Here is a 114,069-nt window from a genome sequence, read left to right as displayed (position 1 = left end):
GCGAAGTGGCCATCGCCAGGCCAAAGGAGGCGGTGATGCAAAGCTCCCCGGTCGCGTGGCGAATCACCAGGCTCCGCAGCAGCTTTTGGCAATCGGCCACCAGCGCCTGGGCCTCCGCAAGCGTCAGGCCGGGCAGGATCATCGCGAACTCCTCGCCGCCGGTGCGGTACAGCCGAAAGCCAGCGTCGCGTTGCTGCAGCCTGGCCTCAAGCTGGCTGGCCACCGTCATCAGCACTTGGTTACCGACCAGGTGGCCGTGGTCGTCGTTGATCCACTTGAAGTGGTCGATATCAAGGGCCACCAGCGCGAGGTCGGTGTGGTCGGCGTCCAGCGCCGCGTACTGGGTGGAAAAATCGCGCTGGAACATCGCCCAGTTGCGAACTTGCGTCAGCGCGTCGTACTGCACATCGCGGGTCAGCTGCGCCAGCACCTGTTGGTCCTTGCGCTGATAGTGCTCGTAATCCCAAAGCGCCAGGTAGGCCCAGCCGTAGCCCAGAAAATGGGCGATGCCGCCGGCCCTGGTGACCGTCGGGAACTCCGTAGCCACCGCCAGCCAAAACACCGCGCCGATCAGGATCGGCACCACCAGGTACAACAGCTGGTGCTGCGCCGCCTGCTTGCCCCAAAAACGTTCGGAATACACCAGCAGGCAGGCAGTCAAATACAGCGGCCCGGTCACCCAGTTGATGCCGCCGGTCGAGGCGAACAGCACCAGCCCCAACGTCTGCAGCCCCAGCGCGGCCGGCACCGACTGCACCAGGAAGTTGCTGTAAACCAAAATGATCAGCTGCAGGTTGACGAACAGCCAGTACGGCTCGGCCGGGGCCCCGATTTCAAGGCCCCGCAGCAGAATCAGGATGGCGCCGATGTAGGCCAGCTGCGGTAGGCTGCCGGCCAGGCGGCTGAGGCTGCGCCGTGCGGCCAGCCGCCGCTTGGTCCCCGCATCGATCTGCGTGTACACCGTCATGAACCCCAGGGTGCTGACCACGGCCAGAAAAACATCCCCAATATAAATCGTTAATCCAGCCAATCTAACGCCCCCATCGTTCAGTGGATTAACTTAATAATGGGCCGCGAGCCGACGGGTGTCAAACCCAATCCGGAATCGCGACCTCGCCACGCCCAAAAGGCCGGTCGCATGCGACCGGCCCCCATTCGAGCGGTGAGTCCCCAGGCAAGCCGGCGTCAGGCCGCCTTGCTGCCGCGGTGCCGCCGCGCGATGGCCGGCAAAATCAGGCCCAGCGCCAGCAGAATTAACGGCGTCACAATGTTTAGCGCCAGCTGGAACCACCAGGTGCCGGGGTCCTTGGCGAAGTTGACCTTCGGCACCATGCCCAGCAGGCAGGCGAAGGCGGTGAACACCAGGCACCACGCGCCGATGGCCATCCCCGCGTACTTGTTTTTGACGAAGCGGTAGGCCGACGGGAACTTCTTGAGCTGCTGGTTCAACAGGATGTAGGCCAAAAACACCCAGAGGTAGCGCATCGGCATCACCACCGCGTTGAGGTTAAGCATCCAGTTGTACAGCGCGTTCATGTTCTTGATGCCAAGCGTCGGCACCATGATCAGCAGGCTGACCAAAATGCCGGTCATCAGGTAGCCGCGCGTCGGGGTGCCGCGGTCGTCGAGCTTGGCCAACCCGGCCGGGACGAACTCGGGATCCGCGTCGCCCAACAGAATGCGCAGCGGCGCATCGATGGAAAAGGCCAAGGCCGAGATCTGCGCCAGCGCCTGGGCCAGCGCGTAGAGAATCACGAACACATTGCCGACGTGGTAGTAGCCGCCGAGCTTGGCGAAGGCCATGTAGGCGCCGTTGGCCATCAGGTCCTTGGGCAGGTGATTAGCGTCGAACAGCAGCGCCATGGCAAAGGAGCCGAGCAACGCGCAGACGGCCACCATCAGCGCCAACACCAGCATCCCCCGGGGGAACTCCTTGGCCGCGTTTTTGGTGCGGTTAACGTACGGCGAGATTTTTTCCGCCCCACCGACGGCAAACACCAGCATCGAAATCGAGGCGAAGTAGCCGAGGTCAAAACTCGGCAGGTAGGTCTTCAGCTTATCCAGGTGAGCCGTGGCCACCGGCGCATGGGCCATGAACGGCGCCGACACCGCCAGCAAGATGAACAGCAAAGACATCACAAACATCGCGGTGCCGGCCACCGAGCCGATGCGGTTGAGCGTGGTCAGCCCCCGCGAGGCCAGCCACAAGAATACCAGGAAAATCACCAGCGCGATTAAGGACACCAGCCGGGAGTCGACCTCGTTAACGAACTTGCCGTTACCCTGAAACAGCCAGCTCAAAGACACCAGAATGCCGCTTGGTTTTTGCGCCAGGTACGGCACGTGAACCACCCAGTAGGTCCAGGCGGCGTAGTAGGCGAGGCGCTTGGTCGACGTGTTGCGAATCCAGCTGGCCACCCCGCCGGCCTCGTCCTTGAACGCCGAGCCCAGCTGACCGACGATCAACGCGTAAGGCACGAAGTAAAGCGCCATGATCAACACCCAAGACACGATGACGGACGGGCCTTGCAGCGCGTAGTTGTTCACCACGTTGCCGAGGCCCCACACCGCCACAAAGGCGATCAAGGCGACGTTGTACCAGCGCAATTGCTTATTGTCTTCTGACATAATTCCCCCAACTTTCTCTTCGAATATTCCGGTCACCAGAATGGTAGACGCCACCAGCGTAACAGGTCCAGACCGGCGGCGCGGTGAGGCCCGGCCTATTTTTCGCTAAGAATTCGGTGTGTCAAGACACACAAAAGGCAGCGGTCGATGGCCGCTGCCTGAGAGTTCAGTTATCGTTTGCCGGGCGTTTGGTGGCCGGCGGCTCATTCGCCTTTTGCGGTCTGCCGCCGCCCGGGACTGGCTGACCCTTCCGGCGCCAGGAAGCCGTGCTCCAGCACGTCGAGAATCGCCAGTGTGTCGTCGACCAGAAATTCGAGATCGGCCACCGTCGCGGCGGGGTGTTGGTGCATGAAGGCCTTGGCCTTGGTGGAGATCAGGTCGCTCATCATCACCACCAAGTTTTGCACAGTCGCCGCCGCCACGCCCTCGCGCAGGTGCATCCGGCCGAACACCGGCCCGGTTAGCTGCGGCACGGCGCCTTGAATCTCGTCTTGCCACAGCGCTTGAAGCTCCGGCCTCAGCGCCTCGGGCAGCTGACTGCCGTCCGAGTAAGCGGCGAGGCTCAGCGCGAACTCGTCGGGATACTCGACTTGCAGCTTCAGCTTGTAGCGCATCGCCCGTCGCACCATCGTCGGCAGGTCCGGCGCCTTTTGCCACACGGTCCAGTCGGCGATGCCGTTGATTCGCTGCAGCGTCCACCGCACCGCCGCCACGTAGAGGTTCGCCTTGCTCTGAAAATAATGAAAAACCAAGCCCTTGGAGACGCCGGCCTCCTTGGCAATCACGTCGGTCTTGGCGTCGCGATAGCCCGCCTGCGCGAATTCGTGCATCGCCGCGGTCAGGATGCGCTGTTCCTTGGCCGCGTCTCTTGCCGCACCCATGGCGCCCTCAGTTGGTCAGCAGGTCGCGCCGCTTGTAGCCGACGTAACCTGCGACCATCAAGGCGAGGCCAAGCGCGGTCATCCAGGCGAAGCTCCCCCAGTCGATGGCGGCGGCTGGCACGTGGTTGACCCAGCCGTATGGGGTGATCTTGGTCGCCCACTCCGGCAGCCCAATCATGTTCCCGAGGTACAGGGACAACACACCGTAAATTGGAATCGCCCAGACCCAGGCCTGAAGCCGCGGCAGCACGGCAATCACCACCAGCACCACGCCCAGCGTCACCAGCACCGCCGGCCAGTAGCCGACGAAGGCTCGCAGGTAACGCGCAATCGAGATCGGGGTGGTGGTCAGGCTGGCCGAGCCGGCCACGGCCATGCCGAGGATGCCCAGCACGAGCGCCGCAGACCCGGCCAGCACCGCATGGACCAAGAAGCTGACGTACAGGCGCAGCCGAGACACCGGCTTGGCATGCACCAGCTCGAGGTAGCCGCCGCGCTCGTCGCCGTTGAGCTTCAGCAGCGTAATCACCGCGGGAATCGTCGCAACCACGGCGAAAATGATGCTCAGCTTGTTGGCGAAGGTCAACACCATGGTGCGACCGGCGGCGTGCAGCGCCCCGGTGCCCATCAGCTGCCCGATTGCCGGGTTGGTCTTGACCAGGTCGCCAACGGTACCAAAAATCGAGCCGTAACTTGCACCCAAAATGAACAAGGACACCAGCCAGATCAGCGTGCTGGTGCGCTCAAGCCGCGCCAGCAGCGTCAGCGGTCCGGCCAAGAATCGTGAGGCGCGGGCGCGGCCGGCCCGCGGCTGAATCAGCCCGGCCCCGGTGTCACGGGCGGTTGACAGCGCGACGGCCACGACCAGCAGTACCGCACTCAAGCCGAGCATCAAAAGCAGTGGCCACCAAGTGTTGTGGGTATATAAGTTGAGTTTTTCGATCCAGCCAAAAATCGTCCACCAGCTCAGGTCCGGATTCTGAACGTCGGTCCCCATACGCACCACGTACAGGCCGCCGAGCAGGACGTAGCTGAGAATCGTCGCGCTGCGCCCGGAGCTTGCAACCTGAGCAATCAACAGCGAGAAGCAGCCGAACATGAAGCCAAAGGCCGCCAGCCCCAGCCCGAACAGCCAGTTGCCTGCCGCCGAACCCCCGGTCATGTTCGCGGCCTGTAGCCCCAGCGCCTCCAAGACGCCGGCGACCAAGTTGATTGCCGCCAGTTCAAGAATCGCCGCGGCCAGCGGGCTTTGGCGCCCGACCGCGTGGGCCAAGATGAACTCAGTGCGGCCGGCGTCCTCCTCGACGCGGGTGGCATGCACGGCGAAGTACACGTTCATCATCGCGGCGAACAGCCCCATGAAGACCATCATCATCGCGCCGTAGATCACGGCCACGGTGTACGGTGGCTTGGGTGTGAACGGCCCGAACATGCTGACCATCGCCGGCGTGCTCAGGGTTTCGGCGATTGAGGACATCGCCTTTTGGGTCGAATACAGGCCGTCGAACTTCGCGGCCGCGGCGGTCATCAGCCCGCCCAGGCCGAGCAGCCAAAACACAATCTTGAGCCAGTCCCGGCGCAGGTTCAAGGCCAGCACCAGGCCCACGGACTTGAACTTATTGGCCATCGTGCTCACCGCCTTGGTTGTAGTAGCGCAGGAACAGGTCCTCAAGCGTCGGCGGCGTGCTCTGAAGCGTCACGATGCCAAGCCCAGTCAGCGTGGTGATCACGGCCCCGAGGTTCTCCGAGTCGACGGCGAACGTCGCGGTGTGGTCGCCGTCCGCCTTGAACTGGTGGACGTCCGGACGCTTGGCGATGTCGGCAAGCGGCGCCGTGGTGGTCACCCGCACGGTGCTGCGCGACAGCTGGCGCATCGCGTCCAGGGTGCCGGTTTCAATGATGCGGCCCTCGCGAATGATCCCGATGCGGTCGCACATGCGCTCGACCTCGCTTAGGATGTGCGAGGACAGCAACACGCTTTTGCCCGCCCGCTTCAACGCGAGCACCTGGGTCTGGAACACCTCTTCCATCAAGGGATCGAGGCCACTGGTCGGCTCATCGAACACGTACAGCGCCGCGTCGCTGGAGAAGGCGGCGATCAGCGCGACCTTCTGGCGGTTCCCCTTGGAGTAAGTGCGGCACTTCTTGGTCGCATCGAGCTCAAACAGCTTGATCAGCTCATCGGTGTGGGCGCTGTGCCGCTCCCCGTTCATCTTCAGGAACAGGTCGATCACCTCGCCGCCGGTCAGGTTCGGCCACAGGTAGACGTCGCCGGGGACGTACGCGAGGCGCTTGTGAATCGCCACGGCGTCTGTCCAGACGTCCTGGCCAAAAATGGTCGCGGAGCCGCCGCTGGCCTTCAGGATGCCCAAAAGCGTCCGGATGGTGGTCGACTTACCCGCGCCGTTGGGGCCGATGAAGCCAAACACCTCGCCCGAGTTAACGCTCAGCGTGATGTCCTTGAGCGCCTCGAACTTCCCGAATCGCTTCTGCAAATGGTTGATTGCCACTACTTCGGTCATGATTTCTTCCTCCCGTGAGGTCTTGCCTCTTCTGGATTGCTATCGAGGTGAGTATAGCCGGTCGTTGACTCGTGAGTCAACGCTTATCGAGTCAACCGCCAGTCGCCGCAAACCCGCGCGGCCGTAGGAACGAAAAAAACGTTGACCCGCGAGTCAACGTTTTTCGAGGAAGCCATCTTAGAAGTAATCGAACAGCTGCGTCTGCCGCTGCAAAAAGGCGTCATCGAGGCTGGCCACCGTGAACGGGTCACCGTCGATCAGGCCGAGGTTGTAGGCATCGCGCAGGGACCGCACCCCGAAGGTCACCTTCACCAGCTGCTGGATGCTCAAGGTGATCGCCGGCACCCCGGAGGTGTCGCGCTCGAAGCTCGCCTGCCCATCGTTGATGGCCAGGCGCCAGCGCCCGTCGTTTTCCGGAATATTGGTGTCTTGAATGCCGAACACCACCGGGGCGAGGTCCGAGACCTGGTACGGGTAGCGGGTCATGAAGTCCTTAACGTCGACGATTCGCGCCATCATGAACGCGCGAACCGACGACCGCAAGGCGCTGGGATCCGGCAGCAGGTCGTGCAGCGATTCGGGGTCGCCTGTGGTGTAGCGAAAACGCGCGAAGGCCGTGCGGTGAGCCGCGCAGAACTGAACCAGTGCCAACAGGCTGTCCAGGTCGTCGTAAAACAGCTCATGCACCCAAAATAAATCGCCGCTGCGTTCGTAAATCACGTAGCCGGTCGGGTGATCGCCGAGGCTAGCCACGGCGACCTCGCGGCTCGGGTAGTGGTCGGCCATGTTCAGCCACCACCAGTCGGCGCGGCGTAACCCGCCGCGGGTGGTTTCCTTGCTGCGACCGTACACCGTGGTCATCGCCTCAATCGCCGCGCGAAACGGCACCCGATCCACGGAGACGGCGCCGGAGTGACGCGGCACCTTCGGCAGGGCCGCCGCGTCAATTTCGTGGGTCACCTGGTCGAACGCGCCTTCGTAGCCGAAGCGGCGGTAAAACGGCGCGGAAAACGGCGCGAGGTAAGACAGCGTCTCCCCGTTGGCCCGCATGTCGGCAAAGGCCTGGCCCATGATGGTGTGAATGCCCCCCTTGCCGCTGGCCTCGGGGTAGCTGGCGACGTACCCCACGCCGCTCATTTTGTAGGCGACTCCGGCCAGATCCACGGTGAAGTGGGTCCCGAGCAGCCCGGAGGTCAACGGGCTGCCGGTCCCCCAGGCCGCGCTGTGGTCGTACAAGCTGGCAAAGGCGCGGTCGCGCGTCGCGCTTTGCGGCTTGTGGAACGCGTAACGGGCAAGCGCGTAAAAGCTCGCCTCATCTTCTGCAGTCAAGCGCCGAACATCGGTCACAAATATCACAATCCTTTCGATTAGAGGGCATAGCCGAGCGTTTAGCCGACCGGCCAGCTAGGTCCGGCCGCGTCTGCTGGCGGCCGAGCCGCGGGGCCACCGCCTTTTTGTGAATCATCAAACACACTGTCTTCAGTATAGCGTAGCTTGGCGTCGCTTGCATCTTTACCTTAGCTTTAGAAAGCCTTCACATTATCGTCTTGAATCCTGCGCCGAACGCTCACAGGCGCTGGTTATGATGGTTTTGTTGATAACGCAACGCCCCGCCTCTCGTGAAAGGATCTTACATATGAAACTTCAAAATAACGTCTACACCGCCCAGCTCGACCAGATCACCTACCCCACCATCACCGCTCACCTGGAGAACGGGGCCCCGCTGGTGATCGAAACCAATCAAAAACAGCGCGACGACCCCCAGTTCTGGGCGGTCATCAGCGCCATTGTCAAAGCTAAATTGTGGGTGCCGGTTTCTACAAGGCTGCACCAGCTGCTGGACACCGATTGGCTGGTGCCGGCCGCCGACTAGCCGTTCACGGGCTTCAGCGGCGCTGCCGGCAGCGCCGCCAACCACCCGAGCCGGCCGGGCGCGGCGCAGTCGCGCGTTAACGCCAGCCTACTTTTGCCACTCGGCGAACCGAGCCGCGGCCACCACCAGCGTGACCACCGCGTCCTTGGCCAAGGCCGCCGTCACGGTGGCGCGGTGGCCCGAGGTCGCAACCGCCCCGATCACCTCGAGGCCGTACTTGACCAGGTTCAGGTCCTTTTTGGCCGAATAATCCGGTTCGAAAACCGGCTCGTGGTTGTAGGTGAAGTTCAGCACATCACCCACAATCGAGCCGTCGACGTGGTTGACCATGATGCGATCTTGCAGTGCCGCCAGCGGCTGGTCATCCGCCAGCAGGTTCAGCTTGTGATCGGATTCCTCTCGGTAGTAAGTCCCCTGCGGCATGTCGAGGTAGGCCGCGGCCGGGTGCGACAGCACCGCCAGGTAATCCACCGCGGCAAACACGCGGTCCAGCGGCAGCTTGACCTTCTTTGCCAAAAGCGCCTCGGTGTTGCTCTCCAGCCAATCCGCCAGTTCACTGACCCCAAATTGATCCATGTGTGTGGCCCTCCATTATCGTAATTGCGTCTATTGTAGCATTTTTGCGGGCCAGCGTGAAGGCGCCGCGCCGCCGATGTTTTGGTTAAGGTTCCGCCCAAGCCCCCGCTACCGGTCGCAGGCGGGTGTATACTGAGCGTGGGTGAGCCTCTTGAGCTGCCCGACTCACCCGAAGGAGGCGTCGTCATGTCTGATTTGCCAACCGGCTACCCACTGGTCGATGCCCAGGGGCGGCCCCTCAAGCTTCAACCCAAGGTCACCTACACGCTGCGGGTCAAAAACGGCTACATCCTCGGCTTGCGCCAAGACCAGCGCCAGGTTCGCCTGCCGAATCTGCTCCAGGACTTCCCCAACACCGATCCCAGCAAGTCGCACCACCGTTAGCTCGCCGCCATCAAGGCGACGAGGCGACCCAACAGGCCCGAACCACGTGACGTCGCAACGCCGCGCGGTTCGGGCCTGTTCGCGTCCTAAGGGGCGGTCGACTCGCCCGGGGCCTTGGGGGCCAAAAGCGCCATCGCCACCACCGTGCCGATGATCACCAGGCCGCCGACCAGCTCCCAGCCGCTCAGCCGCGTCCCGAGGAACAAGACGGCGATCACCGTCGCGGCCAGCGGCTCGAAGGCATCCAAGAGGCTTGCGGCCGTCGGCGTGATGTACTGCAGGCTGGCCAAGTAGACCAGGTAGGCGACGATGGTGCCGCCGATTACGACAAAGGCGTAGCAGCCCCAGCCAAAGGCGGTGAGGTGCGGCTCCTGCCGCCAAAACGGGGCCCAAACGGTCATCAAAAGTCCACCCAACAGCTGGGCCCAGCCGGTCACCACTAAGGGTGAGTGGCGCTTGAGCAGCTCGCCGGGCAACAGCGTGTAGGTCGCCGCGGCGACTGCCGCCAACAGCCCCCAAAACAGGGCCTGCGGCGTGATCGCCAGCGTCGTCAGCCGACCCTTGGTCACGATCAAAAGCGTCCCGAGCATCGCAAAGGCGATGATCACCACGTCGCTGCGCCGCGGTAGCGTCAGCGTTTTGATGGCCAAGACCACCAGCACCACGATCGGCGACAGGTACTGCAGGATGGTGGCGGTCGGCGCGTTGGCCACCGCCACGGCCTTGAAGTAGACGAACTGCATGGCGATCATGCCAAACAGCACGAACACCACCATCTGCAAGGCGTCTTTGCGGGTTCGCCAAGGCGTGGTCAAAAGCGCGGGCGTTTTGACGGCGGCGTAGCCCAGCGTGACAATCCCGGCGATCAGCATTTTGGAGCTGATCAGCCAGGCGACAGCCACACCTTGGTTGAACAAAACGGTGCTGGCGGGGCCGGACACGCCCCACAAAGACGACCCCAGGATGGCCAGCAAGATACCGGTCAGGTGCTTAGACTTCATGCTTTTCCCCTTACTTACGGCGGTGCCACCCGGCCAGGTGGTCATCGATCACCCCGGCGCCTTGCAGGAAGCTGTAGGCGCTGGTGGGGCCGATCATCTTGATGCCGTGCTTCTTCATGTCGGTTGCGACCAGCTGCGACAGCGGGTCTTGCGTCGGAATGTCGGCCGCGGTCTGGGGCCGTCGCACCAGCTGCTGGCCGTCGGTGAACCCCCACACGTAGCGGTCGAAGCTGCCGTATTCGCGCTGCAGGTCCTGCACCGCACCGGCGTTGTGGACGATGGCCGCCAGCTTGCGACGGTTGCGAATCAGCCCGGCGTCTTGCATCAAGACGTCGAGATCCGAGTCGCTCATCGCCGCCACCGGCGCCAGTTCGAAGTCGTGAAAGGCAACGTTGAACGCCGGGCGCTTCTTGAGCACCAACGCCCAGCTCAGCCCGATCTGCAGCCCCTCCAAGGACAACAGCTCGAACAAGGCGCGGTCGTCGTGCTTGGGCACACCCCATTCGTGGTCGTGGTAAGCCTTGAGCAGCGGGTTGCGATCACCCCACCAAGTTGTTGAATCCGTCATTCGATCACCTCCACCCAATAGATTACGCCGCACGACGCAAAAACCGCCTCGGGGCCAGACGCCTCGAAGCGGTCGCGGCCGATTGCGAGCAATCAGGCCTCCGTCTTGACGATCAGCACGTCGCAAGGCGCCGTGCGGTTGACGTACTCGGTGACCGAGCCGACCAAGACGCGCTCAACCGCGTTCAGGCCGGTGGCGCCGATGATGATCAGGTCGGTGTGGTGATCGTGCGGGAAGTCAGTGGCGATGACCGACTTGGGGTTGCCGAACCGCACGTGGATGGCGACGTCTTCCAGTCCCGCCTTCTTGGCGCGTTCGGAAAGCTCCTCCAGGAACTTCTCGGCGTCTTGGGTCAGCTGGTAAATCGCGTCGCCGGAAATCATGCCACCGTAGCCGCCGATGAACTGCTTGGTGTCCAGCACGTTCAGGATGTCGAGGTGGGCGTGGTTGGCGACGGCGACCTTCACCGCCTTTTTGAAGGCGAGGTCGGACTCGTCGGACCCATCGATGGGTACCAGTAAGTTGTTATATTCTTGATCCATGCGATCACTCCTTAGGTTGCCAATGCACACGCACGACGCGCGGGCTTATCTCAAGCGTACAACCGCGCCGGGCGAAAAACAAGTTATACCAATAGGCACGATAACCTTTTTAATCAGTGAACAGGAGCTGGAATTCGTGCTTGGTGACGTCGATGTTCACGGCAACGTGGCGGTTCAAGTCGGCGACGAGCTTGCGGGCGAAGTTCATTTTGGATTCAAAATCCGTGAGCACCGCCGTCTCGCTCAGGCTGGCAAAATCGAAGTTCTCGCCGATGAAGGCGGGATCCGTGACGTACAGCAAGTTGTTCTCATCGTGGCGGCTGCCTGGACGCAGCACGGCGTCGATGTAGTGATAAAGCAGCGTCGGGGGGAAGTTCAGCGGCTTGTCCAGCTCGGTTGTGATTGCAAACCCCGGCGCATCGTCGGCCAGCGTTTCGTTCACCTGGACCTGGGTCAATCCTTGGTAGAGTTTCATTCTAGTCACTTCCTTCGTCGTGATGGCGGCTCGGCCGCCTTACGCCTCTATTATACGCCCCAAAAACGGGCTTGCCCAATGCAACGCGCGACCGGCCGGGGAAAAATGCCTGGGTTCGCTGAGGTCGCGACCACAGCGGCGCCGGTTGCCACGTCACGTCTGGTCGGCTTCGCTCCGCTGCCGTTGATGACGCCCGAAGCCAGGGGCTCGAACCGGCGACCCCACCTACTCCAGGTACAGCGCCTGCAGGGTTCGCCGCTTGGCCGCCGTCAGGCCAAGCCCCTCAAGCAGGTACCGCTCAAGGCCGCCGAAGTCCTGCGCGATCGTCGCCAAGGCCGCGTCGAGGTAGGCCGCATCGACGCTGGCTAGGCTGCGCGTCGACGCCTCAAGCGCCTGGCTGCCGCCGGCGGCTCGCACCGTGGCGAGCAGCGCCGCGGTGGTCGCCGTCAAAAAGCGGTTGGCGGCCAGGTAGTCGGCGCGAATCATCGCCGAATCGACCCCCAGCGCGGTCAAAACCAGCACCGCCCCCAACCCCGTGCGATCCTTGCCGGAGGTGCAGTGAAACAAGAGCGCCTGCCCCGGTTGATTGTTGGCAAGCAGCAGGTCAAAGAGGCGGCGGTAAGCCTTTTGGGCGCTTGCGTGGCGCGGCAAGTCGCGGTACAAGGCAATCATGTGGCGCCGCCCGGCCTGCGGGTCGACGGCGAACTGGCTGCGCCGCAGCTGGTCGGCTTGCTTGGCCGCCGCAGTCTGATCAACCGGCAGCACCGGATCGAACACGTAGGTGACCCCTGCCGGCACCCGGTCAGGCGCTTTTGCGCGTTCCTCGGGCGAGCGCAAGTCGACGTCGTAGACTACGCCGTAATCGCGCAGGCTTTGGCAGTCGGCGGCGCTGAGCTGGTCGAGGCGACCGCTGCGCAGCAGCTTGTGGTAGCGCAGCAATCGCCCGTCTTGGGTCTGGTAGCCGCCGAGGTCGCGGCAATTGGCGGCCTGCTGGAGCGGGAGTGCAGTTGCTTGCATAACTTCTCCTATCGCATCAATCTATCAAAAAAGCGCCGACAACGCGGCGCTGTGGCGGACAACTAGTCTTCAGACGTGGTTCCGCCGATGATCAGGCCTGCGGTGAACGAGGCCACGAGGTCCTTTTTGCTGGACGCCAGGACTTCGTTGTTGTACGTCAGGACGGTCTTTTCGCTCAGCAGGTCCTCGACGCGAATCACTTCACGATCGGACAGGTCAACGGTCTTGGCTTGCTGTTCTGCGTACTTATCCGGGTAAGCCAAGGCGAGAATGTTGACAGGATCAGTGTTGTAGTACTCCGCAAGCTTGCGGATACTACGCTCACTTGGAACGGTTTGATCATTTTCCCACTTAGTGAAGCTTGCCGGGGAAGTGTGGGTTGCCTTTGCGACTTCAACGATCGACTCGCCACGGCCCTTGCGGATCTGGCGGAGGGAGCTACCAACGGTTTCTGTCATTCTTTTCACCACGATTCCATTATAGTCAATCACAAACCGAAATTCGGTTCATCTACTAATTTAGCGGTATCGTAGTGAAAATGCAATCAAATAATCTGTTTTTATTAAGTTTGTTATCCAGCCTTCACAGAAAAGTCACAATCGGCCGTTTACATTTGACAAACAGGTGTCAAAACAGTGATTGGTCTGATGCACGCGGCGCGTTCGTCATGCCGACGACCCCCAGCGCCGCCGCAACGGTATAGACAGAACGCTTTCATCCCCGCCCGGGCTAGTTCCCGCCGGCGGGGAGCCGCCACCGCGTTCCGGTCGGCACCAGGTACCACACCGTCGCCTCGGTGACCAGCCCGGCCTTGGCGTAAGCCCGACACGCCGCCGGGTTGTCGGCTTCGACCCCCAGCCGCACCGGTTCGGTTGCGCTGAGCCTGTGCAACAGTGCCGCGACGAAGCGGGTCCCCAACCCCTGGTTGCGGCGAGCGGCGGCGATGAACACGCCGAATAGGTAGGCGTAGCCCGGCCCATCATCGACCGCGGCGTAACCAATCGGCCGCCCGGCCTCAATCAGCAGGTAGGCCGCATTGGTCTTGCCGCGCAGCGTCTGGGTCAGATACAAAGGGGCCGAGTCGGCAGCTTCGGGAAAGGCGGCTTGATAAAGCGGCAACACGGCGTCAATGTCGGCTGCGGTCATCGCGCGAACGCTCAGGTCGCCGGCCAGCGCCTGGCCGCTGCCCCGCGGTGCCACCAGCTGGTACTCGGCGGGGTCGCCGTTCAAGGCCAGCTGGGCCTGGGCGAGAAAGCCCGGCGCCGCCCGCAGCCAGCTGGCCTCGCACAAGAACTCGTAATCGGGGTAGCCGAAAGCTCGAAGTACCGCCGCCGCGGCCTGCCACAGCGCCGTGGCGACCCCGCGCCTGCGCCAGCTCGGCGCCACGTACAAGGCGACATCGACGCAGCCGCCCGGTGCCTCATCGGCGTAAAGCGTCGCGTAGCCGATCAAAGCCGCCTGCTCCCAGGCCATAAAGAAGGCCGGCATCGTGCGGTCGTAATTGAACTGGTTGTCTAGGTACGGGGCCCGCTTCAGCTGGTCGTGTTCCTGCACCTGCGCGGTCAACGCCGAGGCCGCCTGCCGCTGGCTCGGCGTCAACACCGCCGCTTGCGTAATTGTAAACATAATGGCCTCCAAGGTTTTCGCTCATTCTATCACACTTATCGACTCCTTCCCGCCGCTTCGCTATAATGAACTCGAAAGGTCGTGACGGATTGGATACGAATTACCCGAAAATGCGCGAACCCAAGGGGCCGCTGCCAACCAGCACCGGCTCGCTTCAGCCGAGCTGGCAGGCGCTGGCCAAAAAAGTACCGAAGCTGACCGGCCAGCGGGTGCTGGCCATCCACGCCGGCGACGGCTGGTTTTGCCGCTACGCCGTGAACCACGGCGCCATCGCGGTGCTGGGCGTCGACTCAAACGCTGGTGCCATCAGCGCCGCCCGGGCGGTGGCCAGCTCCGATCGGCTGCGCTACCGCATCATGCCAGACGATCGGCTGGGCATGCTGACCGGGCCCTACGACGTGATCGTCGGCACCTTTGATCTGCAGCGCGATGACCTCCACGCCATGACCCAGCAGCTGGCCGACCTGCTGCGCCCGGGCGGCCACTTGATTGCCGCCGTGGCGACGCAGCCCGAAAGCGCCACGACCATTGAGATCAAGGACCTCTTCAGCGCCCGGCTGACCATCGAGCAGCTCTTTCAAGTCAGCGCCGCCAAGCTGGTGCCAAGCGCCGGCGTTCACCTGATTTTGTGCAGCCGCGTTCGCGGCTGACGGCGGCCATCACAACGGCGCCTGCCACTCCCGGTGTGGGGCGGCAGGCGCCGTTGTGTGTTCAAGACACACTAAGGGGTACCGCGAGTCGCCTCGCAGTACCCCAATTGAGATTGAGTTGATGAACCGCCCCGCCGGCCGGGCAGACTGCCCCCGCCAGGCGAACAAAGCCGATTCAGTTCATGGTACGCACAGGGTGGAACAGGCAGCTGCGACTCCCTGGAATCAAACCAGTTAAGCTGTTTTCTTTTGCGCGAATTTCTTCGTCGCTAGACACTCACGCCGCGGACGTGGTCGACATAGGTCGACGTTCATCAGATGAGGATGATGTTCATCGCAAACTGCCATCAGCTGCGCCGCCGGCCGTGCCAGCCAAGCGGCGCTGTGGAATTCTACGCAGATAGAATAACACTGGGTGGCTGGAATTACCATTACGGTAGTGTAAATTTTAGGTAAATTTTGTGTAAATAAATAACATTCAGTCGATACTGGGCCCCAGCGCCGCGGCGAAGGCCTGCCGGCGGTCCCCGGCCCGGTCGAACACCGCAAACTCGACTGCGTCAAAGGCGCCGCGAAACTCTGGCCGCCGCAGCGCCGCCTTGAACAACCGCCCGACCTGTGCAATCGGGTTGGCGAAGACCCCGGTGCCAAACGCCCCGAGAATCAGGGTAGTGGCGCCTTGCTGCTTGAAGGCGCGAAGCGTCTGCAGGATTTTGAAGGCCAAGTCCGGCTCGGTGTCGCGCTCGGTCAATCCGGGATACGCGGCGCGGTTGGGGGCGGCGACGGTCACCACATCGACAAAATGCGCCGAAAGCGGCCGCCCCGCCGCGTCGAAGCACTGCCGGCAGTGGGCGGTGTAGATCAAGGTCGAGCTGAACAGGCCGCCGTTGGGATCGGCGCGGTTGGCCGCGTAGTAGGTCTCGTCAAACGCGCGTAAGGCCGGCAGCAGGTAGGTGGCCTTGGCGATGCTTTCCTCCTGGGCCCGGGCCCCGAGCTCAACGCCACCGCCCGGACGCGTTGGGCTGGCGAAGTTCATCACGCCGATGTGGCCGCTGGCCTCGGCCATCGCCGCCACCACGTCTTGATCGGTGACCCGCCACGCCGGCGGCTGTTCCCCCCGGGCCGGCGTCTCGGGCAGCGCCGCCTCGATCAGCCAGCTGCGCGGCCGCTGTGAATCCGTGCGGTACCTTGCAAGCGTCGCCTCAAGCATTGCAATCTGATCCATCCGCTCACCTCCTGCCTTCATTATACGCCGCCGTACCGCTGGGCGGCGCTGAGTGCTATACTTAGTGCAAATACACTTTTGAAATGAGGAATTGCTGTTATGGCTAGTGGCCAAGTCGCCTCTAATCTACTGGTGATGGTGATCACCTTCCTGTTCGCCGCGTTTTTCGTGGCAAGCGAATTCGCCCTGGTGCAAAGTCGCCCGAGTGCCTTGGAGGAAATGCTCGAAAAGGGCATGGGCAACCGCGCCAAAATCAAACGCGCCTTGCGCATGGTCCACAATCTGAATGAGTACCTGTCGACCACCCAGGTCGGGGTGTCGGTCGCCGGTATCATCTTGGGCTGGATCGGGGAGGCCACGGTGGAGTTTCTGCTGGTCGACCTGCTCAAGATCACGCACGTCCAGCTGCCAGGCGGCGGCCTGCACGTCTTCGGCGCCGTGGCCGGGGTCTTGATTTTGACCTACCTGGAGGTCGTTTTGACCGAGATTGTGCCGAAGAACATCGCGATTGATTTTCCAATCAAGGCCTTGATGTTCGTGGTCACCCCGCTGCACTATTTTCACATCGTCTTCTTCCCCTTCGTCTGGCTGCTGAACCACAGCGCCACCGGCCTGGTTCGCCTGATGGGCATGAAGCCGGCCGATGAAGGCAACGAGGCCTTCACCCAAGCCGAGATCTTGAACCTGAGCAAGGCCGCCGTCACCACCGGCGAGATGGACCAAAACGACGTCACCTACATGCAACGCGCCTTTGACCTGAACGACAAGACGGCGCATGACATCATGGTCGACCGCACCAGCCTCGAGGTCGTGGACATCACCGCGACGGTCAAGGAGGTGCTGCGCGACTACCTGACCGAGGGTTACTCGCGCTTCCCGGTGGTCGCAGACGGCGACAAGGACAAGGTGCTGGGTTACGTCTACATCTACGACCTGGTCAAGCAGGCGCAAGTCGACGCAAGCATTCGCGTGTCCAAGCTGCTCCGCGCGATTGTCACCGTGCCTGAAGTCACGCCGATCCACAACATTTTGCAGCAGATGATCCAAAAGCAAACCCCGATCGTGGTGGTCGTCGACGAGTACGGCGGGACGTCGGGCATCGTCACCGACAAGGACATCTACGAGGAGCTGTTCGGCACCGTCAAGGACGAAATCGACGACGTCTCCGACGAGTACATCATCAAGACGGACCAGCCCGACGTCTTCCGCGTGTCGGGCAAAACCACCTTGTACGACTTCGAGCGCTACTTCCGCACCAACCTCAAGGCCTTCCAGGAATCCGACATCGTCACCATCGCCGGGTTTTTGATGGAGGACTACCCGGACCTCAAGCTCCACGACTCGGTTCAAATCGACCGCTACACCTTCACGGTCACCGAGTTCGCCCGGGGCTTTGCCAACTGGTTCGAGGTCACCGTCGGCCCGGCCGTCGTCGTCAGCGACCCAGACGAGGAAGAAGACCAAAAGTAACAAGACGCCAAAGCCGCCTGTCACCCCCACTGCTGGGGCGTGACAGGCGGCTTTTTGGTCCGGTTCGACTGTCCGGTTCGGGACCTGGCCTGGCGCGTCACAGCCAGCCGCACTGGCTCAACCGAAGCAAAGCCAGCGCAACGGCCGCCGCGCCAACCAGCGCGATTAGCCGCCACTCACCGACCAACAGCCCGAGGTTCGCCCCGAGACCGGCGCGGCGGCGCCAGGCAGCGGCCGCGCGGTCACAGACCAAGGCCAGCACCGCCACCACCGCTGGTTCCAGCAACAGCCCCCAGCGCGGCCCAAAGCTGTCCGGCCCATGAGCGCCGAAGTGCATCACAATAGTGGCCGGTGCCGCTGCCATCACCAGCCCGGTCGCCGCCAGCGACGCCCCCGCAAGTCCCCACAACCACATCCGCAATTGTCGCATGATTACCCCTCCGCAAGAACTGCCACTAACACAATCACCCCGGCGAGAACCAACGTGCCGATCAGAAAGACCCACGCCGCCGGCCGCGCCATGTTCAGCGTCAGGCCGACGCCCAGCCGTTTTTCCACGAACACCGCCGAGTCCTGCGGGGCGTAGTAGAAAAGCCCCAGCACCCAATGGTCGTTGTCGTCTCGCACCGGTCCTTGCACAGGCCCCTGCGTGTGGCGCAGCCAGGCCCCGATCAACCCGCCGAGCAGCAAGGCGGCCACGACGGTGTAGGTGATCAAAAGCGCGGTCGCCTGCCGTGGCCACGCCACGCTGGCCCAGCCGTAACCCTGGGTCAAGAGGCCCATGCTCAGTGTAAACCCCAAAAGCGCGTTGCGCGACTGCGCCGCAAGCGTCGTGCCGCGCGGCCCCTGGCGAACGCTGGCGCCGGCGAACCGGGCGCCGAGGTAGCTTGCGCCGCTCACCACGCCAACGGCGAGGTTGGCCGCCGCGGCTACCGCCGACTGGCTCAATAACCACGGGGCGACGACCAGCGGCACCAGCGCCAACACGCCCCACCAAGGAAGCGGCCGCGCGTGAGCCAGCGTCGTCAGATCGACGGTCAGCCGCTGCGTCTCTGGCAGCCCGGCGGCCACGCGCAAGGCCTGGGCCTGGCGGAAGCCGCGAACCAAAAGGGCAAAGGCCGCGGCCAGGTCGGCCACGCAGCCCCCGAGCAGCGCCCAGGTCAGCCCAAGCGGCGTCCCCACCCGCCAGTTGACGGCCGCGGCCGCCCCCCAGACCACCGCCGACACAACGGTCACAGCGACCGTGAACTGGGTGCGAATCGCCCTCGCCTCGACGTCTTGCCTCAGGTCACGGGTCCCAAACGCGACGCCGAACAAGGTGTTGGGCCGCGACAGCCAAGGCGCCGATACCACGCTCCCCCACAGAATCACCGCCATCGCACCAAAGACCCACCCCGCCGCTCGCATCACCGGGCCTCCTTGCCGTACAGGTCATCGATTAGCGCCGCCAGCTGGTTACGGGTGACCCGCCGCACCCGGGCCTCTTGAATCAAGGCGGTTAGCTGCGGCAGGGCCGCGCGGCGAAAACGGTCATCGGCCGCCGGCAGCGTGTCGGCCACCACCGCCCCCAAACCGCGGCGCATCGCCACGAACCCTTCGTCTTCGAGCTGGCGGTAAGCCTTGTTGACGGTGTGCAAGTTGATGCCCAACGCCACACTCAAGGCGCGAATCGACGGCAGCGGGTCGCCCGGTGCCAGTTGCCCCGCGGCGATGCCCCCAATCACCGCGTTGCGAATCTGGGTATAAATGGGGATGGTGCTATCAAAATCCACGGTCAGTTCCATCGCTTGCCTCCATGTACTGTTATACGCATGGTATAACACCCGAGCGACGCAATTGCAATCCCAACTGGCGCGGCGAATGGCGTATAATGGGCGTAATTTCGGATGGCGTCATTGCGTATCGGAGGTCCCCATGCAGCGTTCCGTTTTGATTTTTCCCGCACTCACCAGCCTGGACGCGGTCACCGCGGTGCGGCGTCGCTACGATCCGCTGGCCGAAAACATTCGGCCGCACGTCTCGCTGGTGTTTCCCTTTGACTCGCCGGCACCGGATTCGAGCATCGTGGCGGCAGTGGCTGCGGCCGCGGCCACCACGCCGGCCTTCGACCGCCTCGGTGGCGACTGGGCCAACGGCTACTTCTGGTTGGCGGCCGGCGCCGGGGCCACAGCCCTGACCGCACTGCACGACCGGCTGTATCAAACCCCGCTGTTTCGCGACTTTCTGCGGTCGAACCTGCCCTACCGGCCGCACATCACCCTCGGCCAGGTCACCCCGGCCACGGCTTTCGGGATCGCGGCCGGCTTGCACGTCGCCGACCTGGCCAGCTCCACTTGGGTGACGGCCATCGCCGTCGAACGCATCTTGGCCAACGGCGACTCCGACGCGTTCGCCACGCTGCCGCTCGCGCGGTGACGGCGCCGCTATTTCCCGGGAACAATCGCGCATTTCGCGCCCGTCCCGTGGTATCAACGTTTCTAGCACCATCGATTTTACGGTGGCACAGTTTTGACCCTTTTCAAATTATTTTGGCTCATCGGGCACCTCTTTGGAGAATATCCCGTTGAGCTTTTTTGCGACTTCAAAGTTACTGTTTGGGTAGAGATGACCGTAAGTACCGAGTGTCGTTTCGATATCCTCATGCCCCAGACGCTCTTTAATCTGGAGTGGATTTTCACCAAGGCTGATCAACAGCGACACATGCGAGTGGCGGAGGCCGTGCACGGTAATCCGCTGAACCTTGGCCGCATCGCTGTAAGTGTCCACAATGGCGATAAATTGCTGGTCAGAGCACGGAATTCCATTAAGTGAGAATACCCACTCGGAATTCACCATTACCGCTTGTGCGTCCTGCCACGCGCCTAAGCACGTAACGGTATCGTCATCAAGCGCCACGGTGCGGCGGCTAGCGGCAGTCTTTGGCACGGGCGTTTCAAACCAGTTGCGGTTGTGATAGTCCATCGTCTTATTGACGTTCACGGTCTTAGCTTCGAGATCAACGTCTGTCCACTTTAATGCCCGTGCTTCACCGCTTCGCAAGCCAGACATAAACATGAACCACAACATCGTGTGATCAAAGCGTCCTGTATACGTATCGGTATTCGTTTTGGCGAGTACCTTTTGGAAGTCAGCTTGCGTCCAGAACTTGATTTTTGCTTTCTTCTTTTTGATGAGGCCAACGACCCGCACGGGATTTTCAGTGATGATACCAAGCGCCTTAGCACGTTCAAGCACTTGGCCTAACATAATGTTGATGGTACGCGCATAGGATTGCTTACAGTCTTTGAGTACGCTGACTTGCCAATGTTGCACATCAATCGGCCGAATTTGGTCAATGATAATGTCGTTGAACCTAGTCAGATAATCGGTGTTCATCAAAACTAACCGTTGGCGGTAGGTGCGTGGTTTCACTTGGGTTTTGTACCAAGGTTTGAACACGTCCTCCATAAACTCGCCAAACTTCGTCTTCTTGATGTCCTCATCATCGTCGACCCCAGCTGCCAACATTGCAACTCTTGCTTTTTTCGCCTCCGTTTTCGTTTTGAAGCCGCTGGCGCGTTTTTGAATTCGCTTGCCAGTCCGTTTGTCAGTTCCTAAGCTCACGCGGAAGCTAAAAGTGCCGTCCGCTTGTTTTGTAATATGGTCTTTCGTAGTCAAGATAGTTCCTCCTTAACTGCGGAAAGGCCACTTGGTGCACCCTCAAGTTGGCTTAGTTTCAAGCCTAATACTGCGTCTACTGCTTCCACTGGAACACGGTCTACGCCTTTCTTACCGTACCATCCAAGGCCACGTTTGAGCAACAACTCTTTTGCCATTTTGATGATACGGCTTGCTTGCGCTGGACTGTATCCCAGCTTGATTAAATCAGCCCGTGTCAGGGTCAGGTATGCTGGCATAATATTCTCCTTTTTCAAATTGGAGATCGCCGCATTTTACTGACCATGATATACTTAGCTTGTCTAGGGCAAAGTTTCGGGTCAGCGCGGCAATCGCGTTCATTCGTTGCTTTGTTTTTCTTTTGCTTCAAAATCGTCTAGGTAGGCGCCACAGTTGCCATTTTGATAATGCTGAATCAAATCGATTTGCCGTGGACTTAGTTTGCCAGCGTCAATAATTTCATCAAGCGTGTGCGTTCCTAACATCTCGTCTAAAATCACAATCAGTTTCAGCGAGGAACTCACTTGCTTCTTGAGCCAGCCAACAGTTGTCGTAAAGTCGAAGGGTTGCGGGTCAACGGTTAGGGATAACTTGTCCCGATTAGCACCAATAAAGGTTGCCCATCGTGGGTCAATCGGCCAGCTTTGCTTATTCTTACTTTTGGTAGGGGTGAGAAAGCAAATATAATGGTTGATGATGCCGAAGATAACCTTTTCAGGGTCGCGAGTTGACAGTAACGCCTCAATACCTGAATCAGCCCGTTCATCAGTTAGCCGCACTTCAAAACGATTCTTAATTGGTTGTTCTTCAATCGGTAACTTGTCTTCTAGTAACACGTTTTGCTTTTGCCACTGCTCAAAGTCCTTTTCGTAAATCACCATGTGGACACCACTTTGGCGTGAGCCTAACTCTAAGGTGTTTCCCTCCTTGTGGTCACGATCCGAGCGATGAATTTTGCCACCTTTGAAACGCGAGCGGTATTCGTCGTTTCGATACTTCTCAATCAATTCTGGAATGTCGAGGACGCCATGACGGTCATTGATCGCGAGGTCAATTCGCTTGAAGTGACCATGTAGTTCTTTGCAGGCCACGAAGACGTCATACCACGAGCGTTTTTGCCCGCTAAGGTAGTTTTCCAGATAGCGACAGCCTTTGCCGCTCAACTCAATCATCGTGCCCTTGTCTCGTTTTAGCCACGCTTCTTCTGATTCACCGTGACGGTGTTCTGGCTGTTGTGAGAGCATCACCGTTAGCTCACCACAGATCAGCTTATGCGTGTAGCCATAAAACGCCCAGTCCTCATGATAGAAGTGCTCTGGCCTAATCTGAAATATCTTTTGAATGATGTTTTCGGCATCGTGTGACTTAAAGGTGACGCGGAAGTAGTCGATACAGCAATCTAGGTTGTTCCGTTTGGTCAGTACGCGCATTGCGGTCGTTAATTTGGCCTTAGCTTGCGCTGTGAGCTGTTTTCGGCCTCTGATTAAGGCGTTGATGTACTCGCGACGATATCCCGTTGTATCGGCTAATTGTTGCTGTGTGATGCCATAGGCATCTTTGAATTCTTCCAGCTCGTCTAACCACGAGAAACTTTGTGGATTAACAAGCGTTAAATCCTTTTGCATTTTGTCATTCCTTTCGATGTGAACTAATCGGGCGCTAATTTTGCGTCATATTTCTAGCAAAACGCCGGTCTTGCGCGGTTTATTTCTGCCTAGCAGGTTTATTCTGTCATACTATCGCCCCCCTATTAGACACTGGGGGCTTGAGGCGGCCGGCTAACGCCGACCGCCGCCGCTCGCGCTAGCGGCTTTCGCGCTGCACGCCGCGCACGGCGGCGAGGTTACCTCCTTTCGTCACTAATCGTATTAACAATCTATACGTTACCGCAATGATACCAAGGCTTTCAACCGATTTCCTTAGCCTTTTCATAGCTACATAACTTTCAAATGTAGTTGTGTATCTTGATACAGATATTGCTATTTGGTAATCTGATGATGAGGTGATCAATATGACAAAAGTGCACTATTTTGGCCCAAATCTAAAGCGGCTTCGTATTCAAAGCGGGTTATCGCAAGCAGAACTGGGCGAACGCTTAGATGCTAAGGTTAACGGACAAGCAATCTCAAATTGGGAACGTGAGATCAATCATCCAACCTACGAAAACCTACTCGGTATTGCTAAATTCTTTAATGTTATGCCGTCAGAGTTGTTGAGAACAGAAAAAGAGACCGCAGTTGGAGAAACTACGGCCGTACTTGATCGAATTGATGAGTATATGCCAAAAGTTGCGGAGATACGCAGAGTGATGCACATGATGGGCGACTTCTCCCCGCGACAACTAGATGGATTATCGGAACAGCTTGAGCAAATAATGCAATACTTCCGTCCATACACACCTGTTGATGAAGATGGTGAACCAGAGACGGATCAGAATGGTCGAAAAATTACGAAACAATCCAAGTATCGAGACATACCTATTAAGGAAATTCACCAAGTTTACCAGGAGCTTAGGTTTATACAAGCCTACCAAGACGATGAGCGGAAAATAGATTGACAGACAACCATGATGGACTAGATATAATTTAATCTGGTCAATTTGCTGCCACCACGAGAAAAAAACAAGCAGTCGGTGACGCCTTGCTGGCCTTGATTGCCGCCCACGATCCTGCCCCAGCCTTCATCATGAACAGAGATTTAACCTTGTTGGCTACCAATGAGAGTTTTCAGCGCTTGTATGGCATTTGGGATCGGTAGTTGCCCTCGACTCGCAATTGGGTTTGGCGGACATTCAATAGTGATTATTTCCGAAACAGCTTGTCAGGGTGGGCGCACTATTCACAATACGTTACCGCTGTGTTTCGCAAGAGTTACAGTGAAGCCTTCGATTCCGGATCTTTACTCAAAATATTGGATTCAGTGAAGGCAGACCCAACTTTTTGGCAACGTGGAACGCGTTGGCAGTATCAGACTTCAAAACCCAATATTTATTATTGGATAATCCAGATGTCGGCGAATTGTACTTAATTGAAAGTGTCTTAAAAGTGCCTGGTGCTAATCTGTACGTTGTGTTTGAGGATGCAGGTGATCAGGCGACACATCATAAGTTACAAGCAATTATGGATGAGTGAACCAATAAATATTGGCAATCATTCAGACACCACAAAAAAATCAGCCGTTGACTTGTTATGGCCAAGTAACCGCTGATTTGTTTTTACTTCGATTCCATACACATCTTTGCGACGCTCACATGTGCATCCAGAATTTCCTTTATGGATAGTTGTTGCGAAAAGCTTTCCTTTAATACATGAACCATAATATCCGCCAGTGCAGAGGCCCGCAAATATGAAAATCCTCGTTCGTTCACTAGAAAGTCCGTTAGCCGTACTTGATACTTAGCCCACATTTTCAAAAGGCGACCGAACAACGTGTCGTTTGCCTCGATAATTTCTGGTAACCGCAACGCCTCTGGAATGCTTGCGTGATCTGCATCCGAATCACGATGGTTGCTGGATAGCCACGTAACAAATAGGCCCCAGACGTCACCTTCTCCAGAGATCTGAGCGATTACTGTGTCGATTAGTTCGTCTTCGTCTTCAAAGATAATGTCCTCTTTGGAAGCGAAATACTGAAAGAGGGTCTTCTTGGCGATGTGGCATTCGGCCGCGATTTGCGCGGTGGTGACATTGTCGTAGCCCAGTTCGTCGAATAACTTGATTGCGATGTTGAAGATTTCCTCACGTTTGGCTTGTTTCTTCTCTTCTCGTTTTCCCATAATTTCATCATAGCACAAATAACATTAAAAAGTAACCGGGTAACTTTTTTCTGACAATAAGTTGCGTGGCTGTTATGATGCTCTTTGCAAAAAAAGTTACCGAGTAACATTTTAGGAAAGAGGAGCATTTATGCAAACCACCACCAAGCCAACTAACCTGTTCTGGACGTTTCTGCCACTCAGCCTCGTCTTGTTCATGTCATCGCTGGACCAAACCATCACCACTACCGCCTTGAGCGGCATTGTCGCTGACCTCGGCCAGCTGAACTTGTCGTCTTGGATCATCACAGGCTTGATGTTGACCAGCGCCGTGATGACGCTGATCTTTGGCAAACTCGGCGACATCTTCGGGCGCAAGAATATCTTACAGATTGCCTTGACCATATTCTTGCTTGGGTCGCTGATGAGCGGCCTGGCAACGTCGATGCCGCTTCTAATTGCCGCGCGGGTGTTCCAAGGCATCGGTGCCGGCGGCTTGAACTCGCTAGTCCAGGCCGTGATGGCAGACGTTGTGCCTGCGAGAAGCCGCGGCAAGTATCAGGCACTGTTCGGCTTGATCAGCATGATCAGTCTGGTCGACGGGCCGATTCTCGGCGGTTACTTCGTTCAATTCTTGTCATGGCGATGGATTTTCTTCATCAACCTGCCGATCGGTGTGATTGCCTTGATCTTACAAGCATTCAAGCTCCATCTGCCACGCAACAATGCTCAAGCCTAGAAAATAGACTATTTCGGCGGGTTGTTGGCCACAGCCTTCACCACGTTCACGCTGCTGGTCGTGACCCTTGGTGGTCAAAGCGTGGCGTGGAACTCCGGGTCGATGTATACGATGATTGCCATTGCCGTGGTGTCACTAATCGCTTATCTGGTGGTTGAACACCGACAAAAAGACAGCGCCTTGACGCCGTTGTCCTTGTTCAAAAACGGCACCTTCGTCAACGCCAGCATCATGTTCGCCTTGTCGACCGCCGCGCTGTTCGTCTCGATGATCTTCATTCCAATGTTTGCGCAAACCATCGCCCACGTTTCCGCCAGCCAGTCTGGCTTCTACATTGCACCTACGATGGTTGCCATGATTGTGGCAACGATGATCGCCGGGTCTGTGATTGAAAAAACTGGCAAGTACAAAATTTTTCCAATTATCGGTGCCGTTTTGATCGGCATTGGCTTCTTCGGCCTCGGCCGCCTGACCGCTGACAGCTCGACGTGGCTGATCATGTTCTGGCAGATTCCAATCGGCCTCGGCGTCGGCTTGTACACCCAGATCAGCTTGTTGGCAGGCCAAAATACGGTGTCTATCAAAGACCTTGGTACCGCGACTGGCGTGTTGAACTTCTTCAAGACCTTAGGCGGGGCGTTCGGATCGGCGATCTACGGCGTGATCCTCGCCGTGACGCTGGCCGCTCACAGCAGCCATGCGCTGGTAGCCTACCAAGCCGTCTTCAACTGGACGATCCCAGTCGCAGTCGTCTTGCTGGTGCTGTCTTTGGCGCTGAAAGAAGAACCGCTATCTGACGAAGTGCTGGCATACGAAGAGTAACTATCGACTGCGAAAAACTCAATTGATTCAAATAAAACGGGTAGGGATCATCTCATCATGCAGATGATCCTTGCCCGTTTTATTAAATAGCAATACACATTCCAGAATAGCTCCTCAAAGAGGCTGAACTGTAACGACTAGCAAAAAAGAAGCCCGTCGCGTAAAACCGAACTTTCGCTGTGCGTGGCGGGAGCTCCATATACATTCACGTGACCATTACGGATCATATTATTCTGAAATGGCGGGGACTAGTCTTAGATTGTTTGTGACTAGGTCGGTGCTAGATTGAAAATACTTATTTGGCACAAATAATGTCCATGCCATCTCTATGCCCGCTGCGGCATCAATACAGACCAACCTTGAGTATGAAACGCGAAGTACAATGGACGCCAAGCGTTTTTCGTCAGTTTCACCGGTTTGCCGCCAGCGATACGCACCATTTGCATTTCGTAGTAGCTCAAACCGATATAAGCACCAGCTTTGCGATCTAGACATGGCAGTCCAGTCGAAAGCCGATCCAAGTTGATTTCAGTGAAGGTGCCATTTTTGACCTGGTTGGGTAAGCCTGGAATTAAGGCGGTAGCACGTGCTAAGCCAACCATTTCGGTTTCATGATTGGTGACCGCGGTTTCCATTCCGTGTAATGTTCTGAAGCCTCCGGTGACGGCGATTGGGGTATCGATTCCCGCCTTGCCTTAGCAGCGTAGTCAATGAAGAAGGCGCCCTTACGATTGTCCCCTTGAATCACTGTGTTTTCATAATTACCGCCAGAGATTTCAATCAGGTCTACTCCTAAATGCGCCATCCGGTGGACCACCTGAATTGATTCCGCTTCGCTAAAACCACCAGCACGAAAATCAGAGGAGTTAATCTTCAAGCCGACTGGAAACGCAGCACCGACTTGTTCACGAATGGCCAAATACACTTCCTCAATGATCCGCATCCGATTCTCAAGTGAACCACCGTAGTCATCAGTGCGGCGGTTCGATAATGGTGACAAGAACTGATTGAGCAAATAGCCATGCGCGGCGTGAATCTGCACACCGCCAAACCCAGCCATTTTAACAATCGCCGCCGAGCGGGCAAATTTGGCCACGATTGCATGAATTTCTTCAATAGTCAACGCCCGTGGTGGATTGAACGCAAAAGCATTTGGCCCTTCCAGTGGCACAGCGCTTGGTGCGACGGGATGTAAGGCGACGTGTTTGGCAGCTTGACGACCGGGATGATTCAGCTGGACCCAAGTTTTGCGCACCGTTCACGCTACCGGCCTTGGCCCACTCTTGCAACAGCGGCAAGTCGCGATCGTCTTCAATCACCACATTACCTTTTTCACTAATCGCTTGAGCATCGATCATGACGTTACCAGTGATCAACAAGCCTGTGCCGCCATTGGCCCATGATCGATAAAGTGCGATCAAGCGCGCTGTGGGCCGAAAACGCGCATCACCCATAACTTCGCTCATTGCCGGTTTCATGAACCGATTCTTAATTTTAGTGCCGTTAGCCAACATCAGTGGCTGAAACATGATAGATTGTTTCATATGATTTTCTCCCATTTTTCAACGTTTAGGCATTTAAACATACAGGTCTAAAAAATGGTCGTCCAAGACGACTATTCTTTACCTGCGACATCTGCCTCGAGCGCGGTGACCAGTTGTTTGAGTAGTCCGAGTGCGTCTGCCATGTTGGTGCGGTAGTAGCGCTCTGTTCCGACTTGGTTGACCGCTAATATCCCAGCATCACGCATCAACTTGAGATGATGCGAGACTGCTGGGCGTGACAGCGATAATCGATCTGTGATTTCACTGACGGTAAGTTGATCGGTTTGGCAAAGCATCAGCAAAATTCGTTGCCGGTTCTCATCGAGCAAAATGGCCAACACCGGCGCGCTTTTTTGAAAAATCGCCACCGTTTCCTCTGAATTATGTTTAGTCATCGATACCTCTCGTATAATAGTTCTAGCGTTTAACCTCTTAAACATTAAAACTTATTCTGTAATCTTTGTCAAGTACAATTTAGAGGACATAAACATAGAGAATCAGCTTTTTTTCAAGAACCGTAACCCAGGCTCGATGTGTGCTTCACTTGAAGATGGCGGCACGGTTTGCTAAAATTGAAAAGATGTTATTAAAACTTAAATAGATCAATCGGTTGACGTAAGCTCAAGGTTTTCTCTTTCAGGGGTGTGAAAGAGGTACTTGGCTTACGTTTTTTTGTATGAGGAGGTTTTGGTTTGGAATTTTTAGGCGCACTTATCATCATTTTGATTGCTACCAGTTTAATCGGCCACTTGGCAGCGCGGATTGGCGTTCCGGCAGTAATCGGTCAGTTGCTCGTTGGTATCGTGCTTGGCCCAGCATTGTTGAATTGGGTGCATCCCAATGAGTTTATCCATATTTTTTCAGAAATCGGGGTCATTATCTTGATGTTCATTGCCGGATTAGAGAGTGATCTCACGTTGTTGAAAAAATACTTACGTCCTAGTGTGATTGTTGCATTGTTGGGCGTCTTGGTCCCGATGGCGCTGATTTATCCAGTTGGACTTTGGTTCGGACTGACCCAGTTTGAAAGCCTGTTTTTGAGTGTCATCTTTGCTGCCACATCCGTTTCGATTTCGGTGGCCGTGATGAAGGAGTTGAACTTACTTGATAGTAAAAGTGGTTCAACAGTTCTTGGCGCGGCGGTAGTCGATGATGTGTTAGCGGTTGTTTTACTCAGCATTATGGTCAGTGTGATGGGCACGACGACGAGTTCGACCACGCAAATTCCACTAGCCCTGACTTTTTTGGAGCAGTTGATCTACTTTGTCGCGATTTATTTCGTCGTGCGCTTCATCGCCCCGATTCTCGCCAAGCTCGGGACCAAATTACTGATTCCAGTCGGACCGACGTTGATGGCTATGATCTTATGTTTTGGCATGGCGTATATCGCGGATCTGATCGGGCTGAGCGCGGTGATTGGCGCTTTCTTTGCCGGGATCGCGATTGCCCAGACGCACGTCGCTCATGAAGTCGATCAAAGTATTGAACCAATCGGCTACGCGATTTTCATTCCCGTGTTCTTCGTTTCGATTGGGCTGAACATGTCGTTAGCTGGAATCGAACACGACTTGTTATTGATCGTCGTCTTGACCGTTGTGGCAACGCTGACTAAGCTTTTGGGCGCAGGCAGCGGCGCCAAATTTTCCGGGTTTACTTTAGATGAATCATACTTAGTCGGTGCAGGTATGGTTTCACGCGGAGAAATGGCCTTGATCATTGCGCAGATCGGCTATCAAGCCAAGCTGATCAGCGGGGATTACTATTCAGCTATCATCACCGCAGTCATCTTAACGACGTTGCTGGCACCGTTTCTGCTCAAACATGCCGCGCGTCGCATTAACGCCTAGATACAAAGATACCGCCAATCCTTAAATCGCGGATTAGCGGTATTTGTTTACTCCCCTTGCGGATCAGTCACACGGTATTGTAGCCACAGCGTATCTTCGTCTAATACTGTGGCGGTTTGTAACCTGAAACCGATTTGACGCGTATGCTAATCGTGATTGCGCCAGAACTAAGCCATCGCAACGATCAGAGGCAACGTCGTATTGATCCGCTCCAATCCATTATGAGATCGCCAGCTGGGATTGGTGAGGAATTTACTGATTTCTATGTTCAATGACACGGCGGCCACCACAATACGTTGGCTCAGCACGACTCATCCAGCAACTCGGCAATCATAAATTTCGCGCTTTCATTTGAGCGTATTCTTAGGAAATACCTTAGTTTGGACCTATAATGCAAGGAAGAAGTGTTTGTAGCACTTAATCTCGACAAAAAGAGCCTACTGAAAATCAGTAGACTCTAAACTTGAGATGACACATTAGTGGCACATTCCAACAGCGTTTTAAATAATGTTGGGACAACAATACGCTCTAAAAAGCGCGTTATACTGCGATTATTAGATTTAAGCATTCGAGAATATTATTTCCCGGGAAATATTGGTGACGCGGCGGCCACAGCGGCTTTCAGAAAACGCACCAGGCATATTCCACCGGTGGAATTTTCATGGCCGCCAGCCGTGCGAATGAAAGCCCCGGCCGCAAAAGCATGTGACATCACGTCATTTTGCACGTGCATTATTTGTAAGCAAAGACTACAGTAGTTATTTGTAGACCAATTTCACGGCGCAATGCCTCAACTCCGGTCGCTTCTGGCGGCCAATTTTTATGCTCAGTTGCGCCGCACTTTTCACCGATTACCGCATGAAAGGACTGATTACTTCAATATGTCACAACCTCAACCCACCGACGTCAACGGCAAGCCGTACAACCGCGGCCTGATGGTGGCGACGCTGCTCATCGGGACGTTCACCACCTTCTTGACCCAGACGATTCTGACCACCGCGTTTCCGACTTTGATGCACGACTTTCACATCAACGCCAGTGCCGTGCAGTGGCTGACCACCGGCTTCATGCTGGTGATGGGCATCATGATTCCCGTCTCCGCCTGGCTGCTCAGCAAGTTCAACGTCAAGCACCTGTACCTCACCGCCATCGGGATATTCTTTTTGGGGACGCTGATTTCCCGCTTCGCCCCGAGCTTCCCGGTGCTGTTGACCGGGCGGCTGACCCAGGCGGTCGGCGTCGGCATGTCCGCACCGACCTTCCAGACCGTCATGTACTCGATTTTTCCGCCTGAAAAACGCGGCAGCGCGATGGGCCTGGCCGGCATCGTCATCGGGCTGGCCCCGGCGGTCGGCCCGACCCTGTCCGGCTGGGTCTTGCTCAACCACTCCTGGCGAGCCTTGTTCTCCGTCATCTTGCCGATCGCCGGGCTGGTTTGGCTTTTGGCCTGCTACTCGATGCGCAAGGTGTTACCAACCACCAACCCCAAAATCGACCTGCTGAGCGTCGTCGAGTCGACGCTCGGCTTCGGGTCGCTGCTGTACGGCTTCTCCACCGTCGGCGACCGCGGCTGGTTCGACCCCATCGTGCTGGCAACCCTGGCCCTTGGGATCATCTTCGTCGCCTTGTTCGTCCACCGGCAGTTGCACCTCGACAAACCCTTGCTTGAGCTGCGCGTGTTCACCAGCTCCGAGTTCACGCTGAGCGTGATTCTCACCGCCGTGGCCTTCATGTCGATGGTCGGCGTCGAGATGGTGCTGCCGATGTACATCCAGACCATCCGCGGCGAATCCGCCTTCCACTCCGGCCTGATTCTCCTGCCTGGCGCCATCATGATGGGGATCATGAGCCCGATCACCGGGAACATTTTCGACCGCATCGGCGCCAAGCGTCTGGCCCAAACCGGGCTGTTCCTGCTGTTGGTCGGCACGTTCCCGCTGATCACGCTGACCGCCGACACCCCGATCCTGTTCGTCACCGTCATCTACACGGTGCGGATGTTCGGCATCACGATGGTCACCATGCCGGTCACCACGGCCGGAATGAACGCCTTGCCGGCCAACCTGATCAACCACGGCACCGCGGTCAACAACACGATTCGCCAGGTCGCCGCGTCGATTGGGACCGCGATTCTGGTGTCGGTGCTGTCGACGGTCACCAGCAGCCACGCCCCGGCCGCGGCGCTGCGCCTGACCGCCCCGCTGCGCTACCTGACCCAAACGGCCGACGCGACGGTGGCCGGCTACCGCGCCGCCTTCGTGGTCTCGCTGATTTTCGCGGCGCTTGGGTTCGCCCTGAGCTTCCGCCTCAAAAACGACGCGCTGGATGGAGGTGACCGCGCATGATTCTCGTCATTATGGCCCTGTCTGCCATCGCCTACTTCTTCATCGCCGTCCTGGCCCCGGCCGGCCGCGGCCGCCGCATAGGCATGTGGAGCCTGGCCGCCTTGCTGATTCTCTCTGCGGCCGGCATCGCCGCCAACGACAGCGTTCGCTTCGGCCTAACCACCGTCACCGTCACCAAGCGCGAACCGCTGGTCGGCACTCGAACGGCCAAGGTCCTGGTGACCAAGAACCGCGCCAAGGCGCCGGTGGTGCTGTACCGCACCAACCCGCTGCAGCACAAGGTCCTGACCGCCACCAGCGGCATGACCACCACGGTCGCCATCAAGCGTGGCACCAAGGCGACGGTGACCACCACCGACCGCCAGCTGCGCTACCGCAACGCCTGGGCCGCCTTCCTGTTCGCCTGGAGCGGACAAAACGGCTACCGCCTGCACCGCACCGTGACCTTCACCGTGCCGGCTGACTGGCAGATCAAGTGATTGCAACTGATTCGCGCCGCCCTCGCAGATTCTGCGTCGGCGGCTTTTTTGGTTCTTTTTTGCGTTAAGTACTACTCTCTACAAAGTAGTTGTGCTATAGTAAGGCCATCGGGTCGCGAGGTCGCGACGAACCGGCACAACCGGTGGGAGGTGCAGTGTGGAATTATCCAAGGACATGGTGCGAGGCTACCTCAGCGCAATTGTCTTGAACGTCCTGGTGCAAGGCGAAAGCTACGGCTACCAGGTCACCAAGGACGTTAAGGCCTTGAGCGGCGGCGCCTACACGATTAACGAAGCGACGCTATACACCGTTTTTAAGCGGCTGGAAAAGGCCGGCGCAATCAGCAGCCACTGGGGCGACGAGAGCCAAGGTGGCCGGCGCAAGTACTACGCCATCACGGCGGCTGGGCTTGAGCAGCTGGCACGAGAACGGGCGAACTGGCAGCTGGCGCGAGCCACGCTGGACGCCTTGATTAATGGAGGACTGATCGATGACCACGAAGCACACACGAATTGATGACCTGCTCGAGCGGGTCTTTGGACAATACGAGGCTACGGCCGAAAGTCGCGAGCTGCGGGAGGAAATCGCCAGCAACTTGAGCGACGCGGCCGACGACCTAATCGCCGGCGGCACCGAACCGGCGACCGCGGTGACCCAGGCCTTCGAAGACTTCGGGTCGATTGAGGACCTGCTGGCCGAGCTCGGGGTGCGGCGGCTCGCGGCCGCGCCGCGCGGCAACCTGGCGCCAACCATGCCACCGGCCGCTCCGGCGGCGGCCAGTGCCGAGGTGGCCAATCCCGCGACCCCGGCGGCTCCCGCAACCCCGGCGGCTCCCGCGACCCCGGCGACCCCCGAGGCCGCGGCGATGCCGGGCATCCCGGATGCTTTCGCAACGCCGGACATTCCCGACATTCCGGATATCCCCGCTATTCCAGACATCCCAGACATTCCGGCCGCCCCGCAGGCCCCGGACGTTGACATCGCGGCGATTCGCGAGGCGGCCCATGTCGCCGCGGCCAAGGCGGTTCGGGCCGCCAAGCTCGCCCAAGCCCCGGAGCTGGACGCGATTCGCGAAGCGGCCAAGGCCGCCGCTACCCAGGCCAAGAACCAGGCTAAGGAAGCCGCGGCGGCCGGCCGCGCCAGTGCGGCGCATGCCCGGGTCCAGGCCAAGGCCGCGGCTCACGACGCCAAGCACGAGGCCAAGCTCGCCGCACGTCACGCGGCGGCCGAACCGGCCCGAACCAACACGATTCGCGTGGCGCTGGACAGCGTGACCACCATTGCGCTGGACTACGCCGATGACCCGATCGTCATTCGCGCCACCGACGATCCGGATCTGACCATCACCGAGGAATTCGGCAAGAACGACCCGACGCTGGACGGCCACTACGCTTTGCAAAACGGCGTCTGGACCCTGACGCACGGCAAAAGGCCGCGCCACGCGTTTCGCATGCTGATCAACGGCCAGCGCTTGGGTTTTTGGTCGCAGATCACCGTCGCCGTGCCGACCCGCTTCACCGGTGCCTTGCAGGTGACCAGCAGCGCCGACATTGAGGCCGCGGGGCTCCACGGGCTGCCGCTGAGCCTGAAGACGGCCAACGGCGACGTCACCACCACCGACTTGAACGTGCCGACGCTTGCCATCGCGTCCCAAAACGGCGACGTCGCCTTCACGCAAGTCAAAACTGGCGACCTGACCGCCCGTTCGGCCAACGGTGACCTCGCCTTGCACAGCGTGATGGCGCAAAGCCTGCGCCTCACCACGGCCGACGGCGACATCAGCGCCAGTGCCGTCACCGTGGCGACGACCGCCGCCCTCACCACCAGCGCCGGCGACCTGACGCTGCAGACACTGCGAGCCGGTAGCCTAGCGCTTCAAAGCGGTGACGGTGACGTCGCGCTGCAAGACGCCGAGGTGGCCGGCGCCATCAAAGCCGCAAGCAACGCCGGCGACCTGGACCTGGGGCCGCTGACCACCGCCGCTTTGACCGCCAAAACCGCAGATGGTGACGTCGCGGTGACGGCCGTCACCGCCCCCACCCTGACCGTCCAAACCGACGCCGGCGACATCCGCGCTTCCGCGGTGACCGGTGGCAGCTTCACCTCCGCCGATGGCGATCTGACCCTCGACGGCGCGACCTTGAGTGAGGACCTTCACGCCGTCACCAACGCCGGCGACGTGACCGTGCGGCTTGCGCCAACCGCCAGCTTCACCTTCGCTTTGGCCACCGGCGATGGTCACATTCACCAGCCAAGCGGTGCGACCAACACCCGCCACAAGCACCACCACAAGGACGGCCAGGTCGGCACCCAGCCGACCGCAACGCTGACGGTGCAAACCGGAGACGGCGACATCGCGATTCACAACGCCTAGCACAGACCGAGCCGCAATCCGCCCGTCACAACCTAAAAAGGCTACCGCATCCCCCAATAATTGGGGAACGCGGTAGCCTTTTTGCAGTCGCCGAGCGGTCTAGCGAGCGAAGCGCGGCGCCTGCTTGCGCAACACCAGGTCCTTGGCCAACAGTCCGATGGCCACGACGGTCAAAATCAGCACCAGCCACCACTTGTAGTTGTGCGGGTTGGGGCTGAGGTCCATGGCAAGCAGCCCCAGCAGGACGAACACGTCTCGGGCGAAGAGTTCCTTTCGCGCGTTCGGGCGTGTGAACAGCCAGTAGCTGGCGCCGATCAGCACCAGGACCGCCAGTACCAAAATGAGTTTACTGATCATGTCGATTCCCTCCAGGCGACCGCGATGCGGCCTAGTAGTCTCAGTGTACCACGATCGCCGCTTCGGTTCGACGGCATTTTTCGGTCAGCGAATTGGGCGCGACCCGGTAAGTGCGGCGCTGAAGGGCCTCGGCTGGGTTCACTCACGCCGGCACGGCCGGCTGCGGCTGCTTCTCCCAAGTGAAGGTGCGATGCGCCAGGCGCAACACGCCGTCGCACTGCGCGGCGACAGTTGGCTCGTGGGTGACGATGATCACGCACTTGCCGGCCTCGTGGGCGATCTGGTTGAACAGCGCGATCACCTCCGTCGTGTTGTCCTCGTCGAGGTTGCCGGTCGGCTCGTCGGCGACCACCAGCGGGGCGTCGCAGACCATGGTTCGCGCAATGGCGACGCGCTGCTGCTGGCCGCCGGAGAGCTTCTGAACGTTTTTGGTCATCTGCTCGTCGGTCAGGCCCAGCTTCGTCAGCATGCCCTTGGCGTAGGCCTTGTCGCCCTTGTGCTTGGCCTTGGTGATCGCCATGGCGGTCATCAGGTTCTCAAGCGCCGACATGTAGGTGAACAGGTTGTAGGCCTGAAAAACAATGGCGACCTGGCTTTGCCGGTAGTTGGTCAGCCCGTGCTTCTTGATGTCTTGGTCGTCGATCAGAATGCGCCCGGCCTTGGGGGTGTCAAGCCCCGCCAGAAGCGAGACCATCGTGGTTTTGCCGGAGCCCGACTGACCGACGATGGCGTAGCTGTGGCCGGCTTCGAACTCGAGGTTGACGTCCTTGAACAGGTACTGGTCGCGATCGTTGTACCAGTACGTGAGGTTTTCGGTTTTAAGCATAGCTTCCTCCTATCCGATCAGAATGCGCTTGGGGTTCAGGCGCAAGATGCCACCGGCGCCGGCCAGAATCGCGATCAAAATGATGGCGAGCCCGAGGCCAAACAGGATGGCCACGCTCTTGAAGGTGACCTTGGTGGCGAGTTTGGCCTGCTTGGTCTGCGCCTTTTGCTGGCTGGCCTGGCCCGGCATCCCGCTCGGGGCCCCGGTGCGGCTGCCGCCTTGGATGCCGCCAGGGCCACCTTGGCCGCCCGGCATGCCGCCGAGCTGGCTGGTGTTGCTGGTCGTGGTCTGAGCGCTTGAGACGACTTGGGCCGCCAGCTTGTCGCCGACGAATTGCCCGCCGGCGCTGGCGATGCCGACGCCGACCAGGAGAATCACGAACAGCTCGACGAAGAACTGGGCGATCACCTTGGCGCGTTTTTCACCCAGGCTCAGCAGAATGCCGATTTCAAAGCGCCGCTCGCGAATCATCAAGACCACAATCAGGGCCAAGATGATGGTGCCGGCGATGGCGACCAGCCAGACAATCTTGTCGGCGAAGCTAGTCACCGAGCTCATCGACGCTTTGACCATCTGGTAGGACTGGTCATCGGCGGTCAGGCTGAACTTGCTGGAGATCAGCTTGGTCGCGGCCTTCTTGACGCTGGCGACCTTGCTTGGCGTCGTCACCGTGAAGACCACGGAGTCGGCGGTGTCCTTGTACTTGGTGCCCTTGAGCGTGTTGGCGAAGGTGTAGCTGGTGAAAATGGTGTTGGACGGGTCGCCGCCACCCATCATCCCACCGCCCATCGTGGTGCTGGCGGTCGACTTAGCCTTGTAGATGCCGACCACCTTGAGCTTGTAGGTCTTGGTCTTGGCGGCGTTCTTGATGGTGATGGTGTCGCCCACCTTCAGGTCATTTTCGGTGGCCAGCTCGCTTTCAATCACCACGTTGTTGGTGTTCTTGTCGCTGGCGGTCAACCCGCGGCCCTTCTTGATCACGTAGGTCTTGTCGCTAAAGTTGGCAGAGCTTGCGGTGCTTGAAACCCCACTGACGGTGATGTCGCCGGTGCTTGCGCCACCCTTATCACCCATCGGCCCGGTCATTTGGCCGGAGCTTGTGGTGATGGCGTCGAAGCTCTTGGCGTTGGCCGACGTCGATACGGCCACGCTGTAGCTCTCAACGCCGGTCAGCTTGGCGATTTTCTCGGCCGTGCTCAGCTTGACCGGGGACATGCTCAGGCTGGGCTTGCCGCTTGGCTTGGTCGGTTGACCGTCGCTGGCCGTCGCGCTTTCCCGCATTTTCTTGAACGCCGCCTCGCGGTTGGCGCTCAAAGTCAGCGTCGCGCCGATGCTGTCCTTGGCATTTTCGGTGGCCTGGTTGGCCGCGCTTTTGATCAGCAGGCCGGCCATCACGAATAACATAATGGCACTTGTCACAAGGATCAGCAGTGCGGTCCGGCCCTTCTTCGCGATCAGGTTCAACCACGCGCGTTTGGCAAAATTCATTGTGTCGCCTCCATTACGAAGGCGACCGCGGCCGCCTTCAAGTCTCGTCAACGAATGACTAGCTTCAAGTTACCGACCAAACATGGTGAATTTATGAACAAAATGCGGCTAAAGTCGGTTGCGGAAGGGAAGAAAGTAAGAGGGCGGCGCCAGGCGCTTAGCCGCCCGGCCAGCGTGAGGCCAGGCGTTGGGCCCGACCTTGGCCCGGCGACTGGACTGAGCTGGACGCGGCGGCGATGCCGGGCAAAGCCCGGTTAGAGGGCGGCGCCGAGCGAACTTAGCGGGACGGGTAGCCTAGCCGTGACGCTTGAGGCCCGGGCCTGGCCACGAGCGGCGCGGCGTCGCTAGCCGCTCCCGCGTTGCGTGGCAAAGCCCGTTTAGAGGGCGGCGCCAGGCGCTTATCCGTCCGACCAGCATCAGGCCACACCAAAACGCGGCGCCACCCCGTCAATTGACGACAGGGTGGCGCCGCGTCCAAGTCTAACCAGTTTAATCCAGCGGCTCCTCGTACAACAGCGGCTTGCCGTCGGCGCCGACCAGCACGGTCAGGCCGCCGCCGCTGCCGACGGTCATGACCACGTACTGCACCCGCGTCTCGCGGTCGACCAGAACCTCCGCCACGTGAGCCCAACCAACGGGTGCCTTTTCCACCACTACAAAGCGCGATTCCTTACTTACCATCATACCTGCCTCCTGGCCTTCAGCCATTCCATTGTGACGCCGTTGCTCGCCCAAGTGTCCTTGAGCTCGGGCAACAGTCCCGCGACCCCGACGACCGCCATGTGAGCGGCGAAATCCTGAACCGCCGCCTGGGTCGCGGCGGTCGGGTCGATCAGCCAGGCGATCACCCGCCGGTTGAAGTGGTAGTCGATGACGGCGTATTCCAGCTGGTCGGCCAGCTGGATGTGCGGATCGGCCGCCAGCAGGGCCGGCAGCTGGCCGCGGTCGTCCTCGGCCACGCGAAACATCAGGTTCATCACCGCGCCGACGCCCAGCAGCCGCGACATGTAGCCGGCGTCCGGCGCCAGCGCCGCTCCCAAGTGCTTGGCCAAGGCCACGCACTGCGCCGCGGAAAACCAGCTGCCGGTCAAAGCCACCAGCCACAGCTCGCTTGCGTGGTAAGGGGTGACCGTGACCAGCCGGCTGAACAGCTGCGCCTGATCGGCCGGCGTCGGCCGCAGCGGGTCCCCTGCCGGAATCGCGGTGTCGGCCGAGCCGACCAGCGCCGACAGCTGGGCTCGCCACAGCGGCCAGGGCAGCACATCCTTGTAAGTGGTCGCATAATCCTGCACAATCTGGCGGATGGCGGCCGGCACCGCATTTTGCTCCCACGCGGCCACCATGGCGCCGCTGGCCGTGACCATCGGCTGATGGGTCGGGTACCAGCGACTGAAGTTGGTAGACAGCTGCGCCAGCTTGCCCAACAGCGCAAAGACCCGCGATAGCCCCAGCTGCGTCTGGCCGCGTTCGAAGCGACGCGTGGTCGACGCCGCCCAACCCACGCTGACCGCCTGGGCGGTCAGGTGCAGCTGAGAGCGCCGCAGTAGCGCCCATTCACCGGGCTGCGTGGGCAAAACATCCTGCAGTGGTGCGGCCACTAAGTCGCGGTTGTGGTGCGGCACCGCCGCCGCGACCCGCCACCACACGCGGCGCAGGTAGCCGGCCATCGCCGGCTCGTCGATCGCGTCCAGGCTGGCCAAGAACGCCTCGAGCTTCCCGGTTTCGGCGGTGCCGGTTTGCCACGCCGCAAGCATCAGTCCGAAGCGCCAACGCGGCAGCGGCCCGAACAACACGCGGTCGAAGCGCGAATCGCGCGTGGCGGCCTCAACCGTCGGCACCATTGCGGCAATCAGCGCGGCGTCGCCGGTCGCCAGCCCGGCGAAAAACAGCGCCGCCACGATTAGGTGAAAATTGGTGACCTTGGGGAACGCCACCGCCTGGCTCTGCCGCCACAACAGGCCGATGAGCTCTGGACTGGCCGGCCCGATCAAGGCGCTGCACAAGGTCAGCTCGAAATCGTGCCAGGTTCGCGGCGCCGTCATCAGGTCGGCAATCTGCTGCTCCTGTTGGGCCGTCAGCGCAAACTCCGGCCTCATCCAGTTGGCCGCCGCGTCGCAGTAAGTCGTAATCAGTGCCGTGGCCGCATCGTCCTCGCCGGCATGGGCGGCCAGATACCGCGCCTTAGCCTGAAGAATGGCCTCGCGCTGGTCGGTGAACATCAGCGGCAACAGTGCCGGCACCTGCCCGGGGTCTTGGGCCATCAAGGCGGCTAGATCCGCGGTTTCGATACCCAGCCGCCGCATCAGCGTGAAGGCCGAGGCCAACGCGATGTCGGTTTCACCGCGCTCAAAACGCGACAGGGTCGCGGCCGACCAGTCGCCGGCCGCCTGCTCGAGCGTCAGCCCCTGGGTAAGCCGCGCCGCCTTGAAGAACTGCCCCAACTGTCGCGTCCCCATCATCGATCCCTCCTCGTTGCCAACATTATCCCGCCGGGGCAAGCCGCTGGCAAGTGGTGCCAGGCGATTGCCGCCACGCGGCAATCAAAAAGGCGCCGGCGCAACCGTCGCGCCGGCGCCAAGCCGCGCTAGGCGGCCAGGTCCCTTTTGATCACAATGCCTTCGTACAGCCACACGGTCAGGCCGTAATAGACGGCGTAAAGCACCAGGAAAATCCCGAAGGGCAGCCACAGACCGCGGTACGGGTGCTGCAGCAGGCCGTTGAACATCTGAAGGCCAAACAGCACATGCACCATGCCCAGCCCCGCCGGGAAGGCGAACAACGCGCCGATTTCCTGCCGCACGGACTTTTTCAAGAGTCCCTGCCGCACCCCGATTTTTTGGAGCATCAGGTAGCGGGAGGCGTCAAAGCTCGCCCCGCTCAGAATCTTGAACATCAAAGTCGACGCGAGCATCGCTAGGAACGCCAGGCCGAGGAAGAAGCCCATGAACGCCAGGCCGCCGAACATGCTGTTAATCAGCGCGTAGGTGACGAACTTCTGCCCGGACTGATCTGCGCTTTCGATCTTGTAGCGCTTGTTTTGCGCCGTCAGCAAGGCGTCGATGCGGTCGTAGTTGGCGCCGACGTCTTGCAGCTGGTAGGCCACCGCCGTGCGGGTCGGCCCGGCGAGCTTGGCAAAGGCGCTTTGCGACACCACCTTGAAGAATTCCTCGCCCGGCAGCTTGAACGCCTGCAGCTGGCTGTAGCCTTCGTCTTGGTACTTCGAAAAGTTTTGCCCGGTCACCTTTTTTTGAATCAGCTTGCCAGGGCCGCGGTACAACACCAGCTCAAGCGGCTTGGCGTCAAGCTCCGCGGCGTTCAGGTAGACGGTTTTGCCGACCACCCGCTCTTGGTACGTGACTTGCTTGACCACGCCGGTCAGCTTGGCCGCCGACTGCTTGGCCGAAGCATCCGGGGCCATCAGCACCAGGTCGTACTTGCCTTGCTGGCTCGCCATTTCGGGGATCGCGTCCTTGAAGCCCAGCCCCACGGTGATGGCGCCCAGCGCCAAGGCGAACAGCATCGCGACGACGGCCAAAATCTTGGTGTAATCGCGAATGCGGAAGGTCAGCTGCCCCAGCGTGAAGGCGTGCAGCTCACGGGCGGCGAAGCGCCGGTTGCGCCGCAACAGCCCGATGGCCCAGACCAACAGCGCGTTGAACAAGAAGTAGGTCCCCAGCACGATGGTGACCAAGGCGATGCCGATCGCCGGCACCCCGATGGTCATCAGCTGCCCCATGATCCAGTAGCCGATGGCCAAAAGCAGCACGGCCAAGACGGCCTGAAGCGCCAGCACCCAACCCTTTTGCTGGATGCGGTTGGGCAACGTCGTCGCGTGAAGCAGGCTCAACACCGGCGTCTTCAGCAGACGCCCCGCGTTGACGAAGGCCGCAATCACGAACATCACCAGGAAAAAGACCAGCGTGGCGGCAATCGCCGGCAGCCACACCACGGCAAAATGCGTCGCCGGGGCGTGAAGCATCCCCAAAAACACCGTGCCGGCCACGGCGGTCAGCCCCATGCCGACCACCATGCCGACCACGGCGGCAGCCAGGCCGACCGCGACGGTTTCAAGAAAGATCAGCTGCGCGATTTTGCCCGACTTGGCGCCGAGCATCATGAACATCGCGTAGTCGCGCTGGCGCATGCTCATCAAGAAGGTGTTGGCGTAGACGATGTACACCATGGTGATGATCACCAAAAGCACGGTGCCGAAGCCGAAGATGATCGGCGTGGCGCTGATCGGGGAGTTGCTGGCCAAGAAGGCCTTGTTGGTCGCCATGGTCATGAACATGTAGAACACGGCGCTTGCGATCACCAGCCCGGAGAACAGGACCGCGTAATCGCGGAAACGGGCGCGAATGCCGCCCAGTGCAAGTTTGCGTAACATAGGCCCCTCCTACTTCTGGAACGTGCCAAGCGTCGTCAGGATCTCTTGGTAAAAGGCCTCCTGAGTCTTGCCGGCGTGGCGCAGCTCGGTACCGACCTGGCCGTCCTTGATGAACAGGATGCGGCTGGCGTAGCTCGCGGAGAACGGGTCGTGGGTCACCAAGAGAATCGACACGCCTTGCTTTTGGTTGAGCTGCTGCATCGTGTCCAGGAGGTCTTTGGCCGACTGGGAGTCCAAGGCCCCGGTCGGCTCGTCGCCAAACAGGATGGCGGGTTCTTGAACCAGGGCCCGGGCGGCGGCGACGCGCTGCTTTTGGCCGCCGGACAGCTCCGTCGGGTAGTGATCGAGCACCGCGGCGATGCCCAAGGTCGTGGCGATCTTGGCGACGGCGGCCTGCTGCGCCTTGGCGCTGGCGTTTTGCAGCGCCATCGGCAGCGCGATGTTCTCTCTGGCGGTCAGGTTCTCCAGCAGGTTGAAGTCCTGGAAGATGAAGCCGACCTGCTTGGCGCGAAAGTCGCTCAGGTGGTTGCCGCGCAGCTTGGTGACGTCTTGGCCGTTAATCGCGACGTGGCCCGAAGTCGGCCGGTCCAGCGTCGACAAAATGTTGAGCAGCGTGGTTTTGCCCGAGCCGCTGGCCCCCATGATGCCGACGAATTCGCCGGGTTGCACGTCAAAGGTCACGCCTTTGAGGGCCTGGAACTGCTTTTCATTGGCCTTGCCGTATGTCTTGGTCACACCGTCGACGGCGACCACTGGTTGAGTCTGCATGTTTTGTGCCTCCATTAATTGTCTGTGATTCTATCTTAACCCAGCTCGCACCGCCATGCGCGAACAAGTGGCTTACACCTTTGTCACCGCCAAATCGGGCCCGGGACCGATGTTTTTTTCACGTCGCGGCCAAAAGTTTCTGCAAACACCTTTCGTTCAGACGAATTTTCTTATAGAATAATCACCGTTACACTTGGAGGTCGCCATGTTCCGAAACAAGGCCCCGGGCCGGTGAGCGTCGCCCGTCGCTCACCGCTTGTAAGGGGAAAACATTGAAAACAGATTCAGAACAACCGCGCTACATTCCGTGGTTCATCATTGGCTTGATGGACTTCGTCACCGTGATCGGCTTCGATGACATTATTTATAACTTCCGCAACCAGGGGCTGGTCGCCCTGTTCACCTGGGTGCTGATGACGTTTTTCTACGTCATTCCGTACAACCTGATCGTCGCGCATCTGGGGTCCACCTTCTCGGAAGAAGGCGGCGGCATCACTAGCTGGATGCGCCAGACCAACGGCGACACGGTCGGCTACTTCGCCGGGTGGTTCTACTGGATCACCGAGCTACCTTACGTCGTCGACGTCGCTAACTCCGTGATCATCAGTGCCGGCTGGCTGCTGTTCGGCAACGGCCACATCCAAAGCCACGTCGGCAACGCCTGGTTCGGCATTTTGTCGGCCGTCGTGTTCGTCGCCTTCATCTGGCTTGAGCACCTGTTCAAGAACAAGTCGCTTGAGGTGATGTCCACCATCGGCGGCATCGCGATGTTCGGCATGACGGTGCTGTTCGTCATCATGACCTTCGTCGGCCTGAGCCAAGGCCGGCCGATCGCCACGCACCCGTTCAACTGGCACGCCTTCATGCCCAAGAACTTCTTCTCCCTGTCCTTCTTGTCGACGTTCGGCCTGTTCGTCTTTGCGATGAACGGCGCGGAGCTTGCGGCGCCTTACACTAAGAACATGAAGAACCCGGCCAAGGACTTCCCCAAGGCGCTGAAAATGATCGCGATCATGACGATGTTTCTCACGCTGTTCGGCACGTTCTCCTTGGGGGTATACTTCAACGCCAACGACCTGCCGCACGACTTGAAGATGAACGGGAACTACTACGCCTTTCAGCTGATCGGCCACCAGTTCGGGGTCGGTAACCTGCTCTTGTACATCTTCACCGCCACGCAGCTGATGTACGACCTGGCGCAGCTGGCGATTCTGCTGGACGCGTCGACGCGCATCTTCTTGTCCGACACCAACAAGAAGTTCCTGCCCAAGCAGCTGACCAAGATGAACGCCGACGGGCTGCCGATCAACGGCTACTGGCTGACCACCGCGATCTGCGGCACCATCATGGCCCTGGGTGGCCTGCTGCCGCGCATCAACGACATCTTCAACTGGCTGTTGGACCTCAACGGCATCGTCAGTCCCTTTGCGACCTGCTTCCTGTTTTGGGCGTTCATGGGCGCAAGGCGGCACTCCGACCGCTTCCCGACGCCGGATTACACCTACATCAAGTCCGATAAGCTCGGCTTTCTCGTCGGGCTGTGGATGTTTGTCGTCACCTTCGCGCTGGCGGTGCTCGGGTTCTTCCCGACCGACGCCAACGCCCGCACCTTCACGCTGATGCTGATCTTGAACATCGCCGTGCCGGTGGGGATGATTATCTTGGGCTTCACGATGCCGTGGCTGGCCAAGCGCCAGCAAAACCGCGGCGTCGCCTTCGGCCAGACGTCTTGGTGGGTAATCACCGCCGCCTTGGCGGTCGGCGTGGTCGCCGCCGTCGCTTACGGTGTCTTCGTTCGCCTGCTGCCGCACAGCGGGGCCTTGGCCCAGTGGGGGCTGACGGTTGTGCTGATTGCCGCCGGCCTGGCCTTGGTCGCCGGGGTGACCAAGCACGGTCGCGAGGGCGTGCAGGCGTAGACCCTCGGGCTTGCCTGCTGACACCAAAAGTTTTATGATATGGCAGACAGAAATAAAGTTCCCCGCCAGACGAGTGGTGGCCGCAGCGATGCGACCACCACTTTTTTTGGGCGAGGCAAAAGGAGACGACATGAATCTCGAGCAATTGATCTCAACCACCCCGGTGGTGGCCGACCTGGCCGCCCAGCGCGAAACCCTGTGGGTCAACCCCGACTACGGCAAGCCCGATCCGACGCTTGCGCTGACGGCCGCCGACCTGTTCGACGCCGAAGCCCGGCTGCGCCGCTTCGCCCCGTACCTGGCCAAAGCCTTCCCGGAAACCGCCGCCACCGGCGGCATTCTGGAGTCGCCGCTGCGCCGCATCGCCGCGATGCAGGCTCACGTGACCGCTCGCGAGGGGTATGACCTGCCCGGTGCCTTGTACCTCAAGGCCGACAACGAGCTGCCGATTTCCGGCTCCATCAAGTCGCGCGGCGGCATCTACGAGGTCCTCAAGATCGCCGAGCAGGTGGCGATGCAGCACGGCGACCTGGTCTACGGCGACGACTACGCCAGGCTCGCCGACCCCGCCTTCACGAACCTGTTCGGCCGCTACGGCATTGCCGTGGGGTCGACCGGCAACCTCGGCCTGTCGATCGGCATCGTGGCCGCCAAGCTGGGCTTTCGCACCACGGTCCATATGTCCCAAGACGCCAAGCAGTGGAAAAAGGCGCTGCTGCGCCAGGTCGGTGTGACCGTGGTCGAGTACCCGGGCAGCTTCACCAAGGCGATCACCGCCGGGCGCAAGCTGGCGGCGGCCGACCCCAGCACCTTTTTCATCGACGACGAAGGCTCCAAGGACCTGTTTTTGGGCTACGGCGTCGCGGCCATTCGCCTGCAAAAGCAGCTGCGCGACCAGCACATCCCAGTCGACAAGGACCACCCGCTGTTCGTCTACCTGCCGGCCGGCGTCGGTGGCTCGCCGGGCGGCACGACCTTTGGCCTCAAGACGATTCTCGGGCCGCACGTCCACGCGATTTTCGCCGAGCCGACGCACGTCCCTTCCGTCGTGCTGGGCATGGCCACCGGCCTGAACGACGGCATCGCGGTCGAGGACATCGGCCTGGACGGGCTGACCGAGGCCGACGGGCTGGCGGTCGGTCGGCCGTCGCGGCTGGCCGGAAAGGTGCTTAAGACCCTGCTGTGGGGCATCGCGACCTTCGCAGACGACCGCATCATGGCCTACACCGCCGAGATGATGGCGACCGAAAACCAATTCCTGGAGCCCTCCGCCACCGCCGGCTTCGCGGCGCTGCGCATGGCGCAACCGGCGCTTGGGCGCCAGTTCCCGCTGACGGCTGCGACCCACATCGTCTGGGCCACCGGCGGGATGCTGGTGCCGGCCGCAGAACACGCGCGTAACCGCCGCATCGGTGAGGCCATCTTGAATCGCTGAGCGACGTGCCATGGTAAGACCCGGCCTGGTGCCGGGTCTTTTTGCAGTGGAAATTTTTTCTGAAAAACTGCTTTCGTTGGCCTGCAAACTCGGGTAGAATGGCAAAGGACTTTTTTGAGCTAGGAGGAGCGAACGATGACGCGAAACAAGGCGCCTTCCGAAGCGGCCGCTGCCTGTTGCACAGCCGCTACCGGGAGGTAACCATGGAACCAGAAACCAAGCAAAAGCAATACATTCCCTGGGTCGTTGTCGGCCTGATGGATTTCGTCACCGTAATCGGTTTCGACGATATTATTTATAACTTCCAGAACCAAGGGCTCGTCGCCGTGACGTCCTGGGTTTTGATGACCATTTTCTACGTCATTCCCTACAACCTGATCGTCGCCCACATGGGGTCGACCTTCTCCGAGCAAGGCGGCGGCATCACCAGCTGGATGCGCCAGGTCAACGGCGACACCGTCGGCTACTACGCCGCGTGGTTCTACTGGATCACCGGGCTGCCTTACGTCGTCGACGTCGCCAACTCGGTGGTCATCAGCTTCGGCTGGATCACCAACGGTAACGGCGACATCCAAAGCCACATGGGCAACGCGTGGTTCGGCGTTTTCACCGCCGTGGTCTTCGTCTTGTTCATCTGGATTCAGCACTTCTTCAAGAACAAGTCGCTTGAATGGATGTCGACCATCGGCGGCGGCGCGATGTTCATCATGACCGTGCTGTTCGTCGTGATGACCTTCGCCGGCCTGGCCCATGGCAACCCGATTGCCACCCACCCGTTCAAGTTCAGCGCGTTCATGCCCAAGCACTTCTTCTCCTTGTCCTTCCTGTCGACGTTCGGCCTGTTCGTCTTTGCGATGAATGGCTCGGAGCTGGCGGCCCCTTACACCGCCGACATGAAGCACCCGGCCAAGGACTTCCCCAAGGCCTTGAAGATGATCGCCATCATGACGATGTTCCTGACGCTGCTTGGCACCTTCTCTTTGGGCGTCTACTTCAACGCCCATCACCTGCCCAACGACCTGAAAATGAACGGTTCCTACTACGCCTTTCAGGCCATCGGTCAGCAATTCGGGATGGGCAACGCCTTGATGTACCTGTTCGCCGTCGTGCAAGGCATCTACATGCTCGCACAGCTGGCGGTGATCCTCGACGCGTCGACGCGCGTGTTCCTATCCGACGTCGCCAAGCGCTTCATGCCGCGGCAGCTGACCAAGAAGAACTCCGACGGCCTGCCGATCAACGGCTACTGGCTGACCACCATTCTCTGCGCCGTGATCATGGCGCTGGGCGGGATGCTGCCGAAGATCAACGACATTTTTAACTGGCTGTTGAACCTCAACGGCATCGTGTCGCCTTTGTCGACGATGTTCCTGTTTTGGGCCTACATGATGGTTCGCAAGCACTCGGACCGCTACCCGACCCCGGATTACACCTACATCAAAAACGATAAGCTGGGCTTTGCCGTCGGCACCTGGATGCTGGTGGTCACCTTCCTGTTGGCGGTGCTTGGGTTCTTCCCGACCGACGCCAACGAAGACACCTTCGCCTTGATGCTGACGCTGAACATCCTGGTGCCAATCGGCATGGTCGCCTTGGGCTTCTCCATGCCTTGGATCGCCAAGCGCCAGCAGCGCGGCAACGCCTTTGGCCCCGGCACCTGGTGGGCCATCACCATCGTGGTTGCCCTGGCCTTGCTCGGCCTGGTCGGCTACGGCATGTACACCAACCTGCTGGTTCACCTCGCCGTCGCACTGCGCTGGGTGCTGATTGTGATCGTCGACGGTGCCTTGCTGTGGCTGATCGTCCACTTCACTAAGGACGGCCGCACCGGCGTAGTCAACCAGGACCTGTAAGCCGACCACGCCACCACAAAAACGCCGCAACCGGCCGGTTGCGGCGTTTTTGTGTGTCATCAAGGCAAGTTGGCTACCGGGGCCGCGAATCGTAGGCCCGTTTGGACTTGTAGCCGGCGGCGAAGACCTCAAGCATCTTGGCCAGATGGGCGGCGGCGGTGGCCGGGCTGGCCACACCGAACAAGTAACGGGCCCATTCGCGCTGGTAGCCCGGCGTCAAGGCGGTGAAAAAGGCCTGCGCCTCAGGTTGGTCAGCAAGCATTGCGGCCACCTTGGGAATGTCGGCCTCGTATGCGGCCAGGGGTTGGTTAGGCATGGTGTTCCTCCTTCGGGTCAACGTCGCGCTCCGCCAGCCAGGCCGAAACGCGCCGGTATTTGGTCGCGGCTTACCGCACCACGGTCCAGTCGTCCAGCGTCCGGCCGGCGGCGTCTGCGAACTGCAGCCAGCTGTTGGTGGTGCCAAAATACAGGAATAAGCCGACTTCGTTGGTGCTTTTGAGTACGATGTCCTCGGTGGTGACGAAGTCCGGGCCAATCGCTGCCTGGTGCTCGCCGCGCAGCTGGGCGGCGAACCGGGCGGAAAAGCCCAGGCTGCCGTCGGCGTTCAGGTCGGCCTCGGGCTTGAGCCGGGCCCCGGCGAGCAGGCGCATCTCGTTGCGCCGCTGCCAGTATACCGTCGCCTGGGTGCCGGCGAAGGTCGTGGTGAACGGCACGGCCGAGACGGTCTTACTCCAGCGGTGCTGGGCCTTGGCCGGCCGCTTCTTGGCCGGAGCCAGCGCCACCCCGAGCAGCGTCAGCGTCGGCGTCAAGGCCGCCAAAAGCGCCGCGGCCGGCTGCTGGAGGTTGGCCGGCACCGGCTGCGGCGCGTAGGTCACCTTGGCACCGGCCTGAGCGGCAATCGCCGCCGCCAGGTAACGCGCCGGCAGGTCCTCTGCCGAATCGATGATCATCGTGCGGGTCGCCGCCGCGACCGCGACGTCGATGCCCAACAGCGTGGCGCCATCCAAGTACAGGCTGACCGCACCGGCCACCGGTGGCTGGGCCCCGGCCTGCAGGCGAATGGTGGCGGGTTCGGTGGTCACGGTCAGCGCGTCATTTTGTGAAGTGGTCATGGTGTCCTTTCTCCGGTCACTCACTGAGCGGCCGGCCCTCTTTTTGCCATGTTGCGTTGCGAATCAGGCGGTAGGCCGTCGCGGCCAGCGGCACCCCGAGCAGCATCCCCAAGATGCCGCCGAGGCCCGAGCCGATGGTGACGGCCGCCAGCACCACGATGCCCGGCAGCCCGATCGAGCCGCCGACCACCCGCGGGTAGATCAAGTTGCCCTCGAGCTGCTGCAGCACCACCAGGTAAACCACGAACAACACGGCCTTCAAGGGGCTGACTACGACGATCAAAACAAAGCCGATCGCCCCGCCGATGTAGGCGCCGAGCATCGGAATCAGCGCGGTCATGCCGATGAACGCGCCGATCGAGCCGGCGTTGGGGAAGCGAAACAGCAGCATCCCCAGGGTACACAGCGTCCCGAGGATGAAGGCCTCGGTCACCTGCCCGACGATGAAGCGCGAGAACATCAGGTCGGCCTCGTGCAGCAGGTAGTGCAGCTTAGCCATGAACTTGGTCGGCAAAAAGGCGGCGCCGACGCGGTTCAGCCGGCTGCCGATGCCTTCCTTGCCGGCGACCAGGTAGATGGCGAAGGTGAAGGCCAAGATGAAGTTGACCACTCCGGAGAAGACGGAGCCGACCAAAGACAGCGAGCCGGAGAACAACCCGGACACGCCGGCCGACAGGTACTTGGTGACCTTGGTCTGAATGCTGGTCCAGTCGATGTCGGCGCTTGCCAGCTTCTTGGTCAAGGCGGTCGCCTGATCGGACTTGGTCAGCCAGTCGTTGAGCTTGGTCAAGGTCTCGGGTAGGCTGGTGAAAAAGCCGTCAAGCGCCGCGATGAACTGCGGCACCACCAGGCGCAACACCCCGGCCAAAATCACCACCGTCAGCACGATGGCCGAGACGATGGCGGCCGGCCGCCGCAGCTTCTGGGCGGCCTTGGCGGTGGCGTGGGGCCAAAGCACCTTTTCCAGCCGCACCACAATCAGGTTCATGCAGTAGGCTAAGGCCGCACCGATCACCAGCGGCGTCAACACGCTCAACAAGGTCTTGAGGCCGGCCCACAGCTGGGCCGGATACAAGATGACAAGCAGAAACACCGCCGCCCCCACGGCAAGGTGCAGAACTTGGGAACGGGAAATTTTCATAAGGAGCTCCTTCAATTAGATTAACGCCATTATACCAAACTCAAATCAGCTTGTTTTGGTACCACTTGTCGCCGGCAAAGCGCCGGATGAAAATGCCGCCGCGAACGCCCCACTCCAGGCCCATGATGGCGCAGACCCCAGGCACCCCGTAGCCCATGCGAACCGCGAAGACGTAGACGCCGACCACGCGAAAGGCCCACATCGAAGCCAAAGACACGATCGTGGTGAACTTGCCGTCGCCGGCCGCTCGCAAGGCGTTGGGTAGCACGAAGCTGACGGTCCAAAACAGCAGGTGCATCCCGACGAAGATGCAGTAAGATAAGAAGATCACCGGCAGAATCGCTGGCGTCGGCGAGAACAGCCGAATGCCCGGCTTGAACAGCGCGAGCAAGAGCGAATCGCCCAGCACGAAGGCGCCGATGCCCAGGCCGACGAAGGACTTGGTGATTTTCCGGGCATCCCTCAGGTTGTGGCGACCGACGCACTGGCCGACGATCGGCACCAAGGCCGTGCCCAAGGCGCTGGGGATAATCTCAGACATCTGGGCCCAGGAGCCGACAATCGCGTTGGTCACGATGGCCTGGGTGCCAAGCATCACAATCATCATCTGAATCAAGATCTTGCCGCCGTTGAAAAACACGCCTTCCGCCGCGAAGGGGACGCAAACCACCAGCACCTTTTGGAGCATGCGCCAGTCGACGCGCCGCATCAGCCGCCAGGTCAGGGCGAACAGGTCGCGGTGCGACGCCAGCATCCACACCGCCAAAGCCGCCGCCAGCCAGCGCGACAGGTTCAACGCGATGATCATGCCGACCACGCCCAGGTGCAGCCAGGTGATGGTGATCAAGTTGAAGCACAGGTACATCATGTTCATCGCAAGCGACAACTGCAACGAGTTCTTGGTGCGGCCGATGCCGCGCAGGCTGCCGTTGGTGCCTTCGACCATCGCCTCAAAGGGGTAGCTGAACAAGACGCCGAGCATGTACAGCCTGGCGTTTCGCATCACCGCGGGGCTGGCGGCGCCGAACAACGCGCTGAGAATGCCGTTGTGCAGCAGTCCGAACACGATGGCCAGCACCAGCCCGGTCAACACCGCACCGTAAATCGTGCCGTTGACCACGTGGCCGAGCCGGCTGCGCTCACCGGCCCCGAAGTACTGGGCGATCAGCACCGTGCCGCCGAGGCCGACGGCAACGAAGATCTGAATCAGAAACACATTGACCGAGCCGACCATGTTGACGGCGCTGATGGCCGCCGCCCCGGAGCTTGCGATCATGGCGGTGTTCAAAAAATTGAACGACACCAAAAAGAACTGATCGACCACCACCGGCCCGAGGAGCCCGAACACCGCGCGGTAATCGAAGGTCTCCCCCGAAAAGAACCGCTGCAACAGCTGCCTGAATTTACCCACGTCATCCTCCGTATTTGAAAGCCCTTGCGATTTAGGTCAATCGTACCCGATGCAGGGAAAAAAACAAGCCCCCGCCCCGGCAATCGCAGCCGTGTCGCCTGCCGCCACCGGCCGCGCGGCAGCCGAACAGCGACAGTAACGTTTGGCGCGGCGCCTGATGTGTGTTACACTTATCCTAGAAATTGAAAGGAGTCGATCCGCGATGCGTTTGAAGACAGTGGCCACCCAGACAATTGGATAACTTGCGCCTAGTGCGCCACTGCAGCGAGTCGAATCTACGGGACCAGTCCGGTCAATAGAGGAAGCTACTGGGCTTCCTTTTTTTGTGCCCAAAAAGCCGCGGCGGCGCCACCCCAAAGGAGAACTGTATGACTGAAACACAACAACCACAAGAAAAAGTAATCACCACCGGCATTTCGCGCGGTCAGGAGAACTTCGACTACACGATGCAAGAGCTCGCCGAGCTCGCCCGGGCTAACAACTACAACGTCGTCGGCGAATCGCGCCAAAACCTCGACCGCTCGACCGCGGGCTTTTACTTCGGCACCGGCAAGGTCGAGGAAATCGCCGAGCTCGCCCGGGCCCTCGACGCGACCACCATCTTGGTTAACGACGAGCTGTCCCCGTCGCAGCTGCGCAACATCGAAAAAGTTACCAAGCTGCACGTGATCGACCGCACCCAGCTGATCCTCGAGATTTTCGCCAACCGGGCCCAAAGCAAGACGGCCAAGACCCAAGTCGAAATCGCCCAACTGCAGTACGCCCTGCCCCGGCTGCACCCAAGCGCCAACAAGCTGGACCAGCAAGGCGGCGGTGGCCTGACCAACCGCGGGGCCGGCGAATCCAAGCTCGAGATGGACAAGCGGGTGTTGAACAAGCGCATCGCCCGGCTGCGCCAGGAGCTCAAGGACGCCGACATCGGCGAAGACGTGCGGCGCCAAAAACGCCTGGACAACGAGCTGCCGGTGGTCGCCTTGGTCGGCTACACCAACGCCGGCAAGTCCACCACGATGAACGGCCTGCTCGACCTGTTTGCCGACCACCCCGAAACCAAGCAGGTCTTCGAAAAGGACATGCTGTTCGCGACGCTCGACACCTCGGTGCGGCAGATTACGCTGCCGGATCACCGCAAGTTCCTGTTGTCCGATACCGTCGGCTTCGTCTCGAAGCTCCCGCACAAGCTGGTCGACTCCTTCAAGGCGACCCTGGCCGAGGCGGCCAACGCCGACCTGCTGATCCAGGTGGTCGATTACGCCGACCCGCACTACCAGGACATGATGGCGGTCACCGAAAAAACGTTGCAGAGCATCGGCATCGAAAACATCCCGATGATCTACGCCTTCAACAAGGCCGACCTGCGTGACGACACGGTGTTCCCGGAGGTCAACGGCAACCAGTTCGTCTACTCCGCCAGGGATGCCAAGTCGCTCAACAAGCTGGTCGAGCTGATCGAAGGCAAGGTGTTCGCCGACAACGAGACCAACACCTACCTGATTCCCTTCGCCAAGGGCAGCCTGGTCGACTTCATCAACCGCGAAACCGGCGTGATTGCGACCGACTACACCGCAGACGGCACCAAGATCAAGACGGTGGTCAACCCAATCCAGGCCGGCCAGCTGCGGCCGTACCTGCTTGAGGACGCCAAATGATCACCTATCACACGGCGCGGCCGGCCGCCGTCACCGATGCGGCCGTGCTCGACCTGTACGCCAAAGTCGGCTGGACCGCCTACCTGGCGGACCCGGCCAACACCTTGGCCGCCCTGACCGCCTCGACCGTACTGTGGGCAACCGCCGGTGCCACCCTATGCGGCCTGGTCCGCGCCGTCACCGACCACCGCACGATCCTCTACGTGCAGGACCTGCTGGTGGCGCCGGACTGGCAGCGCCAGGGCATCGGTTCGGCGCTGCTGTCCAGGCTTCGCGCCGCGGAACCGCGGCCGGGCCAAGTGGTGCTGCTCGCCGACGACACCGCCGTTGCGCGCCAGTTCTACCTGGCTGCCGGCTTCACTGCGGCGGGCCAGGCCGCAGAAGTCGCGTTCATCGTGGACGCGCGCCAGTGACCCCACAACGCCTCGCACCTGCGAGGCGTTTTTTGGTGCCCGAAATCCAGCAAAAAAGCCCCCGGCCAAATGGCCAGGGGCAGTGGATGCCATCACGCGTGGTTCAGGCGGCGGTTGATCAGCCGGGCCCCGAGCGACAGCGCGTAGTTGACCACGAAGTACAAGACGGCTAGCGCGACGAACATCGGAATCGTGTAGTTGACGTCTTGCCCGTAGATGATCTGGGCGTGGTAGGTCAGCTCCGGCAGCAGGATGATGGTCGCCAGGCTGGTGTCTTTGACCAGCGAGATGAACTGGGAGACGATCGGCGGAATCATCGCCTTGAACGCCTGCGGCAAGATGATGTGAATCATCGCCTGCACGTAAGACATCCCGTTGCTACGGGCGGCCTCCATCTGGCCGGTCGGCACCGCATTGATACCCGACCGCACGATCTCGGCCAGCATCGCGGATTCGAAGATGCTCATTGCGACGATGGACGCGGGAATCACGCCCAGGCGAATGCCGATTCGCGGCAGCGCGAAGTAGGTGAAAAAGAGAATCAAGAGCAGCGGCAGGTTCCGGATCAGGTCGATGATGAAACCAACGAAGGCCGAGAAGAACCGCACGTTGACGTACCGGGCAATGCCCAGAAGCGTCCCGATCAGGAAGCTGAACACGATGGAGGTGACGGAGACCTCCACGGTGACCCACAGGCCCTCCAGGAGGTAGTGCAGGTTAACTTGCGAATACGCATCGATGAAGCTTTGCATGGCACTTCCCCCTTTCTAGGCCGTGACCCATTTCTTTTCGAGGTGCCGCATCAGGTACGACATTGGCATCGTCAACACCAGGTAGAGCAGCCCGACCACCAGGTAGGTGTCGAAGGTGTTGAAGGTCGCGTTGGCGATGATTTTGCCCTGGTACATCAGGTCGAAACCGGCGACGAAGGCCAGAATCGACGAGTTCTTGACCAGGTTGATGAACTGGTTGCCCAGCGGCGGAATCACGATCTTAATCGCCTGGGGGAACACAATCTGGCGCATCGCCTGCGCGTAGGACAGCCCGACGGAGCGGGCCCCTTCCATCTGGCCGACGGCGACCGACTCGATGCCGGCTCGCACCGTTTCGGCGATGAAGGCGCTGGTGTAGATGGTCAGGCCGATGGTCCCGGCCGTGAAGCCATCCACCGGCAGCAGGTACTTGGGCACGATGACGTAAAAGCCCATGGTGATGACCAGCAGCGGAATATTGCGGATCACCTCGACGTAAGTCTTGCCGATCACCCGCACCCACTTGAGCGGCGAGATTTCCATCAGCGCAAAGACGGTGCCGATGATCAGGGAGAATACCAAGGCGATCAGGCTGGACAGCAGCGTGTAGCCGAGCCCGGACATCAGGGTGCCGAAGTTGTTGGTCAAAATGTTCAGCATTACTCCACCTCCTTGATGTCAAAGCCCGGAATGTCGGCGAACCACTTGTTGATCAGCCGCTCGTAGGTGCCGTTGGCCCGAAGCTGAACCAGCGCCTTGTTCAGCGCCTTGCGCAGGTTGGTCTGGCCCTGGTTCAGCGCGATGCCGTACGGTTCCTTGGTGAAGGTGCCGCCGACCACCACGTAACCGGGGTCTTGCTGAGACATCCCGTACAAAATGCCGTTGTCGGTGCTCAGCGCGTCGCCTTGCCCGGACTTCAGCGCCGTGAACGCCTGGGCGTAATCGGCCAGCTGCAGCACCGTGGTTTGCGGGGCGGCCTTTTTGACGTTGTCGACCGAGTTGGAGCCCTGAACGCCGATCACCTTGGTGCCAGCGGTCAGGTCCTTGATCGACTTGATTTTGCTACCTTTTTTGACCAACAGCGACTGGCCGGCCTTGAAGTAAGAATCCGTGAAGTCTAAAACCTTCTGCCGCTCCGGGGTGATGGTCATGGTCGCGATCACCGCGTCCAGGTTGCCGCCCTTGAGCATCGGCACCCGGGTGTCCGAGGTGACCTGCACCAGGGTGGCCTTGGCCGACTTACCCAGCACCTGCTTGGTCAAGGCGTTAGCCATGTCGATTTCAAAGCCCTGAATCTTACCGGTCTTGGTGTTCATCAGGCCGAACAGCCGGGTGTCGGCCTTGACGCCCCAGACAATCGTGTCGGTTTTCTTGGCGTGGGCCAAGGCGTCTTGGTCGGCAACGCTTGCGCCGCACCCTGCCGCCACGCCGGCCACCACCATGAGGGCGACGGCCGTGAGCCATAATTTTAGCTTGTGCATAGGCGCCCTCCTAGTGGTTGAAAATCTTGCTGATGAACTCCTGCGCCCGGAGATCCTTCGGGTGATCGAAGAAGCCGGCGACGTCGGTGGCGTCCTCGAGAATCTGGCCGTCCGCCATGAAGATGATGCGGTCGCCAACGCGCTTGGCAAAGCCCATTTCGTGGGTCACCACGACCATGGTCATGCCTTGCTTGGCGATGGTCTGCATGACGTCCAAGACGTCACCGATCATTTCGGGGTCCAGCGCCGAGGTCGGCTCGTCGAAGAGAATCGCGCGGGGCTTCATCGCCAAGCTGCGGGCGATGGCGACGCGCTGCTTTTGGCCGCCGGACAGGGCCGCCGGGTATTTCTTGGCCTGATCCTTGAGCCCGACCATGTCGAGCAGCTCAAGCGCCTCTTTCTCGACCTCGGCGCGGTCGCGGTGCAGCACCAGGCGCGGGCCGAGCGTAATGTTATCAATAACGGTTTTGTTTGCGTAAAGATTGAAGTGCTGGAACACCATGCCGACGTTCTTGCGAATCTTGTCCATGTTGGTGTTTTTCTCGGCGAGGTCAAAATCATTCACGATAAGTTTGCCTTCCGTGATTCGCTCCAGCCCGTTGATGGTTCGCAGCAGCGTGCTTTTGCCCGATCCGGACGGCCCGATGATCGTGACCACTTCGCCGCGGTCGATGGTCAGATTGATGTCCTTGAGTGCGTGAAACTTCCCATAATACTTCTCGACGTCGTGAAACTCGATCATTGACATCGAATCGCCTCCTTTTAAGCATGCGTTTGTGTACGGCCGACGCACCGGCCCGGCGAATGTTTGGCTTTTGGCCAAGCCTCCGTGTGGGGTGCCGGCGGGATTTTACCTAGACCACTACCATCATACCCTAGCCAAATTCTTGGTGGCAAGCAATCAGGCTCGCGCTTGGACACTAAAAGACCGTGCGTCAGCCGATAAAATCATTAAAATAATCTTACCGGTTTTTTCGCACGGTCGCAAATTTAGTTTTGGTTAGTCCCGCGGGGCCTGAACGTCCGGGCGAACGGTATAGGCGAGCTGGGCGGAAATAGTATAAGGCGTGACCTTTTGGATAAGCCCGTGGCGGCCGGGCTGCATCACCTCGCCGCCGGTCAGGAACACATGGGCCAGCGCCAGTTGGTAATCCTTCAGGGCCGCGGCGGTCGGCATCAGCCCCACCCGCGTGATTGTCCCCAAGGTGGTCGGCGTCAGCGCGTTCAGACCGCCCTCGATCACCAGCTGCTTGCCGCTTTGGGTCAGGGCGAAGTACGGCAGCTCGAACGGACCGCCGATTGCCGCCACCGGCTGATGGGTGTGGGCGACCACTCGCGCAATCGCGCGTTCGTCCAGCCCTTGGTAGTTCTCGGTCAACGCCCCGCTTTGGCGCAGCTGGTCGACCAGCGCATCCAGGTTGGCCTGGTCGACCACCACCGTCGCCGGTAAGAGCCGCGCTTCGGTGAACAGCCCATTGGAGGCCCCGAGGTTGGTCCGCTGCAGTAGCGCGGCCTCCGCCGCCTTGGCCGCCTGCGGATTGCCGCCGAGCAGCTTCTCGACCTTCGGCGACACGTCCCACTTCATCTGCTTGTCCGTAAAGTAATAGAAGAAATTCAGCACGATGAAGTACAGTAGCACTAAAAAGGCCAGCAAGAACAGCACCCCGCCGACGCGGTAGTTGACGTAGCGCAGGTGCCGAATCGCCTGGTACAGCAGGTAAAAATTGGCGCCGAAGGCCACGATGGTGAAGGCCTTCCCCTTCGCCTTGTCCTGAATGTTGAAGTAACTCAACGCGCGGTTGAGCAGATCAAGAGCAGTGAGCATGGAATACTTCCTTTCAGAGGGTGGACCACGGCGGGGTTAGCGGGACGGGTAGCCTAGCCGTGGCGCTTGAGGCCCGGGCCTGGCCGCGAGTGACGCGGCGTAGCTAGCCGCTCCCGCGTTGCCGTGGGGAACCCGTTTCGAGGGTGCAGCGGTGCGGTCAGCCGACCGGCCAGCGCAGGGCTGGCGCTTGGGGCGGCATTTGGCCCCGAGTGCCGGCCCTAGCTGGACGCGGCGGCGATGCGCCGCGGAACCCATTTAAAGGGTGGACCACGGCGGGATTAGCGGGACGGGTAGCCTAGCCGTGGCGCTTGAGGCCCGGGCCTGGCCGCGAGTGACGCGGCGTAGCTAGCCGCTTCCGCGTTGCCGTGGGGAACCCGTTTCGAGGGTGGACCACGGCGGGGTTAGCGGGACGGGTAGCCTAGCCGTTAGCGGGGCGTCCGGCCGGCCAGCTACTTCGTCGAACCGCTGCTGGCCTTACTGCTGCTGCCGGACCCGGCGTCGCCGGTGGCGTCACCGGTCGTCCCTCCGGTGGTGTTACCCGTGGTGTCGCCGGTCGTGTCGCCATCGGTGCCGGTCGTGGTGTCGCCGCTGCCGGTGGTCGTCGTATCCTTGGTTGTGCCGTCGTCAGTGTCGCCGGTGGTCCCGGTGGTCGTCTCGTTCCCATCCGTGGTTTGGTCAGTGCCGGTCGTGGCTTTGGTGCTACTGCTGGATGAACTCGAAGCCGTGCTGTCGTCACCGGCGGCCGGTTTTTCGGGCGCCTTGCTGGCGGTTGAGGCACTGCTGCTGGTGGCCGCCGGCTCGCTGCTGCTCTTGCTGCTGTTTTTGGCCTTCAGGCTGGAGGCCAGCGATCTTTGCGCCTCGCGCGACTTGGGGGTGCTGGACGGATTGACCGCATTATTAATCAGGCTGTAGCCGCTAATCAGGATAATAATAGAAACAATCGCTGCCGGCGACAGCAGCGGCGGGGTGCGATAAGCCATGGGAAACTCCTTTCGGCAAAACCAGCCACCGGCGACCAATGGGTCATCCGGGCGTCTCGCCCAAACATCTTGCTTCAATTGTAGCGTAGATGTGTGCGTAAAACGGGACGAAATAGTCAAGTTTATGAAAGTTAAACAAAGACGCACCAAATCCGCCGACGGGAAGTACCCCGTCAGCGGATCTGGGCGTTGTGGTCACGTGGGTGTCGACAAGGCGTTGGGTGGCCAGGTTTCGATCCCAGCACGACGCTGCAGCGCCGCACTGGGGCCAAAACCAGGTCCCGCACCTGTCCGGCACCGGCCGGCAGCCTGAAGCTGCCGCGCGGTGCCGCCTTCCCAGGCCGCGCTTGTGGTTCGCGGGGGCTGGGGTCGTACCCTCCTGACTCAGGACTGCGCCGTGCGGTGACATCCACACGCCTGAGCAGGCGGTCGTGCTTTGAATCTAAAACAGGTTACGCCGCCTGAGCCAGCACGCCTTCCGGGCCGCCGGAATGGTTTGTCGTGCTGGCCGGTACGCGTCCCGGCCGCCTCGCCCGCCCGCAGCTACCTCCGTACTTGGAGTTGGGCGTTTGATAACACTGCAACCGGTTATCCACTACGATTAATGATTCCCGCCCCCTAGTGCGACGGGTTCCACTGATATCATCGATGACGGGGCCGGGCTGGGGCCTGGTCTGCGTGAGGTAGCGTGGCGCTTGCCACTGGATCGCCGCCGAAGAAGGGTTTGTCACGGTGGCCGGCCACCGACCCCTATCCTAGTGATCACTTGAGTTTAGCTTATCAGGTAAGCGGTTACCTGGCAAATTTTAAGCTCGCAAATTGCCAAAAATTTGGCGCCTCGCCCCGCGCCTTGTCGTGACAGTAACAGACAAAATATAGGGTCCAAACTGTACCAGTGTTGTCTCGTTCAAAACGGCTTGTGAAAGTAATACTATGTAACATCCCCGCAATTACGGCCTTGATAATGGCAGTGAGCATCCGGCCGGTTCCCGTTTTCTGTGCCAATGTAGCGTTTTCTCTGTCGCATTGTCCGTCACTTACGTTAGTTACATATGGTTTCGTTAGTTCGAAAAAGTTCGTTTTTTCACAAGCAAGCCTTAGGATGACTTAGTAAACAAATTCACAATAACCGAAAGGAAGTTCACATCATGGGATTGGTTGACGCGATTAAGCAAACCTTCACGAACAGTGCCATTATTAGTTCAATCACCTCTGTCATCTTCATCATTTTTCTGGGATTCTACCTCCGCAAGCGCGGGACCCTCGGGGCCGACTTCGGGAAAGTCCTGACCAAGGTTGTCTTGGCCGTGGCCCTGCCGGCCTTGGCCTTCAACTCCTTCATGGCCCCGATCAACGGCGACACGCTGCGTCAGGGCATGAGCGTTCTGGTCTGGGGGATCTTGATTTACATCATCTTGATCTTCGTGACCCCGCTGCCGTACCTGAAGTACAAGGGCGACAAGCGAACCACGCTTTCCGTTCTGACGATTTTCGGCTCCACCACCTTCTTTGGGATTCCGATTGTCGGCGCCGTGCTCGGGCCTAAGGGCGTGATGTACAGCTCGATTTTCAACATCGGCTACCGCATCTTCCTTTACTCGTACGGCTACATCCGCATGTCCGGTCTGAAGATGGACCGCGACAACGTAAAGAAAATGTTCCTGAACCCGGTTGTCATCGCGACGTTCCTCGGCCTGATCCTCTGGCTGGTGCAAGACGCGATGCCGCATGTCACCGCAGCGGTTGCCGCTAACGGCGCCGTGGTTGCCGGCGGCGGTACCGCCTCTGTTGCCTTTTACCGCATCGACCAAACCGCCCTTTGGCTGTTCAAGCCACTGCAGTACCTGGCCAACCTGACCTCACCGCTGGCTTGGCTTGCCATCGGGATCACGCTGGGCTCCATCTCCTTTAAGGAAGCCGCGTCCGATTCCACCAGCTGGTACTACAGCCTGAACAAGGTCATCTTGGTGCCGCTGTTGAACCTGATTCTGCTGCTGATCCTCAACGCCACCGGCATCATGCCGGTCAGCTACGTCGCCTTGGCCACGATGTGCATCATGATGGCCACCCCGACCGCGGCGGTCACCTCGGCCTACGCAATCAGCTTCGACCACGAGGCGGTCATGGCCTCCGATGCGTCGCTTCTATCGACCATCGTCGCCGTCGTCGCCATGCCGTTTTGGATCGCGGTTCTGCAGATTCTGAACACGACCGGGCTGTTCAAGTAAAAAACGTCAAGCAAGAAAGGATAGATGTGTATGTTTAAGATCGTCGCTTACGGGGTACGGGAGAACGAGGTCCCTTACTTCAAGCAGCTGAACAAGTACAACTACGAGCTGAAGCTGGTGCCCGAATTCCTGACCCACGACAACGTGGAGACGGCCAAGGGTGCCGACGGGGTGATGCTGCGGGCCAACTGCGTCGCGGATGCAGAGAACCTCGCCAAGTTCAACGCGTGGGGCATCAAGTACGTGATGACGCGGACGGTCGGCTTCAACCACATCGACCTGAACGCCATCAAGCAGTACGGGATGAAGTGTGCCCGCGTTCCTGCCTACTCCCCTTACGCCGTGGCCGAGCTGGCGCAGACGCTGGGCATGATGCTCTACCGGCACACCGCCTTGGCGACCAGCAACACCTTCAACGGCAGCTTCGCCGTTGACCCGGCCACCTTCTCGCGTGAGGTTCACTCAAGCACCGTCGGTATCGTCGGCGCCGGCAAGATCGGCGCGACCGAGGCCAGCCTGTACCACGGTATGGGCAGTACCGTTTTGGCCTACGACCCGTACCCGTCCGATTACGCCCGTCAGTTCGTCACCTTCGTCGAAGAAGACGAACTTTTGGCCAAGGCCGACATCGTCTCGATTCACACGCCTTACTTCCCTGGCGTCAATGACAACCTGGTCGACGCCACCTTCATCGCCAAGATGAAGGACGGGGCGATGCTGGTCAACACGGCTCGCGGCGAGCTGGTCGATTACGCGGCCGTCCTCGCGGCGCTGAAGTCCGGCAAGCTCGGCGGCTTTGCCACCGACGTGTTCAAGCACGAGGCCAAGCTGATGGGCCACCAGTTCGACGACGCCCTGCCGGATCCCGAGCTTGAAGCCCTGCGCCAGCTGTACCCGAAGGTGCTGATCACGCCGCACATCGGCTCTTACACGGAGCCTGCGCTGCACGACATGATCGCCGTGTCCTACGACAACTTCGATGAAGCGCAACGCACCGGCCACACCAAGAACGATATCAAGTTGCCGGATTAAGCCGCCAACGCCAAAGCCCTGACACCATCGCGATTGCGATGCGCGTCAGGGCTTTTTGCGTGGGTGAGACCCTAGTTTTTGGCGGTGCTGGTGTAAACCGTGATCGGCCGGCCGACCTTCAGGTACTTGATGTCTGAGGACACCGCCTCTTGGGTCAGCAGGTAGTCGAGGTACTTCTTGGTCGAAATGCGCGACAGCTTGGCCGCCTTAGCCAGCTCCTGGTTGGAGAACGGCTGCGGCAGCGTCGCCACCAGGGCGCGGATCTTGGCCAGCGTCATCGCCGACAGGCCCTTGGGCAGCGCCTCTTGCACCGGCGGCTGACTGCCGGCGGTGAACAGGTGATCCAGGTCGTCTTGCGACAGCGCCGCGGCGCCTTCGGTCACCTGCTGGAAGGTCAAGAAGCGCTGAATTGCCGCGCTGAAGCGAGCGAAGGTGAAGGGCTTGACTAGGTAGTCCAAAACGCCGTAGTCAAGCGCCGGGCGAATGTGGGCCATGTCGCTGGCCGCCGTCAGCATGATCACCTGCGGGTGCAATCCGGCCGCGGTCAGCTCGCTCAGCAGCTGATCGCCGGTCAGCTCGGGCATGTAGACATCCAGCAAAATCAAATCGACCGGCTGCGTCGCGGCTGCGGCCAGCGCCGCGGCGGCGTTGCCAAAGCTTGACACCGCCAGCTCACTCGGCGCAATCACGCGCCGCAGGTACTGCGCGTTGAGCTCTCGCACCATCGGGTCGTCTTCCACAATCATCACATGCGTCGTCATCTCGTCACTCCTTTTCCCCCGCCGCCGGCAGTTCAAGCGGTAGCTCCACCGTCATGACCGTGCCGTGCGGTTGATTATCGTCGCATTCCACAATGCCGTGATGGGCGCGAACCACGCCGGCCACCAAGCTGAGCCCAAAGCCGCGGCCCTCACCCTTGGTGGAAAAGTGCGGGGTGAAGATCTGATCCCTGAGGGTCGGATCCACCCCGGCGCCGTTGTCGCTGACCACGATCAGCACCGTGGCGCTTTCCGCGTCGTAATTCAGCGCCAGCTCGACCGTGCCACCGGCGGTCGCCACGGCGTCCAGGGCGTTGTCGACCAGGTTGCCCAGCACCTTGATCAGGTCGGACTGAATCATCGCGGCCTCACTGACCACGGCCGGCAGCGCGGAGTCCTTGGTCACCGTCAGCGTTTTGCCCTGCTCGTGAGCCTCGTTGCGCTTGCCAATCAGAAAGCCCGTGATCGCCGGCAGCCGAATCCGGGCGTTCAGGTCGCCGAACTCGCTTTGGTAGTTGTGGTGAACGTCTTGGATGAAGGCCTGCAGCTTGTCGTACTCCGCCATTTCCACCAGCCCGGAGATCACCTGCAGCTTGTTCATGAACTCGTGCTGCTGGGCCCGCAAGGCGTCGATGTACTGGCGGGTGCCGGCCAGCTGCGCGACCAGGCGCTGGTAATCGGACTGGTCGTGAAACAGCGCCAGCCGCCCGAGGTTGACCTTGCCGGCCATCAGGGGGGTCGTGGCGACGATCAGCTCGCGGTTGCGAATCGCCACCGACTGCGCCGCGACCCGCGCGTTGCGGCCGAACAGCGCCGCGGTCAGGTCGGGCGGCAGCGTCGCCCCGGCCTCAAGCCCCGGAAACAGCGCCTGGGCGACCTGGTTGAGCTGCATGATGGCCCCGGCCGGATCGATGGCGATCAGCCCCTCGGACATGCTTTCCTTCAGGGCCGTCAGCTCGGTGACCTGCGCGGCGATGGCGTCGGGCTCCATGCCCAACAGCCGCCGGCGAATGTACCAGGAGATCCACACCGCGGCGACGATGCCAAGCGCCAGGCCGATGCCGGCGCCGAGCAGAATCGGACCGAGCGACGCGCGGGTCTCGGCCTTGACCGTTTTGACCGTCACCGTGATGCAGACGATGCCGATCTGGCGGTGCTTGGCGTTGTAAATCGGGGCGAAATAGCGGTACTCCGGCCCCAGGACCCCGAGCTTCTTGGAAAAATGGGCCTTACCGTGCCGCGACTTAGCCGCGTCGTGGCGCAGCAGGAAGGACTGCCCAATCTGCGCCTTAACCGGGTGCGAGTAACGAATCAAGTCTTGGTTCATCACGACCACCGCGTCGACCTTCATCGCCTTTTGGATCCGGTGGGTGTAGCGTTCGATCGCGTTGTCGGCGCTTTGGGGCGGCTCATGCGCGACCAGGTTGTTGCGAACCACCGGGCTTTGCCGCACCACGTTGCCGATGTTTTGGATGGTGGTGTTGGTGCGTTGCGCCACGGCCGACGCGGTGTGCAGCGCCACGATGATGCCGGAGATTAGCAAAGACACCGCCACGGTAAGTCCGATGGCGGCGATGATCAAGGTGCGAAGCGATAGGCGCCGGCGCGGCGCATTCAAGGCAGTTTTTGACATGATGACCCGTCCCTCAAAGTTGTACCCCTATCATACCACGCACTGCCGCGTAAAAAAGGAAACCGCCGGCCCGGCGATTTCCCAAAGTTCAATCATCACGTTGCGTTGACGCCAAGCCCGGGGCTTGCGGTTAAGCCCCGGGTCGCTCGGCCTGTTGATCCGCCAGCTTCGCGCAGTCGGCACACAGGCCGTACAGCTCGAAGTTATGGCTTTGAATCCTTGCGCCCTGCAGCTGCGTCTCGAAGTACCCCAAGGGGCACATCTGAATCTCCTGGACGCGGTGGCAGCGCTGGCAGATGAAGTGGTGGTGGTGCGGGTGCTGGAAGTCACACTGCAGCTTGACGGTGGCCTGCTCCCCTTGCACGTCGGTTTCAAGGATCCCGAGCTGTTCGAACTCCTTGACGTTGCGGTAGATGGTGTCGTGCGACAAGCCCGGGTACTGGCTTCGCATGTGCTTATCCACCTGGGTCACCGTCACGTAGCTGTCGGCATGGGCCGCCAGGTAATCCACCAGGTCGCGGCGCTGCTTGGTCATGCGCATCCCGCTGGCCTTGATTCTCTCGATTGCAATCAGACTCGCGCCCATTGTGAACCGCCTCTCTTAATCGTAAGCATTCCGATTATGCCTCATTGTAGCACAGGCCGCACCCGGCTTCAACCGGGCAACCCGGCGGCACTCAGCGCCAGGTACTTCATGAAGCTGTCGATCTGGCGGCAGGCGGCCTGCCAGTCGTCGTTGACCACGACATGGGCGAAAGGCGCAAGCGCCGGCGGCAGCTGCAGATCGCGGCTGTACTCCGGGCTGGCCAGCCGGGCGGCGATCATCTTGGGGTCGTCGCCTCGGGCCAGCAGCCGGGCCTTGAGCACCGCCGGGTCTTGGATGGTCAAATACAGCACCGCGATTTTGGCTCCCAGCGTCTTGGCGTAGGTGATCGCCCCGGCGGTGTCCAGCACAATGCTTGCGAAGTTGGCGCGGCGCCAGGCGGCATCCAGCGACTCAAAGGAGCTGCCGTACCGAAAGCCTGCGTAGGTCACCGCTTCAATGTAGTGATTCTTGGCGAAGCTTTCTTCCGTCTCGAAGTGGTAATCCACGCCGTCGACCTCGCCGATGCGCTTGGGCCGCGTCGTGTGTGTCATCACCCGCTGAATGTTGTAGGTGGCCTGCAGGTAGCGGCTCACCGTGGTTTTGCCCGTGCCGGTGGCGCCGGTGATGACAATCAGTTTCTGTTGCACAATGCCGTCCTCGATTCTTAGGTTTGTGTCGATTGTAGCATGCCGCGGCGCAAATAAAAACGCCTGCTGTGTTCGGCAGGCGTGGACTGGTGAGTGTGTCAATCGTGAGATTACAGGCGACGCGCGAAGCTTGGCGTGAAGGTGCCGGCCAGCGACACGACGCGAACGGATTCGCCCGGGCGTGGCGCGTGAACGTACTGCCCACCGCCGACGTAGATGGCGACGTGGTAAGCGGCACCGCGGCTGCCCCAGAACAGGAGGTCGCCGGGCTGCAGGCTGCTCAGAGAGACTTCAGAGCCGTAGTTGCCCTGTTGTGCCGCCTGGTGCGGCAGGGAAATGCCGACCTGGGAAGCGGCCCACATCACAAGGCCGGAGCAGTCGAAGCCGACGGCTGGGCTGGCAGCGGCGTAGACGTAAGGGCGGCCGGTCATGGAGACGGCGGCGCTCACCATGCTGCTGTAGGAGCCGGAACCGTAAGAGCCGGAGACGTTACCGGCCGGCTTTGGCGTGGTGGTCTTGGTGGCCGTGTTGCCGGTGGTCGTCGCCTTTTGAATCGTGGTGGCGGCAGCCTTAGCCGTGGTCTTGGCCTTGGCGGCTGCGGCGGCCAGCGTCGCGGCCTGGGCCGTCGCGGAGGTCAGTTTGGCCTGCAGCTTAGCCACGGCGTCCTTGTTGTCGGCGAGTTTCTTGTCAAGCGCCGCGGATTCCTTCTTGGCCTGGGCCTGCAGCTTGGTCAGGTCGGCCTTGTCGGCAACCAGCTGGTTTTCGGTGGCGACCAGCTCGGTTTTTTTGGCCACCTGGTCGGCCTTGAGGGTCGTAACCTTGGCCTTGGCTTCCTTGACCGCGTCCAGCGCGTCCTTGTTGGCCTGGTTGAGCTTGTTGACGGTCATCCCGCGGGACACCAGGTCGGACAGGTCCTTGGCGTTCAGCAGGAAGTCCAGGTAGATGTTACCGGTGGCGGAGTCGCCGACCTGCTTTTGCAAGGAGATCAGTTGCTTCTTCAAAACCGCCTTGCGACTGGCGACTTCCTTGGACTGCTTGGCAATCTGGGTGTCGTAGCCGGCGATTGTCTTGGTGGTGGCGGCAACGGCCGCCTTAGCCTTCTCGATCGCCAGGGTCTTGTCGGAGACCTTGTTGTCGATCTTGGCGACGTTCTCTTGAGCGGTTTGCAGGTCGGCCAAAAGCTTGTCGCCCTCGCTCTTCTTGGCACTCAGCGCTGACTTGGCGTCGCTGACGGTATCGGCGGAAACGGTGGCGCCAGTGCTGAAGGTGCCGGCGGCGATCAGGGTCGCGACGGCGATCATTGTTAAGGACTTAGTTAGCTTCATGTGTTGACACACTCCTCTTACTCACTGTTATGCAGTATAGCAAGTCAACATTACAGGGTTGTTACAACTGAGTTAACAAACCGAGTCGAATGCGCAACAGAACGGGGTTTCAAAGCACCACGGGTCCTACAAACGCCCGACTGAACACGCTTTCCCGCCGTGAAAAATGATTTAATTTTGAATAATATGACTGTATTTATGAGACGCAAAAACGCCTTGCAAGTCGTATGCAAGGCGCCTTCTCACGCGGTTTGGACCGGCACCACTTCGACGTGGAGCTGGTAGGTCTCACTTTCGTCCATCACCGCAATCACAAAATGATCGTCGGCAAACCAGGACACCGACAGCCGCTCGCCGGCGGCCGCAGCCAAGCCGGCCAGGTCCAGCGGCCGCCGCTGCAAAAACGCGAACAGCCGGTCGGTCAAGTCGTGCAGATCCGGCAACGTGCTGGCCGAAAGCTCGCTTGCAAGCAAGCTCAAGGCCTTTTGTGTCGCCGCCTCGAAGGTCAAAAGCGGCTCCTGGTCCAACCCGGCGTAAAACACCGCCAGGGATTGGTTTTGATAACTGGCTCCGATGACACTGTATGGCATCACGCCACCCCCCACAGTCGTTTCACTCAGTATAGCATCGTGGGGTGCGGCCGGCCAGCCTGTCAGGGGCGGTGTCGCCTGGCAGCGACGCTGCGGCTGGAGATTCTGCCAGCAGGCCGCAACCGCCAGCGCAAAAGGACGCCGACCCAGTCGGCGTCCAGCGGCTCAACTTCGGCGGGGTTCGCCCCATACTTACTGAATGTGAACCAGGAAGTACTTCTTTTTGCCGCGGCGGACGATCACGTACTGACCGTCGAAGTGGGTGCTTGGGTCGACCACGAAGTCGACGTCGCGCTGCTTGGCGCCGTTGATCGAAATCGCGCCGTTTTGGACGTCCTCTCGGGCCTGGCGGCGGCTAGCCTCGATCTTGGTGGTGTCGACCAGCCAGGTGATCAGGTTCTCCGGGGTGCTCGGCGCCGTGGCGCTTGGGAACTGCTTGAAACCCTGCTTGATCTCCGCGGCGGTCAGGTCCTGCACGTCACCGGAGAACAGCGCGGCCGAAATCGCCTCGGCCTCCGCCACCGCCTGCTTGCCGTGAACAAAGGCGGTGACCTCCTGGGCCAGGCGACGCTGGGCCTCGCGGCGTTCGGGGTGGGTCTTGGTCGCCTCAACCAGCTGTGCGATTTCGTCTCGGCTCAGGAAGGTGAAGAACTTCAAGAAGCGGTCCACATCCGCGTCGTCTTGGTTGAACCAGAACTGGTAGAACTCGTACGGACTGGTTTTTTCCGGATCCAGCCAGACGGCGCCGCCGGCCGACTTGCCGAACTTGGTGCCATCGGCCTTGAGCATCAGCGGGTTGGTCAGACCGTACGCTTTGGTATCGCCACCTGCGACCTTGTGGATCAGGTCGATGCCGGCGGTGATGTTGCCCCACTGGTCGGCACCGCCGAGCTGCACCTGCACGTCTTCGTGCTGCAGCAGGTGCAGGAAGTCGACGGCCTGCAGGATCTGGTAGGTGAACTCGGTGAAGGAGATGCCGTTTTCAAGCCGGGAGGCGACGACTTCTTTGGCCAGCATCTGGTTGACGGGGAACAGCTTGCCGTAATCGCGCAGGAAGTCCAGCATCGACATCTTGGACAGCCAGCTGTAGTTATCGACGATGCGGAAGTTATCGGTGCCAAACATCCGCTCCATCTGGGCGGTCAGCGCCTTTTTGTTGTGCTCGATGGTCGCCATGGTCTGCAGCACCCGCTCGGAATTGCGGCCGGACGGATCGCCGATCGACCCGGTGCCGCCGCCGATCAGGATCACCGGCTTGTGGCCCATCAGCTGAAAGCGCTTCAGGATCATGAACGGAATCAGGTGGCCGACGTGCAGCGAATCGCCGGTCGGGTCGGTGCCGGCGTAGATGCCGACGTGCTTCTCTTCGGTCAGCTTGCGCAGGCCGGCCTCATCGGTCATCTGGTTCAACGCGCCGCGCCAGGCGAGCTCGTCTAAAATGTTGTCGCTCATGTTTAGTTCCTCCTCTGTTGGGCCAAAAGCGGCCAGCGGGACAAAAAATCGCCCCTAATCAACGAATTGATCAGGGACGATTATCACCGCGGTACCACCCAAATTATGACTGTGTCATCACTTTGAATGGGTAACGGCATCGCCCGAATCGCCAGGACTGCAAGAGGTGTAATTCACGACCAGGTGCGGGTCGGCTCGCATCATCCGCCGACTTTCTGAAACCGCGCAAGGCCCCTACTGGACTCTTTTGGCTATTAGGTTCAGTCTAACACGCCGGCTCACAAATGCAAGCGCTGATACCACCGAACGCTGAGCGGGAACGACGCGCCACACAACACCACGGAACCAAGCGTCGTCAGCCCCATCAGCCAAAACCCGGCCAGCTGCACCACCAGCAGCAAGCAAATCCCCAGCACGAAGATCAGCCCGATCGGCACGAACAGCCCGGCCACCGGCCAGCGGTCGCCCAGGCGAATCACCGCCGGCAGGCCCAGCCCAATCAACAGCAGCCAGAAAGTCGCCATCAGCCAGATCACCAGCCCCACCGACTTACCGGCGACTATCGGGTCCTCAAAGCGCAACTGGCCAAGCCCCTGCAAGGCCGTCTGCATCAGGACACAGACCGCGCCGCTCAGCAGCCCGAAGGTGTAAAGCCCGGCCACCACGGTGCGGCGCGTCAGCGGAAACAGCGCGAGCAGCGCCTTGACGCCGCGCTGGCCGTTCACAATCAGCGGCATGAAGGCGATGATCGCCGTACCGCCGAAGATGCCGCCACTCATCGCCGCGAACGTCGGCTGGTTGGTCAGTGCGAGCAAAAACATCGCCAACCACAGCAGCCACCCGGACCAGCCCATGCCCATGCTCTGCCAGCTAATTTTCAACACTGTTTTCATTAAGTTGTCCTCCGCGTTCCAGCGCCACCATCAGCGCGTTCAACCCCACCGGCTCGCAAACCACCCCAGACAACGCCTCAGCCGCGTCAACCGGCAGGATGGCGGTCCACCCCACCGCCGTCTCCCGCAGTCCGATCGCCGCCTCTCGCACCAAGGGCGACAGTGCGGTTGCGCCACCCTTGACCTGACGGTAGGCGGCGAGTAGGGCGTCGCGTTCGCCGCCGAATTGCAGCCGCCCGTGATCCAGGTAGGCCAGGTAATCGACTCGGTCTTCGAGGTCCTCGACGATGTGCGTCGAGATCAGCACGCTGGCGTCGCCTGCCGCGATGAAGGCCTGCAGCTCCCCCATCAGGTCGGCTCGCGTCGCCGCGTCGAGCCCGGCGGTCGGCTCGTCGAGCAAAAGCAGCTTGGCGCCATGGCTCATGGCCGCGGCCAGCTGCAGCTTCACCTGGGTGCCGCGCGACATGCGCTGAAAGCGGGTGGTCAGCGGCACCGCCAGGCGGTTCAGCCGGCTCAGGTAGCCCGCCTTATCGAACCCGGGGTACCCAGCGGCGTAGGCCCGGGCGATGTCTTTGGCCGTCCAGGTCTCGCCAAACAGCGGCTGGTCCAGCACGACGCCGATGGCGGCGCGGGTGGCCGCCACGCCGCCTGGGCGGCCCAGCAAGTCAAAGCTGCCACCGGAAAGCGGCGCCAGGCCCAGCAGTGCCTTGAGCAGCGTCGTTTTGCCTGCCCCATTGGCCCCGACCAGCCCCATGATGTAGCCGGCCGGCAGGGCGAGGTCAATCGGTCCCAGCGTGAAGTGACGGTGCGACACCGTCAGCCCCTGTGCGTGAATCAATTCAGTCATGATCATCCCCCGCTTTCAGTAAGTCGTCGAGCATATCGTGCAAGGTGCCGGCCGGCACCTGCCCCAGCGCGGCGTCGTCGATGGCGGCCTGCAGGTGGCCCTCGATGCGCGTCAGCACTCGCTCCTGCAAAAGCGCGGGATCCTGGGCTCGCACGAATGCGCCCTTGCCCGGCACCGTGTCGATGAACCCCGCGGCTTCCAGGTCGCGATAGGCGCGGGTCGTTGTAATCACGCTGATCTGCAGGTCCCGGGCCAGCGCCCGAATCGACGGCAGCTGGGTCGCGGCCGGCAGCGTCCCGCTCACGATTGCGGCCTTGATTTGCGTTTCGATTTGCGCATAAATCGGGACCCCGGCCTGATTGGAAATCGTAATGTTCATGCCTGCCTCCTTGACTCGCTGCGCATCAAGCCCAGCGTTTTGCGCAGCGCGGCGCCGGGGCCCCGGTCGTCGTAGAGCAGAACCGACACGCGGTACAGCCTCAGCGTCGCCCAAAACAATCCGCTCAGCGCCGCCAGATTGATGGCCCCGCTGACAGCGGCCGCCCCCAGGCCAACCTGCCCGGCCGCCACCCGCACCGGCATCACCATCGGGGCGGTGAACGGGACGTAGCTCAAGGCGTTGAGTACCGCCCCACCGCCCTGGGGAACCATGATGCTGGCGAAGTACCCGATCATCGCGAGCATCAACACCGGCATCAGCGCCATGCCGGCCTGCTCTACCGACGACACCAAGGCCCCGGTGCCGGCCGCAAGCAGGCTGTACTGCAACACGCCGATTACGAACGCTGCCGCCAATACCCCGAGGGTGACGCCGGACTGGCTACCGTTCAGGTACGGGCGAACCAGGGACCACCACTCCGGCCGCAGGGCAAAGGCCACCCCAAGTGCCGCGGCGTAGACCGCCACCTGGGTGACAAGCAGCGCCGCCACCCCGAGGATTTTGCCCATGAACTGAGAGGTGGCCGTGATCGCCGCCAGAATCGACTCCTCGATGCGCGAGCCCTTCTCCGTGGCAATCTCCTGGGCAATGATGCTGCCGTAAGTCATCAGGAATAGGTAAAGCAAAAAGCCAACGGCCACGGCGACCACGGTGCTGCCGGCGGCGGTGTCGCCGGCATCCGCCTCCAGCCGCCCGGCCTTAGCCGTGGCGATGCGAACCCGCAGCACCGGCTTGGTGGTCAGGCTCGCCACCTGCTCGGCCGAAAGCCCCAACTTGGCCGCGGCCAGCCCGGTTTGAAGCGCGGCCAGCTGGGTCTCAAGCAGCGTTGTGGCGACCTGCTCACCGCCCTTGCGCTGCGTCAGCTGGGCCTGACCATTTTGCAGGACCAGCACCGCGTCGTAGCGGCCGGCCGCCGTCGCCTTATCGGCCGCGGCCACGCTGGCCACCCGCCGGTAGTGCTGGGCCTTGGTCTGACTTTGAACCAACGTTGCCGCGACCGCCTTATCGGCGACCACCGCGACTTGGACCGTGGGGCTTGGGCCGCTTAAGTAGTAGGCAAAACCGGCGATGGCCACCGCGCAGATCAGCGGTGCCAGCACCAGGCTCAACCAGCCGGCGCTGGTCACGTTCTTGCGGTAAGTCTGTTTCAACACCACCCATGTGCTACGCATGGTGATCACCTGCTTTCAGTTTGAAGATGGTTTCGAGGCTCGGGGCGGCCTGGACGAAGCGCGGAATGTAGCCGTCTTTGGTCGCCGCGGCGAAAATCGCCCGGCCGGCCGCCGGGTCGCGCAGGGTCACCGCAAACCCGCCGCCCTGCGGCACCACCGCGGCCACGCCGGGAAAGGCGGCCAGCTCCGCTTGCGTCAGCGGCGACTCGATGGTCAGGCTGGTGCGACCGAACTGGGCGGCAATCTCCGCCTGGGTGCCGGCCAGCACCGTCTGGCCGTTTTTCAGCATCACGATTCGGTCGGACAGGGCCGTGACATTGTGCATGTCGTGGCTGGAGAAAATGATGGCGCAACCTTCGGCCTGAAGCGCCCGCACCCCCTGGATCAGCAGGTCCGCGTTGACTGGGTCGAGCCCGGAGAACGGCTCATCGAGAATCAGGAGCCTGGGGCGGTGGATGATGGCGGCGATCAGCTGGATTTTCTGCTGGTTACCCTTGGACAGCGTCTGCAGCTTGTCTGAGGGCTTGCCCTTGACGGCGAACGCGGTCATCAGCCGCCGCAGCTCGGCCAAGGCGGCCGGCCGGCGCATGCCGTGCAGTTCGGCGAAGTACAAGACCTGTGCCTGCACGGTCATTTTCGGGTACAGGCCACGCTCCTCCGGCAGGTAGCCGATGGCGCTGCGAGGCAGCCGCGCGATCGGCTGAGCGGCCCATTGAATCGTGCCGGTGGTCGGCTTGAGAAAATCCAGGATCATGCGAAAGGTGGTGGTTTTGCCGGCGCCGTTTTGACCGATCAGCCCCAGAATCTCCCCTGGTGCGACGGTGAAGCTTTCGGTGTCAACCGCCGTGGCCTGGCCGAAGCGCTTGGTCACCTGATTGAGTGCGAGCATAGTGAGCCTCCGTTCATACTGTATATGTTTGACATACACAGTATAGGCGGCGACGTCTGATCGTGCAAGCCTTTTCAGCAACTAACCGTAAGTTTGGGATGCCTTAACTTGCACGGCCACCGCACCGGGGTTACAATAGACTTGTGTTTAGAACGATTCCATTGTGGAGGCCATCATGAATTTAGCTGAGAAAATCAATGTCATGCGTGCCAGTGTCATGGGCGCCAACGACGGCATCCTGTCCGTCGCCGGCATCGTCATCGGCGTCGCCGGGGCCAACACCTCGACCCACGCGATCCTGCTCGCCGGGCTTTCCGGGATGCTGGCCGGCACCGTGTCGATGGCGATGGGCGAGTACGTGTCGGTCAACGCCCAGCGCGACGCCGAGAAGAACGCGCTGATTCAGGAGAGTCGGCGCCTGGACAACGATTACCAAGGCGAGGTCGCCTTTATCCAAGACAAGTACCAGGCCACCGGCATCTCCGCCGACCTGGCCGCCCAGGCGACCGCGGAGATGCTGGCCCACGACAAGATCAACGTCGCCACCCGCGAGCGGTACGGCTTTGACCCCAAGGAGAAAACCAGCGCGATTGCCGCGGCGATGGCCTCGATGATCGCCTTCCCCACCGGGGCCCTGCTGCCGATGGCCGCGATTTCCTGGTTGCCGGTCACGGCTCGCATCATCGGCACCGTCCTCGCGGTGATCGCGGCCTTAGCCGTCACCGGCTACACCGCCGCGGCGCTTGGGTCCGCCAACCGCCTGCGAGCCTCCTGGCGCAACGTGGTCGCCGGCATTTTGACCATGGCCGTCACCTACTTTGTCGGCTCGCTGTTCGCTTAGGAGGCGCGATATGACCACACTGACTGCAAAATCCAAAACCAAGTCCAAGCAGACCATGGCCGAACGCGCCAACACCTTGCGAGCCGGGGTGCTGGGGGCCAACGACGGCATCCTCACCGTCGTCGGGGTGCTGTTTTCCGTCGCCGCCGCCACCACCAACCACTTCACCATTTTCATCGCCGGGCTCGCGGATCTTTTGGCCTGCGCCTTTTCGATGGCGTCGGGCGAATACGCCAGCGTCAGCTCGCAAAAAGACACGGAAGAGGCCGTCGTCAAGGCCGAGGCCGCCTTGCTTGAAACCGACTACTCAAGCGAGCTGCAGGCCGTGGTCGACCACTACGTCGACCGCGGCGTGACCCCGGCCACCGCGGCCAAAATTGCCGCGCAGCTGATGGCAAAAGACGCGCTGGGCACCGTGATTGCCGTCAAGTACAGCCTGCAGCGCAGCCACTACATGAACCCCTGGGACGCGGCCTTCTCGTCTTTGGTCGCCGCGGCCTCCGGTGGCATTTTCCCGCTGGTCGCGATGACCTTCCTGCCGGTCGCCTGGCAGTGGCCCGGCACGATTCTAGCGGTGATTGCAAGCGTCGCCTTGACCGGGTTCCTGTCGGCCAAGCTGGGCGACGGCCTGGTCAAGACCGCGATGGTCCGCAACGTAATCATCGGCATCATCACGATGATCATCCACTACGGCATCGGTCAGATTATGTAGACATTTTTTCAAAAAAATAGCGTTGCCGGCCTCCCATTCGGGAAGTCGACGGCGCTTATTTTGGCTGGAAGGCTCATGCCCCCATCGTCGGCATCAGCGTTTCGCGCAGCCCGGCGGTTTTGTACAGCTGTGTGTCTTTGGTAATGAACACGGCCTCGGCCCCGTTGTCCTCGATTTCGTCGTAGCCCTCGGGCAGCCCGGCGTAAAAGCCGATTGACGACAGGACATCCGCCTGCTCCGCGGTGTCGGCCACCACGGTGATGCTGGCCATGCTGGACTCCACCGGTGCCCCGGTCTTGGGGTCGATCAGGTGGTGGTAGACGTGGCCGTCTTGGTCGAAGTGGCGGAAATAAATGCCGGTGGTGACCACGGCCTTGGGCGCGGTGGTCAACGTCGCGATCGCCGGGCGGTCGGGCTCGCGCGGATCGGTGATGGGAATCTGCCACAGCGGCACCCCGGCCGCGCTGTTGCCGACCAGCCGGCAGTTGCCGGCCAGGTCGATGCGGCCGCCGCTCACGCCTTCCTGCGCCCACAGCCGTGCTAGCTCGTCGATGATGAAGCCCTTGGCGATGCCGCCGAGGTCAAGCGCCATGCCGGTTTTTTGGAGGAAAACGGTCTGGGCCTCGGGATCCAGGTAGACCAGCTCCGGGTCAGTCAGCGCCAAGGCGGCCGCCTTGGCCGCCTCGCCTGGCACCGAAGCGTCGTCAAAGCCGATGCGCCACAGCGCCACCTCGGGGCCCAGCAGCGCATTGTAGCCCATCCGGCGCTTGCTCCAGGCCACCGCCCGGGCGATCAGGTTGAACACCGCGCGAACCGGAATGTGAACCCGCTTTTGCCCGGCCGCCTGGTTGATTGCGGAAACCAGGGACTGGTCGTCGTAAAACGACAGCAGCTTGGCGTAGGCGTCGACCAAAGCGGTGCTTTTGGTCAGCGTGTCGGGCTGACCGCCGCCGTAAATCGTGAGCGTGTTGGTCGCGCCCAGTGCCTTGAAGGTCATCGAATTTGTCATGTGGACTGCTCCTTTTAACTGGCGGCACGTCTGTGAGGCGACGTGTTCGGATTTTGGTGGCGCTTTCGCCCCTCTCCAGTGTAATCGTTCACACCCGCGGCCGCAAAGAAAAAATTATTCGCAAAATTGTCACATTTATTTTGGAAAAAGAGTAAACTAGCGGGTGAGAATATAGCCGCCAAGGAGGACCCATTGTGACTACCTACACGCAAGCACAAACGGAAGCTTTGAAGGAGTTCAAGTCGGATGTCAACCACCTCAATGCCCTGGCCAATGCCAGCCGCCAGAAGCTGATCATGATCTTGAGTACCGTGACGCCGGAACACGGCATCAAGGTCAACGACCTCGCCGATGCGATCGGCCTGTCTCAGCCGGCCACGTCGCACCACCTGAAGACGCTGCACGAAATCGGCATGGTCGACTCCCGCCAGGTCGGCAACATCGTCTACTACTTCCTGACGCTTGACGACACCATCACCCGCCTCGAGCGGCTGACCGCCGCCTTGCGCCGCCAGCAGGCCAGCGTCCCCATTGCCGTTCACTAACCAATGCGCCGCCCGACAATCGCCGGGCGGCGTTTTTGGTGTTTGACGACCGCTGCCTCCGGGGCCCGGGCCGGGTCGGGCCGATACCCTGCGGCGACTACATCACGCAACTTGGCGGCCAATGCGACAGCGACTGACGCACCAAACTGCGAACGCATAATCGGCATCGCTGGGCACGAACCACCGCTAAGGAGATGCCACCCCCGGTCGTCATGATAGTCGTCGCTCAAGGGTTCAGCCGCTCGTGGCCGGTGAGCCGGATTCCCGCTACACCGGCTGCTCCGGCAGGACGCGCCAAATTTCGCGGCCGTAGCGTTCGACGGTCAGGTCGGCCGAGAACCGACCGGAGGCGGCGATGTTTTCCGTCGCCAGCTTGGCCCAAGCCTGCTGGTCGCCCCACAGCGCGTCCAGGCGGCGGTTGGCGGCCAGGTAATCGGCGAAATCGGCCAAGACGAAGTAGGTGTCGTTGTAATCCAGCAGCTCGGCGCGAATCTCGCGGCCCTCCGACTCGATGTTGGGGATGCTGCCGTCCGTCAGCATGTCGACGATGCGGTGCAACACGGGATCGCGCTCGTAGCGCTCACGGGCGTTGTACTCGGGCCGCAGCGCCTTGGCCTCCTGCTCGGTCAGGCCGAACACCGCCATCGATTCCTTGCCGGCGGCGTCGCGAATCTCGATGTTGGCCCCGTCCAGGGTCGCCAGGGTCAAGGCGCCGGTGGCCATCAGCTTCATGTTGCTGGTGCCCGAGGCCTCGGTGCCGGCCAGAGAAATCTGTTCGGACACATCGGCGGCTGGAATGATGGCCTCGGCCAGGCTGACGCCGTAGTTGGGCAAAAAGGCCACGGCAAGCTTGCCTTCACAGTCCGGATCCGCGTTGACCAAGGCGGCGACCGCGTTGATCAGGCGAATCACGGCCTTGGCGTAGCGGTAGCTCGGTGCCGCCTTGGCGCCGAACACGTGAACGCGCGGCGGCCGCACCGCGCCTTTTTTGATCGCCAGGTAATGCTCCAGGATGCCGAACACGTGCAGTAGCTGGCGCTTGTAGGCGTGAAGACGCTTGATCTGAACGTCAAACATTGCGTCGGCAGACACCTCAAGGCCCAGTGTCGCCTGAATCAAGGCGGCCAGGCGAAGCTTGTTCTCGTGCTTGGCGGCGATCAGCCGGCTCAAAAAGGCGGGGTCGCTCGCATGGGACCGCAGCGCGACCAGCGCTTGGGGTTGGCGGCGCCACTTGGTGCCGATGACGTCGTCCAACAGCGTGGCCAGCGGCACGTCGGCCAGCTGCACCCAGCGCCTGGGCGTGATGCCATTGGTTTTGTTGCTGAAGCGGCCCGGGAAAATCTGGTAGAGGTCGGCCAGCACGGTGGTTTTGAGCAGCTCGGAGTGAATCTTGGCCACCCCGTTGACCGCGTGGCTGCCGATCACGGCGAGGTTGGCCATGTGCAGCTGGCCGTCTTGAAGCGGCGCGGCGCGGTTGACTAGCACCGACCCGTAGCGCGACAGGTACCGGGCCCGGAAGCGGCGGTCGACCTCCACGGCCAGCTGGGCCAGCCGCGGCAGCAGGTCCTGAAACATCCCCAGCGGCCAGGTCTCAAGCGCCTCGGCCATCAGCGTGTGGTTGGTGTAGCTCATGGTCGCCACCGTCAGCTGCCAGGCCTGATCCCACGCCAGCTGTTCCTCGTCAAGCAACAGCCGCATCAGCTCCAACACCGCCATGGCCGGGTGCGTGTCGTTGATGTGAACCGCCACGAAGTTCGGCAAGAGCCGCACGTCGCCGTGGGTGCGTTTGAAATGCGTCAGGATGCTCTGCAGTCCGGCCGAGACGAAGAAGTACTCCTGGCGCAGCCGTAGCTCGCGGCCGGCGGTGTCCGAGTCGTCGGGGTACAAGAACTCGGTGATCGCTCCGGCCCGGGCGGTTTCGGCCAGGTCGTGGGCCCGTTCGGCGGTCGGCTCGGCCGCCCACAGCCGCATGGTGTTGACCGTGCCGGTGTGATAGCCGATCATCGCCGTGTCGTAGGGCACCGCCAGCACATCGTCGGTGCCTTGGTACACCGCGGCCAAGTGGCCCGAGGCGTCGGGAACCAGGTCGACGTGACCGCCGAACTTCACGATCACCGCGCGGTTCTCCTTGCGCGTCTCCCAGGGGTAGCTGTCACGCAGCCAGTCGTCTGGCACCTCGACTTGGTAGCCGTCGACGAAGCGCTGCTCGAACAGCCCGTAGCGGTAGCGAATGCCGTTGCCGTTGCCGGCCATGCCGGTGCTAGCCATCGCGTCCAAAAAGGCCGAGGCCAGCCGGCCCAACCCCCCGTTGCCAAGCCCCGGGTCGCGCTCGGCCGCATACACCGCCGCCAAGTCGAGGCCAAGCTTGGCCAGCCCCGCGTCCACCACGTCCTTGATGCCCAAGTTCAGCAGGTTAGAGGCCAACAGCCGCCCCGGCATGAACTCGATGGAGAAGTAGTAGACCTGCTTTTGCTGGGTCTTGTCGGCATGCGCCTTGGACTTGGCCCAGTCCCTGGCGGCGTAGCCCTTCACCACCAGCGCCAGGGTCTGATACTGCTGAAGCGGCGACAGGTTCTCCAGGCCGTCTGCGAACCAGCGCAGCGCCACGTCTCGGTAATCCTTAATGAATTGGGTTGTGGTAATGACCATCCCATGTCCTCCTTTGCGGCCAGTTGCCGTGTTTCAAAAAAGGCGGGAGCCCCCGCCTCGGTGGTGCTAAGGGTGCAGGTGCGAGTAGCCGTCCAGGTAGCGGTCGGCCGCGTTGGTCCAGGCGAAGTCTTGGGCCATCGCGTGTTGCTGCAGCGCCTGGTAAACCGGCGGCTCATTTTGGTAAATCGTCGCCGCGCGAATCAGGGTATCGGCCAAGACCTGGGGCGTGAAGTCCCAGAAGGTGAAGCCGGTACCGGCGCCGGTGGTCGCGTCGTAGGGCTGAACGGAGTCGCGTAGGCCGCCGGTTTCGTGAACGATCGGCAACGTGCCGTAGCGCATCGCCATCATCTGCGCCAGGCCGCTGGGCTCAAAGGCGCTTGGCATGACGAAGAAATCCGCCCCGCCGTAGATCTGCTGGGCCAGCCCCTCGTCAAAGCGCGTGACCGCGGCGACCTTGCCGGCGAAGCGCTCGTGCAGGTGACGGAAGGCCGCCTCCAGGTTGGCGTCGCCGGTGCCAAGCATCACCACCTGGATGTCGGCGCCGGGCAGAATCTGTTCCAGGGCCGCCACCAGCATCCCCATGCCTTTTTGCTCGGTCAGCCGCGAGACGATGCCAAACAACGGCACCGCTCGCTCGGGCAGCCCGACCGCCGCCTGCAGTGCGGCCTTGTCTTGGGTCTTGCCGCTGAGGTCACGAGCGTCGAAGTGGGCCGCGAGGTGCGTATCGGTGGCCGGGTCGTACAGCGTCGTGTCGATGCCGTTGAGGATGCCGACCAGCTTGTGGGCCTGCTTGCGCAGCGTCCCGTCCAGGTGTTCGCCGAACTGCGGGGTCTGGATTTCTTGCGCGTAACTCGGGCTGACGGTCGAAATCAGATCGGCGAAGTTGAGGCCGCCCTTCATGAAGTTGACCTGGCCGTCTTGGGCGAAGCCGTCGTCGTTGAAGAACTGACGGCCGATGCCAAAGACCGTGTCCAACACGCTGGCCGGGAACCACCCCTGAAACTGCAGGTTGTGGATCGTCAACTGGGTGCGAATCTGCTGGTACGGCGTGATCCAGCCGTACTTGTCGTGCAGCAGCACCGGAATGAAGGCGGTGTGCCAGTCGTTGACGTGCAAGACGTCTGGGATGAAGTCGATCACCTGCAGCATTTCGATGATCGCCATCTGGAAGAACCCGAAGCGGCCACCGTCGTCCCAGTAGCCGTACAGCCCGTCGCGGCCGAAGAATTCCTCGTTATCGATCAGGTAGTAAGTCACCGCCTTGAGCTTCAGGGTGCGGATGCCGACGTACTTCTCCTGGCCGCCGAAGTTCAGTGAAAACTGGGTCAACGGCCGCAAGTCCTTGAGGTACTGGGCCGGAAACAGTTTGGGGTAGTAAGGCAGCACGACGCGGATGTCCACGCCTTTTTGCGCCAGGGCCTGCGGTAAGGCGTAGGCCACGTCGCCCAGGCCACCGGTTTTGTAAAACGGCGCCCCTTCCGCCGCCGCGAACAGCACTTTAAGCATGGGTGAGTTCCTCCACTTCGCTGGGCCGAAACACGGTCCGGTTCTTCTCAATCACAATCGGGTGGTCGGGCGAGCCCTGGATGGTCAGGTTGGGGCCGATCACCACGCCCTTGTCCAAAATGGCGTAGGCGACCTTGGAACCGGTCGAAATCTTGCTGCCCTGCATCAGAATGCTGTTTTGCACGGTTGCGCCTTGATGCACCACCACGTTGCGGAAGATCACGGAGTCTGCGACCTCGCCTTCGATGTAGGCGCCGGTGCCCAAGACCCCGTCTTGCACCGTCGAGTCCTTGGCAAAAAAGCTCGGCACCTCGTTTTTGCTCTTGGTCAGAATTGGGATGTTCGAAAACAGCAGCGATTGGTAGTTGCTCTCCGTCAGCATGTCCATGTTGGCGGCGAAGTAGCGCTGCAGCGAGTTGATGCGCGACAGGTAGCCGGTGTATTCAAAGGCATTGGCGTTGCCGGCCAACACCGCCTCGCGCAAGAGCTGCGGCAGCCGGCGGAACTCCGCGGTTTGGGCCGCGGCGTCCAGCAGGTCGATCAAGTCGATGGTCGGCAGCAGGTAGATGTCCATGAAGCTCGGCACCGTGGTCGTCGCCTCACCGTCGTGGCGCTCCGCCGCCTGGATCACCGACGTCGCGATGCCCTGCTCGGACAAGGTCAGCGTCCAGTCCTCCGGTGCAACCGTCTCCTTGGGGACGTTCTTGTACACCGCGGTGATCTCCGCGTCACCGGCCTTGTGGTAGGCCAAAATGGCGTTGAGGTCGATGTTGGCGATGTTGGCCGCCCCCATCACCACCGTGTACTGCGAACCGCTGCGGCGCAGGAACTGGGTGTAGTTCTCGTAGTAACGTTGGCGCAGCGCCTGATCCGAGTAGTCGCGCGTGGCGACGTACGGGAACAGGAACACCCCGCCTTGAATCAGGTCCAGGTTCCACGCGGCCCCGCTTCTGATGTGGTCTTGCACGGACCGCTCGGATTCGGGCATGAACAACCCGACGCTGTGGATGTCGGCGTTGGTGATCGCCGACAGGGGGAAATCGATCAGGCGGTAGCGCCCGGCGAAGGGCAGTGTCCCAATCGGGCGGTGCAGCGTCAGCGGCAACAGCTTGTGGACGTCCTCGTTCAGGTCGATGACGGCGGCCATTTCTCCTTGTCTCATGCTTTTTCCTTCCTTCCTACCACTTCACCGTACCCCACCACGGCGATGTCGTCTTTGGTGCCGATAATCTCACCGTTGTCGCCGACCAGCGCGTTCTCGCCGATGATCGCGTGGTCGATCACCACGTTCTTGCCGATCACGACGTTGGGCATCACCATCGAGTCTTTGACCACCGAACCCTCGCCGACCTTGACGTTTTGGCTCAAAATGCTGTGGTCGATGGTGCCGGCAACGTAGGAGCCATCGGTGATCATCGCCCGGGTGACCTTCGCCGTTTTGGTCAGAAACATCGGCGGCAGCGCCTCGGTCTGCGAGTAGATGCGCCAGTTGCGGTTGGCGATGTTCAGCGCGTTGTTCGGGGCCAGGAATTCCATGTTGGCCTCCCACAACGACTGAATGGTGCCGACGTCCTTCCAGTAGCCGTGGAAGGCGTAGGCGTAGGTCGGCTCGTTGTGGGCCAGGTAGGCGGGAATCACGTCCTTGCCGAAGTCCTCCATCTTGCCGTCGGTCGCGTAGCTTTCCGTCAGGTACTTCTTGAGCGGCGCCCAGTCGAAAATGTAAATCCCCATCGAGGCGAGGTTGGACTTGGGTTCTTCGGGCTTCTCCTCAAAGGCGATGATGCGGTTGGTGTCGTCGGTGTTCATGATGCCAAAGCGGCTGGCCTCCTTCATCGCCACCGGCATCACCGCCACGGTCAAGGTCGCCTTCTTGGCCTTGTGGGCGCGAAGCATCCGCTCGTAGTCCATTTTGTAAATGTGATCACCCGACAGCACCAGCACGTACTGCGGGTTGTAGGAGTCGATGTAGGCCATGTTTTGGTAAATCGCATGGGCCGTCCCCTCAAAAAACTTCTCGCCTTCGCTTGAGGCGTAAGGCTGAAGGATCGTGACGCCGGCGCCGCGTTCGTTGAGCCCCCAGGCCGCGCCGTTTTGGACGTGGCGGTTGAGTTCGAGCGGCTGGTACTGCGTGATCACGCCAACCGTGTTGACGCCGGAGTTGCTGAGGTTGCTCAAGGTGAAATCGATAATGCGGTAACGACCACCGAACGGCACCGAAGGCTTCGCGGTGGTTTTCGTCAGTTTGCCCAGCCGGGTTCCTTGGCCCCCGGCCAGAATCATCCCTAACATCTCTGTAACCATGTTGGTCCCTCCATTTCGAGTAAGAGCGTGAGCCGAGGCGTCCTTAGCGGGACGGGTAGCGTAGGGTTGGGACGGGAAGCGGGTTGTGCTTCCGGTTCCTACCCGAGCTAGCCGCTCCCGCGTTGCCTCGGGGAACGCGTTTAGAGCGTGAGCCGAGGCGCCGTAGCGGGACGGATAGCGTAGGGTGGGGACGGGAAGCGGGTTGTGCTTCCGGTTCCGACCCGAGCTAGCCGCTCCCGCGTTGCCTCGGGGAACGCGTTTAGAGCGTGAGCCGAGGCGTCCTTAGCGGGACGGGTAGCCTAGCGCGGCGGGGTGAAGCGGTCCTTGCTTCAGGCCGCCGTGCGTCGCTAGCCGCTCCCGCGTTGCCTCGGGGAACGCGTTTGGCGCGTCAGCCGGCGCGGTCACGCCTTTGGGGCAATCAGCAATGCGCCCATCGCCGGCAGCACGACGTCGACGGTCGCCGGCTGGCCGTACGCCGGTTTGTCGCGGCTGTGCAGGGTGCGTTGCAGCCGCACCCAAGTCCCGCCGAAGTGCTGGCTTTCGGTGTTCAGCAGCACGGTGTAGGTGCCGGTCTGCGGCACCGGCACCGCAAAGTGTTGCCGCTCCTCCGGCAGCAGGTTCATCACCACCACCAGGTCGTCTTCGGGGCTCAGGCCGTGGCGGATGAAGCTCAGCACGTCGTTTTGAGAGCCGATGGTCACCGTGATGCCGGCCGGCGTTTGGTCATCGACCCACAGGCTCGGGGTCTTGACGTACAGCTTGTTCAGGGTGCGAGTGAACACCTGCATCGCCGCGTTCAGCGGGTCGTTGAGATCCACCCACTCCAAGGCGCTCCAGTCGCGCCACTCGAGGAACTGGCCCCATTCGCCGCCCATGAACAGGAGCTTTTTGCCCGGATGGGTCATCAGCCAGACGAACATCACGCGCAGGTTGGCGAACTGGTTGTAGCGGTCGCCCGGCATCTTGTGCATCAACGACTTCTTGCCATGCACCACCTCGTCGTGGGAGAACGGCAGGATGAAGCGCTCGTCGTGCATGTAGACGAAGGAGAAGGTCAAAAGGTCGATGTGGTCGCGCCGGGCGTAGGGCTCCATGGCAAAATAGCGCAGCGTGTCGTTCATCCACCCCATGTTCCACTTGGCCGAAAAGCCTAGGCCGCCGTCTTGCAGCGGCGCGGTGACCTGCGGGTAAGCCGAGCTTTCCTCGGCGATCATTTGCGCCTCGGGCTTGGTCGCCTGAACCACGCCGTTGAGCCGCTCGAGAAAGGCGCGGCCCTCCAGGTTCTCGCGGCCGCCGTCGCGGTTGCGGTCCTGCTCCTTGCCGGCATCGTAATCCATGTACAGCATGTTGGACACCGCATCGACCCGCAGCCCGTCCAGGTGGCAATGCACCAGCCAGAAAATCGCGCTGGAGATCAGAAAGCTTTGCACCTGGGTTTTGCCCAGATCAAAGTTCCACGTCCCCCACCGCACGTTGTCGGCGCGGTGCGGGTCTTGGTACTCGAAGGTCGCCGTGCCATCGAAGGTCGCCAAGGCATCGGCGTTGCGGATGAAGTGCCCCGGCACCCAGTCCATGATCACCCCGAGTCCCGCCTGGTGAGCCGCATCGACGAAGGCCAAAAAATCGGCCGGGCTGCCAAAGCGGCTGGTCGGGGCGAAGTAGCCCATCAGCTGGTACCCCCAAGACGCGTCCAGCGGGTGCTCCATCAGGGGCATCAGCTCGATGTGGGTGTAGCCCATCTTTCGCACGTAGGGAATCACCGCGCGAATCGCCTCGCGGTAGGTCAGGTAGCCGCCATCCGCGTGGCGCTTGAAGGAGCCCAGGTGCAGCTCATAAATGTTTTGCGGTTGCGGCTGCCCCACGCGCCGTCGCACCCGCGCCTGCCAGGCGGCGTCTTGCCAGTCGCGCTGCGGTGGTCCCGACAACCTGGCCGCGGTGCCCGGCTTCTTTTCGAACGCGAAGCCGAACGGATCGATTTTGGTGGCGACGCTGCCATCCGCCGCGGTCACCTGCACCTTGTACAGCTGGCCGAATTCGGCGGTCAACGTCCCTTCCCAGCAGCCGGTCGCCCCAAGCGGCGCCAGCGGCTGCGGCCGCCACGCCGAAAAGTCGCCGACAATCGCCACGCCGGCCGCGTTGGGCGCCCACACCAAGAAGTGCCACCGCCCCGGCGCCACCTCATGCGCCCCAAAACGCCGGTAGCTTTGAAAATCCTCCCCGCGGTCAAACAGGTACGCCCAGTCCGTCAAGGATTCCGTCAATGTCCTCACCCCTCATTCTTGTTAACGCTTACATCCGGATTATAACACCGTTATCCGAAAATTGAATCTTTAAACTGGCGCGAGCAAAAACTTAATGAATCCGCGCCTGAAAGTGGCACCGGTCTAGTCATCATCTGTCTAGGCACCGACACACGCTACCTTTTCCAGTGTGCGAGCCTCACCGCCAAAACACCAGAAATCAGCTCGTGACTTGTCACAAATTTGGCCGCAAGTCGCGGCCACGAAAAAACGCCACCGTGCGAGACGGTGACGCGGGATGATTCGAATTGGGTTCGTTCAGTTGATTGCGTGGTCGGCCTCAGGTCAGGCTGCCGCCGTGAACCTCGGTGGCCTCGGTGACCAACACGAAGGCGTGGGGGTCAAGCTGGTGGATGCGATCGAGCAGCTGCTGGTAATCGCTTTGCTCCACCACCACCATCAGCATCTCGCGCGGCTCGCCGGAGTGGCCGCCGATCACCTGGTGGATGGTCAGGCCGTGGTCGCTCACGGCCAAGGCTTCCTCGAGCTGCGGCAGCGCGGTGTTGCTCATCACGTACACCGCCTTTTTGCGGTCCAAGCCGGTTTCGACGTAATTCATCACCAAAGAGGTCAGCCCGACGGCAAACATCGCCAGCACGAAGGCCTCAAAGCCGGACACCGGAATGTTGAACAGGCAGACCACCATGTCGACCAAAAATAGCCCGACAGCCGGCTTCATCTTGAAGTACTTCTGCAGGATCATCGGTGGCACCGTGGTCCCACCGCTCGAGGCGTTGAGCCGGTAATTGACGGCGACCCCGATGGCAAAAATCACCGACCCGACGATCACGGCCAGCAGCCGGTCCTTGACCACCAGCGCTTGCGGCGTCAGCGCCAAAAGCACCGGCAAGGCCAGGCTGCCGAACAGGATGCGCCGCGTGGTCGCGCGGTCCAGGAAAAACCAGGCCAACACCAGCATCGCGAGGTTGACGACCAGGGTGGTCAGCCCGACGCTGACGCCAAAGCCCTCCTGCACCAGGATTGCGATCCCGGTCGCGCCGCCCGGGGCCACGCCGTGCGGGGCGTAAAACAAGTTGATGGCAATGGCAATCAGCTCCAACGCGAGAATCATCAACGCGCCACGGACCCACCACCGGTTGAGATATTTTGACATTGCAGGCTCCTTTTCTTTAACATTATAAGTAGATTATAGCATACCGCGTTTACTGAACTGTACCAGCGCCTGCCTGCCGTCGCCACCGTTTCGCACAAAAAGTGTTGCAACCGATTTCATTGTGTGATACATTTTAAGCGTGATAATTGACCACAACATAAAGGAGCGAATCCATATGACCACCACCTCTACAGTTCCTGCAAGCGTTGCAATGCTTCGCGTCATCGAGTCCTGGGGCGTCGACCACGTGTACGGCTACCCCGGCGGCTCGTTCAACTCGACCATGGCCGCCTTGGACGCCGAGCGCGAACGCCTCAAGTACATCCAGATTCGGCACGAACAGGTCGGCGCCTTGGCCGCCAGCGCCGACGCCAAGCTGACGGGCAAAATCGCCGTTGCCTTCGGCTCCGCCGGCCCCGGTGCGACCAACCTGCTGACCGGGCTGTACGACGCGCGTGAGGACCACGCACCGGTGCTCGCCTTGATCGGCCAGGTGCCGAGCACCAACATGAACTACAACTACTTCCAGGAGTTCGCCGAGAACCCGATTTTCGAGGACGTCGCGGTGTACAACCGGCTGGTGATGACGCCGGAGAGCCTGCCGTACGTGGTCGACAAGGCGATCCGCGAGGCCTACAAGCACCAGGGCGTGGCGGTGGTGGTGATTCCCAACGACTTCGGCTACAAGCCGATCCCAGACACCCCTTACAGCAGCGTGTCGCCGACCGACCGCAAGCCACGGCCGCTGCCGGTGGCCACTGAAGAAGAGGTCGCGCATGTCCTTGAGATGATCAAGGCCGCCAAGCGGCCGGTGATCCACGTCGGCCGCGGCATCGGCGCCGGCGGTCAGAAGCTGGTTGAGCTGTCCAAGAAGCTCCAGATTCCGCTGGTTTTGACCGGCCTGGCCAAGGGTCTGGTGCCGGATGATTACGAAGGCAACTTAGGTTACGCCAACCGTGCGGCGATGAAGGCCGCCGACGAGATTTTCGCCGTGTCCGACCTCGTGATCGCACTTGGAGCCGACTTCCCGTTCGCCAACCTGGTGTACCGCACCCACGAATTCAAGTTCGTCCAGATCGACATCGATTCGGCGCAGTTTGGCCGCCACCACTTCCTGGACTACGGGGTGTGGTCGGATGCGACGGCGTTCGTCGACGCGGCGCTGGCCCAAAGCACCGCGGTCGCGCCGTCGCCGTACTTCCAGGCGGCCGTGGCGGCCAACCGCAACTGGCGCGACTACCTGCGCCAGCTCAGCGAGCGGCCGAGCGATCCGCTAGAGTTCGAGGCGGTCTACCGCGAGCTCAACAAGGTCAAGGACCCGGACGCCGTATTCGCCATCGACGTCGGCGACAACATCATCAACGCCTTCCGCTTCCTTGAGCTGACCCCGCAGAACAAGTGGACAATCTCCGCGCTTTTCGCCACCATGGGCTACGGCCTGCCCGGCGCGATTGCCGGCAAGCTCAGCTTCCCGGACCGCCAAGTCTTCAGCATTTCCGGAGACGGCGCCTTTTCCATGGTGATGCAGGACCTGATCACGCAAAAAAAATACGGCTTGCCGGTGATCAACATCGTGACGTCCAACGCCAGCCTGAACTTCATCAAGTCCGAGCAAGACGACATCGCGATGCGAACCCACTCCGGGATTTTCATCGAAGACCAGGACTTCGCCGCCATCGCCCAGGCAATGGGCGTCCCGAGCGTCACCGTCACCAAGAGCAGCGAGCTGCCAGCCGCGTTCCAGGCGGCGCTTGAGGCCACCGCGGCCGGCTCACCGTTTTTGATCGACGCCAAAATCACCGACAAGCGCGGCCTGCCGGTGGAAGAGCTTGAGCTCACGATTGAGGACGGCAAGCTGATTGAAACCGTCAGCGCCAACTACAATGCCAACCAGGCGCTGAGCCGCCCGAAGGACCTCGCCGCCTTCTTCGCCGAGTACGACGGCCAATCCCTACGGCCGCTCGCCGACTTCTTCGAAGAATACCATGTCGCCTTATAACCAGACCACAACGCCCGGCCCATGCAGCCTCCTGCATGAACCGGGCGTTGTTTTGGTACCAGAGCGGAGCGGGGCGTTTAGGCGACCGCCCAGCGTAAGGCTGGCGCCTGGGCCGAACTTGGCCCAGGTGACGGCCTTAGCTGCCGATGCCCCGCGGAGCTCGACGAACCAGAGCGGAGAAGCGCGTATTTAGCGACTCGGCCAGCCTAGCCGTGGCACTTGGGACCCGGGCTTGGTCCCGAGGGCTGCGGCGTAGCTGGACGCAGCCGCGTTGCGCTTCGGAGCTCGACGAACCAGAGCGGAAGCCGGCGGGTTTAGCGGGACGGGTAACCTCGCGTCTCGCTGCTAGTTGAGGGTTCCCGCCTCGCCGGCTGCCTGCTTGTACCCCAGCGCGATGAGCCAAAGCCGCGTCAAAACCGCCAGGAACACGGCCACCATCAAGGGCAGCGCGACGATGGCCAGTCCAATCACCATCAGCCCCGGCGCATCGGTCGCATCCGCCACCTGGTAGATCTGCGGCAACAGCAGCGCGAGCCCGGCGGCGATGCCGACCACCGCCCACTTCAGCCGGCGCAGGCCGCTGACCGCCGCCGCGCTGAACGCCTGGGCCCGGTCGATGACGTCCAGCAGCCGCCACGCCACCACCGCAGCGGTCGCAAAGGCCGCCGCCGTCAGCCACAGACCGGCGGTGAACACCCAGGCCACCACCGGTCTGTGAAACTGGGCCAACAGCAGCCCCGGATAGTGCGGGAACAGGCCAAAGGCGAACAGTGCCACCACCGCCATCGCCGCGACCAGCATCAGCCGCAACCCCAATAATCTAAGCTTCATAGCCAATTCCTCCCACTGCATCTTCTTGACGTTGGCTTCATTATAGCCGCCCCGTCGGTCCCTGCGGTTTAAGCTTCCTTTAAGCCCCAGGTGACAACTCTGTTAGGTCACTGTCACCGAGTTTTCACCCGGCCGGTGCTATGATTAATGGTGAAGGGACGGTGGTAGACCAATGAAGTGGAAATTCTTGCTAATCGGCGTCCTGCTCAGCCTCGGGCTGTTCGGTGGGGTCCGACCCGCCGAAGCCGTGCCGGCCACGCGGGCACCGGCTACCCTGTACCTGCACGGTCACTTCGGTGGTCCCCGCTCGATGGACTACCTGATGCACGAGGCCGAAGTCGAAGACCAGGCCCACACCGTCATCACCGCCACCGTGTCCCGCCACGGTCACGTCACCCTGCGCGGTCGCTGGCCCAAGGCCACCCGCCGCCCGCTGGTCAAAATCGTTTTCAAAAACAACCGCACCTTGCGCTACGACCGCATCGTCAACTGGCTTCACAACGTGCTGGTGGCGCTGCAGCGCAAGTACGGGATGCAAAAATTCAACATCGTCGCCCACTCGCTGGGTAACGCCGCCGTGCTGTTCTACGAGCTGCACTACGGCCAAGACCGCAGCCTGCCGCAGCTGCAAAAATACGCGGCGATTGCCGGCAACTTCGACGGGATCCCGGGTCGCCACCGCGGCCAGCACCCCAACCACCTGCTGCCGGACGGGCGGCCGCACTGGATTGCCCCGCCCTACCAAGACGCGATCAACCTGCGCCATGTGTTCCCCAAGGATCAGGTCGACATCCTGAACCTCTACGGCAACCTCGAGGACGGCAGCCACTCCGACGGCAAGATTCTCAACGCCAGCTCCCGCTCGCTGCGCTTCCTGCTGGGTAAGCAGGCGCGGTCCTACCGCGAAAAGGAATTCCTCGGCTGGGACGCCCGGCACGGCCTGCTGCGGCTCAACCACCGCGTGGCCAAAACCGTCAACCGCTTCCTCTGGCATTAACCGCAAAAGACGCGCCATTCCGCGATTGGAATGGCGCGTCTTTTGCGCTGGGTGCCGGCGGCCGACCGCGGCGATCCTCCGCATCCTTGTAGCACACAAAGGGTACCGCGGGTCGCCCCGCCGTACCCCGATTGATATTGAATTGAAGAACCGCCCCGCCGGCAGGGCAGACTGCCCCCGCCGACGGGTAGAACCGATTCAGTTGGTGTTACGCACTGTGGTGGAACTGGCAGTTGCGGGTCATTGGAGTCAAACCAGGGCTGTTTTCTTTTGCGCGAATTTCTCCAGCGCTAGACGCTCACGCCGCGGACGTGGTCGACATAGGTCGACGTTCATCAGATGAGAATGATAGTCACCGTAGACTGCCTTGAGCTGCGCTTCGGCCGTGCGAGCCGAGAGGCGCTGTCGAATTCTACGGCAATAGAATAACACCGGACGACCGGGATTACCATTACGCCAGTGTAAATGTTAGGTAAATTTTGTGTAAATAAATAACATCCTGCGAATACGGTCAGCCAACCAAAAGGCGCGAGCAGCTCAAAACTCGAGTCGCTCGCGCCTTTTTGCGGTGCTACTTGGCCGCCAGGGTGTCCTTGGCCAAAGTCAGCGCCTGCTGAATGCCTTCCGGCTTCTTGCCGCCGGCCTGGGCCATGTCCGGCCGGCCGCCGCCGCCACCACCGATGGCCGGGGCAATCGCCTTAATCAGGTCGCCGGCCTTGACGCCGGCCTTGATCGCCGCCGGGCTGGCACCGACCAGCAGGCTGACCTTGCCGTCGTTGGCCGTGGCCAGCACCAGCACATCCGAGGCCGCCTTGTCGCGCCAGGTGTCGCCGAGCTGACGCAGCTCGTTCATGCCGGCGACCTTGACCGCCTTGGCGATCAGCGTGAACTGACCGACCGTTTCGGCCGTGTCGAACAGGTTGGCCGAGGCCTGGGCCGCAAGTTTCGCCTGCAGGCCGGCCACCACCTTCTGGCTGGCCTTGAGGTCGGCCTGCAGCGCCTCAACCTTGTGCGGCACCGCCGTCACCTGGTCGAGCTTCAGGTCGGCCGCCGTCGCCGCCAGCAGGTCCTGCTGCTTGGTCAGGAAATCGTAGGCCTCCTTGGACGTCACGGCCTCGATGCGGCGAGTGCCGGCGCCGATGCCGGTTTCGCCGGTGATTTTGAACAGTCCCAGCGCCGCGGTGTTGGTCGGGTGGGTCCCGCCGTCGAACTCGCGGTTGTAATCGCCGATGGAGACGACCCGCACGACGTCACCGTACTTGTCGCCGAACATCGCGATGGCGCCTTGCTTCTTGGCCTCTTCGATCGGCATTTCCTCCCAGGTGATCGGGAGCTGACGCCAGATCTGCTGGTTGACCCGCAGTTCAACTTGGCGCAGCTGCTCCGGGGTCACCTGGCCGAAGTTGGTGAAGTCAAAACGCAGGTACTCCGGCTCAACCAAGGAGCCGGCCTGGTGCGTGTGTTCGCCCAGCACCTCGCGCAGCGCCTGGTCCAGCAGGTGAGTCGCGGTGTGGTTCATCGACACCTTCTTGCGCCGCTCCACATCGACTTTCAGCTTGTAGATTGCGCCGACTTCCAGCGTGTTTTCAACCGTGACGGTGTGCAGGTTCTGGCCGTTCGGTGCGTGTTGCACGTCGGTCACCTTGGCGACCACGACGCCGTCTGCGTCGAGGATCTCGCCGTGATCGGCGACCTGGCCGCCCATTTCGGCGTAAAACGGCGTCTGGTCGAACAACAGCCGCGCCGTGCCGGCCTCGATGCGCTGAACCTGCGCGTCGTCGACGATGATGTTTTCAAGCTTGGCCTGGTCCTCAAGGTCGGTCCAGCCGGTGAACTTGCTTGGCGTCTTGATGTCCATCAAGACCTTGTCCTGGCTGCCCATCGACTGCGCGTCGCCCCGCGCCGCCCGGGCCCGGGCGCGTTGCGCCTCCATGTCGGCCTTGAAGCCAGCCATGTCAACGGTGAAGCCCTCATCCGTGGCGATTTCCGCGGTCATTTCAACCGGGAAGCCGAAGGTGTCGAACAGCTTGAAGGCCGTGGCACCTGGAATCACCTTGAGACCCTGGTCGCGCAACTCGGCGATGGTCGAGTCCAGAAGCGCGATGCCGGCATCCAGCGTTTCGCGGAAGCGGTCCTCTTCGGAGTGGATGACCTTTTGGATGAAGGCCTGGTTCTTCAGAATCTCCGGGTAGTAGCTGTTCATGATCTCACCGACCACCGGCACCAGCTCGTACAAAAAGGCGTGGTCGATGCCCAGCTTCTTGCCGTTGACAATGGCGCGGCGAATCAGGCGGCGCAGCACGTAGCCGCGGCCTTCGTTGGACGGCAAGGCGCCGTCGCCGATCGCGAAGGTGACCGTCCGGGCGTGGTCGGCGATGATCTTGAACGCCACGTCGTCTGCGGCGTTGGCCCCGTACTTGCGGCCGGCACTCTTTTGCTCGGTCGCCTTGATGATCGGCATGAACAGGTCGGTCTCGAAGTTGGTCTTAGTGTTTTGAATCACGGACACCAGCCGCTCCAGACCCATGCCGGTATCGATGTTCTTATGCGGCTGCTCGACGAAGCGGCCGTCCGGCAGGTGGTTGAACTCGGAGAAGACGATGTTCCAGATCTCCAGGTAGCGCTCGTTTTCGCCGCCCGGGTAGTTCTCGGGGTCGTCTTCGGCCACGTTGTTGAATTCCTGGCCGCGGTCGTAAAAAATCTCGGAGTCCGGGCCGGATGGGCCTTCGCCGATGTCCCAGAAGTTGTCCTCGACTTCAAAAATCTTGCTCTCGGGCAGGCCGACCACCTCGTGCCAGATGCGCTTGGCCTCGAGGTCCTTGGGGTAGACGGTGACGTACAGCTTGGCCGGGTCAAGCGCCAGCCACTTGTCGGACGTCAGGAATTCCCAGGCCCAGGGAATGACCTCGGGCTTGAAGTAATCGCCGACGGAGAAGTTCCCGAGCATTTCAAAAAAGGTCAGGTGCCGGGCCGTTTTGCCGACGTTCTCGATGTCGTTGGTGCGAATCGACTTTTGCGCGTTGGTAATCCGCGGGTTCTTCGGCACCACGCTGCCGTCGAAGTACTTCTTCAGCGTCGCCACCCCAGAGTTGATCCACAGCAAGGTGGGATCATCGACCGGGATCAGGCTAGCGCTTGGCTCAACGTCGTGGCCCTTTTCCTTGAAAAAATCCAGGAACATCTGCCGGATTTCGGCACTGCTCAGTTGTTTCATGTGTCCTCCTTCAGCCGCCGAGGCGGCCGGCAAACAAAAAGACACCGCTGCAATCCAAGGACGCTTGCGCGCGGTACCACCTTGTTTGCAACGATGTTCATCGTTTACCACTTAATTACGTTGTGAAATTGTCGTATCAGGGAGCACAAGCCGCCCAGACCACGGGGCTCCCAGCACTGCCCCATTTTCTGGATGGGAAGCTGGACGGCTTGCATATCCTAACGCGCTAATTGTACGTTGTTGAAAGCGGCGTGTCAACCAGACCAGGGCGCAGCAAGGCGGGTTTAGCGGGACGCATAGCGCTGGGTTGGTGCTTGGGGTGTACTTGCCCCAAGGGCCGACCCAAGCTATGCGCTCCCGCGTTGCCTTGCGGAGCCCGACGAACCAGGGCGTAGGGCCGCGGGTGAGCGGGACGGGTAGCGTGAGGCTAGACGTTGGGCCTGAACTTGGCCCAGCGTCTGGCCTGAGCTAGCCGCTCCCGCGATGCGGCCTGGAGCCCGACGAACCAGGGCGCAGCAAGGCGGGGTTCGCGAACCGAGTCCCGTGGCACCGCGCCTTGGCCCGGTCCTCACCTACAGCGCAATCCGCACGATTTTGCGGTACTGGGTGCTGGCGAACGGCCCCGGGGTGGCGCGGTAAAACGGCGACAGGGCCAGCAGGTCCTGGCCGCTTGGCAACGCCGTCAGCGCCCGGCTCTTGGCCCAGTCGCCATCGATCAGCTCGCTACCGGGGCGGCGCAGCGGCACGGTCAGGCCGAAGCGGTTGGGCACGAAGTTCAAGTCCTCCGGCAGCTGGTTACCCCAAGCGAACAGCCGGTGGCGGCCGCCGCCCATCAGGTACTCATACTCCCGCTCGTTGGCCAGCGCGAAGCCGTGGCCGCCCAGCGTCTGCTTCAGCTGGGCCGCGTCCCAGTCGTGCTTGATTGCGACCTGGTAGGCCGTCGCACTGGCCTGGCGCAGCCGCAGCGTCTCGGTTTCGATCACCGGCGGCAGGCTGCCGTCCGGCCCCGGCACCAGCAGCGCCGCGACGGCGCCGCCGAGCTTGGCGTAGGCAAAAAGGTCCCCGCGAAACTTGCCGGTGATGAAATCCAGCTGCCCAATCACCTCGAGCTTGCTGGCAATCGGCGTCCGGGCCACCAGCATCGGCGGCAGGTCGAAGCGGCCGGCCGGGCTGAGGTGGTTCTCCCAGGCCGCCTGGTTCAACCCAAGCGCCGTGCCGATGGCCTGCAGCTGCGGCGCCAGCGGCCAGGTGACGCCCAGCGCCACGTCGGGCATCCCCGGCACGAAGCGCAACCACTCACCGGCAATCAGGTAATCGAAGGTGTTGAGCGTTTGGCCAAAAGTGGTGACGGTGACCGGCTCGATTGCATCGACCGCCAGCAACGGGCTCAGAAAATACCGCCCCAGCTGCGCGGCGGCGAAGCGCCGCGCCTTGTCGTCCAGCGCGTTCCACTCGGGGAACAGTAAGGTTAACTCTGCCATTGTCTAATCCTCTCCTCTACCGGTGCGGCCGCCGGCTCGCCACCGCCGCCCGATGTGGACACCGCTACTTGCACCACAGGCCGGTCGCTCACCCCGCTGCCTGCACCGCCGCCCGGTCGCTCACCCCAAAACGGCGCGGCGAGTCCCCTCACCGCGCCGCCTGCGTCAGTTTTGCTTGTTCTTCTTGCGGGTCGCACGCATTTCCTCGCGCTTTTTGATCTTGTTGTTGCGCCGCCGCTCCTCGGCCACGGCCTTTTGAATCTTCTTCTTGTAGCCGGGCATCTTCTTTTTGGCTTCCTTCTTGGCCAAGCCGCGAATCGCCAGGCTGCGCTCCTCGGTCTTGGGCTTGCGGGCCTGGCGCCGATTGCGGTCGTAGGAGTCGACCAAGGCGCCGTTTTTGAAGGCCTTCGGGGTAAAGTGAATGCCCAGGTGTTCGAGCTCCGCAATCTGCGCCTCTTGACCCGGGGCGTAAAGCGTGATGGCGGTACCGGGCAGCCCCTTGCGGCCGGTGCGGCCGACGCGGTGGATGAAGAACTCCAGGTCGTTGGGAATCTCCGCGTTGATCACCAGCGAGACGCCGTCGATGTCGATGCCTCGCGCCGCCAGGTCGGTCGCGACGACGTACTGGAACTTGAGGTCGGCGACTTCCTTCATCACGCGCTTGCGTTCACGCGGCGGAATGCCGCCGTGAATCTTGGCGACCTTCAGGCCCTGGTTGGTCAGGTAGCGGTGAATCGCGTCGGCCGTGGTCTTGGTGTTGGCGAAGACCAGCGCCAGGAACGGCTCGCCCATGGTCAAAAGCTTGTAGATCAGTTCGTTTTTATCCTGACCCTTGACCGACACCAGCTGGTTGTCGACGGTGTCGGCAATCACGGTCTTGGGCTTGATCACGATTTCGAGCGGATGGGCCATGTACTTCTTCAAAAACGGCTGCAACTTGGCCGGAATGGTGGCGGAGAACACCAGCATCTGCAGGTCCTCTCCGAACACCCCGGCAATCTGGTCGACGCTGGCCAAAAAGCCCATGTCAAGCGTCATGTCGGCCTCATCCACCACGAAGGTGTGGGCGGTCCGGGCGTTCAGCGCCTGGGCCTTGATCAGATCCAGCAGGCGGCCCGGGGTGCCGATGGCGACGTGCGGCTGCTGGTTGCCGAGCTTTTCGATCTGGCGGCTCTTGTCGGTGCCGCCGACGTAATTGTGGATGCGCAGGTCCGGGTTGGCCGCGGCCAGCTGGGTGGCCACGGTGTAAAGCTGGGTGGCCAGCTCGCGGGACGGCGCAGTGATGACGACCTGCACGGCGTCCTTGGTCGTGTCGATACCATTGAGCAGCGGCAGCAGGAACGCGTGGGTCTTGCCGCTGCCGGTTTGGCTTTGGCCGATCACGCTTTGGCCCTTCAGGACGGCGGGAATCACCTGCTCTTGAATCGGCGTCGGCGTCTTGATCTGCATGTCGGCAAGCCCTTGCATCAGGAAGGGCTTGAGGTGAAACTGGGTAAAATCAGGCATTCATGGTCTCCTTATAGTCGTGAACCAAAGCATCCAGCGCGTGTTGAATCTGCGCCGCCTCGGTGAGGTCTTGGGCCTTGGCGCCGGCGGCCAGCGGGTGGCCCCCACCGGCGAAGGCCTTGGCCAGCTCGTTAATCACCGGCCCCTTGGAACGCAGGTTGACGCGGTACGGCGCGTCGACTTGCTCGACGAACATCGCCCAGGCGATCACCTCGCCCAGCCGCCCCGGGGTGCCGACCGCGGCGTGAACCTGATCTGAGGTCAGGCCGAGCGCCTCGACCACGCGGCGGGGAATCACCACCCACGCGGCGCCGGCCGGCGTGACGGTCATGTGCGTGAACACGTAGCTTTGCAGCTTGGCCTGGGCGAAAGTGATTTGGTTCATCCGGTTGTTCAGGGCCGTCGGGTCAAAATCGGCCTGAATCAGCGTGGCGGCCACCTGAAGCGTGTGGGGGCTGGTGTTGTTGAACAAGAAGCGGCCGGTGTCGCCGACGATGCCGGCGTAAAGCAGCCGGGCGGCGGCGGTGTCCAGCGTCAGTTTGTCGCTTTGCTGGATCAGATCAAAAATCAGCTCCGAGGTCGAGCTGGCCGCTGGTACCACCCACTGCAAGTCGCCGTAAGCGTCGTCGTTGGGGTGGTGGTCGATTTTGATCAGCTTGGCGCCGGTCAAGAAGCGCTGGTCGGACACCCGCGGCTGGTTGGCCGTGTCACACACGATAACCAAGGCCCCTTCGTAGGTCGCATCCGCCACCTCATCCATCGCAGACAGCCAATCCAGGTTGCCGACCGCCCCGCCGACCAGCAGGACGTTTTTGTCCGGGTAACCGGCGGCGATGGCGGCGGCCAGGCCGCCTTGGCTGCCCAAGGCGTCCGGGTCCGGGTTGACGTGGCGGTGAATGATAATCGTGTCGTAGTCTTGAATCGCCTGCAAAATCTGGTCTTGGATCATCGTGAATTCCTTTCTAACAGCTGGCAGGTGACGATTGCCTTGGCAACCGGCAGCCCGTCCGTCTGCAGTTCAATGTCAAAGGAGCCTTCGTGCTGGGTCATCTCCAGCGGCCGCAGCGTGATCAGCACCGTCGACTCCAGCTGAATCGGCCGGAAGGTGTGCAGTGAAAGCTGCTCGATCAGCACGTTGCGCCGCCCGTTCTCGTTGAGGTAGTGGGTGACCACGGTGTTGATCGCCTCGTTCATCACCCCGAACGACAGGGTGCCAAGCTTGTTGGTCATCATCGGCGTGGTGTGAAGCTCAAACGCCGCCCCCACGTCCGGCTGCACCTTGGCCGCCTCCAGCTGGGCCGCCACCGTGTCGGCGATGGTGGTGCCGACCGAATCGGAGCCCAGATCCGCCAGGCTGGCGAACACGCTGGCCCGGGTGACGATGCCGAGCAGCTGCCAGTCGTCGTCGACCACCGGCAGCACGTTCAGGCCGTTGCCCTGCATGGTGTGGCCGACGGTGGTGACGCTCAGGTACGGCCGCACCGTCTGGGGGTTTTTGACCATCACGCGTTCAAGCGGGGTGGTCGCCTTCTTGCCGGCCACCAGCTTGGGCGTGACCATCCCCACCAGCCGCCCGTTGCCGGTGATCACCGGCAAGACGAAGTCGGCGCGGGACTCGCGCAGCCGCGTGAAGTCGGCGACGGTGTCGGTGACGTTGGCGGTGCAGGTCTCTTCAAGCGGGGTGTAAATCGCGGCGACGGTCAAAATGTCTTGCTTGATCGCCTGATCGGACAGCGCCCGGTTCAGCATGGTCGCAACGGTGAAGGTGTCGTAGCTGGTCTGAATCACCGGCAACGACGCGGCGTTGGCCTGGGCGATCACCGCGTCGGAGGTCATGAAGCCCCCGGTGATCAAAACCGCCGCGCCATTGTGCAACGCCGCCTGCTGGGCGTCCTCGCGGTTGCCCAAAATGACCAGCGAATTCTTGGTGATGTAGCGGGTCATTTCGCTAGGCGTCATGGCGCCGATCACGAACTTGTCCAGCTTCTTGTCGAGCCCCGCGGAACCGCCGAGGACCTTGGCGTCGATCAGCGTGAGTAGAGCCCGGAACGTCAGCGAGTCGATGTTGTTCACCGGTTTTTGCTCGATGCGAATCGTGCCGACTCGCTCGATGGTGGACACCAGGCCGGTGTTTTCGGCCTCCTTGATCGCGCGGTAGGCGGTGCCTTCGCTGACCTTTTGGTGCTTGGCGATGGTTCGCACCGAAATCTTGGTCCCGACCCCGAGGCTCGCGATGTAGTTGAGGATCTGTTCATGTTTAGTCGCCATTATGTTTGCTCCATTTATACAGTCTTTTCTTGAGTATACCACAGACTGCGGCGATTTCGTTGTCTGTATTGCTACAGTTGTAAGTCAATGTTCTCATACTGCTGCGGATCAAGCGCCGTCAAGGTGATGCCCAAAAGCCGCACCTGCTCCGGCCGGTGGTCTAGGCCCTGCCACAGCTGCCACGCCGCGGCGCCGATCGCGGTCGCCCCTTCGAAGTACGTGTCTTGGGTCAGCCGCTTGGTTTGGGTGACAAAGTCGGCGTCACGCACCTTCAGCACCACCGTCTTGCCGTGCTTTTGCTTCTTGGTCAACGATTCGGCCACCAGTGCCGCGAGCCGCTCGAGCTCGCGCTTGACCGCGGGTTCGGCGGCCAGCACGCTTTGGTACGTTCGCTCCTTGCCGATTGACTTGGCCGTTCGCACCAGCACCGGGCGGTTGTCCACGCCCCGGGCATGCTGGTACAGTCCCAGGCCCATTTTGCCAAAGCGGGTGATCAGCGCCTCCTGGCTGAACTGGCGCAGCGTGTAGCCGTCGGTGATGCCCAGCGCCTCCAGCTGCGGCGCCGTTTTCGCCCCCACCCCGCGGAAGGCCGCAATCGGCAGCCGGTCCAGGAACGCCTGGGCCTGCTCGGGCAAAATGATCGTGCGGCCCTGCGGCTTGTTGTACTCCGAGGCCTCCTTGGCCAAAAACTTGTTGTACGACAACCCAATCGAGCTGGTCAGCCCCGTCGCCTGGCGAATCTGATCTTGCAGCCACAGCCCCAGCGCGATGGTCGTGCGAAACTGGGTGTTGCCGGTCACATCGAGGTACGCCTCGTCCAGCGCTACCGGCTCGATCAAGTCGGTGACCTGGTGGAACAGGTCGTGAATCTGCGCCGACACCGCGCGGTACTTGGTGAAGTCCGGCGCCTTGAAGGTCAAAAGCCGCCGCGGCACCAACCTAAGCGCCTGGTTGGCCGGCATCGCCGAATGCACCCCGTACTGCCGGGCCACGTAATTGGCGGTGGTCACCACCCCCTTGCCGCCGGTGGTTCGCGGGTCGTGGGCGATCACCAACGCCCGGCTGCGCAGCCGCGGATCGTCACGCTCCTCGATGGACGCGTAAAAGGCGTCCATGTCGACGTGAATAATCTTGCGCGACGTGTCGTTTTTCATCGGTAGCTCGAGCATGGGAAACTCCTTTCAGAGGGTGGAACGTGGCGCATTTAGCGGGACGGGTAGCCTAGCCGTGGCGCTTGGGACCCGGGCCTGGTCCCGAGTGACGCGGCGTAGCTAGCCGCTCCCGCGTTGCCGCGGGGAACCCGTTTCAGAGGGTGGAACCGAGCGGTTAGCCGTCCGGCCAGCGTGGGACCGGTGCTTGAAGCGGTCCTTGCTTCGAGTGCTGGTCCAAGCTGGCCGCGGCGGCGATGCTCGGTGGAACCCGTTTAGAGGGTGGAACGCGGCGCATTTAGCGGGACGGGTAGCCTAGCCGTGACGCTTGGGACCCGGGCCTGGTCCCGAGTGACGCGGCGTAGCTAGCCGCTCCCGCGTTGCCGCGGGGAACCCGTTTAGAGGGTGGAACGCGGCGCATTTAGCGGGACGGGTAGCCTAGTCGTGACGCTTGGGACCCGGGCCTGGTCCCGAGTGACGCGGCGTAGCTAGCCGCTCCCGCGTTGCCGCGGGGAACCCGTTTGGCGAGTGGCGCCGACCGGCCAAGATAAAAACAAGGCCCCGCGCATCGCCATGCGCAGCACCTCGTCAATGAAGCGGCTAATCCGCCATCTGAATTCGGGTCGGCTGCCAAAACCAGTCGTGGCCGTCCTGTTGCAGCAGCTCAAAGGCAGCCTTGGGGCCCATCGTGCCGGCCGGGTACGTCGGCATCGTGTCGTCTTTGGCCCATGCGGCCAAGATGACATCGATGTAGCGCCAGGTCGCGGCCAACTCCGTCCAGTGGTTGAAGTTGGTCTGATCGCCAACCAAGGCGTCCTCGATCAGCCGCTCGTAGGCCTCAGGCGCCGCCTGGGCGGCCTTTTTGTCGTGGCGGAAGTCCAGGTTCTCGGGTGTCAGGTCGTTGGTCTGACCGAGCTTCTTGCCGTTGAGCTGCAGGGTAATGCCCTGCGTCGGCTCGATGTAGATGGTCAAGTGAGCGGCGGGTTGGGCCCCGAACAGCCCCGGGGTACCAGGCTTGAAGGTCACGGTGACCTGCGTCGACTTGCGGGTCAGGCGCTTGCCGGTTCGCACGTAGATTGGAACGCCGGCCAGGGCCGGGGCATCGGTTGTGATGCGCCCGGCAACGAAGGTGTCGGTCATGGAGGCCGGCGCCACCCCGTCTTCTTGGCGGTAGCCCGGCACCGTCGCCCCGGCAATCTGGGCGGTCGTGTACTGCCCCCGCACGAAGTTGGCCGCGGCCTCCTGCGTGGTGTAGCGGTGCAGGTTGGCGAAGGCTTCGGCCTTGACCTCGTGAACCGCCGCGGCGGAAAGCGCCGCCGGTTCGGCCATGGTCAGGTAGGCGACCAGCTGCATCACGTGGTTTTGGACCATGTCGCGCAACGCGCCGGCGGTTTCGTAGTAGCCGGCGCGTTCCTCGACCCCGACGGCCTCGGCCAGCGTAATCTGGATGTCTTGGATGAAGTCCTTGTTCCACAGCGCCTTGACGATCGGGTTGCCGAAGCGCAGCCCCATGATGGCCTGCGCCATTTCCTTGCCCAGGTAGTGGTCGATGCGGAAAATCTGGGATTCGGCGAAGGTCGCCGTGATCGAGTCGTTCAGCGCCTTGGCGCTGGCGTAATCGTGGCCAAACGGTTTTTCAATCACCAAGCGGTTGAAGCCGCTATCAGTCAAAAGCGCCTCGGACTTCAGGTGGCTGGCGATGGTGGCGAAAAACGTCGGCGCCATCGCCATGTAGTACAGCCGGTTGCCGGCCGCGTCGTACTTGGCGTCGAGCTTGGCGGCCAGCTCCTTGAGCGTGATGTAATGCGCCGCGTCGGTGACGTCGTGGGACTGGTAGTAAAAATGCTCGGCGAAGGCGACGGCCTGGTCGTGGTCGTTGTCGCCGGCCACGGCCGAAACGACGATGTCGCGGTAATGGGCATCGGTCCAAGGCCGCCGGGCCGTGCCGATCACGGCGAAGTGTTGCGCCAGGATGCCGCGCTTGTACAGCCCGAACATCGCCGGATAGAGCTTGCGTTGCGCGAGGTCGCCGGACCCCCCGAACAAAATGATGACAGCAGCGGTTTCTTCAGCCATTGTTAACTCCTACTCCTGAACTTCAACGAAAATGTGCGAGGCCCGGCCCAGTTCAACGGGCAGGTCCTTGCCGGTTTCACGCTGGTGCAGCGTGATGGTTCGCGCATCCTTGGCCACCACTTGAAAGTGGTCCTCAATGTGCAGCCCCATGCCGAAAATGTAATCGATTACCGCGGCCTCGTCGACCACCCGCTCGATGTGGCCGTGGTCGCCGACGGCCAGGCTGGCCAAGGCGACGCGGCTTTGGTCGAGGTAATGCCCATCCTCATCGGGAATCACGCCGCCGTGGGGGCAGTACTGGGGCTTGCCCAGCATCTTGGCCAGCCGGTCGGCCATGTCCGGCGTGGTCGCGTGTTCGAGCTTTTCGGCCTCCTGGTGAATCGCGTCGACGGGATAGCCGAGAGACGACACCAGAAAAACCTCCCACAGCCGGTGGTTACGCACCAGCATCGCGGCCTTTTGCTGGCCGCTGGCGGTGAGCTTAATGCCTTGGTAAGGGGTGTGCGTGACGTAGTGCTGCTCGACCAGCTTGGTGATCATTTCGCTCACCGACGCCGCACTGACGGTCAGCCCCGCCACAATCTGCTTGTTGGAGATCAAGGCCGTGTCGCCACCCAACTCAAAAATCATTTTCAAATAGTCTTCTTTATTCGGTGTCATTGTTCTCCTCACCTCTTTGTCCACTGTCTTTATTATGCCCGACTTGAGCAAAAATTACACCCTTAATCAGACCGCACCAAAGCGGCCGCCCGACGGCACAGGCGACCACTGCCTTGACGGCGCGTTGGCGGTCAAAAAAGGCTTGCCCGGTGAGCAAGCCTTTTTCGATTAGTCCGCGTTGTCTTCGTCGTCCTCGTCGGCCAAGAAGGTGTTGAGCACCTCTTCGACCATCGCCCATTCGTCGTCGTCTTCGATGGGGAACAGGTCGCCTTGGCTGGCGTCGCCGTTCTCGTCGGGCGTGAAGGAGAAGGCCTGAATCTCAAGCTCCTCGTCCTCGCTTGCGCCTTGCGGGTACAAGAGCACGTAGCTCTTGCCGTAATCGTCGGAGTCGAAGGTGAACAGGACCTGGTACAGATCCTCGTTGCCCTTATCGTCGATCAGGGTGATCAGCTGCTCGTCTTCGCCTGGGTGCAAGTGTTCGTTGTTCTCTTCTGCCATGATAGCCTCCGTCAGGACCGGCTTCTGCGGTCCAGGTAATTTTGCAAAATCATCTGCGCCGCGAGCTTGTCGATGACCTGCTTTTGGCGTTTGCGCGACGCGTCGGCCTCTTCGATCAGCATCCGCGATGCCTCAACGGTGGTCAGCCGCTCGTCGGTGAAATCAACGGGCAACCCAAAGCGAGCCTTGAGCATCTCGCCGTAAGCCTGGGACTTTTCGGCCCGGGGCCCCAGCGTGTTATTCATGTTTTTGGGCAGGCCGACGACGAACTCGGTGACCTCGTACTGCGCCACGATTTCGGCGACGCGGTCCAGCCCGTAGTCGTCCTTGTCCTCGTTGATTCGAATAATCTCAAGCCCCTGTGCGGTCCAGCCCAAGGGATCGCTCAGCGCGATGCCGACGGTGCGGGAGCCCACATCCAAGCCCATTAAGCGCATCTAGTCTTTCTCCTTGCCCAGCGCGTTACGAACAAGCTCCTCGATGATGACATCGCGTTCGTACTTGCGGATTTGGGCGCGGGCGTCCTTGTACCGCGGGATGTAAGCCGGGTCGCCTGAAATCAGGTAACCCACGATTTGGTTGATTGGGTTGTAGCCCTTTTCCTCAAGGGATTGGTAGACGGTTTCTAACGTCTCACGGACGTTTTTCGGGTTGTTGTCCGGAAAATCAAAGTGGACGGTTTGATCTAATGTGCTCATTCCTAACACCTCTATTCTGTCCAGTTCACCCTCTATTTTACTTGAAAACGGTCCAAAGTACAACGGCAGAGGGGCAAGAGTCAACCCAGGGCGGAAGGCCGCGGGTTGAGTGGGACGGCTAGCGTAGGGCTGGCGCTTGAGGCCCGGGTTTGGCCTCGAGTGACGCGGCGTAGCTAGCCGCTCCCGCGAAGCGGCCTGGAGCCCGACGACCCAGGGCACAGCCAGACACATTTAGCGAACCGAGTCCCGCCGCGCCGGTGCTGCCTACGCGTCGGCCGGCCACTGCCGCAGCGCCTCAACCCCGACGGCCAGCGCCGGCAGCTGCGAGGCGACCCCGAAGCCGCGATCATCGTAGGCGTCAATGGCGGCCAGACTGTCGGCGGTGAACAGGATCTGGCCGAACCTGGCCCCGCGAAAGGCCGCACAGGCGGCCATGGCGGCGCATTCCATTTCGACCACCTCAAAGCCCTGCGCCTTGGCCTTGGCGATTTTACCCGGCGTCTCGCGGTAATACGCGTCGTTGGTCCAAGTCCCCACCGCCTTGCCGCGCGGCCCCAAGACCCGCAGCAGGTGAGCGGCCAGCGCCGGATCCAGCGCGATGCTGGCCGCCGGCGGCAGGTAGTGGTAAGACGTCCCTTCGTCGCGCAGGGCCTGGGTCACCACCATCAACTGATTCTCCGGGGCATCGACCAAAACGCCGCAGGAGCCGATGGCCACCACCACCTGGGCCCCGTAGCCCAGCAGGAAGTCCAGCAGCTGAACGGCGGCTGGGGCCCCCAGCGGCATCTGGCACAGGCCGATGGTCTGGTCGCCCACCGCCAGCGCATACACGCGGTAGTGCTTGGCGATGGTCAGGTATTCGCCAACCTGCCGGTGCGGCCGCGTGGCCAAGAAGGCCGCGAAGTTGTCGTCGCTGACGAAGGCCGCCAGCATCTTGGCCGGCAGCACGAAGCCCTCGCCGCGGTTGGGGGCGATCACCGCCGTTGGGTCGGCGTCGTAATCGGTGATGGGAATTAGCATGTGGATAACCACCTTTCGCACTCTGAATTGTGGTTAAGCCTATCACTTTGACGGCCATTGTCCACCGTTTTCTCGCCTAATTCTGCCCCAGCTGTGGCTAACCCGCGGGTTATCCCCAGTGTTAGCCACATATCCCCCGTTTTCCCGGTGCAAAACCACGCGCCGGTCAGACTTACCCACAGGTGGATAAGTCAGCCACGTGAAAAGGGCCGACCCGCGGCCGACCCTCACGTGCTTGTTCCAATGTCGCTCAGCCTTGGGCCAGCCGCCTGGCCACCGCGGCGTGGAGTTGGTCCAGCCACGCGGCGTTTTGCGGGTAAGCCGTGAAGCTGAGCGGCTGGCCGGCCGCCTGTTCAATCATCGCAAGCACCGCCGGGCGACCGATGCGGCTAGCCAGCTGCTGCAAGGCGGCGAGGTCGGCCAGCCCCATCATCTGCACCTCGTTGCGAATGCTGGTCTCCGGTCCATTTTGCCCCGGGTAAACCAGGAACGGATCGCCGCCCGGGAAGAAGCCGGCGGCGTCGGTGACGGCGTAGGGGTCGACCGGATGGGTACTCAAGGCGGCGCTGTAGAAGTTGTAGCCCCAGTGCAGGAACCCCGGGATGTCGAAGACGAACAAGAGTGTCCCCATCACCCGGTTGCGAAAGCTCGGCAGCGCGAAGAAGCGGTTGGGGACCCGGTCGCCTTGGCTGCAACAGTAGTAGGCCCACAACGGCGAGACCCCGGCGGCCAGGAACGGCTCAAGCGCGTCGTCGGCGACCACCGGCAGCGGCACCAGGCCGCTCTCGTGCAGCGCAAGCGACGACACCGCGTCCATCACCCGGCAGCCAGCGAACAAGTCGGCCACGCTGGCGCGAGCCGCGGCGAACTGTGCCATCTGCGCCGGCCCGGGTTCGTCGGACACGTGGTAAAACAGGTGGTCGTTGTCGTAGCCATACTCGGCCATCACCACTCTGGCCGCCGGCAGCAGCTGGTGGAGAAAGGCGACGTAATCCGGATCGGTGGCGGCAGTGGCCCAGCCGAAGCGCCAGGCCCCGGCAACCTGGATGTTCGGGGCGTGTTCGGCCCCCCATTGGGTGAACAGCGGCGGCAGCTCCAGGTTGACCACGCCGAGGCGCCGGCACAGCTGACACCAGCGGCGCAGGTTGGCCCAATCGAAGGTGAAGCGCCCGGGTTCAGGCTCGCTCACCGTGACCAGCTGCACGTTCAGGCGCCGGGTTCCGACCGCGGTGTCCAAGGGCGGCGTGAACAGCGGAGTCAAAAGCGTGTTGATGCCACAGCGGCTGACCGCAAAACCGACGAACTCGGCAATCCGCACCCACAGCGCCGGCTCGTAAGGCGTCAGGTGGTAGTAGTTGGCCAGCCCGTCGACGTGGAACCACTCGGAATGCCACAGCGCCGGCGGGGTCGCCGCGGCCGCTGCGACGGTCAGGTTCACGGTCAGCACCTGCTGGGGCGTCTTCTCATCCCCGACCCGGACTCCGATGCGCCACTGGTGTTGGCCCGGCGCCAATCCCGCCGTGTCCAGCCGCAGCCAGGCGGCTCGCCACTGGCCGAGATACGCGCGGAGGTCGCCCGGCACCAGCGGATCGGGGAACAGCCCCGGGGCGGTTCTCAGGTAGCCCGGGTCGCCTTGCGCGTCGGGGCGTTTGGCCAGCGTGGCCGGCACCAGGCCGACTTGCAGCACCTCCGCGGCCGGCGTCGCCTCAAGCGCAACCGTCGCGAAGGTGCCGTCAAGCGCCGTGGCCGACACCGCCACCTGCACCGCTGCGACCTCCCCTTGCAGCACCGTCAGGCCAGCGGTCAGCGGCGCCGGCGCCTGGTCTGGGAACACCTTGGTCATGCAAGAGACCAGGCGAGCGGCAATGCGATCAGTCATGTTCCGCCTCCTTTTGGCGCCGTACGAAGGCCAGCGTCGGCTGGCACTGCTCAGAGGTGCGGCGGGTCAGCTGACCGTTTTGCACGAAGCCCTCCTCGCGGTTGACCAGGTGCTTGGCCAAGGCCGCCTTCAGCGCCGCAACCGTCGCGGCGTAGGCCGGATCGCCAATCGCGTCGTGTTGCTCGTCGGGGTCTTTGGTGAGGTCGAACAGCTGGTAGCGGTCCTGGCACGGAAACCAGATCAGCTTGATGCCGGCCTGCAGCACGAATTGCGCCGACCACTCCCAGTAGGCGTGTTCGCCAAAGACCAGGCGCGAGCCGGCCGCTTTCGGCGCCTTTCCTTCGATCAGCGGCCGCACACTTTGCCCGTCCGTCGCCACCGGCTCACCGCCGGTCAAGTCAACCAGGGAGGCGAACAGGTCCTGCAAAACCACCTGCGCGTCGATCTGGTGCGGCGTTCCCGCCAGCAGGTGACCGGGATCGTACAGGAAGCTCGGCACGTGAACGCTGCCTTGGTACGGCATCATTTTGCGGAAGAACCCGTGCTCACCCAACAGGTCGCCGTGATCGGAGACGAACCAGATCAGCGTGTGGTCGAACTCGCCGGTTTCCACCAAGGCGGTCAAGAAGCGTCCGATCTGGTGGTCCAGGTGCGAGATCAGCCCGAGGTAGCCGGCCACCATGCGCCGCTCGTCGTCGTCGCGCAGTTTGCCCTGCATGGCCTCCAGGGCCGGCGGCTGGTCCGGCACCCGCTCCCAGTCGCCCATGTGCAGGTCAAGCGCGTGGTCCTTGAGGCGCTGCATGTACATGTCGAAGTAGTACGGCGGCGGGTCCAGCGGCGCGTGGGGCTTGTCGAAGGACAGCTTGAGGAAAAACGGGCAGGTCGGATCGCGCCGCTTCAAAAAGTCGATGCCCTGCTTGACGATCCAGTTGGTCGGGTGCTGATCCTCGGGGTACGGCCACGGCCGCGCGTCCCAGGCGTTGCAGTTGAGCCCGTCGTCCATGTAGTCGCGGTCACCGCCTTGACGGTGCAGGTCGGCCAGGTAGTCGTCGCTGTTTTCAAAATTCCCCACGTAAGGCTGCTGGTGCTTGCGCTCGACGTGCAGGTAGCCGTCGTGCAGCACCACGTGGTCGTAGCCCAGGCGCTTGCGCGGCGGGTAGACGTGCATCTTGCCGATCGCCTCGGTCTGGTAGCCGCGGTCCTTGAAGCTTTGCGGCAGCGTCTGGGCGAAGTTCCAAGGCATCAAGTCCTCGTACCCCACCCGACCGGTGTGGGCCGGGTTCAGCCCGGTCAACAGCCCCGCCCGGGCCGGAACGCAGCTGGGCGTGACCGAGTACATCTGGCCGAAGTTGTACCCCGCTCGGGCCATGTCGTCCAAAACCGGCGTCGAGACAAAGCCGGTCGGGTCGTTGATGCCCAGGCAATCCGCCCGCATCTGGTCGACTTCGATCAACACAATATTTGGTTTCATTCGTCTGCTCCTCTAGTCATCGTTCCGATGTAAGACAGCGTCGGTGCCGCGCGAAACTGGGTGAAAGTGACCCGCACCGCCCGGGTGGTGCAAGGCTGCCCCAGCACCAGCCGCTTGGCACCGATGGTCTGGCCGGACCCCCACCGCTGCCAGCCGGCTGGCGTCTGCACCGCAATGGTGAAGCCCTCGATGCGCTGGCCCAGCGTCAGGTCCTCCTGCAAGGCGACGGTGTCAAACGTCACCGGCCGCGGCCAGGTCAAAGTCACCGTCGGCTGTGCGTCGCCGCCTGCCGCCTGCCAGGCCGCGGCGCCGGCCGCCAATGCGGTGCTTGCGGCAGCGGCCGGTTCCGGCGCGTTCACAGACGCAATAACCGGGGCGGCGCCGTCAGTCGGTCCCGCAGAACTTGAGGCCGTCACCGCGGCCCGGCCAGCGACGTCGCTGCGCTGCATCGCCGTCAATCGCCGCCCCAGCGCCGCCAGGTTGGCCACATCCACCGGGCACAGCCGGCCATCCGCTTGCGGTGGCACGTTGAGCAGGAAGCTCGCGTTGCCGCCAACCGCCGCCGCGTAGAGGTCAAACAGCTCGGCCGGCGTTCGCACCTGGGTATTTTCGGCCGCATGGTGGAACCAACCCGGGCGAATGGAGGTGTCGACCTCCGCCGGGTACCAGGCCAAGGGACCATCGTAGTCGGCCAAAGCGGCGCGGCTGCCAAGATCCGGCAGGCTGGAGTTGAAGCGGCGGGAGAACCCCGGCGTGTCGGCTTGCTGCGAGGCCGCGGCCGTTTTCTCCGCGTCTTGTAGTTCCGCCGGCACCACGCTCCACTCCGCCTCACGCGCGACGCCGGCCTCGTTGCCGATCCACCGCACATCCGGACCACACACCGCGATGGTCGCCGCCGGTTGCAGCCGCCGAATCACCGAATAGTACCGCGCCCAATCATAGCTTTGGCGCCGACCGTTGGGCCCCTCACCGTTGGCCCCGTCGAACCAGACCTCAAACACCGGCCCGTAGTGGGTCAACAGCTCGGTGAGCTGCCCGACGTAAAAGTCATCGTAGGCGGCCCCCGAGCCGTAGCTTGGCTCGTGGCGGTCCCAAGGCGACAGGTAGACACCGAACTTCAGGCCGTGCCGCTGGCAAGCCGCGGCGAAGTCCTTGACCACGTCGCCGTGGCCGCCTTGCCAAGGCGAGCTGGCCACTGTGTGAGTGGTCAAGGCGCTGGGCCACAGGCAAAAGCCGTCGTGGTGCTTGCAGGTCAGAATCGCGCCGCGCATCCCCGCCGCCTTCAGCGCGGCCGCCCAGGCGTCGCAATCCAGTTGCGCCGGGTTGAACCACGCCGGGTCCTCGGTCCCGTCGCCCCACTCCCGGTCGGTCATGGTGTTCATCCCAAAATGCACGAAACCGTAAAACTCGAGCCGCTGCCAGTCTAGCTGGCGAGGACTCGGCCGAACGGCGGCCAGTTGCGCCGGCGTCATGGCGCCACCACCGTGGTGAAGTCAAACGCCAGCTGCCAGGAGAACGTTTCTGCCGTGAACCGCTCGCCTTCCGGCAGCCGCGGACCGCAGCTGGCCGAGCCGATGCCGTTTTGCGCGTAATCCAGGCTCAGCACCGCGGCGGTTGCAACCGGCAGTTCCCAGTCGTGTTGGGCGGCCGTCAGCTGGGCGGCCGTGTAAGGCAGCAAGGAGAAGCTGGCCGGGGCCCCGAAGCCGACGTGCAGCCGGTGGTTGGCGGAAGTCACCGCCAGTTCGCGGGTGGCGTAGTGGCTGCCGTTCTCCTGCGGCTTGACGTAAGGTTCGAAGTTCGCCGCGGCCGTCGTGGTGAACCAGTTGAGTCGGGCCGCCTCGTGCTTGTCGCGGTAGCTTTCCATCGGGCCCATCCCCAGGTACTCGGCCTCAACCGCCGAATCGAGCATCAGCTGCAGCCCAAAGCGCGGCCACTCCGGCAGTGCTTGGCCGCGCGTCACCTGAACGGTGCCGCGCAGCTGACCGCTGGCGGTCACCGTCCAGGTCACCGTCAAGGCGGCAAGCGGCTGCACCTTGACGGCGGTCAGGCTCAGCTTGGTGGTGATCACCACCGCGCCGTCTCGCTGGGACACCGTGCAGCTGTCGCGGTGTGGTAACACGCGGTCGTACCCGGCCGCTCGCCAGGAGTCGGCCAAGTCGCGGTCGTTGTCGATCGGGGCTCGCCACAGCTGCCAGGCCATCGGCGCCTGCAGCCACTGGTGGCCCCCTTGCTCAAGCGTGGTCCAGGTGCCGGTGAAGGCGTCGAGCACATAGGTGAAGCCGAGGCCTTTGACCGTCACCGCCTTGGCCGTCTGGGCCACCGTCAATGCGGCGGTGCTTGGGACCAAGGCCGGCAGCTGGCAAGGCGGATCCTGCAGCACCCGCTGCTGAATGCCGACGTCTGCCAAAGGCGCCGCCGCGCCGGGTTCGCCCAGCGTCCACTCGACGCTCAAAAGCCCGGCGACTGCAGGCAGCGTCACCGCGAATGCCTTGGTGGCGTGAGGCGCCAGGCCGGTCAGGTCAAGCGCCTGCCACGGCCCTGGGACCCCGGCCACGCTGGCTCGCCAGTAGCCGACATAGGCCCCGCCGTCGGTGAAGTCCAGCCGGTTGTGCAACACCAGCTGACCGTTTTGCACCGTGGTCAGGCCAATCGGCAGGTGAACCGCCTGGTACTCCAAAAGCCCGGTGTGTGGCCGCCGGTCCGGGTAAACCAGCCCGTCCATGCAGAAGTTGCCGGCGTCCGGGAACTCGCCGAAGTCGCCGCCGTAGCCAAGCCGCTTGCCGTCTGCCATCAGCATCGCGTGGTCGCACCACTCCCAGACGAAGGCGCCGATGAAGTTGTCGAAGCGCTGCATCAGCTCGTCGTACACCGCCACGCCGCCGGGGCCGTTGCCCATCGCATGCGCGTACTCACACAACATCAACGGCAGCTTTGGGTAACGGTCGCAGAAGGTCTGGCAGCCGGCCGGGCTTTCGTACATGCGGCTGTACACGTCGACCAGCCCCATCGTCTGCTCCGGCGTCGCCGCCTCGGCCGCCGACAGCCCCTCGTAGTGAATCAGCCGGGTGCCATCGGCCTGGCGAACCCAGCGCATCGCCTGAGCGAAGTTCTCGCCGGAGCCCGACTCGTTGCCCATCGACCAGCAGAAGATGCAGGTGAACAGCCGGTTGGCCGCCACCATGCGCTGCTCGCGGTCCAAAATCAGCTTGGCGTAAGTCGGATCTTGCGCCAGCTGGTTGATGTCAGACGCCGCACCGTAAAGGTCGCCTGTGCCGTGGCACTCGACATCCGCCTCGGAGACGACGTAAAAACCCATGCGGTCGCACAGCGCGTAAAATTCCGGCGACTTCGGGTAATGCGACGTCCGAATCGCGTTGAAGTGGTGCTTTTTCATCAACACCAAGTCGCGGTGCCGCATCGCTTGCGTCACCGCCGCTCCCACCCGCGGGTCGGAGTCGTGGTAGTTGGTGCCGTAGAGCTTCACCGCCTGGCCGTTGAGCCGAAGCACCCCGGCCTCAAGCGTCCACTGCCGGAACCCGACGTCCAAAGGCAGCGCCTCGCCGCCGGCAACCACCACCAGCCGGTACAGGGCCGGATGCTCCGCGTTCCAAAAGGCGCAGTCGCTCACCTCAATCGCGATGCCGACCGCCCAGGTACCGGCCGCCACCTGCATGCCGGCCGCATCGTACAACGCGTATTGCGCCGCCGGACCCGCGTAAGCGTCGACCACTAAAGTCCCGATGCCTTGGGCGACGTTGACTTCGGTGTGCCAGTTCAGCGTCGTGGCGTGGTCTTGCGGTCGCGCCAGCAGGTAGACGCTGCGAATCAGGCCGCTGGTGCGAAACTTGTCTTGGTCCTCGAAGTAGGTCCCCACCGACCACTTGACCACCAGCACGGCCAGCGTGTTGGTCCCCGGGTGAACGAAGGCCGTCACATCGAACTCGCTGTTGGCGTGAGGCACGGAGTCGTAGCCGACGTACTGGCCGTTGACCCAGACGTACATCGCCGAGTCCTTGCCCTCGCAGTTCAGGTACCAGCTGGCATCGCCGGCCGCCACCGTGAAGTCGCGCCGGTAGTAGCCGGCCGGGTTGGCGTCGGGCACGAACGGCGGCTGGTAGGGTATCGGGTAGGAGACGTTGGTGTACTGGTGGTGATCGTAGCCGTGGTTTTGCCAGGTCGCAGGCACCGGTAGCACCGCCGTGGTCGCCAGCTGCCCATTGCGCCAAAAGTCTTCGCTCAGCGCCGAGATGTCCGGCAGGTAGGCGAAGTCCCAGTCGCCGTCCAGGCTGGTGAACTGGGGGGAGTCCTCGCGGTGCTTGGCCGCTCGGGCGGCCGCCGCCGTCGGGTAAGGAATGACGTACGGCCGGGCCGGTTCGGTGTTTTCGCTCAGCGCCTGGGGATCTTCGAGTAAGTCGCGTTTTGTCATGATTGTGCCACCTTTCACGTATTCTCGCCTATTGTATAGCGCTTACGCACGGAAGCATATCGCAAAACAGACACTCAAACATGGAAAAATGTCACCTCAAGCGACCGGCCGCAACCTAGGATCGCGACGCCACCAAAAAACCAGGCCGCGGCCTGGTAAGATGTGCGATTAACCGGCTCCCCCGCCTTCGCTGTGGCCGCGGCGGTAGGCTCGCGGCGATTGCCGGTAGACGCGCTTGAACTGGGTGGAAAAATACAGCGGATCCGGGTAGCCACACGCCGCGGCCACCGCCTGAACCGGCATCGCGGTCGTCTCCAGCAGCTGGATGGCCCGGGCCAGTCGCAGCCGCTGCAGGTACTGCTGCGGCGACACGTGCAAGGCGGCCTTGAACTGCTTGGTCAGGTAGCCGCGGCTGACGTTGACCCGCTGGGCCAGCCCCGCCACAGTGAGGGGCTCTTGGTAATGCGTGTGCAAAAAGGCCAGGGTGTCGTCGATGCGCTGTTGCTGAGGCGCCGGTACCGGCGACTGAGGCGGCAGCGCCACCGCCGCACTCAGCACATCCAAAAAACTCGCAAGCGCCGCCAGCCGCGCCAGCTCCCGGCCGTTGTCCGGCCGACACGCCGCCGCCACCGTCGTCAGGACCCGGCCGCACTGTTCGGCCTTCGCTTCGGGCAAGGCGGCCAGCGCCGCCTGCGTCAGCGTGGCCAAATGCTCATCCACCAGGCTCCCGGAGGCCGCCACCCAGGCGTAGGTCCAAGGCGTCGCCGCGTCCGGTCCGTAATCGACCAGCTGCCCCCGCTTGAAGAAGAACCACTCCCCGGCGTGGTAGGCTCGCCGCCGCCCATCGATGGTGACGGCCCCGCTGCCGCTCAGCACGTAATGAAACACGTAGGCCTGCCCCGCCTGGTAGCGGTAGTGATCAAGAACCGTGCAGGGCTGATACCCGCACTCCGTCAAGTTGAGCTCGGCGTGCGTCGCCGAAGCCCGGTACCAGAAGTATTCCAAGCCACCACCTCCCCCTTAATTAAACCGCTATCGCCGCGGAATTGCCACAGCGGTCGCCGACCGCGGACACCTGCCCGGCCATGCCGCGTTGTTGGGTCACGCCGCTGCACGGCCACCGCAGGGTTGACGCACCGGGCCGCCGCCCAGGCATGGATCCGGCTTTGCGCCACACAAAAAGACCACCGATTCCTCGGTGGTCCTGATGTCTTGGCACAAGCTGCAGGTCGCTCGCGAGGGGGGCGAGCCAGGCCTTGACAGCCGTGCGGATTGACTGATTGCGCCGGCCAGGCGGTGAGGGCCGCCTGTGCGACAACCGTGCGGGTAAGCAAGCCGCATGGCGCATGGTCTTTGGGGCTTAGCCCTTGACGCCGCCGACGGTCATGCCCTTGACGAAGTACTTCTGGAAGAATGGGTACGTCAAGGCGATTGGCAAGGTGGCGACAACAACGACGGCGAAGCGCATGCCTTCAGACGGAATTTCCGAGCCGGCGGCCAAGGTGGAACCGCCTTGTGCGGCCTGCTGGGTCAGCATCTGAATGTTGTTTTGAATCTTAACCAGCAGGTACTGCAGCGGTGTCACGTTCGGGCTGTCGGTGTACAGCATCGCGTTGAACCAGTCGTTCCAGTAGC

104 protein-coding genes and 2 pseudogenes (1 of these 106 only partly in view) are annotated in these 114,069 nt (G+C 61.7%); 27 read left to right on the top strand and 79 right to left on the bottom strand.

Translation table 11 applies throughout. The annotated features are described in order from the left end of the window. The 6 genes from ACYVRZ_RS07085 to ACYVRZ_RS07060 all read right to left on the bottom strand — a co-directional run. Positions 1-1,030, bottom strand: partial view of a GGDEF domain-containing protein gene (locus ACYVRZ_RS07085; protein ID WP_461225940.1) — the 5' portion only. Its footprint begins 104 nt before the window's first position; 1,030 of the gene's 1,134 nt are visible here — the first part of the coding sequence; the start codon lies at positions 1,028-1,030; its stop codon lies beyond the left edge, outside the window. 155 nt (positions 1,031-1,185) lie between these two features. Further along, positions 1,186-2,628 carry an APC family permease gene (locus ACYVRZ_RS07080; protein ID WP_461225939.1) on the bottom strand — a complete coding sequence of 481 codons (1,443 nt, stop codon included), beginning with the start codon at positions 2,626-2,628 and terminating at the stop codon, positions 1,186-1,188. A 203-nt stretch (positions 2,629-2,831) separates the two neighbouring features. Next, entirely contained in the window at positions 2,832-3,509 is a 678-nt protein-coding gene (locus tag ACYVRZ_RS07075; protein ID WP_461225938.1) for a TetR/AcrR family transcriptional regulator, read from the bottom strand. A 7-nt stretch (positions 3,510-3,516) separates the two neighbouring features. Then, positions 3,517-5,136 carry an ABC transporter permease gene (locus tag ACYVRZ_RS07070; protein ID WP_461225937.1) on the bottom strand — a complete coding sequence of 540 codons (1,620 nt, stop codon included), beginning with the start codon at positions 5,134-5,136 and terminating at the stop codon, positions 3,517-3,519. Further along, complete coding sequence (locus tag ACYVRZ_RS07065; RefSeq protein ID WP_461225986.1) at positions 5,126-6,034, bottom strand: ABC transporter ATP-binding protein; 909 nt, start codon at positions 6,032-6,034, stop codon at positions 5,126-5,128. The genes ACYVRZ_RS07070 and ACYVRZ_RS07065 overlap by 11 nt, the downstream gene beginning before the upstream one ends. Before the next feature lie 174 nt (positions 6,035-6,208). After that, positions 6,209-7,360, bottom strand: coding sequence for a GNAT family N-acetyltransferase (locus tag ACYVRZ_RS07060; protein ID WP_461225936.1), 1,152 nt, complete (start codon positions 7,358-7,360; stop codon positions 6,209-6,211). 307 nt (positions 7,361-7,667) lie between these two features. Here ACYVRZ_RS07060 and ACYVRZ_RS07055 point away from each other — a divergent pair, with 307 nt between their 5' ends. Next, positions 7,668-7,904, top strand: coding sequence for a hypothetical protein (locus ACYVRZ_RS07055; protein WP_262315423.1), 237 nt, complete (start codon positions 7,668-7,670; stop codon positions 7,902-7,904). An 87-nt stretch (positions 7,905-7,991) separates the two neighbouring features. Here ACYVRZ_RS07055 and ACYVRZ_RS07050 read toward each other — a convergent pair whose 3' ends face one another. Next, positions 7,992-8,480 carry a hypothetical protein gene (locus ACYVRZ_RS07050; RefSeq protein WP_461225935.1) on the bottom strand — a complete coding sequence of 163 codons (489 nt, stop codon included), beginning with the start codon at positions 8,478-8,480 and terminating at the stop codon, positions 7,992-7,994. Between the two features lie 186 nt (positions 8,481-8,666). On the opposite strand from ACYVRZ_RS07050, the gene ACYVRZ_RS07045 reads away from it, so the two are divergent. Further along, entirely contained in the window at positions 8,667-8,864 is a 198-nt protein-coding gene (locus ACYVRZ_RS07045) for a hypothetical protein (protein WP_461225934.1), read from the top strand. An 86-nt stretch (positions 8,865-8,950) separates the two neighbouring features. Here the strand turns inward: ACYVRZ_RS07045 and ACYVRZ_RS07040 are convergent, their stop codons facing one another. From ACYVRZ_RS07040 to ACYVRZ_RS07010, 7 genes are all read right to left on the bottom strand, one after another. Continuing rightward, positions 8,951-9,865, bottom strand: a complete 915-nt coding sequence (locus ACYVRZ_RS07040) for a DMT family transporter (protein ID WP_461225933.1) — start codon at positions 9,863-9,865, stop codon at positions 8,951-8,953. A gap of 10 nt (positions 9,866-9,875) precedes the next feature. Next, positions 9,876-10,433, bottom strand: a complete 558-nt coding sequence (locus tag ACYVRZ_RS07035) for a DNA-3-methyladenine glycosylase I (protein ID WP_461225932.1) — start codon at positions 10,431-10,433, stop codon at positions 9,876-9,878. A 92-nt stretch (positions 10,434-10,525) separates the two neighbouring features. Further along, positions 10,526-10,975 carry a universal stress protein gene (locus ACYVRZ_RS07030; RefSeq protein WP_461225931.1) on the bottom strand — a complete coding sequence of 150 codons (450 nt, stop codon included), beginning with the start codon at positions 10,973-10,975 and terminating at the stop codon, positions 10,526-10,528. 109 nt (positions 10,976-11,084) lie between these two features. After that, positions 11,085-11,450, bottom strand: a complete 366-nt coding sequence (locus ACYVRZ_RS07025; RefSeq protein WP_262315429.1) for a hypothetical protein — start codon at positions 11,448-11,450, stop codon at positions 11,085-11,087. 225 nt (positions 11,451-11,675) lie between these two features. Beyond that, positions 11,676-12,467 (bottom strand): tyrosine-protein phosphatase, encoded by a 792-nt coding sequence (locus tag ACYVRZ_RS07020; RefSeq protein ID WP_461225930.1) that lies wholly within the window; start codon positions 12,465-12,467, stop codon positions 11,676-11,678. Positions 12,468-12,529: 62 nt separating this feature from the next. Beyond that, the gene (locus tag ACYVRZ_RS07015) at positions 12,530-12,925 is read right to left on the bottom strand and encodes a helix-turn-helix domain-containing protein (RefSeq protein ID WP_262315430.1); all 396 of its coding nucleotides are present in this window, start codon (positions 12,923-12,925) and stop codon (positions 12,530-12,532) included. A gap of 271 nt (positions 12,926-13,196) precedes the next feature. Continuing rightward, entirely contained in the window at positions 13,197-14,093 is an 897-nt protein-coding gene (locus ACYVRZ_RS07010; RefSeq protein WP_461225929.1) for a GNAT family N-acetyltransferase, read from the bottom strand. 89 nt (positions 14,094-14,182) lie between these two features. On the opposite strand from ACYVRZ_RS07010, the gene ACYVRZ_RS07005 reads away from it, so the two are divergent. Beyond that, positions 14,183-14,743: a class I SAM-dependent methyltransferase gene (locus ACYVRZ_RS07005; RefSeq protein WP_461225928.1), complete on the top strand. Its 561-nt coding sequence runs from the start codon at positions 14,183-14,185 to the stop codon at positions 14,741-14,743. Between the two features lie 478 nt (positions 14,744-15,221). Here the strand turns inward: ACYVRZ_RS07005 and ACYVRZ_RS07000 are convergent, their stop codons facing one another. Then, positions 15,222-15,968, bottom strand: coding sequence for a TIGR02452 family protein (locus tag ACYVRZ_RS07000; RefSeq protein WP_461225927.1), 747 nt, complete (start codon positions 15,966-15,968; stop codon positions 15,222-15,224). Positions 15,969-16,067: 99 nt separating this feature from the next. Here ACYVRZ_RS07000 and ACYVRZ_RS06995 point away from each other — a divergent pair, with 99 nt between their 5' ends. Beyond that, positions 16,068-17,438: a hemolysin family protein gene (locus ACYVRZ_RS06995; RefSeq protein ID WP_461225926.1), complete on the top strand. Its 1,371-nt coding sequence runs from the start codon at positions 16,068-16,070 to the stop codon at positions 17,436-17,438. Positions 17,439-17,535: 97 nt separating this feature from the next. Here ACYVRZ_RS06995 and ACYVRZ_RS06990 read toward each other — a convergent pair whose 3' ends face one another. The 3 genes from ACYVRZ_RS06990 to ACYVRZ_RS06980 are packed head-to-tail and all read right to left on the bottom strand — an operon-like array spanning position 17,536 to position 19,222. Beyond that, positions 17,536-17,868 (bottom strand): DUF1648 domain-containing protein, encoded by a 333-nt coding sequence (locus ACYVRZ_RS06990; protein ID WP_461225925.1) that lies wholly within the window; start codon positions 17,866-17,868, stop codon positions 17,536-17,538. A gap of 2 nt (positions 17,869-17,870) precedes the next feature. Then, the gene (locus ACYVRZ_RS06985) at positions 17,871-18,845 is read right to left on the bottom strand and encodes a DUF5808 domain-containing protein (protein ID WP_461225924.1); all 975 of its coding nucleotides are present in this window, start codon (positions 18,843-18,845) and stop codon (positions 17,871-17,873) included. Beyond that, a complete protein-coding gene (locus tag ACYVRZ_RS06980; protein WP_461225923.1) occupies positions 18,845-19,222 on the bottom strand; it encodes a GntR family transcriptional regulator in 378 nt (125 codons plus the stop codon). The genes ACYVRZ_RS06985 and ACYVRZ_RS06980 overlap by 1 nt, the downstream gene beginning before the upstream one ends. Positions 19,223-19,352: 130 nt before the next feature. On the opposite strand from ACYVRZ_RS06980, the gene ACYVRZ_RS06975 reads away from it, so the two are divergent. Further along, the gene (locus ACYVRZ_RS06975) at positions 19,353-19,853 is read left to right on the top strand and encodes a 2'-5' RNA ligase family protein (protein WP_461225922.1); all 501 of its coding nucleotides are present in this window, start codon (positions 19,353-19,355) and stop codon (positions 19,851-19,853) included. Positions 19,854-19,961: 108 nt separating this feature from the next. On the opposite strand, the gene ACYVRZ_RS06970 is transcribed toward ACYVRZ_RS06975, so the two are convergent. The 3 genes from ACYVRZ_RS06970 to ACYVRZ_RS06960 form a co-directional block, all read right to left on the bottom strand. Further along, positions 19,962-21,095, bottom strand: coding sequence for a site-specific integrase (locus ACYVRZ_RS06970; protein WP_461225921.1), 1,134 nt, complete (start codon positions 21,093-21,095; stop codon positions 19,962-19,964). After that, positions 21,092-21,334, bottom strand: a complete 243-nt coding sequence (locus tag ACYVRZ_RS06965; protein ID WP_051975775.1) for a DUF3173 family protein — start codon at positions 21,332-21,334, stop codon at positions 21,092-21,094. Before ACYVRZ_RS06965 ends, ACYVRZ_RS06970 begins: the two co-directional genes overlap by 4 nt. Positions 21,335-21,433: 99 nt before the next feature. After that, complete coding sequence (locus tag ACYVRZ_RS06960; protein ID WP_461225920.1) at positions 21,434-22,720, bottom strand: replication initiation factor domain-containing protein; 1,287 nt, start codon at positions 22,718-22,720, stop codon at positions 21,434-21,436. A gap of 386 nt (positions 22,721-23,106) precedes the next feature. Between ACYVRZ_RS06960 and ACYVRZ_RS06955 the strand changes: the two genes are divergently transcribed. The 3 genes and pseudogenes from ACYVRZ_RS06955 to ACYVRZ_RS06945 all read left to right on the top strand — a co-directional run bounded on the left by ACYVRZ_RS06955 (position 23,107) and on the right by ACYVRZ_RS06945 (position 24,226). Beyond that, positions 23,107-23,652 carry a helix-turn-helix domain-containing protein gene (locus ACYVRZ_RS06955; RefSeq protein ID WP_461225919.1) on the top strand — a complete coding sequence of 182 codons (546 nt, stop codon included), beginning with the start codon at positions 23,107-23,109 and terminating at the stop codon, positions 23,650-23,652. A gap of 83 nt (positions 23,653-23,735) precedes the next feature. Then, positions 23,736-24,122: pseudogene (locus ACYVRZ_RS06950) on the top strand (MmyB family transcriptional regulator). Continuing rightward, positions 24,053-24,226 (top strand): hypothetical protein, encoded by a 174-nt coding sequence (locus ACYVRZ_RS06945; RefSeq protein ID WP_461225989.1) that lies wholly within the window; start codon positions 24,053-24,055, stop codon positions 24,224-24,226. The pseudogene ACYVRZ_RS06950 and the gene ACYVRZ_RS06945 overlap by 70 nt, the downstream one beginning before the upstream one ends. Positions 24,227-24,309: 83 nt before the next feature. On the opposite strand, the gene ACYVRZ_RS06940 is transcribed toward ACYVRZ_RS06945, so the two are convergent. Then, positions 24,310-24,870 (bottom strand): TetR/AcrR family transcriptional regulator, encoded by a 561-nt coding sequence (locus tag ACYVRZ_RS06940; RefSeq protein ID WP_461225918.1) that lies wholly within the window; start codon positions 24,868-24,870, stop codon positions 24,310-24,312. A gap of 130 nt (positions 24,871-25,000) precedes the next feature. Here ACYVRZ_RS06940 and ACYVRZ_RS06935 point away from each other — a divergent pair, with 130 nt between their 5' ends. Next, positions 25,001-25,588, top strand: a complete 588-nt coding sequence (locus ACYVRZ_RS06935; protein WP_461225917.1) for an MFS transporter — start codon at positions 25,001-25,003, stop codon at positions 25,586-25,588. Between the two features lie 24 nt (positions 25,589-25,612). Continuing rightward, a complete protein-coding gene (locus tag ACYVRZ_RS06930) occupies positions 25,613-26,410 on the top strand; it encodes an MFS transporter (RefSeq protein WP_461225916.1) in 798 nt (265 codons plus the stop codon). 589 nt (positions 26,411-26,999) lie between these two features. On the opposite strand, the gene ACYVRZ_RS06925 is transcribed toward ACYVRZ_RS06930, so the two are convergent. Together ACYVRZ_RS06925 and ACYVRZ_RS06920 are read right to left on the bottom strand one after the other, a co-directional pair. Then, on the bottom strand, positions 27,000-27,665 hold the full coding sequence (locus ACYVRZ_RS06925; protein ID WP_461225915.1) for an oxidoreductase: 666 nt from the start codon (positions 27,663-27,665) through the stop codon (positions 27,000-27,002). 360 nt (positions 27,666-28,025) lie between these two features. Beyond that, a complete protein-coding gene (locus ACYVRZ_RS06920) occupies positions 28,026-28,349 on the bottom strand; it encodes an ArsR/SmtB family transcription factor (protein ID WP_461225914.1) in 324 nt (107 codons plus the stop codon). Between the two features lie 297 nt (positions 28,350-28,646). Between ACYVRZ_RS06920 and ACYVRZ_RS06915 the strand changes: the two genes are divergently transcribed. The 5 genes from ACYVRZ_RS06915 to ACYVRZ_RS06895 all read left to right on the top strand — a co-directional run bounded on the left by ACYVRZ_RS06915 (position 28,647) and on the right by ACYVRZ_RS06895 (position 35,000). Continuing rightward, complete coding sequence (locus ACYVRZ_RS06915; RefSeq protein ID WP_461225913.1) at positions 28,647-29,801, top strand: cation:proton antiporter; 1,155 nt, start codon at positions 28,647-28,649, stop codon at positions 29,799-29,801. An 881-nt stretch (positions 29,802-30,682) separates the two neighbouring features. Further along, the gene (locus ACYVRZ_RS06910) at positions 30,683-32,146 is read left to right on the top strand and encodes an MDR family MFS transporter (protein WP_461225912.1); all 1,464 of its coding nucleotides are present in this window, start codon (positions 30,683-30,685) and stop codon (positions 32,144-32,146) included. Further along, positions 32,143-32,625, top strand: coding sequence for a DUF4811 domain-containing protein (locus ACYVRZ_RS06905; protein WP_461225911.1), 483 nt, complete (start codon positions 32,143-32,145; stop codon positions 32,623-32,625). Before ACYVRZ_RS06910 ends, ACYVRZ_RS06905 begins: the two co-directional genes overlap by 4 nt. A 157-nt stretch (positions 32,626-32,782) precedes the next feature. Then, complete coding sequence (locus tag ACYVRZ_RS06900) at positions 32,783-33,142, top strand: PadR family transcriptional regulator (RefSeq protein ID WP_461225910.1); 360 nt, start codon at positions 32,783-32,785, stop codon at positions 33,140-33,142. Continuing rightward, complete coding sequence (locus ACYVRZ_RS06895) at positions 33,117-35,000, top strand: DUF4097 family beta strand repeat-containing protein (RefSeq protein WP_461225909.1); 1,884 nt, start codon at positions 33,117-33,119, stop codon at positions 34,998-35,000. The genes ACYVRZ_RS06900 and ACYVRZ_RS06895 overlap by 26 nt, the downstream gene beginning before the upstream one ends. 99 nt (positions 35,001-35,099) lie before the next feature. On the opposite strand, the gene ACYVRZ_RS06890 is transcribed toward ACYVRZ_RS06895, so the two are convergent. The 7 genes from ACYVRZ_RS06890 to ACYVRZ_RS06860 all read right to left on the bottom strand — a co-directional run bounded on the left by ACYVRZ_RS06890 (position 35,100) and on the right by ACYVRZ_RS06860 (position 42,826). Beyond that, positions 35,100-35,357: a hypothetical protein gene (locus ACYVRZ_RS06890; protein ID WP_461225908.1), complete on the bottom strand. Its 258-nt coding sequence runs from the start codon at positions 35,355-35,357 to the stop codon at positions 35,100-35,102. A 142-nt stretch (positions 35,358-35,499) separates the two neighbouring features. Continuing rightward, the gene (locus tag ACYVRZ_RS06885; protein WP_461225907.1) at positions 35,500-36,183 is read right to left on the bottom strand and encodes an ABC transporter ATP-binding protein; all 684 of its coding nucleotides are present in this window, start codon (positions 36,181-36,183) and stop codon (positions 35,500-35,502) included. A 9-nt stretch (positions 36,184-36,192) separates the two neighbouring features. Next, on the bottom strand, positions 36,193-37,671 hold the full coding sequence (locus tag ACYVRZ_RS06880; RefSeq protein WP_461225906.1) for an ABC transporter permease: 1,479 nt from the start codon (positions 37,669-37,671) through the stop codon (positions 36,193-36,195). A 489-nt stretch (positions 37,672-38,160) separates the two neighbouring features. Continuing rightward, complete coding sequence (locus ACYVRZ_RS06875; RefSeq protein ID WP_461225905.1) at positions 38,161-38,355, bottom strand: DUF6440 family protein; 195 nt, start codon at positions 38,353-38,355, stop codon at positions 38,161-38,163. Further along, positions 38,352-40,130 (bottom strand): helix-turn-helix domain-containing protein, encoded by a 1,779-nt coding sequence (locus ACYVRZ_RS06870; protein ID WP_461225904.1) that lies wholly within the window; start codon positions 40,128-40,130, stop codon positions 38,352-38,354. The genes ACYVRZ_RS06875 and ACYVRZ_RS06870 overlap by 4 nt, the downstream gene beginning before the upstream one ends. A gap of 125 nt (positions 40,131-40,255) precedes the next feature. After that, on the bottom strand, positions 40,256-42,058 hold the full coding sequence (locus ACYVRZ_RS06865) for an FtsX-like permease family protein (protein ID WP_461225903.1): 1,803 nt from the start codon (positions 42,056-42,058) through the stop codon (positions 40,256-40,258). Positions 42,059-42,067: 9 nt separating this feature from the next. Next, complete coding sequence (locus ACYVRZ_RS06860) at positions 42,068-42,826, bottom strand: ABC transporter ATP-binding protein (protein WP_461225902.1); 759 nt, start codon at positions 42,824-42,826, stop codon at positions 42,068-42,070. 272 nt (positions 42,827-43,098) lie between these two features. Here ACYVRZ_RS06860 and ACYVRZ_RS06855 point away from each other — a divergent pair, with 272 nt between their 5' ends. The 3 genes from ACYVRZ_RS06855 to ACYVRZ_RS06845 all read left to right on the top strand — a co-directional run bounded on the left by ACYVRZ_RS06855 (position 43,099) and on the right by ACYVRZ_RS06845 (position 48,030). Next, positions 43,099-44,742, top strand: a complete 1,644-nt coding sequence (locus ACYVRZ_RS06855) for an APC family permease (RefSeq protein ID WP_461225901.1) — start codon at positions 43,099-43,101, stop codon at positions 44,740-44,742. Positions 44,743-44,872: 130 nt separating this feature from the next. Continuing rightward, complete coding sequence (locus ACYVRZ_RS06850; protein WP_461225900.1) at positions 44,873-46,177, top strand: D-serine ammonia-lyase; 1,305 nt, start codon at positions 44,873-44,875, stop codon at positions 46,175-46,177. A gap of 203 nt (positions 46,178-46,380) precedes the next feature. Further along, on the top strand, positions 46,381-48,030 hold the full coding sequence (locus ACYVRZ_RS06845; protein ID WP_461225899.1) for an APC family permease: 1,650 nt from the start codon (positions 46,381-46,383) through the stop codon (positions 48,028-48,030). A 73-nt stretch (positions 48,031-48,103) separates the two neighbouring features. Here ACYVRZ_RS06845 and ACYVRZ_RS06840 read toward each other — a convergent pair whose 3' ends face one another. The 4 genes from ACYVRZ_RS06840 to ACYVRZ_RS06825 form a co-directional block, all read right to left on the bottom strand. Continuing rightward, positions 48,104-48,346: a YdeI/OmpD-associated family protein gene (locus tag ACYVRZ_RS06840; protein WP_461225898.1), complete on the bottom strand. Its 243-nt coding sequence runs from the start codon at positions 48,344-48,346 to the stop codon at positions 48,104-48,106. Between the two features lie 70 nt (positions 48,347-48,416). Further along, a complete protein-coding gene (locus ACYVRZ_RS06835; protein WP_461225897.1) occupies positions 48,417-49,142 on the bottom strand; it encodes a hypothetical protein in 726 nt (241 codons plus the stop codon). Between the two features lie 16 nt (positions 49,143-49,158). Further along, positions 49,159-50,283 carry an AI-2E family transporter gene (locus ACYVRZ_RS06830; protein WP_461225896.1) on the bottom strand — a complete coding sequence of 375 codons (1,125 nt, stop codon included), beginning with the start codon at positions 50,281-50,283 and terminating at the stop codon, positions 49,159-49,161. A gap of 40 nt (positions 50,284-50,323) precedes the next feature. Then, on the bottom strand, positions 50,324-51,694 hold the full coding sequence (locus tag ACYVRZ_RS06825; RefSeq protein ID WP_461225895.1) for an MATE family efflux transporter: 1,371 nt from the start codon (positions 51,692-51,694) through the stop codon (positions 50,324-50,326). Positions 51,695-52,062: 368 nt separating this feature from the next. Between ACYVRZ_RS06825 and hflX the strand changes: the two genes are divergently transcribed. Continuing rightward, positions 52,063-53,343: a GTPase HflX gene (hflX, locus tag ACYVRZ_RS06820; RefSeq protein WP_461225894.1), complete on the top strand. Its 1,281-nt coding sequence runs from the start codon at positions 52,063-52,065 to the stop codon at positions 53,341-53,343. Continuing rightward, positions 53,340-53,756 (top strand): GNAT family N-acetyltransferase, encoded by a 417-nt coding sequence (locus ACYVRZ_RS06815; protein ID WP_461225893.1) that lies wholly within the window; start codon positions 53,340-53,342, stop codon positions 53,754-53,756. Before hflX ends, ACYVRZ_RS06815 begins: the two co-directional genes overlap by 4 nt. 92 nt (positions 53,757-53,848) lie before the next feature. Here the strand turns inward: ACYVRZ_RS06815 and ACYVRZ_RS06810 are convergent, their stop codons facing one another. From ACYVRZ_RS06810 to ACYVRZ_RS06785, 6 genes are all read right to left on the bottom strand, one after another. After that, the gene (locus ACYVRZ_RS06810) at positions 53,849-54,508 is read right to left on the bottom strand and encodes an amino acid ABC transporter permease (RefSeq protein WP_461225892.1); all 660 of its coding nucleotides are present in this window, start codon (positions 54,506-54,508) and stop codon (positions 53,849-53,851) included. Between the two features lie 15 nt (positions 54,509-54,523). After that, positions 54,524-55,168: an amino acid ABC transporter permease gene (locus ACYVRZ_RS06805; protein ID WP_461225891.1), complete on the bottom strand. Its 645-nt coding sequence runs from the start codon at positions 55,166-55,168 to the stop codon at positions 54,524-54,526. Continuing rightward, entirely contained in the window at positions 55,168-55,950 is a 783-nt protein-coding gene (locus tag ACYVRZ_RS06800) for a transporter substrate-binding domain-containing protein (RefSeq protein ID WP_461225985.1), read from the bottom strand. The genes ACYVRZ_RS06805 and ACYVRZ_RS06800 overlap by 1 nt, the downstream gene beginning before the upstream one ends. Before the next feature lie 49 nt (positions 55,951-55,999). After that, the gene (locus tag ACYVRZ_RS06795) at positions 56,000-56,737 is read right to left on the bottom strand and encodes an amino acid ABC transporter ATP-binding protein (protein WP_461225890.1); all 738 of its coding nucleotides are present in this window, start codon (positions 56,735-56,737) and stop codon (positions 56,000-56,002) included. A 252-nt stretch (positions 56,738-56,989) separates the two neighbouring features. Next, complete coding sequence (locus ACYVRZ_RS06790) at positions 56,990-57,814, bottom strand: DUF6681 family protein (protein ID WP_461225889.1); 825 nt, start codon at positions 57,812-57,814, stop codon at positions 56,990-56,992. A gap of 449 nt (positions 57,815-58,263) precedes the next feature. Further along, positions 58,264-58,794: a hypothetical protein gene (locus ACYVRZ_RS06785; RefSeq protein ID WP_461225888.1), complete on the bottom strand. Its 531-nt coding sequence runs from the start codon at positions 58,792-58,794 to the stop codon at positions 58,264-58,266. Positions 58,795-59,942: 1,148 nt separating this feature from the next. On the opposite strand from ACYVRZ_RS06785, the gene ACYVRZ_RS06780 reads away from it, so the two are divergent. Both ACYVRZ_RS06780 and ACYVRZ_RS06775 read left to right on the top strand, forming a co-directional pair. Continuing rightward, a complete protein-coding gene (locus tag ACYVRZ_RS06780) occupies positions 59,943-61,022 on the top strand; it encodes an AEC family transporter (RefSeq protein ID WP_461225887.1) in 1,080 nt (359 codons plus the stop codon). Between the two features lie 30 nt (positions 61,023-61,052). Next, positions 61,053-62,054, top strand: a complete 1,002-nt coding sequence (locus ACYVRZ_RS06775) for an NAD(P)-dependent oxidoreductase (RefSeq protein WP_461225886.1) — start codon at positions 61,053-61,055, stop codon at positions 62,052-62,054. Positions 62,055-62,125: 71 nt separating this feature from the next. Here the strand turns inward: ACYVRZ_RS06775 and ACYVRZ_RS06770 are convergent, their stop codons facing one another. The 12 genes from ACYVRZ_RS06770 to ACYVRZ_RS06715 all read right to left on the bottom strand — a co-directional run bounded on the left by ACYVRZ_RS06770 (position 62,126) and on the right by ACYVRZ_RS06715 (position 73,285). After that, complete coding sequence (locus ACYVRZ_RS06770) at positions 62,126-62,815, bottom strand: response regulator (RefSeq protein WP_461225885.1); 690 nt, start codon at positions 62,813-62,815, stop codon at positions 62,126-62,128. Positions 62,816-62,819: 4 nt separating this feature from the next. Beyond that, positions 62,820-64,445, bottom strand: a complete 1,626-nt coding sequence (locus tag ACYVRZ_RS06765) for an ATP-binding protein (protein ID WP_461225884.1) — start codon at positions 64,443-64,445, stop codon at positions 62,820-62,822. Between the two features lie 130 nt (positions 64,446-64,575). Beyond that, positions 64,576-65,031, bottom strand: a complete 456-nt coding sequence (locus ACYVRZ_RS06760; protein ID WP_461225883.1) for a Fur family transcriptional regulator — start codon at positions 65,029-65,031, stop codon at positions 64,576-64,578. Between the two features lie 68 nt (positions 65,032-65,099). Further along, positions 65,100-65,678 (bottom strand): guanylate kinase, encoded by a 579-nt coding sequence (locus ACYVRZ_RS06755; protein WP_461225882.1) that lies wholly within the window; start codon positions 65,676-65,678, stop codon positions 65,100-65,102. Positions 65,679-65,788: 110 nt separating this feature from the next. Beyond that, positions 65,789-67,003: a C40 family peptidase gene (locus ACYVRZ_RS06750; protein WP_461225881.1), complete on the bottom strand. Its 1,215-nt coding sequence runs from the start codon at positions 67,001-67,003 to the stop codon at positions 65,789-65,791. 242 nt (positions 67,004-67,245) lie between these two features. After that, entirely contained in the window at positions 67,246-67,593 is a 348-nt protein-coding gene (locus ACYVRZ_RS06745) for a hypothetical protein (protein ID WP_461225880.1), read from the bottom strand. A gap of 192 nt (positions 67,594-67,785) precedes the next feature. After that, positions 67,786-69,045: a tyrosine--tRNA ligase gene (gene tyrS, locus ACYVRZ_RS06740; protein ID WP_461225879.1), complete on the bottom strand. Its 1,260-nt coding sequence runs from the start codon at positions 69,043-69,045 to the stop codon at positions 67,786-67,788. A gap of 278 nt (positions 69,046-69,323) precedes the next feature. Next, positions 69,324-69,938, bottom strand: coding sequence for an ABC-2 transporter permease (locus tag ACYVRZ_RS06735; RefSeq protein WP_461225878.1), 615 nt, complete (start codon positions 69,936-69,938; stop codon positions 69,324-69,326). Next, positions 69,916-70,785, bottom strand: coding sequence for an ATP-binding cassette domain-containing protein (locus ACYVRZ_RS06730; protein WP_461225877.1), 870 nt, complete (start codon positions 70,783-70,785; stop codon positions 69,916-69,918). The genes ACYVRZ_RS06735 and ACYVRZ_RS06730 overlap by 23 nt, the downstream gene beginning before the upstream one ends. Then, positions 70,778-71,164 (bottom strand): GntR family transcriptional regulator, encoded by a 387-nt coding sequence (locus ACYVRZ_RS06725; protein WP_461225876.1) that lies wholly within the window; start codon positions 71,162-71,164, stop codon positions 70,778-70,780. Before ACYVRZ_RS06725 ends, ACYVRZ_RS06730 begins: the two co-directional genes overlap by 8 nt. Further along, the gene (locus ACYVRZ_RS06720) at positions 71,161-72,396 is read right to left on the bottom strand and encodes an ABC transporter permease (RefSeq protein ID WP_461225875.1); all 1,236 of its coding nucleotides are present in this window, start codon (positions 72,394-72,396) and stop codon (positions 71,161-71,163) included. The genes ACYVRZ_RS06725 and ACYVRZ_RS06720 overlap by 4 nt, the downstream gene beginning before the upstream one ends. After that, complete coding sequence (locus tag ACYVRZ_RS06715; RefSeq protein WP_461225874.1) at positions 72,389-73,285, bottom strand: ABC transporter ATP-binding protein; 897 nt, start codon at positions 73,283-73,285, stop codon at positions 72,389-72,391. Before ACYVRZ_RS06715 ends, ACYVRZ_RS06720 begins: the two co-directional genes overlap by 8 nt. A 175-nt stretch (positions 73,286-73,460) precedes the next feature. On the opposite strand from ACYVRZ_RS06715, the gene ACYVRZ_RS06710 reads away from it, so the two are divergent. Beyond that, on the top strand, positions 73,461-74,126 hold the full coding sequence (locus ACYVRZ_RS06710; RefSeq protein WP_461225873.1) for a VIT1/CCC1 transporter family protein: 666 nt from the start codon (positions 73,461-73,463) through the stop codon (positions 74,124-74,126). A gap of 10 nt (positions 74,127-74,136) precedes the next feature. Beyond that, complete coding sequence (locus ACYVRZ_RS06705; RefSeq protein WP_461225872.1) at positions 74,137-74,838, top strand: VIT1/CCC1 transporter family protein; 702 nt, start codon at positions 74,137-74,139, stop codon at positions 74,836-74,838. Positions 74,839-74,911: 73 nt separating this feature from the next. On the opposite strand, the gene ACYVRZ_RS06700 is transcribed toward ACYVRZ_RS06705, so the two are convergent. After that, the gene (locus tag ACYVRZ_RS06700) at positions 74,912-75,847 is read right to left on the bottom strand and encodes an FAD:protein FMN transferase (RefSeq protein WP_461225871.1); all 936 of its coding nucleotides are present in this window, start codon (positions 75,845-75,847) and stop codon (positions 74,912-74,914) included. A 194-nt stretch (positions 75,848-76,041) separates the two neighbouring features. Here ACYVRZ_RS06700 and ACYVRZ_RS06695 point away from each other — a divergent pair, with 194 nt between their 5' ends. Then, positions 76,042-76,392 carry an ArsR/SmtB family transcription factor gene (locus ACYVRZ_RS06695; protein ID WP_461225870.1) on the top strand — a complete coding sequence of 117 codons (351 nt, stop codon included), beginning with the start codon at positions 76,042-76,044 and terminating at the stop codon, positions 76,390-76,392. 267 nt (positions 76,393-76,659) lie between these two features. Here ACYVRZ_RS06695 and ACYVRZ_RS06690 read toward each other — a convergent pair whose 3' ends face one another. From ACYVRZ_RS06690 to ACYVRZ_RS06665, 6 genes are all read right to left on the bottom strand, one after another. Then, entirely contained in the window at positions 76,660-79,041 is a 2,382-nt protein-coding gene (locus tag ACYVRZ_RS06690) for a glycogen/starch/alpha-glucan phosphorylase (protein ID WP_461225869.1), read from the bottom strand. Between the two features lie 66 nt (positions 79,042-79,107). Then, positions 79,108-80,547 (bottom strand): glycogen synthase GlgA, encoded by a 1,440-nt coding sequence (gene glgA, locus ACYVRZ_RS06685; RefSeq protein WP_461225867.1) that lies wholly within the window; start codon positions 80,545-80,547, stop codon positions 79,108-79,110. Then, entirely contained in the window at positions 80,540-81,709 is a 1,170-nt protein-coding gene (gene glgD, locus ACYVRZ_RS06680) for a glucose-1-phosphate adenylyltransferase subunit GlgD (protein WP_461225865.1), read from the bottom strand. Before glgD ends, glgA begins: the two co-directional genes overlap by 8 nt. Continuing rightward, positions 81,706-82,848: a glucose-1-phosphate adenylyltransferase gene (locus tag ACYVRZ_RS06675; protein WP_225048906.1), complete on the bottom strand. Its 1,143-nt coding sequence runs from the start codon at positions 82,846-82,848 to the stop codon at positions 81,706-81,708. The genes glgD and ACYVRZ_RS06675 overlap by 4 nt, the downstream gene beginning before the upstream one ends. A gap of 401 nt (positions 82,849-83,249) precedes the next feature. Beyond that, positions 83,250-85,109 (bottom strand): 1,4-alpha-glucan branching protein GlgB, encoded by a 1,860-nt coding sequence (gene glgB, locus ACYVRZ_RS06670; protein WP_461225863.1) that lies wholly within the window; start codon positions 85,107-85,109, stop codon positions 83,250-83,252. A 319-nt stretch (positions 85,110-85,428) separates the two neighbouring features. Continuing rightward, positions 85,429-86,262, bottom strand: a complete 834-nt coding sequence (locus tag ACYVRZ_RS06665; protein WP_461225861.1) for a YitT family protein — start codon at positions 86,260-86,262, stop codon at positions 85,429-85,431. A 175-nt stretch (positions 86,263-86,437) separates the two neighbouring features. On the opposite strand from ACYVRZ_RS06665, the gene spxB reads away from it, so the two are divergent. Continuing rightward, positions 86,438-88,261, top strand: coding sequence for a pyruvate oxidase (gene spxB, locus ACYVRZ_RS06660; protein ID WP_461225859.1), 1,824 nt, complete (start codon positions 86,438-86,440; stop codon positions 88,259-88,261). A gap of 345 nt (positions 88,262-88,606) precedes the next feature. Here the strand turns inward: spxB and ACYVRZ_RS06655 are convergent, their stop codons facing one another. After that, positions 88,607-89,092: a DUF2975 domain-containing protein gene (locus ACYVRZ_RS06655; protein ID WP_461225857.1), complete on the bottom strand. Its 486-nt coding sequence runs from the start codon at positions 89,090-89,092 to the stop codon at positions 88,607-88,609. 172 nt (positions 89,093-89,264) lie between these two features. On the opposite strand from ACYVRZ_RS06655, the gene ACYVRZ_RS06650 reads away from it, so the two are divergent. Further along, positions 89,265-90,089 carry an alpha/beta hydrolase gene (locus ACYVRZ_RS06650; RefSeq protein WP_461225855.1) on the top strand — a complete coding sequence of 275 codons (825 nt, stop codon included), beginning with the start codon at positions 89,265-89,267 and terminating at the stop codon, positions 90,087-90,089. Between the two features lie 571 nt (positions 90,090-90,660). Here the strand turns inward: ACYVRZ_RS06650 and alaS are convergent. The 18 genes and pseudogenes from alaS to ACYVRZ_RS06560 all read right to left on the bottom strand — a co-directional run. Beyond that, entirely contained in the window at positions 90,661-93,303 is a 2,643-nt protein-coding gene (gene alaS, locus ACYVRZ_RS06645) for an alanine--tRNA ligase (RefSeq protein ID WP_461225853.1), read from the bottom strand. 572 nt (positions 93,304-93,875) lie between these two features. After that, on the bottom strand, positions 93,876-94,784 hold the full coding sequence (locus ACYVRZ_RS06640; RefSeq protein WP_461225850.1) for a hypothetical protein: 909 nt from the start codon (positions 94,782-94,784) through the stop codon (positions 93,876-93,878). Between the two features lie 165 nt (positions 94,785-94,949). Then, on the bottom strand, positions 94,950-96,290 hold the full coding sequence (locus ACYVRZ_RS06635) for a DEAD/DEAH box helicase (protein WP_461225848.1): 1,341 nt from the start codon (positions 96,288-96,290) through the stop codon (positions 94,950-94,952). Then, positions 96,283-97,239 carry a DHH family phosphoesterase gene (locus ACYVRZ_RS06630; protein WP_461225846.1) on the bottom strand — a complete coding sequence of 319 codons (957 nt, stop codon included), beginning with the start codon at positions 97,237-97,239 and terminating at the stop codon, positions 96,283-96,285. The genes ACYVRZ_RS06635 and ACYVRZ_RS06630 overlap by 8 nt, the downstream gene beginning before the upstream one ends. Beyond that, the gene (locus ACYVRZ_RS06625; RefSeq protein WP_461225844.1) at positions 97,236-98,558 is read right to left on the bottom strand and encodes a DRTGG domain-containing protein; all 1,323 of its coding nucleotides are present in this window, start codon (positions 98,556-98,558) and stop codon (positions 97,236-97,238) included. The genes ACYVRZ_RS06630 and ACYVRZ_RS06625 overlap by 4 nt, the downstream gene beginning before the upstream one ends. A 71-nt stretch (positions 98,559-98,629) precedes the next feature. After that, on the bottom strand, positions 98,630-99,727 hold the full coding sequence (dinB, locus tag ACYVRZ_RS06620; RefSeq protein ID WP_461225842.1) for a DNA polymerase IV: 1,098 nt from the start codon (positions 99,725-99,727) through the stop codon (positions 98,630-98,632). 579 nt (positions 99,728-100,306) lie between these two features. After that, on the bottom strand, positions 100,307-101,782 hold the full coding sequence (zwf, locus tag ACYVRZ_RS06615; protein ID WP_461225840.1) for a glucose-6-phosphate dehydrogenase: 1,476 nt from the start codon (positions 101,780-101,782) through the stop codon (positions 100,307-100,309). 9 nt (positions 101,783-101,791) lie between these two features. Further along, complete coding sequence (locus ACYVRZ_RS06610; RefSeq protein WP_461225838.1) at positions 101,792-102,442, bottom strand: metal-dependent transcriptional regulator; 651 nt, start codon at positions 102,440-102,442, stop codon at positions 101,792-101,794. Between the two features lie 168 nt (positions 102,443-102,610). Further along, complete coding sequence (locus ACYVRZ_RS06605; RefSeq protein ID WP_461225836.1) at positions 102,611-102,940, bottom strand: DUF1292 domain-containing protein; 330 nt, start codon at positions 102,938-102,940, stop codon at positions 102,611-102,613. Positions 102,941-102,951: 11 nt separating this feature from the next. Continuing rightward, positions 102,952-103,377: a Holliday junction resolvase RuvX gene (gene ruvX, locus ACYVRZ_RS06600; protein WP_461225834.1), complete on the bottom strand. Its 426-nt coding sequence runs from the start codon at positions 103,375-103,377 to the stop codon at positions 102,952-102,954. Beyond that, on the bottom strand, positions 103,378-103,638 hold the full coding sequence (locus ACYVRZ_RS06595) for an IreB family regulatory phosphoprotein (protein ID WP_225048878.1): 261 nt from the start codon (positions 103,636-103,638) through the stop codon (positions 103,378-103,380). It abuts the gene before it with no gap. A gap of 264 nt (positions 103,639-103,902) precedes the next feature. Continuing rightward, positions 103,903-104,658 (bottom strand): nucleoside phosphorylase, encoded by a 756-nt coding sequence (locus tag ACYVRZ_RS06590; protein WP_461225831.1) that lies wholly within the window; start codon positions 104,656-104,658, stop codon positions 103,903-103,905. Between the two features lie 250 nt (positions 104,659-104,908). Further along, positions 104,909-106,537 (bottom strand): DUF4091 domain-containing protein, encoded by a 1,629-nt coding sequence (locus ACYVRZ_RS06585; RefSeq protein ID WP_461225829.1) that lies wholly within the window; start codon positions 106,535-106,537, stop codon positions 104,909-104,911. After that, positions 106,530-108,008 (bottom strand): arylsulfatase, encoded by a 1,479-nt coding sequence (locus ACYVRZ_RS06580; RefSeq protein ID WP_461225827.1) that lies wholly within the window; start codon positions 108,006-108,008, stop codon positions 106,530-106,532. Before ACYVRZ_RS06580 ends, ACYVRZ_RS06585 begins: the two co-directional genes overlap by 8 nt. After that, a complete protein-coding gene (locus ACYVRZ_RS06575) occupies positions 108,005-109,480 on the bottom strand; it encodes an alpha-L-fucosidase (RefSeq protein WP_461225825.1) in 1,476 nt (491 codons plus the stop codon). Before ACYVRZ_RS06575 ends, ACYVRZ_RS06580 begins: the two co-directional genes overlap by 4 nt. Next, positions 109,477-112,434 carry a glycoside hydrolase family 2 TIM barrel-domain containing protein gene (locus ACYVRZ_RS06570; protein ID WP_461225823.1) on the bottom strand — a complete coding sequence of 986 codons (2,958 nt, stop codon included), beginning with the start codon at positions 112,432-112,434 and terminating at the stop codon, positions 109,477-109,479. The genes ACYVRZ_RS06575 and ACYVRZ_RS06570 overlap by 4 nt, the downstream gene beginning before the upstream one ends. 168 nt (positions 112,435-112,602) lie before the next feature. Next, entirely contained in the window at positions 112,603-113,439 is an 837-nt protein-coding gene (locus ACYVRZ_RS06565; RefSeq protein WP_461225821.1) for an AraC family transcriptional regulator, read from the bottom strand. Positions 113,440-113,794: 355 nt separating this feature from the next. Further along, positions 113,795-114,069, bottom strand: a pseudogene (locus ACYVRZ_RS06560) (carbohydrate ABC transporter permease); the annotation flags it as partial.

The sequence above is a fragment of the Lacticaseibacillus suihuaensis genome, assembly GCF_054785075.1.
This window is presented reverse-complemented; position numbering and strand designations above follow the sequence as displayed.

Coding starts and splice junctions, on each gene's coding strand:
- ACYVRZ_RS07080 (WP_461225939.1), bottom strand. CDS start 2,628: ATGTCAGAAGACAATAAGCAATTGCGCTGGTACAACGTCGCCTTGATC.
- ACYVRZ_RS07075 (WP_461225938.1), bottom strand. CDS start 3,509: ATGGGTGCGGCAAGAGACGCGGCCAAGGAACAGCGCATCCTGACCGCG.
- ACYVRZ_RS07070 (WP_461225937.1), bottom strand. CDS start 5,136: ATGGCCAATAAGTTCAAGTCCGTGGGCCTGGTGCTGGCCTTGAACCTG.
- ACYVRZ_RS07055 (WP_262315423.1), top strand. CDS start 7,668: ATGAAACTTCAAAATAACGTCTACACCGCCCAGCTCGACCAGATCACC.
- ACYVRZ_RS07050 (WP_461225935.1), bottom strand. CDS start 8,480: ATGGATCAATTTGGGGTCAGTGAACTGGCGGATTGGCTGGAGAGCAAC.
- ACYVRZ_RS07045 (WP_461225934.1), top strand. CDS start 8,667: ATGTCTGATTTGCCAACCGGCTACCCACTGGTCGATGCCCAGGGGCGG.
- ACYVRZ_RS07040 (WP_461225933.1), bottom strand. CDS start 9,865: ATGAAGTCTAAGCACCTGACCGGTATCTTGCTGGCCATCCTGGGGTCG.
- ACYVRZ_RS07035 (WP_461225932.1), bottom strand. CDS start 10,433: ATGACGGATTCAACAACTTGGTGGGGTGATCGCAACCCGCTGCTCAAG.
- ACYVRZ_RS07030 (WP_461225931.1), bottom strand. CDS start 10,975: ATGGATCAAGAATATAACAACTTACTGGTACCCATCGATGGGTCCGAC.
- ACYVRZ_RS07025 (WP_262315429.1), bottom strand. CDS start 11,450: ATGAAACTCTACCAAGGATTGACCCAGGTCCAGGTGAACGAAACGCTG.
- ACYVRZ_RS07020 (WP_461225930.1), bottom strand. CDS start 12,467: ATGCAAGCAACTGCACTCCCGCTCCAGCAGGCCGCCAATTGCCGCGAC.
- ACYVRZ_RS07015 (WP_262315430.1), bottom strand. CDS start 12,925: ATGACAGAAACCGTTGGTAGCTCCCTCCGCCAGATCCGCAAGGGCCGT.
- ACYVRZ_RS07010 (WP_461225929.1), bottom strand. CDS start 14,093: ATGTTTACAATTACGCAAGCGGCGGTGTTGACGCCGAGCCAGCGGCAG.
- ACYVRZ_RS07000 (WP_461225927.1), bottom strand. CDS start 15,968: ATGGATCAGATTGCAATGCTTGAGGCGACGCTTGCAAGGTACCGCACG.
- ACYVRZ_RS06995 (WP_461225926.1), top strand. CDS start 16,068: ATGGCTAGTGGCCAAGTCGCCTCTAATCTACTGGTGATGGTGATCACC.
- ACYVRZ_RS06990 (WP_461225925.1), bottom strand. CDS start 17,868: ATGCGACAATTGCGGATGTGGTTGTGGGGACTTGCGGGGGCGTCGCTG.
- ACYVRZ_RS06985 (WP_461225924.1), bottom strand. CDS start 18,845: ATGCGAGCGGCGGGGTGGGTCTTTGGTGCGATGGCGGTGATTCTGTGG.
- ACYVRZ_RS06980 (WP_461225923.1), bottom strand. CDS start 19,222: ATGGAACTGACCGTGGATTTTGATAGCACCATCCCCATTTATACCCAG.
- ACYVRZ_RS06975 (WP_461225922.1), top strand. CDS start 19,353: ATGCAGCGTTCCGTTTTGATTTTTCCCGCACTCACCAGCCTGGACGCG.
- ACYVRZ_RS06965 (WP_051975775.1), bottom strand. CDS start 21,334: ATGCCAGCATACCTGACCCTGACACGGGCTGATTTAATCAAGCTGGGA.
- ACYVRZ_RS06960 (WP_461225920.1), bottom strand. CDS start 22,720: ATGCAAAAGGATTTAACGCTTGTTAATCCACAAAGTTTCTCGTGGTTA.
- ACYVRZ_RS06955 (WP_461225919.1), top strand. CDS start 23,107: ATGACAAAAGTGCACTATTTTGGCCCAAATCTAAAGCGGCTTCGTATT.
- ACYVRZ_RS06940 (WP_461225918.1), bottom strand. CDS start 24,870: ATGGGAAAACGAGAAGAGAAGAAACAAGCCAAACGTGAGGAAATCTTC.
- ACYVRZ_RS06935 (WP_461225917.1), top strand. CDS start 25,001: ATGCAAACCACCACCAAGCCAACTAACCTGTTCTGGACGTTTCTGCCA.
- ACYVRZ_RS06920 (WP_461225914.1), bottom strand. CDS start 28,349: ATGACTAAACATAATTCAGAGGAAACGGTGGCGATTTTTCAAAAAAGC.
- ACYVRZ_RS06910 (WP_461225912.1), top strand. CDS start 30,683: ATGTCACAACCTCAACCCACCGACGTCAACGGCAAGCCGTACAACCGC.
- ACYVRZ_RS06905 (WP_461225911.1), top strand. CDS start 32,143: ATGATTCTCGTCATTATGGCCCTGTCTGCCATCGCCTACTTCTTCATC.
- ACYVRZ_RS06895 (WP_461225909.1), top strand. CDS start 33,117: ATGACCACGAAGCACACACGAATTGATGACCTGCTCGAGCGGGTCTTT.
- ACYVRZ_RS06890 (WP_461225908.1), bottom strand. CDS start 35,357: ATGATCAGTAAACTCATTTTGGTACTGGCGGTCCTGGTGCTGATCGGC.
- ACYVRZ_RS06885 (WP_461225907.1), bottom strand. CDS start 36,183: ATGCTTAAAACCGAAAACCTCACGTACTGGTACAACGATCGCGACCAG.
- ACYVRZ_RS06880 (WP_461225906.1), bottom strand. CDS start 37,671: ATGAATTTTGCCAAACGCGCGTGGTTGAACCTGATCGCGAAGAAGGGC.
- ACYVRZ_RS06875 (WP_461225905.1), bottom strand. CDS start 38,355: ATGATGGTAAGTAAGGAATCGCGCTTTGTAGTGGTGGAAAAGGCACCC.
- ACYVRZ_RS06870 (WP_461225904.1), bottom strand. CDS start 40,130: ATGATGGGGACGCGACAGTTGGGGCAGTTCTTCAAGGCGGCGCGGCTT.
- ACYVRZ_RS06865 (WP_461225903.1), bottom strand. CDS start 42,058: ATGTTACGCAAACTTGCACTGGGCGGCATTCGCGCCCGTTTCCGCGAT.
- ACYVRZ_RS06860 (WP_461225902.1), bottom strand. CDS start 42,826: ATGCAGACTCAACCAGTGGTCGCCGTCGACGGTGTGACCAAGACATAC.
- ACYVRZ_RS06850 (WP_461225900.1), top strand. CDS start 44,873: ATGAATCTCGAGCAATTGATCTCAACCACCCCGGTGGTGGCCGACCTG.
- ACYVRZ_RS06845 (WP_461225899.1), top strand. CDS start 46,381: ATGGAACCAGAAACCAAGCAAAAGCAATACATTCCCTGGGTCGTTGTC.
- ACYVRZ_RS06840 (WP_461225898.1), bottom strand. CDS start 48,346: ATGCCTAACCAACCCCTGGCCGCATACGAGGCCGACATTCCCAAGGTG.
- ACYVRZ_RS06835 (WP_461225897.1), bottom strand. CDS start 49,142: ATGACCACTTCACAAAATGACGCGCTGACCGTGACCACCGAACCCGCC.
- ACYVRZ_RS06830 (WP_461225896.1), bottom strand. CDS start 50,283: ATGAAAATTTCCCGTTCCCAAGTTCTGCACCTTGCCGTGGGGGCGGCG.
- hflX (WP_461225894.1), top strand. CDS start 52,063: ATGACTGAAACACAACAACCACAAGAAAAAGTAATCACCACCGGCATT.
- ACYVRZ_RS06815 (WP_461225893.1), top strand. CDS start 53,340: ATGATCACCTATCACACGGCGCGGCCGGCCGCCGTCACCGATGCGGCC.
- ACYVRZ_RS06810 (WP_461225892.1), bottom strand. CDS start 54,508: ATGCAAAGCTTCATCGATGCGTATTCGCAAGTTAACCTGCACTACCTC.
- ACYVRZ_RS06805 (WP_461225891.1), bottom strand. CDS start 55,168: ATGCTGAACATTTTGACCAACAACTTCGGCACCCTGATGTCCGGGCTC.
- ACYVRZ_RS06800 (WP_461225985.1), bottom strand. CDS start 55,950: ATGGTGGTGGCCGGCGTGGCGGCAGGGTGCGGCGCAAGCGTTGCCGAC.
- ACYVRZ_RS06795 (WP_461225890.1), bottom strand. CDS start 56,737: ATGTCAATGATCGAGTTTCACGACGTCGAGAAGTATTATGGGAAGTTT.
- ACYVRZ_RS06790 (WP_461225889.1), bottom strand. CDS start 57,814: ATGCTCACTGCTCTTGATCTGCTCAACCGCGCGTTGAGTTACTTCAAC.
- ACYVRZ_RS06785 (WP_461225888.1), bottom strand. CDS start 58,794: ATGGCTTATCGCACCCCGCCGCTGCTGTCGCCGGCAGCGATTGTTTCT.
- ACYVRZ_RS06780 (WP_461225887.1), top strand. CDS start 59,943: ATGGGATTGGTTGACGCGATTAAGCAAACCTTCACGAACAGTGCCATT.
- ACYVRZ_RS06775 (WP_461225886.1), top strand. CDS start 61,053: ATGTTTAAGATCGTCGCTTACGGGGTACGGGAGAACGAGGTCCCTTAC.
- ACYVRZ_RS06770 (WP_461225885.1), bottom strand. CDS start 62,815: ATGACGACGCATGTGATGATTGTGGAAGACGACCCGATGGTGCGAGAG.
- ACYVRZ_RS06765 (WP_461225884.1), bottom strand. CDS start 64,445: ATGTCAAAAACTGCCTTGAATGCGCCGCGCCGGCGCCTATCGCTTCGC.
- ACYVRZ_RS06760 (WP_461225883.1), bottom strand. CDS start 65,031: ATGGGCGCGAGTCTGATTGCAATCGAGAGAATCAAGGCCAGCGGGATG.
- ACYVRZ_RS06750 (WP_461225881.1), bottom strand. CDS start 67,003: ATGAAGCTAACTAAGTCCTTAACAATGATCGCCGTCGCGACCCTGATC.
- ACYVRZ_RS06745 (WP_461225880.1), bottom strand. CDS start 67,593: ATGCCATACAGTGTCATCGGAGCCAGTTATCAAAACCAATCCCTGGCG.
- tyrS (WP_461225879.1), bottom strand. CDS start 69,045: ATGAGCGACAACATTTTAGACGAGCTCGCCTGGCGCGGCGCGTTGAAC.
- ACYVRZ_RS06735 (WP_461225878.1), bottom strand. CDS start 69,938: ATGAAAACAGTGTTGAAAATTAGCTGGCAGAGCATGGGCATGGGCTGG.
- ACYVRZ_RS06730 (WP_461225877.1), bottom strand. CDS start 70,785: ATGACTGAATTGATTCACGCACAGGGGCTGACGGTGTCGCACCGTCAC.
- ACYVRZ_RS06725 (WP_461225876.1), bottom strand. CDS start 71,164: ATGAACATTACGATTTCCAATCAGGCCGGGGTCCCGATTTATGCGCAA.
- ACYVRZ_RS06720 (WP_461225875.1), bottom strand. CDS start 72,396: ATGCGTAGCACATGGGTGGTGTTGAAACAGACTTACCGCAAGAACGTG.
- ACYVRZ_RS06715 (WP_461225874.1), bottom strand. CDS start 73,285: ATGCTCGCACTCAATCAGGTGACCAAGCGCTTCGGCCAGGCCACGGCG.
- ACYVRZ_RS06710 (WP_461225873.1), top strand. CDS start 73,461: ATGAATTTAGCTGAGAAAATCAATGTCATGCGTGCCAGTGTCATGGGC.
- ACYVRZ_RS06705 (WP_461225872.1), top strand. CDS start 74,137: ATGACCACACTGACTGCAAAATCCAAAACCAAGTCCAAGCAGACCATG.
- ACYVRZ_RS06700 (WP_461225871.1), bottom strand. CDS start 75,847: ATGACAAATTCGATGACCTTCAAGGCACTGGGCGCGACCAACACGCTC.
- ACYVRZ_RS06690 (WP_461225869.1), bottom strand. CDS start 79,041: ATGGTCATTACCACAACCCAATTCATTAAGGATTACCGAGACGTGGCG.
- glgA (WP_461225867.1), bottom strand. CDS start 80,547: ATGCTTAAAGTGCTGTTCGCGGCGGCGGAAGGGGCGCCGTTTTACAAA.
- glgD (WP_461225865.1), bottom strand. CDS start 81,709: ATGAGACAAGGAGAAATGGCCGCCGTCATCGACCTGAACGAGGACGTC.
- ACYVRZ_RS06675 (WP_225048906.1), bottom strand. CDS start 82,848: ATGGTTACAGAGATGTTAGGGATGATTCTGGCCGGGGGCCAAGGAACC.
- ACYVRZ_RS06665 (WP_461225861.1), bottom strand. CDS start 86,262: ATGTCAAAATATCTCAACCGGTGGTGGGTCCGTGGCGCGTTGATGATT.
- spxB (WP_461225859.1), top strand. CDS start 86,438: ATGACCACCACCTCTACAGTTCCTGCAAGCGTTGCAATGCTTCGCGTC.
- ACYVRZ_RS06655 (WP_461225857.1), bottom strand. CDS start 89,092: ATGAAGCTTAGATTATTGGGGTTGCGGCTGATGCTGGTCGCGGCGATG.
- ACYVRZ_RS06650 (WP_461225855.1), top strand. CDS start 89,265: ATGAAGTGGAAATTCTTGCTAATCGGCGTCCTGCTCAGCCTCGGGCTG.
- alaS (WP_461225853.1), bottom strand. CDS start 93,303: ATGAAACAACTGAGCAGTGCCGAAATCCGGCAGATGTTCCTGGATTTT.
- ACYVRZ_RS06640 (WP_461225850.1), bottom strand. CDS start 94,784: ATGGCAGAGTTAACCTTACTGTTCCCCGAGTGGAACGCGCTGGACGAC.
- ACYVRZ_RS06635 (WP_461225848.1), bottom strand. CDS start 96,290: ATGCCTGATTTTACCCAGTTTCACCTCAAGCCCTTCCTGATGCAAGGG.
- ACYVRZ_RS06630 (WP_461225846.1), bottom strand. CDS start 97,239: ATGATCCAAGACCAGATTTTGCAGGCGATTCAAGACTACGACACGATT.
- ACYVRZ_RS06625 (WP_461225844.1), bottom strand. CDS start 98,558: ATGGCGACTAAACATGAACAGATCCTCAACTACATCGCGAGCCTCGGG.
- dinB (WP_461225842.1), bottom strand. CDS start 99,727: ATGCTCGAGCTACCGATGAAAAACGACACGTCGCGCAAGATTATTCAC.
- zwf (WP_461225840.1), bottom strand. CDS start 101,782: ATGGCTGAAGAAACCGCTGCTGTCATCATTTTGTTCGGGGGGTCCGGC.
- ACYVRZ_RS06610 (WP_461225838.1), bottom strand. CDS start 102,442: ATGACACCGAATAAAGAAGACTATTTGAAAATGATTTTTGAGTTGGGT.
- ACYVRZ_RS06605 (WP_461225836.1), bottom strand. CDS start 102,940: ATGGCAGAAGAGAACAACGAACACTTGCACCCAGGCGAAGACGAGCAG.
- ruvX (WP_461225834.1), bottom strand. CDS start 103,377: ATGCGCTTAATGGGCTTGGATGTGGGCTCCCGCACCGTCGGCATCGCG.
- ACYVRZ_RS06595 (WP_225048878.1), bottom strand. CDS start 103,638: ATGAGCACATTAGATCAAACCGTCCACTTTGATTTTCCGGACAACAAC.
- ACYVRZ_RS06590 (WP_461225831.1), bottom strand. CDS start 104,658: ATGCTAATTCCCATCACCGATTACGACGCCGACCCAACGGCGGTGATC.
- ACYVRZ_RS06585 (WP_461225829.1), bottom strand. CDS start 106,537: ATGACTGATCGCATTGCCGCTCGCCTGGTCTCTTGCATGACCAAGGTG.
- ACYVRZ_RS06580 (WP_461225827.1), bottom strand. CDS start 108,008: ATGAAACCAAATATTGTGTTGATCGAAGTCGACCAGATGCGGGCGGAT.
- ACYVRZ_RS06575 (WP_461225825.1), bottom strand. CDS start 109,480: ATGACGCCGGCGCAACTGGCCGCCGTTCGGCCGAGTCCTCGCCAGCTA.
- ACYVRZ_RS06570 (WP_461225823.1), bottom strand. CDS start 112,434: ATGACAAAACGCGACTTACTCGAAGATCCCCAGGCGCTGAGCGAAAAC.